Annotated in this window: 109 protein-coding genes and 2 pseudogenes (2 of these 111 only partly in view); 51 read left to right on the forward strand and 60 right to left on the reverse strand. The window is 59.9% G+C overall.

The window, feature by feature from the left end; all coding sequences use genetic code 11:
- The 7 genes from J3P93_RS22710 to J3P93_RS22740 form a co-directional block, all read left to right on the forward strand.
- Positions 1-255 carry the 3' portion of an MBOAT family O-acyltransferase gene (locus tag J3P93_RS22710; RefSeq protein WP_090281859.1) on the forward strand. The gene continues 1311 nt to the left of window position 1, outside the view, so the window shows 255 of its 1566 coding nt (coding positions 1312-1566); the start codon falls outside the window, past its left edge; its stop codon occupies positions 253-255.
- Between the two features lie 10 nt (positions 256-265).
- A complete protein-coding gene (locus J3P93_RS22715) occupies positions 266-1438 on the forward strand; it encodes an alginate O-acetyltransferase (protein WP_434592131.1) in 1173 nt (390 codons plus the stop codon).
- A gap of 14 nt (positions 1439-1452) precedes the next feature.
- Positions 1453-2109 carry an alginate O-acetyltransferase AlgF gene (locus tag J3P93_RS22720; protein ID WP_101159307.1) on the forward strand — a complete coding sequence of 219 codons (657 nt, stop codon included), beginning with the start codon at positions 1453-1455 and terminating at the stop codon, positions 2107-2109.
- Between the two features lie 102 nt (positions 2110-2211).
- The gene (locus tag J3P93_RS22725) at positions 2212-3663 is read left to right on the forward strand and encodes a mannose-1-phosphate guanylyltransferase/mannose-6-phosphate isomerase (RefSeq protein ID WP_090281856.1); all 1452 of its coding nucleotides are present in this window, start codon (positions 2212-2214) and stop codon (positions 3661-3663) included.
- 262 nt (positions 3664-3925) lie between these two features.
- Positions 3926-4390 carry a multidrug transporter gene (locus J3P93_RS22730; protein WP_434592134.1) on the forward strand — a complete coding sequence of 155 codons (465 nt, stop codon included), beginning with the start codon at positions 3926-3928 and terminating at the stop codon, positions 4388-4390.
- A gap of 36 nt (positions 4391-4426) precedes the next feature.
- On the forward strand, positions 4427-5251 hold the full coding sequence (locus J3P93_RS22735) for an SDR family oxidoreductase (protein ID WP_434592137.1): 825 nt from the start codon (positions 4427-4429) through the stop codon (positions 5249-5251).
- Positions 5252-5400: 149 nt separating this feature from the next.
- Positions 5401-6711, forward strand: a complete 1311-nt coding sequence (locus tag J3P93_RS22740) for a hypothetical protein (RefSeq protein WP_434592140.1) — start codon at positions 5401-5403, stop codon at positions 6709-6711.
- Between the two features lie 119 nt (positions 6712-6830).
- On the opposite strand, the gene J3P93_RS22745 is transcribed toward J3P93_RS22740, so the two are convergent.
- The 4 genes from J3P93_RS22745 to J3P93_RS22760 form a co-directional block, all read right to left on the reverse strand.
- Complete coding sequence (locus J3P93_RS22745; RefSeq protein WP_434592142.1) at positions 6831-7697, reverse strand: efflux RND transporter periplasmic adaptor subunit; 867 nt, start codon at positions 7695-7697, stop codon at positions 6831-6833.
- A 10-nt stretch (positions 7698-7707) separates the two neighbouring features.
- The gene (locus tag J3P93_RS22750; protein WP_434592145.1) at positions 7708-7908 is read right to left on the reverse strand and encodes a DUF1656 domain-containing protein; all 201 of its coding nucleotides are present in this window, start codon (positions 7906-7908) and stop codon (positions 7708-7710) included.
- Entirely contained in the window at positions 7898-10090 is a 2193-nt protein-coding gene (locus tag J3P93_RS22755) for an FUSC family protein (RefSeq protein ID WP_434592148.1), read from the reverse strand. The genes J3P93_RS22750 and J3P93_RS22755 overlap by 11 nt, the downstream gene beginning before the upstream one ends.
- Positions 10091-10230: 140 nt before the next feature.
- Positions 10231-11730: an efflux transporter outer membrane subunit gene (locus J3P93_RS22760; protein ID WP_434592151.1), complete on the reverse strand. Its 1500-nt coding sequence runs from the start codon at positions 11728-11730 to the stop codon at positions 10231-10233.
- 260 nt (positions 11731-11990) lie between these two features.
- Between J3P93_RS22760 and J3P93_RS22765 the strand changes: the two genes are divergently transcribed.
- The 4 genes from J3P93_RS22765 to J3P93_RS22780 all read left to right on the forward strand — a co-directional run bounded on the left by J3P93_RS22765 (position 11991) and on the right by J3P93_RS22780 (position 16087).
- Positions 11991-12959, forward strand: coding sequence for a LysR family transcriptional regulator (locus J3P93_RS22765; RefSeq protein ID WP_208938670.1), 969 nt, complete (start codon positions 11991-11993; stop codon positions 12957-12959).
- A gap of 372 nt (positions 12960-13331) precedes the next feature.
- Positions 13332-13796: a hypothetical protein gene (locus tag J3P93_RS22770; RefSeq protein WP_434592154.1), complete on the forward strand. Its 465-nt coding sequence runs from the start codon at positions 13332-13334 to the stop codon at positions 13794-13796.
- Between the two features lie 661 nt (positions 13797-14457).
- Positions 14458-15432: a 2-hydroxyacid dehydrogenase gene (locus J3P93_RS22775; protein WP_434592157.1), complete on the forward strand. Its 975-nt coding sequence runs from the start codon at positions 14458-14460 to the stop codon at positions 15430-15432.
- 145 nt (positions 15433-15577) lie between these two features.
- Positions 15578-16087, forward strand: a complete 510-nt coding sequence (locus J3P93_RS22780) for a DUF2165 family protein (RefSeq protein ID WP_434592160.1) — start codon at positions 15578-15580, stop codon at positions 16085-16087.
- An 18-nt stretch (positions 16088-16105) separates the two neighbouring features.
- Here J3P93_RS22780 and J3P93_RS22785 read toward each other — a convergent pair whose 3' ends face one another.
- On the reverse strand, positions 16106-17008 hold the full coding sequence (locus tag J3P93_RS22785) for a DMT family transporter (protein WP_434592163.1): 903 nt from the start codon (positions 17006-17008) through the stop codon (positions 16106-16108).
- Between the two features lie 139 nt (positions 17009-17147).
- Here J3P93_RS22785 and J3P93_RS22790 point away from each other — a divergent pair, with 139 nt between their 5' ends.
- Positions 17148-18023: a helix-turn-helix domain-containing protein gene (locus J3P93_RS22790; protein ID WP_434592166.1), complete on the forward strand. Its 876-nt coding sequence runs from the start codon at positions 17148-17150 to the stop codon at positions 18021-18023.
- 212 nt (positions 18024-18235) lie between these two features.
- On the opposite strand, the gene J3P93_RS22795 is transcribed toward J3P93_RS22790, so the two are convergent.
- The 4 genes from J3P93_RS22795 to J3P93_RS22810 form a co-directional block, all read right to left on the reverse strand.
- Positions 18236-20665 carry a TonB-dependent siderophore receptor gene (locus J3P93_RS22795; RefSeq protein WP_434592169.1) on the reverse strand — a complete coding sequence of 810 codons (2430 nt, stop codon included), beginning with the start codon at positions 20663-20665 and terminating at the stop codon, positions 18236-18238.
- Between the two features lie 199 nt (positions 20666-20864).
- Positions 20865-21854: a FecR family protein gene (locus J3P93_RS22800; RefSeq protein ID WP_434592172.1), complete on the reverse strand. Its 990-nt coding sequence runs from the start codon at positions 21852-21854 to the stop codon at positions 20865-20867.
- A complete protein-coding gene (locus tag J3P93_RS22805) occupies positions 21851-22417 on the reverse strand; it encodes an RNA polymerase sigma factor (protein WP_203420811.1) in 567 nt (188 codons plus the stop codon). The genes J3P93_RS22800 and J3P93_RS22805 overlap by 4 nt, the downstream gene beginning before the upstream one ends.
- Positions 22418-22472: 55 nt before the next feature.
- Positions 22473-22778 (reverse strand): DUF3649 domain-containing protein, encoded by a 306-nt coding sequence (locus tag J3P93_RS22810; RefSeq protein ID WP_434592175.1) that lies wholly within the window; start codon positions 22776-22778, stop codon positions 22473-22475.
- A 184-nt stretch (positions 22779-22962) separates the two neighbouring features.
- On the opposite strand from J3P93_RS22810, the gene J3P93_RS22815 reads away from it, so the two are divergent.
- The 3 genes from J3P93_RS22815 to fecA all read left to right on the forward strand — a co-directional run bounded on the left by J3P93_RS22815 (position 22963) and on the right by fecA (position 26804).
- Positions 22963-23451 carry a sigma-70 family RNA polymerase sigma factor gene (locus J3P93_RS22815; protein ID WP_434592178.1) on the forward strand — a complete coding sequence of 163 codons (489 nt, stop codon included), beginning with the start codon at positions 22963-22965 and terminating at the stop codon, positions 23449-23451.
- Positions 23448-24380: a DUF4880 domain-containing protein gene (locus tag J3P93_RS22820; protein ID WP_434592181.1), complete on the forward strand. Its 933-nt coding sequence runs from the start codon at positions 23448-23450 to the stop codon at positions 24378-24380. Before J3P93_RS22815 ends, J3P93_RS22820 begins: the two co-directional genes overlap by 4 nt.
- 90 nt (positions 24381-24470) lie before the next feature.
- Entirely contained in the window at positions 24471-26804 is a 2334-nt protein-coding gene (gene fecA / locus J3P93_RS22825) for a TonB-dependent Fe(3+) dicitrate receptor FecA (protein ID WP_434592184.1), read from the forward strand.
- Between the two features lie 261 nt (positions 26805-27065).
- Here the strand turns inward: fecA and J3P93_RS22830 are convergent, their stop codons facing one another.
- Together J3P93_RS22830 and J3P93_RS22835 are read right to left on the reverse strand one after the other, a co-directional pair.
- A complete protein-coding gene (locus tag J3P93_RS22830; protein ID WP_016771629.1) occupies positions 27066-27473 on the reverse strand; it encodes an HPF/RaiA family ribosome-associated protein in 408 nt (135 codons plus the stop codon).
- 200 nt (positions 27474-27673) lie between these two features.
- The gene (locus J3P93_RS22835; protein ID WP_434592188.1) at positions 27674-28621 is read right to left on the reverse strand and encodes a LysR substrate-binding domain-containing protein; all 948 of its coding nucleotides are present in this window, start codon (positions 28619-28621) and stop codon (positions 27674-27676) included.
- 135 nt (positions 28622-28756) lie between these two features.
- On the opposite strand from J3P93_RS22835, the gene J3P93_RS22840 reads away from it, so the two are divergent.
- Positions 28757-30133, forward strand: a complete 1377-nt coding sequence (locus J3P93_RS22840; protein WP_434592191.1) for an L-serine ammonia-lyase — start codon at positions 28757-28759, stop codon at positions 30131-30133.
- 262 nt (positions 30134-30395) lie between these two features.
- Complete coding sequence (locus J3P93_RS22845; RefSeq protein ID WP_203420802.1) at positions 30396-30710, forward strand: DUF3509 domain-containing protein; 315 nt, start codon at positions 30396-30398, stop codon at positions 30708-30710.
- Here the strand turns inward: J3P93_RS22845 and J3P93_RS22850 are convergent.
- Positions 30707-31207 (reverse strand): phosphate-starvation-inducible protein PsiE, encoded by a 501-nt coding sequence (locus J3P93_RS22850; protein WP_090281834.1) that lies wholly within the window; start codon positions 31205-31207, stop codon positions 30707-30709. The genes J3P93_RS22845 and J3P93_RS22850 overlap by 4 nt on opposite strands.
- A gap of 328 nt (positions 31208-31535) precedes the next feature.
- Between J3P93_RS22850 and J3P93_RS22855 the strand changes: the two are divergent.
- A pseudogene (locus tag J3P93_RS22855) lies at positions 31536-31790 on the forward strand (YebG family protein); the annotation flags it as partial.
- Between the two features lie 154 nt (positions 31791-31944).
- On the opposite strand, the gene J3P93_RS22860 reads toward J3P93_RS22855, so the two are convergent.
- Positions 31945-32964: a Glu/Leu/Phe/Val dehydrogenase dimerization domain-containing protein gene (locus J3P93_RS22860; protein ID WP_434592196.1), complete on the reverse strand. Its 1020-nt coding sequence runs from the start codon at positions 32962-32964 to the stop codon at positions 31945-31947.
- Between the two features lie 186 nt (positions 32965-33150).
- Between J3P93_RS22860 and J3P93_RS22865 the strand changes: the two genes are divergently transcribed.
- Positions 33151-33954 (forward strand): SirB1 family protein, encoded by an 804-nt coding sequence (locus J3P93_RS22865; protein ID WP_434592199.1) that lies wholly within the window; start codon positions 33151-33153, stop codon positions 33952-33954.
- Positions 33955-34082: 128 nt separating this feature from the next.
- Here the strand turns inward: J3P93_RS22865 and J3P93_RS22870 are convergent, their stop codons facing one another.
- On the reverse strand, positions 34083-35384 hold the full coding sequence (locus J3P93_RS22870; protein ID WP_434598321.1) for an IS4 family transposase: 1302 nt from the start codon (positions 35382-35384) through the stop codon (positions 34083-34085).
- Positions 35385-35837: 453 nt separating this feature from the next.
- Here J3P93_RS22870 and J3P93_RS22875 point away from each other — a divergent pair, with 453 nt between their 5' ends.
- Complete coding sequence (locus tag J3P93_RS22875; RefSeq protein WP_093096621.1) at positions 35838-36788, forward strand: IS481 family transposase; 951 nt, start codon at positions 35838-35840, stop codon at positions 36786-36788.
- Positions 36789-37100: 312 nt separating this feature from the next.
- On the opposite strand, the gene J3P93_RS22880 is transcribed toward J3P93_RS22875, so the two are convergent.
- From J3P93_RS22880 to hmgA, 4 genes are all read right to left on the reverse strand, one after another.
- On the reverse strand, positions 37101-38471 hold the full coding sequence (locus tag J3P93_RS22880) for an MFS transporter (RefSeq protein WP_434592202.1): 1371 nt from the start codon (positions 38469-38471) through the stop codon (positions 37101-37103).
- 140 nt (positions 38472-38611) lie between these two features.
- A complete protein-coding gene (maiA, locus tag J3P93_RS22885; RefSeq protein ID WP_434592205.1) occupies positions 38612-39247 on the reverse strand; it encodes a maleylacetoacetate isomerase in 636 nt (211 codons plus the stop codon).
- 12 nt (positions 39248-39259) lie between these two features.
- Positions 39260-40564 (reverse strand): fumarylacetoacetase, encoded by a 1305-nt coding sequence (fahA, locus tag J3P93_RS22890; RefSeq protein ID WP_434592208.1) that lies wholly within the window; start codon positions 40562-40564, stop codon positions 39260-39262.
- 3 nt (positions 40565-40567) lie between these two features.
- A complete protein-coding gene (gene hmgA / locus J3P93_RS22895) occupies positions 40568-41872 on the reverse strand; it encodes a homogentisate 1,2-dioxygenase (RefSeq protein ID WP_434592211.1) in 1305 nt (434 codons plus the stop codon).
- Positions 41873-42035: 163 nt separating this feature from the next.
- Here hmgA and J3P93_RS22900 point away from each other — a divergent pair, with 163 nt between their 5' ends.
- The gene (locus tag J3P93_RS22900; protein WP_434592214.1) at positions 42036-42815 is read left to right on the forward strand and encodes an IclR family transcriptional regulator; all 780 of its coding nucleotides are present in this window, start codon (positions 42036-42038) and stop codon (positions 42813-42815) included.
- Between the two features lie 28 nt (positions 42816-42843).
- On the opposite strand, the gene J3P93_RS22905 is transcribed toward J3P93_RS22900, so the two are convergent.
- From J3P93_RS22905 to J3P93_RS22920, 4 genes are all read right to left on the reverse strand, one after another.
- On the reverse strand, positions 42844-46308 hold the full coding sequence (locus J3P93_RS22905; protein WP_434592216.1) for a dermonecrotic toxin domain-containing protein: 3465 nt from the start codon (positions 46306-46308) through the stop codon (positions 42844-42846).
- Positions 46309-46463: 155 nt separating this feature from the next.
- Complete coding sequence (locus tag J3P93_RS22910; protein WP_434592219.1) at positions 46464-49019, reverse strand: LuxR C-terminal-related transcriptional regulator; 2556 nt, start codon at positions 49017-49019, stop codon at positions 46464-46466.
- 139 nt (positions 49020-49158) lie between these two features.
- Positions 49159-50526: a DUF1329 domain-containing protein gene (locus tag J3P93_RS22915; RefSeq protein WP_434592222.1), complete on the reverse strand. Its 1368-nt coding sequence runs from the start codon at positions 50524-50526 to the stop codon at positions 49159-49161.
- A 23-nt stretch (positions 50527-50549) separates the two neighbouring features.
- Complete coding sequence (locus J3P93_RS22920; RefSeq protein WP_434592224.1) at positions 50550-52343, reverse strand: DUF1302 domain-containing protein; 1794 nt, start codon at positions 52341-52343, stop codon at positions 50550-50552.
- 723 nt (positions 52344-53066) lie between these two features.
- Here J3P93_RS22920 and J3P93_RS22925 point away from each other — a divergent pair.
- Positions 53067-55247 (forward strand): S-type pyocin domain-containing protein, encoded by a 2181-nt coding sequence (locus J3P93_RS22925; RefSeq protein ID WP_434592227.1) that lies wholly within the window; start codon positions 53067-53069, stop codon positions 55245-55247.
- Positions 55244-55513 carry a bacteriocin immunity protein gene (locus J3P93_RS22930; RefSeq protein WP_434592230.1) on the forward strand — a complete coding sequence of 90 codons (270 nt, stop codon included), beginning with the start codon at positions 55244-55246 and terminating at the stop codon, positions 55511-55513. The genes J3P93_RS22925 and J3P93_RS22930 overlap by 4 nt, the downstream gene beginning before the upstream one ends.
- Positions 55514-55553: 40 nt before the next feature.
- Here J3P93_RS22930 and J3P93_RS22935 read toward each other — a convergent pair whose 3' ends face one another.
- From J3P93_RS22935 to J3P93_RS22950, 4 genes are all read right to left on the reverse strand, one after another.
- Complete coding sequence (locus J3P93_RS22935) at positions 55554-56465, reverse strand: SDR family oxidoreductase (protein WP_434592233.1); 912 nt, start codon at positions 56463-56465, stop codon at positions 55554-55556.
- Between the two features lie 158 nt (positions 56466-56623).
- The gene (locus J3P93_RS22940) at positions 56624-57526 is read right to left on the reverse strand and encodes an alpha/beta fold hydrolase (protein WP_434592236.1); all 903 of its coding nucleotides are present in this window, start codon (positions 57524-57526) and stop codon (positions 56624-56626) included.
- On the reverse strand, positions 57526-58308 hold the full coding sequence (locus tag J3P93_RS22945; protein WP_434592239.1) for a class II aldolase/adducin family protein: 783 nt from the start codon (positions 58306-58308) through the stop codon (positions 57526-57528). Before J3P93_RS22945 ends, J3P93_RS22940 begins: the two co-directional genes overlap by 1 nt.
- Before the next feature lie 130 nt (positions 58309-58438).
- Positions 58439-58894 (reverse strand): flavodoxin, encoded by a 456-nt coding sequence (locus J3P93_RS22950; protein ID WP_434592242.1) that lies wholly within the window; start codon positions 58892-58894, stop codon positions 58439-58441.
- Between the two features lie 154 nt (positions 58895-59048).
- Between J3P93_RS22950 and J3P93_RS22955 the strand changes: the two genes are divergently transcribed.
- Entirely contained in the window at positions 59049-59507 is a 459-nt protein-coding gene (locus J3P93_RS22955) for a PAS domain-containing protein (RefSeq protein ID WP_434592245.1), read from the forward strand.
- Between the two features lie 72 nt (positions 59508-59579).
- A complete protein-coding gene (locus J3P93_RS22960) occupies positions 59580-60185 on the forward strand; it encodes a hypothetical protein (protein ID WP_093104630.1) in 606 nt (201 codons plus the stop codon).
- Here J3P93_RS22960 and J3P93_RS22965 read toward each other — a convergent pair whose 3' ends face one another.
- A complete protein-coding gene (locus tag J3P93_RS22965; protein WP_434592248.1) occupies positions 60186-61145 on the reverse strand; it encodes a MerR family transcriptional regulator in 960 nt (319 codons plus the stop codon).
- A 212-nt stretch (positions 61146-61357) separates the two neighbouring features.
- Between J3P93_RS22965 and J3P93_RS22970 the strand changes: the two genes are divergently transcribed.
- From J3P93_RS22970 to J3P93_RS22995, 6 genes are all read left to right on the forward strand, one after another.
- Positions 61358-61927, forward strand: coding sequence for an antibiotic biosynthesis monooxygenase (locus J3P93_RS22970; protein ID WP_434592251.1), 570 nt, complete (start codon positions 61358-61360; stop codon positions 61925-61927).
- Between the two features lie 111 nt (positions 61928-62038).
- Positions 62039-62749, forward strand: coding sequence for a dihydromonapterin reductase (folM, locus tag J3P93_RS22975; protein ID WP_434592253.1), 711 nt, complete (start codon positions 62039-62041; stop codon positions 62747-62749).
- Between the two features lie 20 nt (positions 62750-62769).
- The gene (folE, locus tag J3P93_RS22980) at positions 62770-63330 is read left to right on the forward strand and encodes a GTP cyclohydrolase I FolE (RefSeq protein ID WP_434592256.1); all 561 of its coding nucleotides are present in this window, start codon (positions 62770-62772) and stop codon (positions 63328-63330) included.
- On the forward strand, positions 63331-63702 hold the full coding sequence (gene folX, locus J3P93_RS22985) for a dihydroneopterin triphosphate 2'-epimerase (protein WP_090281808.1): 372 nt from the start codon (positions 63331-63333) through the stop codon (positions 63700-63702).
- Positions 63703-63800: 98 nt separating this feature from the next.
- Positions 63801-64097, forward strand: coding sequence for a DUF1244 domain-containing protein (locus tag J3P93_RS22990; protein WP_434592259.1), 297 nt, complete (start codon positions 63801-63803; stop codon positions 64095-64097).
- On the forward strand, positions 64090-64428 hold the full coding sequence (locus J3P93_RS22995; protein WP_434592262.1) for a HopJ type III effector protein: 339 nt from the start codon (positions 64090-64092) through the stop codon (positions 64426-64428). The genes J3P93_RS22990 and J3P93_RS22995 overlap by 8 nt, the downstream gene beginning before the upstream one ends.
- A gap of 170 nt (positions 64429-64598) precedes the next feature.
- Here J3P93_RS22995 and trxB read toward each other — a convergent pair whose 3' ends face one another.
- Positions 64599-65561: a thioredoxin-disulfide reductase gene (trxB, locus tag J3P93_RS23000; RefSeq protein ID WP_016771656.1), complete on the reverse strand. Its 963-nt coding sequence runs from the start codon at positions 65559-65561 to the stop codon at positions 64599-64601.
- A gap of 310 nt (positions 65562-65871) precedes the next feature.
- On the opposite strand from trxB, the gene cysZ reads away from it, so the two are divergent.
- Both cysZ and J3P93_RS23010 read left to right on the forward strand, forming a co-directional pair.
- Positions 65872-66624: a sulfate transporter CysZ gene (gene cysZ / locus J3P93_RS23005; RefSeq protein WP_007957203.1), complete on the forward strand. Its 753-nt coding sequence runs from the start codon at positions 65872-65874 to the stop codon at positions 66622-66624.
- A gap of 40 nt (positions 66625-66664) precedes the next feature.
- Positions 66665-67864 (forward strand): glycosyltransferase family 4 protein, encoded by a 1200-nt coding sequence (locus J3P93_RS23010; RefSeq protein ID WP_434592266.1) that lies wholly within the window; start codon positions 66665-66667, stop codon positions 67862-67864.
- 120 nt (positions 67865-67984) lie between these two features.
- Here J3P93_RS23010 and J3P93_RS23015 read toward each other — a convergent pair whose 3' ends face one another.
- From J3P93_RS23015 to J3P93_RS23025, 3 genes are all read right to left on the reverse strand, one after another.
- Positions 67985-69088 carry an NADH:flavin oxidoreductase gene (locus J3P93_RS23015; protein WP_258450483.1) on the reverse strand — a complete coding sequence of 368 codons (1104 nt, stop codon included), beginning with the start codon at positions 69086-69088 and terminating at the stop codon, positions 67985-67987.
- Positions 69089-69244: 156 nt separating this feature from the next.
- Positions 69245-69727, reverse strand: a complete 483-nt coding sequence (locus J3P93_RS23020) for a glutathione peroxidase (RefSeq protein ID WP_434592270.1) — start codon at positions 69725-69727, stop codon at positions 69245-69247.
- A gap of 123 nt (positions 69728-69850) precedes the next feature.
- Complete coding sequence (locus J3P93_RS23025; protein ID WP_016771661.1) at positions 69851-70336, reverse strand: FKBP-type peptidyl-prolyl cis-trans isomerase; 486 nt, start codon at positions 70334-70336, stop codon at positions 69851-69853.
- On the opposite strand from J3P93_RS23025, the gene J3P93_RS23030 reads away from it, so the two are divergent.
- From J3P93_RS23030 to J3P93_RS23040, 3 genes are read left to right on the forward strand one after another with little or no spacing between them, the layout of a single operon-like run.
- Complete coding sequence (locus J3P93_RS23030) at positions 70305-70631, forward strand: DUF3565 domain-containing protein (protein ID WP_203420771.1); 327 nt, start codon at positions 70305-70307, stop codon at positions 70629-70631. The two genes, J3P93_RS23025 and J3P93_RS23030, sit on opposite strands and share 32 nt — an antisense overlap.
- Before the next feature lie 51 nt (positions 70632-70682).
- Positions 70683-72782, forward strand: coding sequence for a phosphate acetyltransferase (gene pta, locus J3P93_RS23035; protein WP_434592274.1), 2100 nt, complete (start codon positions 70683-70685; stop codon positions 72780-72782).
- On the forward strand, positions 72783-73688 hold the full coding sequence (locus J3P93_RS23040) for an acyltransferase (protein ID WP_434592277.1): 906 nt from the start codon (positions 72783-72785) through the stop codon (positions 73686-73688).
- Between the two features lie 158 nt (positions 73689-73846).
- Here J3P93_RS23040 and cysN read toward each other — a convergent pair whose 3' ends face one another.
- From cysN to J3P93_RS23060, 4 genes are all read right to left on the reverse strand, one after another.
- Positions 73847-75745: a sulfate adenylyltransferase subunit CysN gene (gene cysN, locus J3P93_RS23045; RefSeq protein WP_434592280.1), complete on the reverse strand. Its 1899-nt coding sequence runs from the start codon at positions 75743-75745 to the stop codon at positions 73847-73849.
- Positions 75746-75798: 53 nt separating this feature from the next.
- The gene (locus J3P93_RS23050) at positions 75799-76140 is read right to left on the reverse strand and encodes a four helix bundle protein (RefSeq protein WP_434592282.1); all 342 of its coding nucleotides are present in this window, start codon (positions 76138-76140) and stop codon (positions 75799-75801) included.
- Positions 76141-76244: 104 nt separating this feature from the next.
- Complete coding sequence (gene cysD / locus J3P93_RS23055) at positions 76245-77162, reverse strand: sulfate adenylyltransferase subunit CysD (protein ID WP_007912374.1); 918 nt, start codon at positions 77160-77162, stop codon at positions 76245-76247.
- 249 nt (positions 77163-77411) lie between these two features.
- Positions 77412-78170, reverse strand: coding sequence for a Nif3-like dinuclear metal center hexameric protein (locus J3P93_RS23060; protein WP_434592284.1), 759 nt, complete (start codon positions 78168-78170; stop codon positions 77412-77414).
- 103 nt (positions 78171-78273) lie between these two features.
- On the opposite strand from J3P93_RS23060, the gene algW reads away from it, so the two are divergent.
- The 3 genes from algW to J3P93_RS23075 all read left to right on the forward strand — a co-directional run bounded on the left by algW (position 78274) and on the right by J3P93_RS23075 (position 82357).
- Positions 78274-79431, forward strand: a complete 1158-nt coding sequence (gene algW / locus J3P93_RS23065; protein WP_434592286.1) for a Do family serine endopeptidase AlgW — start codon at positions 78274-78276, stop codon at positions 79429-79431.
- An 88-nt stretch (positions 79432-79519) separates the two neighbouring features.
- On the forward strand, positions 79520-81625 hold the full coding sequence (locus J3P93_RS23070; protein WP_434592288.1) for a TonB-dependent siderophore receptor: 2106 nt from the start codon (positions 79520-79522) through the stop codon (positions 81623-81625).
- Between the two features lie 12 nt (positions 81626-81637).
- On the forward strand, positions 81638-82357 hold the full coding sequence (locus tag J3P93_RS23075; protein WP_434592291.1) for a DUF4198 domain-containing protein: 720 nt from the start codon (positions 81638-81640) through the stop codon (positions 82355-82357).
- A 206-nt stretch (positions 82358-82563) separates the two neighbouring features.
- Here J3P93_RS23075 and J3P93_RS23080 read toward each other — a convergent pair.
- A pseudogene (locus J3P93_RS23080) lies at positions 82564-82766 on the reverse strand (aminotransferase class I/II-fold pyridoxal phosphate-dependent enzyme); the annotation flags it as partial.
- A gap of 161 nt (positions 82767-82927) precedes the next feature.
- Here J3P93_RS23080 and J3P93_RS23085 point away from each other — a divergent pair.
- Entirely contained in the window at positions 82928-83326 is a 399-nt protein-coding gene (locus tag J3P93_RS23085) for a hypothetical protein (protein WP_434592293.1), read from the forward strand.
- A gap of 75 nt (positions 83327-83401) precedes the next feature.
- Here J3P93_RS23085 and hisC read toward each other — a convergent pair whose 3' ends face one another.
- The 10 genes from hisC to J3P93_RS23135 form a co-directional block, all read right to left on the reverse strand.
- Positions 83402-84457, reverse strand: a complete 1056-nt coding sequence (hisC, locus tag J3P93_RS23090) for a histidinol-phosphate transaminase (protein ID WP_434592296.1) — start codon at positions 84455-84457, stop codon at positions 83402-83404.
- Between the two features lie 2 nt (positions 84458-84459).
- Positions 84460-85797 (reverse strand): histidinol dehydrogenase, encoded by a 1338-nt coding sequence (gene hisD, locus J3P93_RS23095; RefSeq protein WP_434592298.1) that lies wholly within the window; start codon positions 85795-85797, stop codon positions 84460-84462.
- Positions 85798-85922: 125 nt separating this feature from the next.
- The gene (gene hisG / locus J3P93_RS23100) at positions 85923-86558 is read right to left on the reverse strand and encodes an ATP phosphoribosyltransferase (protein ID WP_007967226.1); all 636 of its coding nucleotides are present in this window, start codon (positions 86556-86558) and stop codon (positions 85923-85925) included.
- Between the two features lie 128 nt (positions 86559-86686).
- Positions 86687-87952, reverse strand: a complete 1266-nt coding sequence (murA, locus tag J3P93_RS23105; protein WP_434592302.1) for a UDP-N-acetylglucosamine 1-carboxyvinyltransferase — start codon at positions 87950-87952, stop codon at positions 86687-86689.
- A gap of 22 nt (positions 87953-87974) precedes the next feature.
- On the reverse strand, positions 87975-88214 hold the full coding sequence (locus J3P93_RS23110) for a BolA family protein (protein ID WP_003221710.1): 240 nt from the start codon (positions 88212-88214) through the stop codon (positions 87975-87977).
- A gap of 116 nt (positions 88215-88330) precedes the next feature.
- Entirely contained in the window at positions 88331-88636 is a 306-nt protein-coding gene (locus tag J3P93_RS23115; protein ID WP_332767880.1) for an STAS domain-containing protein, read from the reverse strand.
- Positions 88633-89286: an MlaC/ttg2D family ABC transporter substrate-binding protein gene (locus J3P93_RS23120; RefSeq protein WP_434592306.1), complete on the reverse strand. Its 654-nt coding sequence runs from the start codon at positions 89284-89286 to the stop codon at positions 88633-88635. Before J3P93_RS23120 ends, J3P93_RS23115 begins: the two co-directional genes overlap by 4 nt.
- An 11-nt stretch (positions 89287-89297) precedes the next feature.
- Positions 89298-89765: an outer membrane lipid asymmetry maintenance protein MlaD gene (gene mlaD, locus J3P93_RS23125; RefSeq protein WP_016771673.1), complete on the reverse strand. Its 468-nt coding sequence runs from the start codon at positions 89763-89765 to the stop codon at positions 89298-89300.
- Positions 89765-90562 (reverse strand): lipid asymmetry maintenance ABC transporter permease subunit MlaE, encoded by a 798-nt coding sequence (gene mlaE / locus J3P93_RS23130; RefSeq protein WP_434592310.1) that lies wholly within the window; start codon positions 90560-90562, stop codon positions 89765-89767. The genes mlaD and mlaE overlap by 1 nt, the downstream gene beginning before the upstream one ends.
- A complete protein-coding gene (locus tag J3P93_RS23135) occupies positions 90562-91371 on the reverse strand; it encodes an ATP-binding cassette domain-containing protein (protein WP_434592313.1) in 810 nt (269 codons plus the stop codon). Before J3P93_RS23135 ends, mlaE begins: the two co-directional genes overlap by 1 nt.
- Before the next feature lie 275 nt (positions 91372-91646).
- On the opposite strand from J3P93_RS23135, the gene J3P93_RS23140 reads away from it, so the two are divergent.
- From J3P93_RS23140 to J3P93_RS23185, 10 genes are all read left to right on the forward strand, one after another.
- A complete protein-coding gene (locus tag J3P93_RS23140) occupies positions 91647-92621 on the forward strand; it encodes a KpsF/GutQ family sugar-phosphate isomerase (RefSeq protein ID WP_203420758.1) in 975 nt (324 codons plus the stop codon).
- Positions 92621-93145, forward strand: coding sequence for a KdsC family phosphatase (locus J3P93_RS23145; RefSeq protein ID WP_203420757.1), 525 nt, complete (start codon positions 92621-92623; stop codon positions 93143-93145). Before J3P93_RS23140 ends, J3P93_RS23145 begins: the two co-directional genes overlap by 1 nt.
- Before the next feature lie 8 nt (positions 93146-93153).
- Complete coding sequence (lptC, locus tag J3P93_RS23150; protein WP_434592316.1) at positions 93154-93726, forward strand: LPS export ABC transporter periplasmic protein LptC; 573 nt, start codon at positions 93154-93156, stop codon at positions 93724-93726.
- Positions 93713-94258, forward strand: a complete 546-nt coding sequence (gene lptA, locus J3P93_RS23155) for a lipopolysaccharide transport periplasmic protein LptA (protein ID WP_038357536.1) — start codon at positions 93713-93715, stop codon at positions 94256-94258. The genes lptC and lptA overlap by 14 nt, the downstream gene beginning before the upstream one ends.
- Positions 94258-94983, forward strand: a complete 726-nt coding sequence (lptB, locus tag J3P93_RS23160; protein ID WP_008085069.1) for an LPS export ABC transporter ATP-binding protein — start codon at positions 94258-94260, stop codon at positions 94981-94983. The genes lptA and lptB overlap by 1 nt, the downstream gene beginning before the upstream one ends.
- A gap of 185 nt (positions 94984-95168) precedes the next feature.
- Positions 95169-96662: an RNA polymerase factor sigma-54 gene (locus tag J3P93_RS23165; protein ID WP_434592319.1), complete on the forward strand. Its 1494-nt coding sequence runs from the start codon at positions 95169-95171 to the stop codon at positions 96660-96662.
- Positions 96663-96735: 73 nt separating this feature from the next.
- On the forward strand, positions 96736-97044 hold the full coding sequence (gene hpf / locus J3P93_RS23170; RefSeq protein WP_434592321.1) for a ribosome hibernation-promoting factor, HPF/YfiA family: 309 nt from the start codon (positions 96736-96738) through the stop codon (positions 97042-97044).
- A gap of 11 nt (positions 97045-97055) precedes the next feature.
- Positions 97056-97520, forward strand: coding sequence for a PTS IIA-like nitrogen regulatory protein PtsN (gene ptsN, locus J3P93_RS23175; protein WP_434592323.1), 465 nt, complete (start codon positions 97056-97058; stop codon positions 97518-97520).
- Positions 97521-97522: 2 nt separating this feature from the next.
- Positions 97523-98380 carry an RNase adapter RapZ gene (gene rapZ / locus J3P93_RS23180; protein ID WP_434592325.1) on the forward strand — a complete coding sequence of 286 codons (858 nt, stop codon included), beginning with the start codon at positions 97523-97525 and terminating at the stop codon, positions 98378-98380.
- Between the two features lie 15 nt (positions 98381-98395).
- On the forward strand, positions 98396-98671 hold the full coding sequence (locus J3P93_RS23185; RefSeq protein WP_434592328.1) for an HPr family phosphocarrier protein: 276 nt from the start codon (positions 98396-98398) through the stop codon (positions 98669-98671).
- Between the two features lie 36 nt (positions 98672-98707).
- On the opposite strand, the gene J3P93_RS23190 is transcribed toward J3P93_RS23185, so the two are convergent.
- The 6 genes from J3P93_RS23190 to pmbA all read right to left on the reverse strand — a co-directional run bounded on the left by J3P93_RS23190 (position 98708) and on the right by pmbA (position 104085).
- Complete coding sequence (locus tag J3P93_RS23190; protein WP_434592331.1) at positions 98708-99601, reverse strand: ZIP family metal transporter; 894 nt, start codon at positions 99599-99601, stop codon at positions 98708-98710.
- A gap of 30 nt (positions 99602-99631) precedes the next feature.
- Positions 99632-100243, reverse strand: a complete 612-nt coding sequence (locus tag J3P93_RS23195) for a superoxide dismutase (protein WP_434592334.1) — start codon at positions 100241-100243, stop codon at positions 99632-99634.
- A 1-nt stretch (position 100244) separates the two neighbouring features.
- Positions 100245-100685, reverse strand: coding sequence for a hypothetical protein (locus tag J3P93_RS23200; protein ID WP_434592336.1), 441 nt, complete (start codon positions 100683-100685; stop codon positions 100245-100247).
- 27 nt (positions 100686-100712) lie between these two features.
- Positions 100713-102089, reverse strand: a complete 1377-nt coding sequence (locus J3P93_RS23205; protein WP_434592338.1) for a class II fumarate hydratase — start codon at positions 102087-102089, stop codon at positions 100713-100715.
- Complete coding sequence (locus J3P93_RS23210; protein WP_434592340.1) at positions 102070-102477, reverse strand: FagA protein; 408 nt, start codon at positions 102475-102477, stop codon at positions 102070-102072. Before J3P93_RS23210 ends, J3P93_RS23205 begins: the two co-directional genes overlap by 20 nt.
- Before the next feature lie 255 nt (positions 102478-102732).
- Positions 102733-104085 (reverse strand): metalloprotease PmbA, encoded by a 1353-nt coding sequence (pmbA, locus tag J3P93_RS23215; protein ID WP_172833296.1) that lies wholly within the window; start codon positions 104083-104085, stop codon positions 102733-102735.
- 102 nt (positions 104086-104187) lie between these two features.
- On the opposite strand from pmbA, the gene yjgA reads away from it, so the two are divergent.
- Positions 104188-104712: a ribosome biogenesis factor YjgA gene (yjgA, locus tag J3P93_RS23220; RefSeq protein ID WP_090281772.1), complete on the forward strand. Its 525-nt coding sequence runs from the start codon at positions 104188-104190 to the stop codon at positions 104710-104712.
- A gap of 51 nt (positions 104713-104763) precedes the next feature.
- On the opposite strand, the gene tldD is transcribed toward yjgA, so the two are convergent.
- From tldD to mreB, 8 genes are all read right to left on the reverse strand, one after another.
- Entirely contained in the window at positions 104764-106206 is a 1443-nt protein-coding gene (gene tldD, locus J3P93_RS23225) for a metalloprotease TldD (RefSeq protein ID WP_093104683.1), read from the reverse strand.
- Between the two features lie 4 nt (positions 106207-106210).
- Complete coding sequence (locus J3P93_RS23230) at positions 106211-107071, reverse strand: carbon-nitrogen hydrolase family protein (RefSeq protein WP_434592342.1); 861 nt, start codon at positions 107069-107071, stop codon at positions 106211-106213.
- Between the two features lie 58 nt (positions 107072-107129).
- On the reverse strand, positions 107130-110933 hold the full coding sequence (locus tag J3P93_RS23235) for a YhdP family protein (protein ID WP_434592344.1): 3804 nt from the start codon (positions 110931-110933) through the stop codon (positions 107130-107132).
- Positions 110934-111008: 75 nt separating this feature from the next.
- Positions 111009-112466 (reverse strand): ribonuclease G, encoded by a 1458-nt coding sequence (gene rng, locus J3P93_RS23240; RefSeq protein WP_434592345.1) that lies wholly within the window; start codon positions 112464-112466, stop codon positions 111009-111011.
- A gap of 58 nt (positions 112467-112524) precedes the next feature.
- A complete protein-coding gene (locus tag J3P93_RS23245) occupies positions 112525-113121 on the reverse strand; it encodes a Maf family protein (protein WP_434592347.1) in 597 nt (198 codons plus the stop codon).
- Between the two features lie 37 nt (positions 113122-113158).
- Complete coding sequence (gene mreD / locus J3P93_RS23250; protein ID WP_090281766.1) at positions 113159-113650, reverse strand: rod shape-determining protein MreD; 492 nt, start codon at positions 113648-113650, stop codon at positions 113159-113161.
- Positions 113650-114702: a rod shape-determining protein MreC gene (gene mreC / locus J3P93_RS23255; protein WP_434598469.1), complete on the reverse strand. Its 1053-nt coding sequence runs from the start codon at positions 114700-114702 to the stop codon at positions 113650-113652. Before mreC ends, mreD begins: the two co-directional genes overlap by 1 nt.
- 189 nt (positions 114703-114891) lie before the next feature.
- Positions 114892-115343, reverse strand: the 3' end of a protein-coding gene (gene mreB, locus J3P93_RS23260; protein WP_002555108.1) for a rod shape-determining protein MreB. It continues 586 nt past the right edge of the window; the window shows 452 of its 1038 coding nt (coding positions 587-1038); the start codon falls outside the window, past its right edge; the stop codon is at positions 114892-114894.

Genomic DNA, 115343 nt, shown 5'->3' on the forward strand with positions numbered 1-115343 from the left:
CCTGCGGTCAACGTCGAGGCCGATGGTCCTGCGACTGCCACGCCTGGAATGATCAAGGCAGCGCCTGGCGAAAACCCGGCGAGCATCCATGAACCTGGCTACACCGTCGGCGTCGAAGCCCAGGTGCAACCGGCCTACTGGACCGCGGACTGGTCGCGCTACGTGATGCGCGGGCTGATTCTGCTGCTGTTCATTGCCTCGATTCTCAAACTCTCGGCGCAAAGCTTCTCGCCGTTCCTTTACTTCCAGTTCTGAGGGATCTGACATGACCCGCTCATTACGCATCTTCTACATCGCCCTGTTCCTGGTGACGCTGCTGGTCCTCGGTCTGTGGTCGGTTCGCAGCTTCTTCGGCTTCAGCACCAACGCCGATGCGACGGTGCTCAACGGCCGCTGGACCAAGGCTGTGGAAACCCACTACGACGAGGAATTTCCGATCAAGCGTCTGGGCACCAACCTCTGGGCCGCGCTGGATTTCAAGCTGTTCAACGAAGGTCGTCCGGGCGTGGTGCTCGGTCGCGATCAGTGGCTGTACAGCGACGAGGAATTCAACCCGATCGTCAACGAAGAGCTGAACCTGCAAGGCAACTACGCGCTGGTTGAAGGCGTGCGCCAGACCCTGAAAGACAAGGGCGTGAAACTGGTGATGGCGATTGTTCCGGCCAAGGCGCGCCTGTATCCGGAACATTTGGATGAGGTGAAACCTTCGAGCATCCACGAAAACCTATATCAGGATTTCCACGCTCGCGTTGCCGGCGACAAGATCCTCGCTCCTGACCTGCTCGGCCCGTTGCAACAGGCCAAGCAGAACGGTCAGCAAGTGTTCCTGCGCACCGACACCCACTGGACTCCGGAAGGTGCCGAAATCGCCGCCAACACCCTGGCCAAAACCATTGCCGAGAAATTCCCGCTCAGCGGTGAGCCGCAGCGCTTCGTCACCACGCCGGCCGAGAAGGTCACGCACAAGGGCGACCTACGTCTGTTCCTGCCGCTCGATCCGCTGTTCGAAAACATGATGCCGGCACCGGAGCCCCTGCAGAAGCGCAACACCGTGGCCGCCGAGCAGCCAGCCGGTGACGACGCGCTGTTCGCCAACAGTGAAGTACCGGTCGCACTGATCGGCACCAGCTACAGCGCCAACCCGAACTGGAACTTCGTCGGTGCGCTGAAGCAAGCGCTGCACAGCGACGTGGTCAATTACGCCGAAGACGGCCATGGCCCGATTCTGCCAATGCTCAGCTACCTGAAAAGCGATGACTTCAAGAACAGCCCGCCACAGGTGCTGATCTGGGAGTTTCCTGAACGATATCTGCCTGTGAACAACGAAATCGGCGACGCCGACCCACAGTGGGTCGCAGAGCTCAAACAAGCCGCCGCCCGCCAACAAAACGTAGCCATCAACACTAAATCCGAGACGCCCGATCGGGCGCAAAACTGAAAGAGAGGTACACCATGACTTTCACTACTACTCCTCGTCGTCTCGCAAAACGCATTGCACTGGTTGCAGGTCTGAGCGTGCTGTCGGTTCAAGCTTTCGCCGGTGGCGACGCCGCGCTGTACGGCCCGACCGCACCGAAAGGCTCGACCTTCGTGCGCGTCTACAACGCCAGCAACGCTGAAGTCAGCGCCACCGTCGGCAGCACCAACCTGAGCGACATCGCGCCACTGGCCAGCAGCGATTTCAGCTTCATGCCGGGCGGCGACTACAGCGCCAAGGTCGGCAGCCAGACCCTGCCGGTGAAACTGGCTGGTGACCACTACTACACCCTGGTCAACAACGCGTCCGGCGCGCCGCAACTGATCGAAGAGCCGCCGTTCAAGAACAAGCAGAAATCCCTGGTGCGCGTACAGAACCTCAGCGACAAGCCGCTGACTCTGAAGACCGCCGACGGCAAGACCGAAGTGGTGCCGAACGTGGCCGCCAAGGGCCGTGGCGAACGTGAAATCAACCCGGTGAAAGTCAGCCTGGCGCTGTACGAAGGAGACAAGAAAGTCGGCGACGTCAAACCCGTCGCTCTGGAACGCGGTGAAGCAGCAGTGCTGTACGTCACCGGTAACGGCAGCAACCTGTCGCCAGTCTGGGTGAAACGCCCGGTGTCGACTCGCTAATCGCTCGAGCTATCAGCTACTGGCTTCAAGCTGCAAGTGCAGTGCTTCTAACTCACCGCTTGCAGCTTGCAGCTCTCAACTGCATTTTATGGAGTAAACATTATGATTCCGGTGATCTTGTCAGGTGGTAGCGGTTCGCGTCTGTGGCCACTTTCGCGTAAGCAGTTCCCTAAACAATTCCTCGCCCTGACCGGCGAACACACACTGTTCCAGCAAACCCTAGAACGTCTGGTGTTCGAAGGTATGGACACCCCGATCGTGGTCTGCAACAAGGATCACCGCTTCATCGTCAACGAGCAGTTGGCCAACCGCAACCTGGAATGCCAGCGCATCCTGATGGAACCGTTCGGCCGCAACACCGCACCGGCCGTGGCGCTGACCGCGATGATGCTGGTCAATGAAGGCCGTGACGAGTTGATGCTGGTGCTGCCGGCCGACCACGTTCTGGAAGACCAGAAAGCCCTGCAACGCGCCCTCGCCCTGGCCACTGTTGCCGCTGAAAATGGCGAAATGGTGCTGTTCGGCGTGCCGGCGACCAAACCGGAAACCGGTTACGGCTACATCAAGTCCACTGGCGATTCGCTGCTGCCGGAAGGCGTCAGCCGTGTCTCGCACTTCGTCGAAAAACCTGACGTCAAGCGCGCCACCGAATACGTCGAGTCCGGCGGTTACTACTGGAACAGCGGCATGTTCCTGTTCCGCGCCAGCCGTTTCCTCGAAGAACTGAAAAAGCACGATCCGGACATCTACGACACCTGCCTGCTGACCCTCGAGCGCAGCCAGCAGGACGCCGACACCGTGACCCTCGACGAAGCCACTTTCGCCTGCTGCCCGGACAACTCCATCGACTACTCGGTGATGGAAAAAACCCAGCGCGCCTGCGTCGTGCCGCTGACCGCCGGCTGGAGCGATGTCGGCTGCTGGTCGTCGCTGTGGGAAGTCAACGAGAAAGACGCCAACGGCAACGTCAGCAAAGGCGATGTGGTCATTCAGGACAGCAAGAACTGCATGATCCACGGCAACGGCAAACTGGTCTCGGTGATCGGTCTGGAAAACATCGTCGTGGTCGAAACCAAAGACGCCATGATGATCGCTCACAAGGACAAGGTTCAGGGCGTCAAGCAGATGGTCAACACGCTCAACGAGCAGGGCCGCAGCGAAACCCAGAACCACTGCGAAGTCTATCGTCCGTGGGGCTCGTACGATTCGGTGGACATGGGCGGGCGCTTCCAGGTCAAGCACATCTCGGTGAAGCCGGGCGCGTGCCTGTCGCTGCAGATGCACCACCACCGCGCCGAACACTGGATCGTGGTCAGCGGCACCGCTGAAGTGACCTGTGACGAGAACGTGTTCCTGCTCACCGAAAACCAGTCGACCTACATCCCGATCGCCTCGGTGCACCGTCTGCGCAACCCGGGCAAGATCCCGCTGGAAATCATCGAAGTGCAATCGGGTTCGTACCTTGGTGAGGACGACATCGAACGCTTCGAAGATATCTACGGTCGCTCCACCCCGATCGAACGCGGCGTGTCGGTGAAAACCATCGCGCAGTGATTGCTCGCTAAAACAAGAAGCCCTCGTCCAGCCCGTTGCGTCCCTATCCGCAGCGGGTTGGGCGGGGGCTTTTTTTGTTCGAACTCTGTGTCGTCTGAACTGGCCCCTTCGCGAGCAGGCTCGCTCCCACACTTGAAATGCATTCCCCTGTGGGAGCCTGATCGCGAAGAGGTCCGGTCAGACACCGCAAGTCCCGATGCCCATCGCCAACCTCACCTACGCTTAGGTAGGATGACCCTCTATCTCTTCGAGGCTGTGCGACATGTTCATCGGCGTCCTGCTGGTCATCACCTGGCTGATCCTGCTGCTGCGCTACCCGGCCAAGGCGCTGCCGGTGTCCGTGGCGGCGGCGATTGGCCTGGGCGTGGTAGCGATGTGGGTGGTGTGGCTGGACAACCGCGAGATCAAGCAACTGGCGCGGCTGGAATTGCGCATTGCCTACGCGCCGGATCGATGTCCGGCCGATCGTCCGTTGCAACTGAAAATGAATAACGGCAACGACGTACCGCTGACCGAACTGCGCTGGCGCATCGCGGCCTATGCCCCGGGCGACACGGTCAACCTGGCCGATAACCAATACACTGCTCCACGCTATCGCGGTCCCGGCGAATTGCAGGCTGGCGGCAACTGGGAAGACTGCTTGCCGCTGCCACCGCTGCGCCCCGGCTATCGCCCGCAAACCCTGGAGTTTCGCGCTGAGCATTTGCAGGGTAGTTTCTCCGACTGATCCCCTCCTCCGATTTTTTGCATAAGGAATGCGCCCATGCCCGTTGCGTTGATTACCGGTTGTTCCAGCGGCATCGGCCGTGCCCTCGCCGACGCCTTCAAGGCCGCCGGATATGAAGTCTGGGCCACTGCGCGCAGGGCCGAAGACGTGGCAATGCTAGCCAGCGCCGGCTTCACCGCCATACCACTCGACGTCAATGACAGCGCCGCGCTGGAACAACTGGGCGAGCGCATCAACCGCGAGCATGGCGGTCTCGACGTGCTGATCAACAACGCCGGTTACGGCGCGATGGGGCCGCTGCTCGACGGCGGCGTACCGGCGATGCAGCGGCAATTCGAAACTAACGTGTTTTCGATTGTCGGCGTCACCCGAGAGCTGTTTCCGGTGCTGCGCCGGGCCAAAGGATTGGTGGTGAATATTGGCAGTGTGTCCGGTGTTCTGGTCACGCCGTTTGCCGGTGCCTACTGCGCGTCGAAAGCCGCGGTGCATGCCTTGAGCGATGCCTTGCGCATGGAACTGGCGCCATTCGGCATCCGCGTGATGGAGGTCCAGCCCGGCGCGATTCAATCGAGCTTCGCCAGGAATGCCGGGCATGAAGCCGAGCAACTGATCAACGAGCAATCGCCGTGGTTTCCCCTGCGCGAAGGCATTCGCGCGCGGGCCAAGGCCTCGCAGGACAAACCGACACCGGCCACAGAGTTTGCGGCGGTGTTGTTGAAAGCGGTGCAGCAGAGCAAGCCGCCGCGGTTGATCCGCATTGGCAATGGCAGCCGGGCGTTGCCTTTGCTCGCGATGTTGGTGCCCAAGGGGTTGCTGGAGTCGGCGTTGATGAAGCGCTTCGGCCTTCGCAAGCCGTTGTAATCAGCGAAAAGCGACAGGCGGTAGCCGAACCTGTCAGAGTTGACAGTGGGCAACCACGCAAATTATTCATACGTTGATAGCCCTGACCAGATCGCTGGTCGAGAAGATGACCGCTTGGTCAACTCCGGAGACTGAAGACAGGGACCAACATGGAAAGCAGCGACGTTATCCACTACGAAACTTATCTTTTCGGCCATCGCGACGTTACCTGGGGCCCACGACGCAACGGCGTACTGACGCTAACGCAAATTTTCCGAGACGATCCAGCGACGACGCGTCCTTTAACGGGTTCGACGCTGCTGGCGGACGGCTCTGTGATCATCACCAGCTCATTCGAAGATTTTTCACGAACCGTCTTTGTCGTTGGGAAGCTGAATCAGCGCGGCGAAGTGGACGCCACCTTTGGTGTGGACGGGCGCATCAAGGACGCGTTTCTGCCTGACGTCAATGCGTATGGGGGGCCCATCACCGAGGACAAAAAACATGGGCGCTTGCTCATGGCCGGCAGCACCTGGACGACAACCCACGCGGATCCACTGCCCGCGATACTCTGTCTGGACCAGGCTGGAAAAAGGGTTCCTGACTTTGGCAACAATGGACAGTTGATCGTCGATTTCGGGTCTGAACAGCGTTACCCGGTCGATACTCCGACGTGGGTGTGTTCGCTGAGCGATGGCAGCTTTTTAGTCGGTGTCAATTATGTCAGGGGTCCCTGGAGAGTCCGGACGGCGACCTTGCTCAAATTCGACGAATTCGGCAAGCGCGCAGGAAACTTTGGCAAGAACGGGCGGAGTGAAATCCGGCTTGAGGACGACTCCACCGCCACCTCGCTAAGCGACGGCTGCATTCTCGATGATGGCCGTATTCTCATCGCCGGCTATGCGCAAGTCAGTGGAGGGACAAAAAAAGCCCTGCTGGCGATGCTGAATGCCGACGGATCTGTTCATGAGCGGTTTGGTGATCGCCAGACACCTGGCGTCGTGCTGGTCGCGCCAGAACCGGTCGATGCGGCTTTCAACGCGGTCAGACAAAGAACAACAAATACGTTCATGGCCGCCGGCTACAGCGACGAAAACACCGAATTTCTGAGGTGCGGGCTGCTGATGGGCTTCAATGCGTCAGGCAGCTCCGATACTGGATTCAACGCGGGTCGCCTGCTGATATCCCCCCGCGACGAGGGCCGTATACCGGTGAACTGGGAGGATCTGGTATTCGTCGACGGGCATATTCTGGCTGCGGGCGGGAGCCTTGCAGGAAGTTATATCGGCTGTATAAACATGGCGGGAGATTTCGAAGGCGATTTCGCTCCCAATAGCAGCGGTTTCCTTGATGAAACCCCCATAGCGCTTTCTCCGCCATCGCTTCATTACAACGCCGGCAACCGTCAACTTGTCTGTGGTGTAAACCTGAACCCTCGAAGCAATCTCGGCGGACTGTATCGTTATCAGATTCACTATTGATCATGACCTCTAGCCCGCGTTGCTCCCATCGCCAGCAAGCTGGCTCCCACAGGGACCTGCGGTGTGACGCACATCCACTGTGGGAGCGAGCCTGCTCGCGAAGGGTACGACCCGGTCTGTCAGAGGTCCGCGGTGGCTTGGTTCACCACCACCGTGCAAGTAATCCCCGCCGCCAGCAACACCCCTTCCGGCACCTCATCAATGTGAATCCGCACCGGCACCCGTTGGGCCAGGCGCACCCAGTTGAACGTCGGGTTCACATCGGCGATCAGCTCGCGGCTTTCCGGGTTGTCGCGGTCGTAGATGCCGCGTGAAATGCTTTCCACATGGCCTTTGAGCACTTCGCCGCTCATCAATTGCATCTCGGCCTTGTCGCCGACTTTTACGTGCGGCAGTTTGGTCTCCTCGAAGAAGCCGTAAATCCAGAATGAGTTCATGTCGACCACGGCCATTTTCGCCTCGCCGATGCGCGCGTAGTCGCCGCGATGCACATTGAGGTTGGTCACGTAACCGTCAACCGCCGCGCGCACTTCGGTGCGTTTGAGGTTGAGTTCGGCGGCTTCGAGTTGCGCTTGCGCGTGTTGATAGTCGGCCAGCGCGGCATCGGCGATGTTGCTGGCGTCGTCGCGGTTTTCTTTGGAGATCACCAGGTTGTCGAGGTCGGCGCGGCGATGCGCGTTGACCTTGCGCATCTCCCAGGTCGACTTGCGCGCAGCGACCAGCGACTGCGCCTGTTTGACGGCGATGCGGTAATGCTCGGGGTCGATGCGCATCAGCAGATCGCCCTTCTTCACCAACTGATTGTCACGCACCGGCACCTCGACCACTTCGCCGGTGACGTCGGCGGCGACGTTGATGATGTCGGCGCGGACACGGCCGTCGCGGGTCCACGGCGTGTTCATGTAGTGCTGCCACAACGTGCGGCCGATCCACAGTGCCAGAGCCAGCACCAGCAGGGTTGCGAGCAGGCTGAAAAACTTTTTCATCAGATCGTTCTCAACGGTAGACAGTCAGCGCCATGGCGCCGAACAGACAGGTAAACAGACTCAGACGCAACAGCGCCGGGTGCCAGAAGTAGCGGTACAGATCGAACCCGGACAGGAATCGATCCACCGCCCAGGCCAGCGCCGCAGCAATGAAAAACATCAAAGTCATGGTCGGCATGTAAACGCCGTGGAAGGCGATTTCACGGGGCATGGGCAAGTCCTTCGGGCTTGGCGATAGCGTAGGCAGCGAGCGGTGATTGCGGGTCGAGCAACGAAGTGCGGATAAAGTGCAGATAGCTCTTCACCCGACGCAGCGCCGAGGTATCGAAGTGTGGCGCGAACGGCTCGTCGGTGGCCGCGACGCGACTGATCGCATGGTCGACTGCAACCAGCGCGCGCTCCAGATTGCTCGAACTGGGTTGCAGAAACAGCCGCACCAGCGCCCGGCCCATCACGCGGATCGCCTGACGCCATGGCTGCGATTCGGCATACGCCGGATGCACCGGCAGAATCGCCTGTTCCTTGCGCAACTCGATGATCGCGTGACCGACGTCCAGCACCACGAACATCCAGCGCAGCAGGTTTTTCTGCACCTTCGGCTGGCCAGCGGCGAGGCCATAGGCCTGATGCAGCAAATCGCGGGTGCGGCTTTCGAAACTCGACGCCAGGCCTTTGAGTTTGCCGCTGATGGCATAGACCACTTGCCCGCGCAGATCCTGCTCCAGTCGCTGCCACAACCAGCGACTGTTGGGCGGCAGAATGATTGCCCCCGCCGCCGCGCAAACCAGCATGCCCATGACCATGGCGATGTAGTCGTTGATGAAGGTGTAGGGGTTGTAGATCGTCAGGTTGTCCGGCACTGAACCGGTGCTGAAAAAGATCAACAAACCGAGGCCGACCCCGGCGTATTGCGGCCGCGAGGTGAGAAACGAACCGAGCACGATCACCGGTGCGAGCATCATGCACAGCAGTGGAAAACCGTCGATCAGCGGAAACAGGAAAAACATCTCGACAAAGCCGATCAATGCACCGAGAACCGTCCCGCAGGCCATCTGGAATGCCATGCGTTTGGGGTTCGGCGTCGCGGCGGACAAGCCCACAGTGGCGGCGGCAATCAGGGTCATCGTCGCGCCGCTTGGCCACGCGGTGGCGACCCAATAACTGCCCAGCAACAGCAGAATGAACGACGCCCGTATACCGGAAGCCGCGGCCGCCCACCAGTTGGTCTGTGGCGTGAACGGCTCGTCCCAGCGCTCGCGTTCGTGGCGGTGCTCGGCGAGGGAGGCGTGGGTCTGGGCGTAGCCGTGCAGGTCATCGACGAAGCGATAAAGCAATTCGTACGCGGTGTGGAAATCCAGTTGCTCGGCGTCGCTTGGCGCGGTCTCCTGAAAAAGTCCGCGCAGGGTGCGCACGCGTGCCGGCAAACCATCCTTGTAGATCGCCAGCGCTGTCGCCAGACGTGCGGCATCGGGGCTGGTCAGGGCGCGACCACTGAAGCCGTCGAGCACTTCGGCGAGATCCTGCAGGCCCGGTCTGATCGCCGCGACCACATGTTCCTCGCCATTGCCGCGCAGGCGTTCAAGCAACTGGTGCAAGGCGTTGAAGCGCGTGGTGACGCCCATGAATTCGCTGTTCAAACGGCTCAGCCGACCATTGCGCCGACGCATGTGCGGGTCTTCGAACACGGTCACGCTGCGCAGCCCTTCCAGGCCCACGGCTTCGGCGATGAAGCGCACGTTACTGGCCTCGAAGGCTTCGGCCTGGCTACGCCCGCGCAGGCCATCGGTGACGAACAGCGCGAACACCCCGAAGCGCTGATACAAGGCGTTGCGCATCGCCGCGCTGGCGGTCTGCGGCAGAATCGCCGCGCTGATCAGGGTGGCGCAGAGAATCCCCAGGGAGATCTCCAGCACCCGCCACACGGCCGCCATGAACGCGCCGTCCGGGTGCGCCAGCGCTGGCAAACCGACCATCGCCGCGGTGTAACCGGCCAGCACGAAACCGTACGCGCGAAAGTTACGACAACGCGCCGCACCGGCTGAGCAGATGCCGACCCAGATCGCCAGGCTGCCGAGGAACAGTTCGGTGTTCTGCGCAAATAAAGCGATCAGCGTGACCATCATCGCCGACCCGGCCAGTGTGCCGAGAAAGCGATAAAAACTCTTGGCGAACACCTGGCCGCTCTGCGGCTGCATGACGATAAACACGGTGATCATCGCCGTGCGCGGTTGCGGCAATTCCAGGCGCATCGCCAGCCACAAGGTCAGGAACGCGGCGATCAGCACCTTGAAAATGTAGACCCAGGTCACGCCATCGCTGCGCGCCCAGTCGAAGAAACCGCGGCGCCATTCCAGGGAGTAGAGCCAGCGTATGGGTGCAGGCAAGGGAGTCATTGGAAGTACTCAAAATAATCAGGCAAAACGCGGCCCCTGTAGGAGTGAGCCTGCTCGCGAAAGTGATTTCACATTCAACATTTCTGTCGACTGATACACCGCTATCGCGAGCAGGCTCACTCCTACAAGGGGTTGTGTGTTCAACGCAGGAGTGCCGGGGTTTTCGGTGCCTGGGTCTGCTCGGCACTCGGCACATCGCTGCCGGCATCGAGGCCACCGCCCAGCGCCGTCACCAGTTCGGCATGCGCTCTCAACCGCGCCGCCTGCACCTGCTGTTGCACCTGCTGCTGTTTGAACAACAAGGTCTGCGCGTTGAGCACGTTGAGGTAATCGGTGAGGCCGCGCTGGTAAGCGATCATCGCGATGTCGTAAGTCTTCTGCGCCGTGGCCACCGACTCGGCGGCGAAGCCTTGCTGCTTGTCCATCGACTCGCGGCGGATCAACTGGTCGGAGATGTTCTTCAGCGCGTTGATCAGCGTCTGGTTGTAGTGCGCCACAGCAATGTCGTAACCGGCCGAGGCCTCGCCCAACTCGGCACGCAATCGCCCGCCATCGAAGATCGGCAACGAGATCGCCGGGCCGACGTTGTAGTTGAGTTTCTTGCCAGTCAGAAACTCCAGCGCGCCGCCACCGGTGGCCATATAGCCGAGGCTGCCGACCAGATCGACGTTGGGATAAAAACCCGCTTGAGCGACATCGATGCCGCGCGCCTGGGTCGCCACTTGCCAGCGACTGGCGACCACGTCGGGACGCTGGCCCAGCAGTTCGGCGGGCAAGGCCGAAGGCAATTTCACCGCCGCACCGAGGGCCAGCGTCGGCCGCTGCAATTGCGCACCGGCCCCCGGCCCTTGGCCGGCGAGCGCGGCGATCTGGTTGCGGCTCAGGGCGATTTCTTCGTCCAGCGCATCGAGCTGGCGATGGGTTTCCGGCAACGGCGTTTCGGCCTGGCTGACTTCGAAGTGCGTGCCGATCCCGCCGTCCAGACGCCTCTGCGCCAGATCGACAATCTGCTGTTGCTGCACCAGCGTCGCCGCGACGATGTCGCGCTGGGCGTAATGCAGCGACAGTTCGATGTAGGCGCGCACGATGTTGTTCTGCAATTCGAGCTGCGCCAGCCGCGCCTCGGCGACGCTCATGTGCGCCAGATCCACGGCGCGCTCACTCGCGTTGCTCTCGCGCCCCCAGAGATCGAGCGCATAGCTGAAACCCAGCGCGGCGTTGTTGTCCCAGGTCGTCGCGTTGGCCAGCTCGCCGGGGCCGTAAAACTGGTCGGTCGGCCAATTGTGCCGTTTGAGCGTCGACTCGCCATTGATCTGCAACGACTCGGCCGCCTCAGCGACACCGGCCAGCGCCTTGGCCTGGCGCACCCGTGCGGCGGCCATAGCCATCGTCGGGCTGCCTTGCACGGCGAGGTCGATCCAGTGGTTGAGTTGCGGGTCGCCGTAGGCTCGCCACCATTGCGCGCTGGGCCAATGGGCGTCACGGGCGGCGTGGGCGATGGCCTCGTCGGTGGCCAGCGAATTGGCCGCCAATGCCTCACTGTGCGGGGCGATTCCTTGCGTTGAGATGCAGCCGCCAAGACCCAGGGTGAAAGCCAGAACACTGAGCGGCAAAAGCGCTCTGTTGATGCGACGCGGCACAGCTGCGAATTCCTGAAAAGGGGATAAACCGGGACTTAGTGGGAGCGAGCCTGCGCGCGAACGCAGCACCTCGGTTCGGGCTGAACAACCGGCCTGTGCGCCTCGACTTCCACAACGGCGCAATTCTAGGGGGGCGCCATTACGGCGATAAGCTGGGTTTTCTGTGAATCTTTGTTACGGTTAACGTGATAATCCCTAAGTCGGGGGTCTCGCCCGAGAAACTTCGTGTCACAATTTGCCATCTCCCTTGAGAGCACCCCATGGACACCTTGCAAAACATGCGCGCCTTCAGTTGCGTCGCCGAAGCCGGCAGCTTCACCGCCGCCGCCGTGCAACTCGACACCACCACCGCCAACGTCTCGCGCGCGGTTTCCAACCTCGAAGCCCACCTGCAAACCCGCCTGCTCAACCGCACCACGCGGCGCATCGCCCTCACCGAGGCCGGCAAGCGCTACCTGCTGCGCTGCGAGCAGATCCTCGCCTACGTCGAGGAAGCCGAGGCCGAAGCCAGCGACGCCCACGCCCGCCCCGCCGGGCAGTTGAAAGTGCACACCATGACCGGCATCGGCCAGCACTTCGTCATCGACGCCATCGCCCGCTATCGCAAGACCCACCCGGACGTGACCTTCGACCTGACCATGGCCAACCGCGTACCGGACCTGCTCGACGAAGGCTATGACGTGTCCATCGTGCTCGCCAGCGAACTGCCGGACTCGGGTTTCGTCTCGCAGCGCCTGGGCATCACCTACAGCATCGTCTGCGCCTCGCCGGCCTACGTGAAAGCCAACGGCGCCGCGCAGAAACCCAGCGACCTGCTCAACCACGCCTGCCTGCGCCTGGTCAGCCCGGTCATCCCCCTGGAAAAATGGGCCTTCGACGGCCCGGACGGCCAGGAAATGGTCACGATCAACAGCTCGCCGTTTCTGGTGAATTCCGCCGACGCCATGAAAACCGCGATCACCAGCGGCATGGGCGTGGGCGTACTGCCGGTGTACGCAGCCATCGAAGGCCTGCGCAACGGCACCTTGGTGCGAGTGATGCCGAACTACCGCTCGCAAGAGCTCAACCTGTACGCGATCTACCCGTCACGGCAGTATCTGGATGCGAAGATCAAAACCTGGGTCGAATATTTGCGCGGCTCGTTGCCGGAAATATTGGCGGCGCACCAGGCGGAACTGGCGGCGTATGAATTGAGCGGGAGTCTGGCCGGGGCACGGGTTGCGAACTGATTTTAACTGGCCTCGAATCGCGTGCTGAATAAACACGAAACAACCCGTTCCTCCGCCTCACGGCGAAAAGCCCCTCACCCTAACCCTCTCCCGGGGGGAGAGGGGACTGACCGTGGTGTCTGGCAGAGATACACCAACGCAGAAGTACCGAGTTGAACTCAGATTCTGATACCAAAATCCACTTCTTCCCCCATTGAATGATACGAGGTGAGGTCGGACACACTGTTCGTATCGTTCAATCGCCGCAAACCAGAAACGGGCAATCTTAATAGCCAAATACTATAAAAACCTGTCATATCTGACAGTACTCATTTAATCGTTTCAGTCGAACAATGGATGTTGTGACCCCGACCTAACTTGAAGGAGCAAGACATGCCCACTAAAGATCTGAAACTCGACAAACTCAAGAAATCAGGTAAAGGCACTGTGCGTGCCAAACTAAACAAAGACTACGTCACCGACAAATTCGAAGGAACACCCGACTATTTTGTTACCGATAACACTGTAGTCGCGCTACAAGCAACTTACCAAAAAACCACTACCACCTCATTCACTATCCACCTCGAGTTTGATGCAAACATTCAGCACGGCAGGCATGAATTCAGCACTACGCACTTTCCGTCCCCATTCAGATTTTCGTATACGTCAGGTTCACATACAAAAGGCTATACAAGCGCTAAGAATGCAGGGTTTATTGTTGTGGAGGAGTTCAATATTGCCGAAGGCATTTTCAAGGCATCGTTCAACTTCACGTTCATGGATTTCGATACAGGGGAGCTGCATCAAGTTCATGATGGTCATATTGATGTCCAAGGCCTTGAGATTATCGAGGGGTGAAGGGTCGTAAAGTCTGACCAAGCCAGCCACTCCCTGCCAAAAACTGAAAAGCCCCTCACCCTGGCCCTCTCCCGAAGGGAGAGGGGACTGACCGCGGTGGATGCGAGAGATACGCCAACCTGCGATACCGAGTCGTACTCAAGTTCTGAACGGCCCACGAATCGGCTCCCTCTCCCTCGGGAGAGGGCTGGGGTGAGGGCAGCCACACCACAAAACCAGAGCCAGCCGCCACGCTTCTAACCACTCAACAATGAGCGTTAGCTCGCGTGCTTTTGATCTTGATTTTGCCTAACCAGCGACATCGGAAGGCTGAGCGCAGGGATCGATCCGGGCGTGGGAGCGCAGCGACCGTCTGGCGCAGCCAGACACAGCGGAAGTAGGTGCAGCGAAGCAAACCGTAGCCGCTGCGCCCGGATCGATCCCGGAGCGAAGGGACCCGAGCCTGCGAGGGCCGAACGCAGGAGCAAGCCTTTTTGGGTACTTTTTCGGCGTCTGGAAAAAGTGCCTCGCCGTAAGGGCGAAACCGCCAGCAGCCACACCCAATAAAACGGATATCCACCCAAAAACCCCAGGAGCATGGTCGGCCCAGAGGCCGCCAAGACAACCCAACCCAGAAAATGTTAGCGTGCTTTCAATCAAGCCGCACGACGAGCCCCGAGCAATGAAAAAAACAGTCCTGGCCTTCAGCCGCATCACCCCGCCCATGATCGAACGCCTGCAAGAGGAATTCGACGTCATCGTCCCCAACCCAAAGACCGGTGACATCAACGCCCAATTCAACGAAGCCCTGCCCCACGCCCACGGCCTGATCGGCGTCGGTCGCAAACTCGGCGAGGCACAACTCGAAAGCGCGACAAGACTCGAAGTGGTCTCCAGCGTCTCCGTCGGCTACGACAACTACGACCTCGACTACTTCAACCAACGCGGGATCATGCTCACCAACACCCCCGACGTCCTCACCGAAAGCACCGCCGACCTCGCCTTCGCCCTGATCATGAGCAGCGCCCGCCGCGTCGCCGAACTCGACGCCTGGACCAAGGCCGGCCAATGGCAAGCCAGCGTCGGCGCGCCCCTGTTCGGTTGCGACGTCCATGGCAAAACCCTCGGCATTGTCGGCATGGGCAACATCGGCGCCGCCGTCGCTCGCCGCGGCCGTTTCGGCTTCAACATGCCGATCCTCTACAGCGGCAACAGTCGCAAGACCGAACTGGAAAAGGAACTCGGCGCGCAATTTCGCAGCCTCGAGCAACTGCTCGCCGAAGCCGACTTCGTCTGCCTGGTGGTGCCGCTCAGCGACAAGACCCGCCACCTCATCAGCCATCGCGAACTGGCGCTGATGAAGCCGAGCGCAATTCTCGTCAATATTTCTCGCGGCCCGGTTGTCGATGAACCGGCGCTGATCGAAGCCCTGCAAAACCAGCGCATCCGTGGCGCCGGGCTGGACGTCTACGAAAAGGAACCGCTGGCCGAGTCGCAGCTGTTCCAACTGAGTAACGCCGTGACCCTGCCGCACATTGGCTCGGCCACCACTGAAACGCGCGAGGCCATGGCCAATCGCGCACTGGCCAACCTGCGCAGCGCCCTGCTCGGCGAGCGCCCGCAGGATCTGGTCAACCCGCAAGTCTGGCGCGGCTGAAAAACAACGGACAAGTGCACATTGCACTTGCCCGTTAGTTATATATACACAACTTGAAATCGAACAACGACCAAACTTCCACAGCCGCACTATAAGCTCTCCGCATCCGTCTATCTAACGACGCATGCCATGGAGAGCCAATATCTTGAATACCCTGACTACCGAAAAACTGATCCGTTACAGCAAAGTAATCCTGATGGCCTACATCAGCTTCTTTGGACTATTGGTAATGATTCACAACTTCACCGACTACGAATCAAACTACACTTACGTTGCGCATATCCTGAGTATGGACACCACCACCGCCAGCGAAAACATCAAGTATCGAGCGATTGAATCACCGATGGTCCACCACCGGATCTACTGGTTCATTATCACGATGGAAGTCACTTATACCGTGCTCTGCCTGATCGGCACTTATCAGCTGTATCGGCATATCAACGCTCCCGCCGAAGTTTTCCACGAAGCGAAGAAATTTTCGATCATGGGTATTTTGGCGGCGATCTTCATTTATTACGTTTGCCTGCAAACCGTCGGCGTCGAATGGTTCGACATGGACACTTCGCAATCCTGGAATGCCAAGGACTGGGCCCGACATATTGTCGATTTCATTTTTCCGGTGATGATTTACATCACCTTGAAAGTCGAGCGCTGAAGTTCAGCGCTCTTATACTCAAGCCAACTTTCCCTGCGCGGCTACTGGCATTGTTTTCGGCTTACGAAACACCAGCACGTTGCCCAGCATCACCAGAACCAGACCGATCAGCGCCGGCGCTGTCCATTGATAACCTTCGACAAACGCCGAGACGTTCAATGCCACCACCGGGAACAGCACCGTGCAGTACGCCGCGCGCTCCGGGCCCATGCGCCCGACCAGCGTCAGATAGGCAGTGAAACCGATCACCGAACCCGGAATCACCAGATACAGCAGCGCGCCGACATAACGCGAACTCCAATCCATGTCGAACGGAATGCCTTTGACCAGGCACCACAGCGTCAGCATCGCCGCGCCATAGGCCATGCCCCAGGCATTGGTGGTCAGCGGTCTGAGGCCGGCCTTCTGTTGCAGGCTCGAGAGCATGTTGCCCGCCGAAAAAGACAAGGTCCCACACAGCGCCAGACCAAGCCCCAGCAGCGTCTGCGGAGTGGCCTGATGCCCGGCCAGTTCCGGCCAGAACAACAGGCCCAGGCCGAACAAACCGAGCCCGCCGCCCATCAGCACGTTGCGAGCGATGCGCTGACCGAAGAACACCCGCGCGTTGAGGGCATTCCACAGCGTCGCCGTAGAAAACACCACCGCCACCAGCCCGCTGGGAATCCACTGGCTGGCCGTAAGAAAGCACATGAAGTTCACGCAAAACAGGCACAACCCCTGCGCCACACAAATCAGATGGCCGCGACGATTCATCGGCTGCAAACGACGGCTGAGCAACAGCAGCGCAAACAGCACCAGCGCAGCGAGGCCGAAGCGGTAGACGATCGACACCGGTATAGCCACCACGCCTAATTGCCATTTCAGGGCAATCCAGGTGGTACCCCAGATCACTACGGTCAACAAATACAACGACAGGTTCATAACGCACTCTCCTCGACAGGCCTTGAGTGTCGGCCTGGCGCCGCTGCGCGTGCTTGCAGATTCTTGCGCTTTTCTCGGATGACGGGCTGGCAGCCTGACGCCTACGGAGTAGCATGCAAGGCGTCGGAGAAAATCACCCATGGCCGCAATCGATACCCTGCAAGTCTTTCAAGAGCTCAACAGCTCGCCGAACGCACGCCTGGTGCACAGCGCCGAGCTCGGCGACGGCTTGTCCGCCGCGGTATGGACCAACCACCACGACGCACGCGAATATTCAGCGCCGGGTCACCACACCGTGTCCTGCTACATCGCCGGCGGCACCGGCACGTTTCGGCGCGGCCAACCGCAGCAAAAGGGTGCGCCGGACAAGCTGTGCATTCTGCCGGCCGAGCATGAGTCGGGCTGGGTGGTCAACGGCGACATTCGTCTGGCGCACCTGTATTTCAGCGCCGAACAATTCGCCCTCGGCTGCGTGACCCTGCTCGACCGCGAGCCGCGCGAGATGCAGTTGCGCGAGCATACCTTCCTCGAAGACCCGCAACAGGCACAGCGCTTTCGCCAATTGCTGGCGCTGAACTGGGACGAACCCGCCGAGCGCTTGCTGACCAGCAGCATCGCCCACGAATTGATCAGCCACACCTTGCTCAGCCAGGTCGGTGCACGGCAGGGTTTGCGCTTGAAGGGCGGATTGGCAGCGCATCAACGCCGACAACTGGTGGCGTACATCGACAGTCAATTGGCCGAGCCGATCAGCCTCGGGCAACTGGCCGGGTTATGTGCGCTCTCGGAATACCATTTTGCGCGGATGTTCCGCGCAAGCTTCGGGCTGCCACCGCATCAGTATGTGCTGGCTCGACGCCTGGATCGGGCGCGGCAGATGTTGCGCGGGACCCTGCTGCCGCTGGGTGAGATTGCGCTGGCGTGCGGGTTTGCCAGTGCGAGTCATTTCGCCAATCGGTTTCGGCAGGTACTGGGCGGGACGCCGGGGGAGTATCGGCAGGCGTTTTTGCGTTGAGCCTGTTTCCCTCACCCCAGCCCACTCCCGGAGGGAGAGGGAGCCGACCGAGGTCTGGCGTCATACATCGACCTGAATCACCGAGTCGATTATGGATTCCATGTATGACTTCCAGGTCGGTGTAACTTTCGAATAACACACGGTCAGTCCCCTCTCCCTGCGGGCGGTCCGACGTTTCGGGAGGGCTAGGGTGAGGGGCTTTTGACCTTGATTCAAAACTCCAGCGTACTCGACAAAGAAACCTGCCGCGCATCCCCCATCGACACAAAGAACCGGCTCGCCGAAGACGTGTAATACGTGCGGTCAAACAGGTTCTTCACGTTCAGCTGAAACTTGACCTTCTGCCCTTCAACCCTGGTCTCGTAAGTGGCAAACGCATCAGCCACGGTGTAGCTCGGCAGGTCAAAGTCATTCACCGCGTTCCCCGCCCGCTCACCGACGTAACGCGCCCCCGCACCCACGCGCAACTGATCACCGCCGAACACGCTGCCAAAGTCATACACCGCCGACAACGAGCCGGAATTCTTCGCCACGTTTTGCAGGCGCTTGCCTTTGTATTCCGGATCTTCGGTGACTTCGGCATCGGTGTAGGCGTAGCTGCCGATCATGCTCCAGCGGTCACTGAGCTGACCGCTTAAATCCACCTCGAGGCCGCGCGAACGTACTTCACCGGCAGCACTGTAAAGCGTCGTCGGGCCTTCGGCGTTAGCCACCAGTACGTTGCGTTTCTTGATGTCGAACAACGCGACGTTGCCGGTGATGCGCCCCGGCAGATCCAGGCGCGCGCCCAGCTCCCATGACTTGGCTTCTTCCGGCGCGATGCTGCCGTCGAGCACGGTGCTGCTACCGCTTAGCGGGGCAATGGTCGAGTTGGGTTTGAACGATTCGGTGTAGCTGCCGTAGAACGACAAGGCGTCGGTGTAGCGATACACCAGGCCGGCACGCGGCACCCATTTCTGGCCATTGCTGTCGGTGTTGGCCTTGAACGGCACACCTTTGCCGGCGTACTGGTCGTACTCCTGAAAACGCCCACCGGCGACCAAAATCCACTGATCGGTGAGGTGGATCGAGTCCTGCATGAACAGCGAATCGCTGCGCAGTTCATCGGTCTGTGCGCTGTCCGGCGCGCTGACCGTGGTGCCCATCACTTCGCGGCCATACACCGGATTGACGTAGCTGAAGGTGGTCAGGCTTTTCTGCCGGATCAGGTCTTCGCGGTAGATCTTGCGGTACTCGTCGTCGACGCCGAACACCAGATCATGCTGCATGCCCAGCACGTTGACCTTGCCTTCGAGGCTGGCGGTGGTGAAGCGGTCGGTGCTGATCGCGTTTTGAGTGCCGTCCATGCTGCGGGTCAGCGTGCCTTTTTTCGTGTCGATCGCGGTTACCCGAACCTGACTGGCGTCGTAGGTCTCGCGGTTCCAGCTGTAGCCGAAATGCGCGTTCCAGTCGTCGTTGAGTTGGTGATCGGCTTCGAAATGATAAAGATCCGAGCGCCCTTCCATGTTGTTGAACGGCTCGTCGAGGCGCTGTTTGCGTGAGATGTCCAACGGGTGATTGGTGCGCGGGTCGATCAGCGTGCCGCGGTCGAACGGCGTGAGAAATTCGCGGTGCTCGTAAGCAAAAAGCAACTGAGTGTTTTCACCGAACCAGGCCAGCGACGGCGCGAGCAGGGTTTCGCGATGAGTACCGAAGTTGCGCCAGTAATCTTCGTCTTCGTGATCCATCACCATTCGATAGGCCAGCCCGGAATCGCCCAGCGCCCCGGTACTGTCGAAGCTGCCGCCGCTGCCATTCTTGCCCTCGCCGTAGGTCGAGCCACGCACCGTCAGCGCGTTGTAGGGGGTGAGTTCCGGTTTCTTGCTGACCAGGTTAACCACCCCGCCCGGGTCTTGAATGCCGTAGAGCAACGAGGCCGGGCCCTTGAGCACTTCGACGCGATCGACCGTGGCGTTCATGCCGCGGCCCTGCACGATCGGCATGCCGTCGCGCATGATCGAGCCGTTGCGATTGTCGCCAAAACCGCGGGTCATCACCGAGTCCTGAGTGCTGCCCAACGTGTTGCCCTGGGTGATGCCGCTGACATTGGCCAGCGCATCGTCGAGATTGCGCGGCGCCTGATCGCGGATCACCTGGGCCGGGATGACATTGACGGTCTGCGGAATCTCCTGCAACGACGCCGAGGACCGCATCACCGAACTGGTCTCCGGTGGCTGATAACTGGTCGAGTCGTCACGCGTCGAAGTGATGGTAGTGGCGCCGAGGTTCAGCGCGCCTTCGGTGGGTTTGGGCTCAAGCGCCAGCGTGTGGCTGTCGGTGCGGCGGAAGTTCAGGCCGGAGCCGCTGAGCAAGCGTTGCAATGCCTGTTCGGCGCTCATCTGACCGTTGACCGCCGGTGCCGTCAGCCCGTACGGGGCCTCGTCGGTGTAGACCACGCTTTGCCCGGTGACGCGGCTGAAGTCGCTCAAGGCTTGCGGCAGCGGCTTGGCGGCCAGCGAAAAACTGTACTGCTTTTGCGCCTGGCTGCTGAGCGTTTCAGCGGCCCATGCGACGCTGACCGGCAGCATCGCCAGTGCCGAAAAACTCAACGCCGACCTGCCCAACCACTGTTTGACCGAACCCGATTTTGCCCTGGACTTCATGACTCAATGACCTGTGTAGAACCGCAACGGATGCGAATGACTCGCAGTTTCAGTCACTACACGGATGGGGTCTGGGTTTACCTCACCCAGATTTGAAAAATATATGCAGGGTTTGTGTTGCCTGGGCTGACGCCTTCGCGAGCAGGCTCGCTCATATGGAATGCGTTTCCCTGTGGGAGCGAGCCTGCTCGCTAAGGCCTCAACGCAGAATAATCAGATGCCCCAACACCCGATGCTGCTCAAACCCCAACACCCCCTGCAACGAATTGAGCACCGCCTGCGGATCCTTGCTCGGGAAGCTGCCGCTGACCTTGCGCGCCGCCAGCTCATCGTTGAGCAAGACGATCCGTCCCGGGTAATAGCGGCGCAAATCCTCGACCACCTCGGCCAGCGTCGATTTGTAATACGTCAGCCACCCCTGACGCCAGGCCAGTTGCGCTTCACTGTCGACCGCATGGAGTTTTGCCGACGCACCTTCGCCATAAGCCACCTGCTGCCCGGCCACAAGAATCTGCTGCTCGCCATCGCGGTTCGCCGTCACGCCCACCCGCCCTGACAGCACCGTGACCTGCGCGCCGTGGGGCCGCAAGCGCACTTCGAATTGCGTGCCGAGCACCCGCACCTCACCGTTTTCAGCCGCGACGACAAACGGCTCGCCCGTGTGGCTGACGCTGAAAAATCCGGCGCCACGACGCAGTTGTACCCGCCGCTCGCCGTGGCTGAAATCGACGGCAATCGCGCTGTCGGCATCCAGCGTCACTTGCGATTGATCGGCCAGCGTCACCGTGCGGATCTCGCCCGGCGCCGATACATGATCGGCACCCAGATCATCGAGCCAGCGCTGCGCTTGCCAACCCGTACCGAGGCTGACCATCAGCAATAGACACGCAGCCATGGCCAGTGCCGCGGACCAGCGCAAAACCGGCGAACGTCGTGGACGGTCCATCGCGTCGAGATATCCCTGTAACGCCAAGGCCTCTTCATCGGCCAGGGTTCGTGCCGGGCCTTCGCTCAGTTCCCACACTACCTGCGCCTGGGCATACGCCTCGGCGTGGGCCGGGTCGGCGCGCAGCCACTGGCTGAAGGTCAGTTGATCGCCGGCGCTGGGCCGATCATGCAGCAGGCTCAGCCAGGCCAGAGCGGCCTGTTCCTGAGCGGGCGTCGGAACGATGTTATCGGCGGGGGTCACGGTGCTTTCCCTGGCAGACGTGGCGCGGGTTCGCGCAGGCTGGCCTTACAGGCCTCGAGGGCGCGCATCATATGTTTTTCCACGGCACTTTGGGACAAGCCCATGGCTTTGGCGATGTCTGCGTACTTGCGTCCGTGGATGCGGTTGAGCAGGAAAATCTGCCGGGTACGCTCGGGCAAGGCGCGCAACGCCGCTTCGACATGGCGCAGGTCATTGCCGGCCTCAAGCGCGGCTTGCGGCTCGCTGCCGTGGCTGTGCGGCTCGTCCGGTTGCCAGCCTTCGTTGACGCGCGCGCGCGTGCCTTCGCTGCGCAGATGGTCGATGGCAATGTTGCCGGCGCAGCGCAACAGGTAGGTGCTAAGTTCTTCGACCTGCACCAGCGGCCGTCGCCAGAAACGCAAAAACAGGTCTTGTACCAGATCCGCCGCCGTCGCGCGGCAGCCGACACGACGGTTCACCAGCGCTTCCATCTGCGAGCGCTGGGACAGAAACACCTGGAGAAAATGCGCACGCGCGCCATGCGGCTCGTCGTCACGCGGTTCCGGTGGCAGACCGATCAGCATTTCAGCGCTGCGCCCCCTGTTTGCGGCCAGGCCAACACCTGCTGGAAGCCGTGTTTCATGCCAGCCCCAAGCCGCGCGCCGCGCCGGAAACGGTCGCCAGAATCACGCTCGGCACCAGCAAGCCGACCCACGCCGACCACGCCGTACGACAAGCAATGCACCAGAGCACCGCTACCAGATAGACCAGAAACGAAACGGCCATGCCGGTCACCAGCGCGTCGGCGCGGCCCAGCGGTAGCCACTGCGCCAGTGTCACGCTGGCCAGCGCGGCAACGAGATAGCCACCGAACACCGCCGCCAACACCCGTGAGGTGACGGCCAGGCGATAGGACATGGGCAGTGTGGCGAATTTGTCTTTCATGTTTCGACCTTGAAACGAAAAACGTCCGGCAGACGAGCCGGATCAGGCGAGCGATATTAATGATAAATATTCTCATACGCAAAAGCTTCTGATTGCCGGACGATGCGCTCGCCCCTACAATGCGAACCGTTCTTGTTCTCTAACGCACGTTCTCGACGCCTGCTTTGCGTCCGGAGTCATTCCGTTGTCGTCCGCCCACTCCGTCGAATCGCTTTATCAGGCTCATCACAGCTGGCTCAACGGCTGGTTGCGACGCAAGCTCGGCTGCCCGGACAGCGCGGCGGACCTCGCTCAGGACACCTTCATCAAAGTGCTGACTGCGCGCGAGCCGCCGCTGATCATCGAGCCCCGGGCATTCCTGACCACCCTCGCCAAACGCGTGCTGTTCAATCATTACCGCCGCCAGGATCTGGAGCGCGCCTACCTCGAAACGCTGGCGCAGATGCCGGAGATCGTCGCGCCGTCGGAAGAACACAAAGCGATCATCCTGCAGACCCTGATGGAGCTGGACGAGCTGCTCGACGGACTGCCGCGTGCGGTCAAACGCGCCTTTCTGCTGGCCCAGGTCGATGGACTGACCTATCTAGAGATCGCCGCAGAACTCGGCATCTCCGTGGCCACTGTCAAACGGCACCTGCACAAAGCGGCGCTGCGCTGCTATTTCGCTTTATGAACCGCACACCGGATTTTTCCGCGCAAGTGGCCGAGCAAGCCGTGCACTGGTTGCTGGAAATGCAGCAAGGCGCCCTCAGCCCACGCCAGCAACAGGCCTGGCAGCAATGGCTGAACGCCCACAGCGAACATCGCCGCGCCTGGGAACACATGCAGCGGGTCAATCAGCGCTTGCGCGGGGTGGCGTCGCCGCTGGCCCATGCGGCGCTGAACGGGCCGAAGTCCGCCAGCCGTCGGCAGGCGCTGAAGCTGCTGCTGATTCTGGGCGCCGGTTCGGCCATGACCTGGGGCTTGCGCGAGCACACGCCGCTGCCGTCGTTGCTCGCCGATTACCGCACGCCGCTCGGGCAGCGGCGCAAGGTGTCGCTGGGTGGCGACGATCTGTTGCAGCTCAACACCGCGAGCGCGGTGGATATCGATGGCGCGCAACGCCTGATTCATCTGCTCGAAGGCGAAATGCTCCTCAGCGCTGCAAAACCGTTCGCCATCCGCACCGCGCAAGGCGTTCTGAACGCTCAAGGCGCACGCCTAAATGTGCGTCAGTTTGCCGAACGCACACAGATCGCCCTGTTTGCCGGGCGAGTCGAACTGACCCTCAATCAACGCGCGCCCGTGCTGCTGCCGGTCGCGCGCCAGCTGAGTTTTACCGCGAGTTCCGTCAGCGACGCCAAAGCGCTGGACGCCAACAGCGGCGCCTGGACTGACGGCATGCTGGTCGCCGCGCACATGCGCCTGGGCGACTTCCTCGACGAGTTGAGTCGCTACCGTCGCGGTCAGCTGCATTGCGACAAAAAAGTCGCCGACCTGCTGATCTCCGGGACTTATCCACTGGACGACAGCGAGCGGATTCTCGACCTGCTGCAAATCAGTCTGCCGGTCAAAGTCCGGCGTTTCACTCGCTACTGGGTGAGCGTCGAAGCGCGGGTCTGAGGCCCCTGAAAAATAAATGAGCCGTTTTTCAGATCTGGCGTGACAGAGAAGGAAAGCCCCCTTGATTCAACCTTCTCAGGATCATCCGCCATGCACCCCACCCGCCTCACACCCTTGGCTCGCACCCTGCGCAACGTCGTCCTTGGCGCCAGCCTGAGCTTCAGCACCCTGCCCGCGGCGCTGGCCGCCGATGCCAAGGTTTATCACATTGCGCCGTCGTCGCTGGAAAACGCGCTCAATCAATTCGGCCGGGAAGCCGGGGTGCTGATCTCTTTTGGTTCGCAAGTCACCGGTGGCTTGCAAAGCCGTGGCCTGGAAGGCAACTACACCCCCGAGCGAGGCCTCGATGCCTTGCTCGAAGGCACCGGCCTGCAAGCACGCGCCGAGGGCGACAACGCCTTCAGCCTGCAACCGCTGGCAGACGCGGCGCTGCAGCTGGACACCTCGAAAGTCGTCGGCGACTGGCTCGGCGATGCGGCGCAGATCAACGTGTTCGAACATCCCGGCGCTCGTGACGTGATCCGCCGCGAAGAATTCGAACGCCGGGGCGCCACACAGGCGCGCGATGTGCTCAACCGCATCCCCGGCGTCAACGCCCCGGAAAACAACGGCACCGGTAGCCATGACATGGCGCTGAACTTCGGCATCCGCGGTTTGAATCCGCGTCTGGCCGCGCGCTCGACCGTGTTGATGGACGGCATCCCGGTGCCGTTCGCGCCGTACGGCCAACCGCAGTTATCGTTCGCGCCGATCAGCATGGGCAACATGGACGCAGTCGACGTGGTACGCGGCGGTGGCGCGGTGCGTTATGGCCCGCAGAACGTCGGCGGTGTGGTCAACTTCGTGACCCGGGCGATTCCCGATGAGCCGACCGTGAAAGGCGGTTTTCAGACCGAAACCAGCCCTTCCTCGAGCCACGACGGCTTCAAGACTAGCGCCAACCTGCTGGCCGGTGGCACCAATGCCAATGGTTTGGGCGGCGCGTTGCTCTACTCCGGCACTCGCGGCGGCGACTGGCGCGAACACAGCGACACTGAAATCGACGACCTGATTCTCAAAGGCAAATACCAGCTCGACGAGGCCAACAGCTTCAACGCCATGGCCCAGTATTACGAAGGCAAGGCCGACATGCCCGGTGGTTTGAACGTCGCCGATTACGATGCCGATCCGTACCAGTCGACGCGGCCGAAAGACCAGTTCTGGGGCCGTCGCACGATGTTCAATGTCGGCTATCGCTATCAGCAAGATCGCCGCGAATTCACCGCCAACACCTTCTTCACCAAGACCCTGCGCAGCGGTTATCTGGATCAGGGCACGTTCCTTTCGCTGTCACCGCGCGAATACTGGGTGCGCGGTCTGGAAACGCGTTTCGCCCAAGGCTTCGACCTCGGCCCTACCAGCCATGAAGTCGGTGTCGGCTACCGCTACATCAACGAAGCCGGCCACGAGTTGCGCTATCGCACGCCGATCGCCAGCAACGAATACCCGACCACCAACAGCCGCAATGACCGCGACACCCGGGGCGGTACCGAGGCCAATGCGTTCTTCATCGACGATCGCATCGATATCGGCAAGTGGACCATCACCCCCGGCGTGCGCTACGAAATGATCGAGTCGCAGCAGACCAACAACCTGACCAACGTCAAATACAAGGGCGACTACAACACCGCACTGCCGGCACTGAATGTGCTTTATCACCTGAACGACAACTGGAACCTGTACGCCAACACCGAAGGCTCGTTCGGCAGCGTGCAATACAGCCAGATGCCCAACCGCGTCACCAGCGGTGAAGTAAAACCGGAAAAGGCACGCACCTGGGAAGTCGGCACGCGCTACGACAACGGCGCGTTGCGTGCGGAGATCGGCGCGTTCCTGATCAACTTCGACAACCAATACGAAAGCAATCAGACCAACGACTCGGTAATCGCCCGCGGTGAAACCCGCCATCAGGGCATCGAGACCAGCATCAACTACGCGCTCGACGACTTGAATCCGGCGCTGGCTGGACTCGATGTTTACGCCTCGTACGCCTATGTGGACGCGACCATCCGCGAAGACGGCCCGAACAAGGGCAACCGCGTACCGTTCTCCTCGAAGCACAAAGGCACGCTGGGCGTCGGCTACACCGAAGGGCCATGGAAGCTGAATCTGGACAGCACCTTCCAGAGCGACCAGTTCGCCGACAACGCCAACACCACGAAGGAAAGCGCCGACGGCAGCACCGGCAAGATCCCCGGCTATATGCTGTTCAGCAGCCGCGCGGGGTATGATTTCGGGCCGCAGCTGTCCGATCTGAACGTGGCGGTGGGGGTTAAGAACATCTTCAACACGCAGTACTTCACGCGCTCGTTCGATGACAACAACAAGGGCAAGTATGTGGGGGAGCCGCGGACGGTTTATGTGCAGACTTCGGTGGCGTTCTGACTTGGCTGATCAAATGCCCCTCACTAGCCCTCTCCCGGAGGGAGAGGGAACTGACCGCGTTGTTTTAACGAGTTGCGCAGACCGGGATATCGAGCCGAACTCACGTTTTGAAACCAATCGAGATCAGCTCCCTCTCCCTCTGGGAGAGGGCTGGGGTGAGGGTCTGCTTTCTCGCCCCATACTCAAAATCAAGCCACAAAACAAAAACGGGCCTGCAATCGCAGGCCCGTTCTCATTGGGGTGGCTTATGAAATCAGCGCATCAACTGTTGATCGCTGCCTGTTCGTTCTCGTCAAATTCTTCTGCCAGCAACTTGTCATTGGCTTTGCCGGTGAATGGCACTACCGCAGCGCGTGGTTTACCTCGCAGTTTGCCGAACAGGTGATCCAGTTTGTGCTCGAGTTTTTCGGCAGCGCCGTCGATCGCCTGCTCCAGCGAATCGGCTTTATGGGTCACGGAAATCGGTTGGTGGCCTTTTGGCCGCGCTTCCAGTTGGCAGCGCAAGTCATGTGGACCTGGCTTCTCACCGTTCTCGTCGCTGAGGTGGACTTCGACACGGGTCAGGTCTTCTTCATAACGGTCGAGCGTGCTCTCAATAGTTGTACGTACCCACTCCTCCAGTCGCTTACTGCTTTGAATATGGTTATCGCTGTTGACTTGGATTTGCATAGTTCATCCCTTATTTCAGCTAGCTCGCAAGGGGCCTGGAACAGGATTTCGTGACCCCTTGATTACAACAATCGGCCCGAGCGGCGAACATTTCAACCCCTGAAAAAAGATAAATATTCATTCGCAAAAAAAGCCGGACAAGCAAGCGAAGCGCTGGTAAGGTCGGGAGTTGGGTCGCCCTGCCACCCGGCAGAATTCGCTTACAATTGCCCGTCATTCAACGGGTGCAAGCTGCGGAAAATGCCCGCTTCCTCAACCAGCCAGTCGTGCACCGCACGCACGCCCGGATGGCTCAGCGCCCCCGGCGCGTACAGCAGCACGTAACGTTTGTGATTCGGCACGGACAGACCGAACGGCACGATCAGTGCCCCGCGCTCCAGTTCGTCGTTGAGCAGCGTGCGCCGGGCAATTGCCACGCCCATGCCGGCAATTGCCGCTTCGATGGTCAGGTGATTGCGATTGAAGGTATGCCCGCGCCGCACATCGGCGCCTTCGAAGCCGATCGCGTTCAAATAGAATTCCCATTCGGCGTATTCATAGCTGCCGCGCCACGCAGTGATGTCGTGCAGCAGCGGGAAATGCAGCAGATCCGCCGGCCCGTGCAACGGCGGCCGTCCGCGCAACAGGCTCGGCGCACACACCGGAAAAATCTGCTCGTCGAGCAAGGCTGTGGATAACAATCCGGGGTAGCTGCCGTCGTTCAGATCGATCGCCAGATCGAATTCGCCTTCGTGCAGCGGCACGCTGCTGTCCTCGGCCACCAGGCGCAGCTGAATGTCCGGATAACGCTGTTGCAGGCGTGGCAGACGCGGCGTCAGCCATTTGCTGAGAAATGACGGAATCGAGCGCACGCGCAGCGTCCCGCTGATCATCCCGGCATCCAGGCGTCGCAACTCCGCGTCGATGCTGCCGTAAGCCTCATTGACGGTAATCGCCAGGCGCTGCCCTTGCGCACTCAGCTCCACGCCGCGCGCGCGTCGATGAAACAGACGAAAGCCCAAGCGCTCTTCGAGTTGGCGAATCTGCTGGCTGACCGCGCCGGGGGTGATGTGCAGTTCTTCGGCACAACGGGTGAAGGACAGGTGCCGTGCGGCACAGGAAAACACCTGCAGCCAGACGTAAGTCTGCGCATGCAATTGACGGCTCATCGTTTAGTCCTGCTAAAGGCTTTCTTAGGAAGTTTCGTTGGTCACCTCCGATTGAGGCAGGCAGTATCGCCGACATTGCGCTTGTCCGACAAAAAATGGCAGCGATTCCTACTCCATCGCTTGTAAGGCTTTAGCATGGCTATCAGTGTTTTCGATCTCTTCAAAGTGGGCATTGGCCCGTCCAGTTCCCATACCGTGGGTCCGATGCGTGCGGCGGCAACATTTGCCCAAGCCCTGATCGATCAGGATTTGCTCGACGACATACGGCGTGTCGAAATCCGTTTATACGGTTCGCTCTCGGCCACCGGCGTCGGTCACGCCACCGATCGCGCCACGGTCATGGGCCTGATGGGCGAATGGCCGGACAGCATCGATCCGTCGACCATCGACACCCGCATTCAACAACTGCGAGAAACCGGCCAACTGTCCCTCGCCGGCCAGCAAACCATTGCTTTCGACTGGCAGCGCGATCTGCTTTTGCTGGATGAGAGCCTGCCCTATCACCCCAACGCGATGTCGCTCACGGCCTTTGGCGCGACCGGCGAATTGTTCGAGCAAACCTATTATTCGGTCGGCGGCGGTTTCATCATCGAAGCCGCAGAAGCCGAATCCGGCGTGGCCGCAAGTGGCGACGTTGAATTGCCGTACGACTTTTCCAGCGCCGCGCAATTGCTGTCGCTGTGCAAGCAGCACAATCTGCGCGTGTCCGAGTTGATGATGGCCAATGAGCGCGCCTGGCGCAGCGATGCCGAGATCCGTCAGGGCCTGCTGCACATCTGGGCGGTGATGCGTGAGTGCGTAGAAAAAGGCTTGAGCCACGAAGGCATTTTGCCGGGCGGCCTGAACGTACCGCGACGTGCGGCGAAACTGCATCGCAGCCTGCTGGAAATCGGCAAGCCGAATGTGATCAGTTCAACGCTGTCGGCCATGGAGTGGGTCAACCTGTTCGCCCTCGCCGTCAACGAAGAGAACGCCGCCGGCGGGCGCATGGTTACTGCGCCGACCAACGGTGCCGCCGGAATCATTCCAGCGGTGCTGCATTACTACATGAAATTCAACCCGGACGCGTCTGACGATGATGTCGTCGCGTTCTTTTTGGGCGCGACCGCCGTCGGCATTCTGTGCAAGAAAAACGCCTCGATCTCCGGCGCCGAAGTCGGCTGTCAGGGTGAAGTGGGTTCGGCCTGCGCGATGGCTGCGGCGGGTCTCGCGGAAATCCTCGGCGCCACTCCGGAGCAGCTGGAAAACGCCGCGGAAATCGGCCTCGAACACAACCTCGGCCTTACCTGCGATCCGGTCGGCGGTCTGGTGCAGGTGCCGTGCATCGAGCGCAACGCGATTGCCGCCGTCAAGGCGATCAATGCCACGCAAATGGCCCTGCGCGGCGATGGCAATCACTTCATTTCCCTCGACCGGGTGATCCGCACCATGCGCGACACCGGCGCCGACATGCACGACAAATACAAGGAAACCTCGCGCGGCGGCCTCGCCGTGAACTGGGTAGAATGCTGATCGAGCGGCCTGCACCGTCAGCGACCATCAGCGCTTTCCTGCCCCGAAAATGCGCCATAAAAAAAGGCGAGCCGCAGCGCTCGCCTTTTTTGTCGCCGTGTTTATTGTTCGACAATTTTTCCGGCATGACCCTTGCTGTACCCCCTGTGAGGCAAACGGACTTTGCGAACCTCAGCGAACGAGATGCCAATGGTCTGGTATGGCGAACCAACCCGATCATGGTCGGTCAACAACTGCACGTTCAATCAGGCGGTGACGCATCATGGACAACCCATTTCAGATCATTACCGATGCTTTCGCGCCGGACTATCAGATCAACCTGAGCATTCAGGGGCTGGACGGCAGCATCATGCTGACCCTGTCCAACGGCGGCCGGATCGTCGCCAAACGCATGATCAGCGCCGAACAGCGCAATGATCCCGAGCGCTTGAAGCGACTGGTGCAAAGCATCCAGTTCGGCATCGCCATCGAGCAGGGCCACAGCGCCATGTCGATTCTCGAAGCCATGACCAACGGCGCCGGGCTCACCCCGCCACCGCCCGTCAAAGGCCAGCCAGGCCAGTCAGCCGGGCTTTAAAGCTCGCCTTTCTCGACTTCCGGATGCTCGCTCGAGCCCGTGCCGATCTTGCGCTGCGGGTTCTCGATCTTCACTGAGGGGAATTGCGACGACGCATAGCGCACCACCAGGATCGCAAACGCCAGCAACAGAATGCCGCCGCACAGGTAGATGATGCCCATGTCCGGCGGATTGTGGTGCGAGACGTTGGAGATCAGCAGACGCGTCAGTGCGGTGATCGCCACATAGATCAGGAAACGCACCGGCATGTGGTTGGTCTTGAAATAAATCCCGACCATCGCGCCCAGTTCCAGATAGATGAACAGCAGCAGAATGTCGTCGATCTTGATGTGCCCGACTTCGAGCATGCCCAGAAACTCCATCACCGCCGCCCACGCCGTTACCGCACCAATGGCGAACAGCGCCAGATAGTGGAAGGTTTCGACGAACAGGTTGCCCAGGGACTCGGCCAGTTGATGCACGTTCTGCCGCAGTTTCTCGGCCCAGTTGATTTTCACGATGATGTTCCTTAGCCCGATTCGAGCGGATGATGCGTGTTGGACGTTACGGTTTGCCGCATGCCCTGGTTGTCATGCAGAAACGAGGCCACGCCATCATGGCGAAGCGCCGCCAACCCCGCCCCGTGGCGTTTCGTCGCACGGTCGGTGCTATGTGGCAGCGAGGCTGCTGGCGAATACAGCCGACATGAAGCTCACTGACAAAGCGAAAATCCGGTCTACATTGAAAAGCCACTACCCATGGCGCAGGGATTCGCTTATCCTTTTCGCTGTATATGGATACAGTAGTCGACAAGACAACTTAACGTGAAGGCATGTGAGGTGGTGAATGGCCGTCGAAGTGGTATACCGCAGCAGCCGAGATCTGGAGCGCTTGTTCATGGATAAAGCCGAAGCTGACCGTCATGACAAAATGCTCGAACTGGCCGAATATCTGGCCGATGTTCTGCAAAAAGCCGTTCCGTCGCTGACTGAGCAGCAAGTAGAGGAAGCCGGGATCTACATGGCGAAGAATCGCGATGTGTTCGCCCGGGCGTTCAAGAGCCAGCCGGACGCGCTGGCTGAACTGATCAACGCACCGGCCGAACCGGTCGAGGCCAGCGAGCCTGGCGAGGACGTGCAAGCGTCTGAAGCGCCGGTGAAACCGGCCAAAGCAGCGAAGGCTGCGAAGTGATAAACGCCTGAATTGAACAGGCCCCGAGTCGCAGGACGCGGGGCCTTTTTAATGCCTGTGAAACTCAGCGATACAAAACTTTCTCTGCCAGTTCATCGGCTACCCGCGCCGGCGAACGCTTTTCCGCCTGCGCGTGGGCGAAAACTTCGGTCAGCCTTGAACTGATCTTCGACAGATGCGCGGTGATGGTCGGCAGTTCTTCGCCGCGATGCTTCAGCGAAACGTAGATCAGGCCGCCGGCGTTGATCACGTAATCCGGCGCATAGAGAATTCCGCGCCGCTCCAGTTGATCGGCCATGTCCAGGTGCGTCAGCTGATTGTTCGCCGAGCCGGCCACCGCCGCGCAGCGCAATTGGCTGACCGTGTGGCTGTTCAATACGCCGCCCAGACCGCAGGGCGCGAGGATGTCGCACGGCGTGCTGAGTAAAGCGTCGTTGGCAATCGGATGGGCGTTGAGTTGCTCCATCGCCAGTTGCACCTTGCCGTGGTCGATATCGCTGACCAGCAGTTCGGCGCCCACCGCGTGCAGTTGCTCGGCCAAGGCAAAACCGACATTGCCAAGGCCCTGAATGGCGATGCGCAAGCCTTCGAGGTTGTCGCTGCCCAGCCGCGCCATGGCGGTGGCCCGAATCCCGGCGAACACGCCCATTGCCGCATGCGGCGCCGGGTCGCCGGCAGACGTGGTGCTGGTGACGTGGCGGGTCTGCTGGGCAATGCAATCCATGTCGGCCACCGAAGTGCCGCTGTCGATGGCGGTGATGTAGCGGCCGTCGAGCTGGTCGATGCAACGGCCGAAGGCTTCGAACAGCGCACCGCGATTTTCGACATGGGCCGGCCGCACGATCACTGCCACGCCACCGCCCTGCTCCAGCCCGGCCAGCGCGGCTTTGTAGCTCATGCCCTGGGCAAGACGAATGGCGTCCTCGATGGCTGATTCGTCATCGGGATAGGCAAGGTAACGACATCCGCCCAGGGCAGGCCCGAGGCGACTGTTATGAATGGCAATGACCGCCTTCAACCCGGAAACCGGGTCGACGCTAAGGTGCAGCGACTCCAGGCGAGTGCTTTGCATGAGAGCGAACATCGACAGGCTCCCGAATCACTTCTTGTAGAACGCCAGTATAGGCTTGCCCGTGAAAATTGCTGGAGCGCGCCGGAATAAGCGGCCGCGCCGACAAGCGCTTTGCGGCATAACTCTGTGCCGGCCATGCGGGGCACTGGACGAATCCCGCAGAGGAGGCTAAAAACGAGGCAATGCCTGGAGATTTCGATGAACCCGCGTCAACGTTTTTTCGATTGCCTGCACCGCTCACCGCCCGCACTGCTGGAAGCGGCGTTGTGGATCGCGGCCGAGCATGAAAAAGCCGTCGATCCGCAAGCGCTGTTGCACGAATTCAAAGAGCTGCAGCAACGCGTCAGTTATGGCTTGCCGATGCTGCCGGTCAGCGAGTTGGCGCAACCGTTGTTACGGCGGATGAACGATCTGGGTTTTGCCAAGGACGACTTTTTGCCGCTGCGCCCGCAGGCGGCCTTGCTGCCTGAAGTCTTGCACAACCGTCGCGGGCAACCGTTGGCGCTGGCGCTGATTGCGCTGGAGTTGGCGCGGGGTCTGGAGATTCCGCTGGTAGGGGTCAACTTTCCGGGCCATTTTTTGCTGCGCGTGCCGGGCGCCGATCATTTGCTTGATCCGTGCGGGGGCCGGCGTCTGTATCCCAATGATTGTCGTGAGCTGTTGCAGCGCCAGTACGGGCCGAACATGAAGCTCAGTGCCGAGCATCTGCTGACCGCCAGCCCGCAGCAAATGCTGCAGCGCCTGTCGCGCAATCTGCGTCAGTTGCACCTGAGCCATGATGACTTCATTGCCGCGCTGATCGACGCCGAACGGGTGCTGGAGCTGGGTAACGCTTCGGCCGCTGATTATCTGGCCCGCGCCAGTCTGTATCAGCGCCTTGATTGCCCGAATGCCGAGCGCTTTGATCTGGAGCATGCGCTGTTGCTTAGCGATGATCCGATCCAGCGGCTGCGCTTGACCGAGCGGCTCGGGCATTTGCCGCCCAATTCTGTTGTGCACTGAAGCGTCGTTTTTGTAGGAGTGAGCCTGTTCGCGATTACTCGGGTCGCGCTGCTATATCTGGCTGATCGGGGACATATCCGTTGCTGCGGGTGCTGCGGCTGGCGGTTTCGCCCTTACGGCCATCCCTTTCAAGGTCTTTTCGTTTTTTTAGCCTTGATTAACCGGTCCGTTGAAACATGCGCATGTACTGCGGTGCCCTGGACCCATGTTTTAGGCTTGGGCACTTTGGGACCGCGAGGGCTTTTCGCGACTTGTTTGGGCTGGATATTTCTGGCCAGTTCCAATAAGCGCTGGGCCAGTTTTTCTAGCGGGATAACGGGAAGATGTTCCGCGGGCAACGCAATTTGCATTCCCTCATACCCACTCCTGACTTGAACCGCCAAGTGATAGATAGAGGCCTCCCATCCTTTAGGCTGGGTATCGCGATGAGCTTGCTCAACACTTCGTTTGAGGACGGCCAGAACGTTATAGGCCAGTACCGCCGTAGCGAACCCGAGCAAGGCAGCCTTTGGGCTACCAAGAGTTTCAATCTCACTTTCCAGAATCGCTTCCAGTCGCTGGAACATACCTTCAATGCTCCAGCGGCGGCGATACAGTTCCGCGATCTGTGGCGCACTGACGCTCTCAGGCAGGTTGCTCCAGAACATCAAACTGCTGTCACCGGAGTCCGTTGGCGAATGAAGCGTCAGCTCGACACGCCGGCATTGGTAACCGCCTCTGACCTGGATGATCTGCTCTCGCACAGTGCCTGTTTCCACAGGTACCGGCTCTTGCCATTCACCCTCTTGAATCAAGCGTGGATGTTTGGCTTGCTGACGAATGACAAACGAGGTTTGAACCTGCTCACAGGCCTCCATAACCGGCAGCGTGCAGTAGAGCCGATCAGCCAGCCAGACTTGGCCCGGCTCGGCATTGGCCAATAGAGGCAGCACACAAACACGCTCACTTGCGTACGCATCCTCACACGCCTGAAGGTCGATGACCTGGTCCAGATCGGGGTCGTAGGCAACCACCGAAAAACCGGGACGAGCAGCGCCGCGCTCATTACGTAAAGCTCCTAGACGCTTCTCAGTGGACGCCAAGTGGTTGCCATCCACCACCCGAATCTGCCAGCCCGGCAACATCGCCGTGCAGCCCAACTCCCTGATGGTTGGAGTCAGGCGCTGTGCACAGCCCGTAACCAACGCGCGCAACAGAGCAGGCTCGGTACGACTGATCTTGTCGTAAAGAGCCGCCAAGCTCACAGGAAGATCTTCAAGCTGTCGCGCGGCGGCGTGAAGGGATGGCTTCAAGCCCAATGAAACAAGGGACATCAGCTTGATAATGGTCGAAAACAGCAGTTCGCGAGAGTACTGCCGTTGCCGATGCTCTTCGAAAACCTGATCGATCCACTCAGGGGCAATAGCCTGCTCCAGCGCCAATTTGGCCATGACACTGGCAGGTGCTTTTTTCTCGAAACGCGCTAGAACATCGGCCCACATCGTTCGGGTATCCCTAAATGAATTTCAGGGGATTTTACAGAAGACCTTGAAAGGGATGGCCCTTACGGCGAGTCCCTTTTTCAGACGCCAAAAAGGAACCAAAAGGCTTTGCTCCTACGTACGGCCCTCGCAGGCTCGGGTCCCTTCGCTCCGGGATCGATCCGGGCGCAGCGGCTACGGTTTGCTTCGCTGCACCTACTTCCGCTGTGTACGACTTCGTCGTACGGTCGCTGCGCTCCCACGCCCGGATCGATCCCTCCACTCAGCCTTCCGATGTCGCCGGTTAGGCAAGATCAAGATCAAGAGCACTCGAGCTAGCTGTGATCTCTCTGTAGGTTGTTCACTCGGGGCTTTTCCGGGAAATTGGAGGTGCGAACCAAACCAAGCCCCCGGAGGCCCCGAGTGAACACTCATAAAAATGCCCGATTAACTGTTTCTGGTCGAGCCCTTCTTGTTCAAAGAGTCCTCACAGAGGGTTTGAGAGTTGAAGAGGTGGCCAAGGCCCAGGGGGTCAGCGTTCGCACTGCCTACAAGTGGATAAACCGCTATCGAACCGAAGGCGAAAAAGGTCTCCAGGATCGCTCATCCCGCCCGGCTTCCTGTCCGCACGCTACTGCCCCAGAGTGTCTGGAGAAAATCATCAAGCTTCGCCGTGAGCGAAAAACCTATGGCGAAATCAGTAAGTCTTTGAAGGTGGGGCATAGCACGGTAGGCAGGATATTGAGCCGCAACGGACTCAATCGCCTGGCTTATCTGGAACCGCCAGTTGCGGTTATTCGCTACGAATACTCTCAGCCGGGAGGCTTGCTGCACTTGGATATCAAGAGGCTGGGGCGCTTTAACAAACCTGGTCATCGAGTGACAAAAGACCGTCTGAAAGGCCGTTCTTACCATGTGGGTTGGGAGTTTGGACATGTTGCCATCGACGACCATAGTCGAGTGGCGCACTGTGGTTTATACCCAGACCAAACCGCTCGTAGCGCCTGCCTCGCGCTGATCCGGGCCCTGCGTTACTACAAAACGCTCGGCGTGAAATTCGAGCGGGTAATGACCGATAACGGCCCTTGCTACAAATCCAGGAGCTTCAAGCGCCTGTGCCGGCGGCTGCGGCTTAAGCACATCTTTACCAAGCCTTACACCCCGCGCACGAATGGCAAGGCAGAGCGATTTATACAGACCGCTCTGCGCGAATGGGCCTACGCCAGAAGTTATGAAAGCTCAGATCAACGCGCGACGTATCTGATGCCTTGGTTGCACAGGTACAACTGGCATCGCCCGCATGCCAGTTTGAGTTATTTACCACCGATTAGCCGAATAGCATCCGTGAACAACGTGGTGGGTTTACACAGCTAGCGCTCATTGTTGAGTGGTGAAGAGCGGAGCGGGTTGGCTTTGGATTTGCGGTGGATTCGCCCCTCACCCCAGCCCTCTCCCGGAGGGAGAGGGAGCCGATTTGGGTTGGATTCGGAATTTGTATTCGACTCGGTATTACAGGTCGGCGCAGCTCTCGCATCCACCTCGATCAGTCCCCTCTCCCTCCGGGAGAGGGCTAGGGTGAGGGGCTTTTGATTTGAAGGGCTGGCGAGCTGACACTCGACCTATGGTTATGCGCGATTTCATGTGGGAGCTAGCCCTGCTAGCGATGCGGGCGACTCGGTCTATCCGTCAGACCGCGCTATCGCTCTTCGCCAGCAGGCTGGCTCCCGCAGGACTTTGCCTGGCCTCGGAAGGCGTGCGAACCTGGATGATCAACAGTGCGGCGACGACCGCCGGGATCGCGCAGAAAAAGAAAATCTGCGCCACCGGTATGTGCATCGCCAGCAACAGGCTGCCGAACAACGGCCCGAGTATCGAACCAAAACGCCCCACGCCCAAGGCCCATCCGGTGCCGGTGGCGCGCACGTGCGCCGGGTAGAAATTGCTGGCAAACGCATTCAGCGTCAGTTGCCCGCCGATGATGCAGAACCCGGCCGCGAACACGCAGGCCACCAGATAGCGCGGGTTATCGTGATTGAGTCCGAGCAGGATCGTGCACAGCGCCGCGCCGGCGAGCACGCCGGACAACAGGCGCACCTTGTGCTTCAGGCGGTCAGCGAACCAGGCCATGCAGATTGCGCCAAGCGTGCCGGCGAAGAGGAACATCGAGGTCACCAGATTGGCTTGGTTGAGTTTCAGGCCGCTTTCCAACAGCAGCGAAGGCAGCCAACTGATCATGAAATACAACAGAATCAGGCTGACAAAAAATGTCGCCCAGATCAGCAGCGTCGGCCGCGCGTAGCCGTTGCGAAACAACTCAACCACCGTAAGTTTACTGCCCTGTTCGCGCGCGTTCTGCTCAACGCTGGCCACAGGCGGCTGCCAGTCCGGCAGCATCCGCGCGCTGACTTTGCGTAGTCGCGTATACGGCGGCGCGTCACGCAGCAGACGCGGCAGTGACTCCGGCAGCATCCACCACAAAAACGGAAACAGCAGTAACGGCGTGATGCCTCCGGCGAGAAACACCGCTTGCCAGCCGAACTGGTCGATAAACCCGGCGGCGACAAATCCACCGGCCGCCCCGCCGAAGGAAAAGCCGCAGGCTGCGAGCGTCACCATCAAGGTGCGCAAGCGCGGTGGCGAATATTCCGACATCAGCGCCATGGCGCTGGGCATCGCCCCGCCCATGCCGATGCCGCAGATAAAGCGCGCGATCATCAGGCTGTTCAGCGAGTCGGCAAACACCATCAGCACGGTCAACGTCGCATAGATCAGCACGCAGGCAAGCAGAATGCGCCGCACACCGAAGCGATCAGCCAGTGGCGTCACCGCGAGAGAGCCAAGGGTGAGGCCGAGCAGGTTGGCACTGAACACCGGCCCGAACGCCGATTTCTCCAGCCCCCAGTCCTGAGCCAATGCCGGCACCACATAACCGAGCACCTGGGCGTCGTAGCCATCGGTGACCAGCAGCAGCGCCAGCAGGATCAAGAGCAACCATTGATAACGGGACACAGGACGGGCGTCGAGTGCCGCGCGGAAGCTGGCAATCTGGTTGTGCATCGCAAGGTACCTGTCTTGTTTTTATGTTTCCCGACGGCGCTGATCCCTTGTAGGAGTGAGCCTGCTCGCGATTGCGGTGTGTCAGGCGGGATCATTCTGACTGACACACCGCTATCGCGAGCAGGCTCACTCCTACAGGGTTACCGGGTGTCGGGCTGGTGGGCCGGATGCGCTTTGATGAACGCCGGATGTTCCGCCGCCAGCGCCGCCACCCGACGGATTTTCGGATACGCCTCAAGGCTGACATTGAAGCGCTCTGCCGCATATAACTGCGGGATCAGATACACGTCCGCCACACATGGCCATTCACCGAAACAGAAGCCACTGTCACCGATCAACTGCTCCACCGTCGCCAGGCCCTGACTGATCCAGTGGCTGATCCACTCGATCACCTGCGGCTCGTCCTGCCCCAACTGGCGCAGGCGATTGAGCACGCTGACGTTGTGCAGCGGATGCACATCGCAACCGATCACCGCCGCCACGCCACGCACTTGCGCGCGGGCGACGAGATCATCCGGCAGCAACGGCACCTGTGGATAACGTTCCTCGAGATATTCGATGATCGCTGGCGACTGAATCAGCAAGGCGTCGTCATCGGTGCGCAACGCCGGCACCCGGCCCTGCGGATTGAGCGCCAGATACGCCGCTTGCCGATGCTCGCCACCTCCCGGCGCGATCAGGTTGACCGGCAGCGCCTGATATTCCAGCCCCTTGAGCGCCAGCGCAATGCGCACCCGATACGACGAGGTCGAACGGTAATAGGTATAGAGATCCATGAGCCGCTCCCGTCAGCGCGCCGCCAGCACTTTGCCGCGGCATTCGCCAAAGCCGATCGAGGCGAAACCGTCACGGGCGCAGCGTGCGCGCAGGATGATTTCGTCACCGTCTTCAAGGAATTTACGCACCTCGCCAGACGCCAGTTCGATCGGCTTTTTACCGCCCTCGGTGATTTCCAGCAGGCTGCCGAATTGACCGCTCTCGGGGCCGGACAAGGTGCCCGAGCCGAACAGATCACCGGCCTGCAACTGGCAGCCGTTGACGCTGTGATGCGCAACCATTTGCGCGACGGTCCAGTACATGTAGCGGGTGTTGCTCAAGGTCAGACGATGGGCCGGCAGGTTCTGCTCGCGCATGGCTTCGGTGAGCAGCAGCACTTCCAGTTCGATGTCGAAGGCACCGCCATCCTGATCGCGTTTGTCGAACAGATACGGCAGCGGTTGCGGATCGCCTTGCGGACGCGCTGGCTGCGCGGTGCGGAACGGCGCCAGTGCTTCGGCCGTTACCACCCAGGGCGACACGCTGGTGATGAAGCTCTTCGACAGGAACGGCCCCAGCGGCTGGTATTCCCAGGCCTGGATATCGCGCGCCGACCAGTCGTTGAGCAGGCAGAAACCAGCGATATGCTGCGCGGCATCGCCAATGGCAATCGAATCGCCCATCTCGTTACCCTGGCCGATCCAGATGCCCAGTTCCAGCTCGTAATCCAGACGCGCGCAGGGGCCGAACACCGGCTCGGTCTGACCGGCCGGCAGGGTCTGGCCCTTCGGCCGCCGCACGTCGGTGCCGGATACGCGTACGGTCGAGGCGCGGCCGTGATAGCCGATCGGTACGTGCTTGTAGTTGGGCAGCAACGGATTATCGGGGCGGAACAGTTTGCCGACGTTTTGCGCGTGTTCGATGCCGACATAGAAGTCGGTGTAGTCGCTGATGCGTGCTGGCAGGTGCATCTGGCAACCGGCGGCCAGAGGCAACAGTTTCCCCCCCTGCGCTTCAATGCTGCCGCGCAGGGTGCTGCCTTCGCTGAACAGTTCCAGCAGGCGCGAACGCAAGGCAATCCGCGCCTCACTGCCGAGTTCGAAAAACGCGTTCAACTGGCCGCCGTGCATGGCTTCAACGGCACTGCGCGCCGCACCGTCGAACAGCCCGGCTTCAAGCGCCACTTGCAGATCGAAGATGTGCTCGCCAATCGCAACGCCGGCGCGCGGCGCCGCACCGTTGCTGCTGAACACACCGAGGGGCAGGTTCTGCAGCGGGAAATCGGCGTGGCCGTTGGCCGAGGCGACCCAACTGCGGGTGATGGAATTCTGCGTCATGGGTTATCTCCGGGTCGGGTCGAACGTGGCGGGCAGCGTGGCCCAGCAGGCGTCGTAAGAAGGTTGCAGTTGCGGGCAGTCGAGGGCGAAGCGGCTTGGGCGCAGTACCTGGCTGGTCTCGAACATGAACGCCATGGTGTTATCGATCTTCGCCGGTTTGAGTTCAGCGTTGATCGCTTTGGTGCAGGTTTCGCCATCCGGGCCGTGGGCGCTCATGCAGCTGTGCAATGACGCGCCGCCCGGCACGAAGCCCTCGGCCTTGGCATCGTATTCGCCCTGGATCAGGCCCATGAATTCGTTCATCAGGTTGCGGTGGAACCACGGCGGACGGAAGGTGTTTTCGGCGACCATCCAGCGCGGCGGGAAGATCACGAAGTCGAGGTTGGCCAAGCCGTGCACGCTGGTTGGCGAGGTCAGCACGGTGAAGATCGACGGATCGGGATGATCGAAGCTGACTGTGCCGATCGTGTTGAAGCGGCGCAGATCATATTTGTACGGCACGTTGTTGCCGTGCCAGGCGACCACGTTGAGCGGCGAATGATTGAGTTCAGTGGCCCACAACTGGCCAAGGAATTTCTGCACCAGCGTGGTCGGTTGCTGCAGGTTTTCGTAAGCGGCGACCGGGCTGAGAAAATCCCGCGGATTGGCCAGGCCATTGCTGCCGATCGGCCCCAGGTCTGGCAGACGCAGCGGCGCGCCGTGGTTTTCGGCGATATAGCCACGCGCCTGCGCGTCGAGTAGTTCAACGCGGAATTTCAGACCGCGCGGCAGCACGGCGATCTCCAACGGTGCGACTTCCAGCACGCCCAATTCAGTGGCGATACGCAGACGGCCGAGTTGGGGCACCAGCAACCATTCACCATCAGCATTGAAGAACACGCGCTCCATCGAACGGTTGGCGAGGTAATTGTAAATGCTGATCCCGGCCGGTTTTTCCGCGCTGGCATTGGCGGCCATGCTCACCAGCCCGTCGATGAAATCGGTCGGTTCGGCCGGAATATCCAGCGGGTTCCAGCGCAGGCGATTGGGCGTCACCTCGCCCAGCGGTCCGCCGGCGATTTGCCGCTCGAGTTTGGCGAAGGCCGGGTGATTGGCTGACGGCTGAATCCGGTACATCCAGGTCCGCCGCGCTTCACTGCGGGCCATGGTGAACGCGGTGCCGGAAAACAATTCGGTGTAGAGGCCGTACGGGGCTTTTTGCGGAGAATTCTGGCCAACGGGCAGCGCGCCGGGCAACGCTTCAGAGCTGAATTCGTTGCCGAACCCGGACTGATACGCCAAGGCCTGAGCGGTTGAATCGGAGTTCATGGAGCCTCCTGAACAGGGAGTCGGCAGTGGCCCATCGCTCTGGCTCAGAGGTCTCGGCACGCCGGGGTTGTTATTATCGTAATCTGATTACGCATAACGTAATTTGCTCGCTATCCAGCGTCAAGCTATAAAGACGCCCATTCGAAACCGGAACCGCCAGCCCATGGAAAAAACCAGCGACAGCAACGGCAAACAGAAAGTCCGCTCCGCCGAGGTCGGCACTGACATCCTCAAGGCGCTGGCCGAGCTGTCGCCATCGACGTCATTGTCGCGCCTGGCCGAGCACGTGCAGATGCCGGCGAGCAAGGTGCATCGTTATCTGCAAGCGTTGATCGCTTCAGGTTTTGCCGAGCAGAACGCTGCGACCAACCATTACGGTCTGGGCCGGGAAGCGCTGCGCGTCGGCCTCGCCGCCCTCAACAGCATGGACGTGCTGAAAGTCGCCGCCCTGCCCTTGTCCGAGTTGCGCGACGAACTCAATGAAACCTGCTTTCTGGCGGTATGGGGCAACCAAGGTGCGACCGTGGTGCATATCGAACCGGCTGTGCGCGCGGTGACGGTGGTAACGCAATTGGGCTCGGTATTGCCGCTGCTCAGCTCCTCGACCGGGCTGGTGTTCAGCGCCTACCTGCCGCATCGGGAAACCGATGACTTGCGCGAAATGGAAGTCGCCGCCGCCGAGCATCCGCTCAAGGACCAAAAGGCTTACATCACGCTGTGCGAACAGATCCGTGCACGCGGCCTGCATCATGTGCACGGTTTGCTGATGCCGGGAGTGGATGCGTTGTCGGCGCCGGTGTTCAACGCCGTCGGACAGATCGCCGCGGTGCTGACCATTGTCGGCCCGACTTCGCTGTTCCACGCCGACGAAAACGGCCCGGCGGCGCAGCGGTTGCTGGCTGCGACGCGGGCCGTGAGTTGGCGAATGGGGTATGAAGGTTAAGACCGAGGCAATGAGCGCTCGAACATGATCAATGAACCGTGGTTTTACTCAGCCCGAAATCGGCGCTTTCCATGATGGTCGCGAAGATTCCGGTCAGCGTTTCCTTGAGGTCTGGCTCGCCGGTGTAATACGTGACCAGTTCAGCCACTGTTCGCGCGTCTTCGAACAGACTGAAAAACGACCGTTGCACATGGGTCAGCTGTTTGACCGGTGCACCTGCCGCCGCTGCCTGGCCCAGGGTGAGCAACCCGATCATAGCTTCCTGTACATGCCCCAGTGCGGCGGAATAATCACCCCGTCTGTGCGACTGTGACGCATCATAGATGCTCTTCATCATCTGCACGGCCACCACCACCGTGCCGACCGGCGGCACCAGCAGGCTGACGATGCCCGCGGCTTTGATCACGTTGTCGTAAACAAGACCGGCGATGACCTCGTTCAGGCTGACAGTGCGTTCGTCGATATCACTCAACACGCGGCGCACGCGCTCATCATGAAAAGTGAACAGGTCAGGTAGCTTCGCGCGGTTCTGGGTGCCGACAGCCCGCCTTTCATCAACCGTGGCAACAAGCCTGTCAAAATAATCACTGATTACTTTTTGATCAACGAGCAGTATCCGATCGCTGAAATACTCCCTGAATGGCCCGTATCGAAAACGGATGGAGGGAATGAAGTCTGCAATCGGGCGGAAGCTGACAAGGTCTGGTGCATCAGGTGTATAGAGCACGTTGACAAAGCCCGAAAGCAACTTCAGACGGAATATATACACACCGCCGACTGTGCGGTCTTGCGCTACGGTCAAACCCAGCGAATCGATATTGAATTTGTATAAGCCTTCGTCGCCTTCGAACGTATTATTCGCGATGGACTGATTGCCGCCGCTCTCCTTCAAACCATCAATGACCCGCTGGACGGCTGAAAAGGCCTCAGTCGACAACCTACCGTTGATATAGTCTGAAACCGCGTTGCAGTTCATCTCACAGCGAATCTTCCGGGCGTGTACAGCGCGTTTGAATGCATAACCAGGGTGAGCCTTGTCCTGATATTGCGCCCTTAGCATCGCGCTATACTTGTCACCTGGACGAAAGGTTTTCGACAGCGAGGAAAGGTCGCGGATATCCAGTTTTTCAATGGCCGGGTGTCCACCCAACAGATAATACTTTGGGCTGAACTTCGTTTCGTAGGCAGGGTGTACCGCTTCAAATGCCAACCCTTCAACCAAGAGGTCGGTAACACTCTTACGAAACTCTTCCGTGTGGATGATTATCTGATCAGGATTGACCGTAACGATGGTCCCCCGACTGCGCAAGATTTCTTCTATCTGCGCTTTTACCGAGTCATAGGTGAATTGCTCGAACGTTGGAAAACCGTTTTCTCGCGCCTCTACCGTGGAGAGCGCCTTGAGTTCCGTGGTTAACCGGGAATAACGCCTGCGGCCTGCAATTCCCAGCGCTCGGTAAGTGGCCGGTGCAATTGCCTTGTGCAAGGCAATCTCGGCGCGATAAGCGACGTTGACGTAGTCGAGCAAGGGGGCGTTGGGGTTCAAAGAAAGATCGGCCAGACTGTAATCGAGCGTGTACTTGTAAGTTATTCCGGTGCGCGCACTACCCAGCAATTCACCCGCTTCGTGCAGATAATCCGGATGGATTGCCAGCGCCGCATATTCGCGATTTGCCGATAGCACCGATTCCAGCCAGCGATTCGCCGCGTAAATCCCAGAAAACTTTCGAAATTTGAAATCGCCGTCAGGCGATTTGAAAAATATCAGCAACGGTGAGTATCCATTAGCCGAAATAACCAGGACGTCCTTTAACGCTGGTCTCTGTAACCTGATGTTCAAGCCCTGCAGGATGATCGACGGATCATTGGCCATGGCACGGGAAACAACATTCAAATCATTTGCATCCAATTCTCCAGCGTGACGAGCAACAAAAGCTGCAAACTCCATCTGGCTAAATAGATAGTTCCGGTAAGCCTGTTGATAATCGACCGAGGGTGAGGACGGAAAGCTCGCTGTGAACTGAAGGCGCAAGTTGCGATTCGCCAACCACTGTTCAAGCGCAACCGTTGTCAGCCGGCTTCCGCGGGGTGCATCCACCAGGCGGATAATCGCTTTATGAGCATCATCATGCAAACCGAAGACAATGAACTCCGTCAGTGTGCGAGTTTCCTCCTGCACAATGGTTCGACCGGCAACTTGCATGGAGTAGGAACTGTGAACACTAATGTTTTCCGGATCCAGTCGTTCTCCGAGGACTCTTTCCGCCCACTCGGAAAATGTTCGCAAGACGAAGTCCTTGAACGAAAAACATGTGTTGAAAACAGTCTCAAAATCGACTTGGTATTTATCCCTGGATGTTTCGAGCTCTGTATACCGCTTTTGAATATCACTGCCGGCGCCTTTAAGCCAAAGCGGCCAGTCGGTGCGCTTCAAAGCTGCCCACAGAAGATGGAAGCGGCTGTTGATGCCGTAACGCAACACATGCATGCCTTGATTTTCCTGCAGTACGGAAGTCAGCGTTTGTTGCAGTTGCTCACGGCCAGCTATAAAAGCCGTTACACTCTCGAGTTGACCCTGAAGATGGACTTCAACGCAGAACGCATGAGGGCTTCGCGTGGCGTTGAGATACTTTATTTGGCTGCTATCCAGATACAATCGAGCTTGTAATTTGCTGTGCAGATCAATGTTTTTGTCAAAATACTCAAAGCCTTTTTCCAGCGTATGCAGGAGGTAAGAGGTTGACTCATTGACCAGTTTCATTTCTGCTTCTGGACGTTCGGCATTGTCCAGAACAAAACAGGGCTGAAGCAAATCGAGATAATCCGGTGTTGGTTGCTGAATGACTTCGTACACCCCTTGACCGGTTGCCGTATCAAGCAGCGAAGCAAATCGCTCGCCCAGATAACCATCGAAATTTTGCGCCATGCCCGATAGCGATAATTCTGCGCTCGTCACCAGGCCGTAAGCCTGAATAAATGCCTGCTTGTTGGTCAGCGACGCATTTTCTGGACGAGTAGAGCTCACCGCGGCAGCCCAGAATGTCTGGAGTTCGGTGCGCAGGTTATTTTCCAGGCCAGAAGACAAAGCCGAGACCATATCCTGCACGATATGAACGTTGAGACCGTCGACTTTGAATTGATCGCTGAAGGTATCGGGCAGGAAAAACACCCCGTCATCACCTGCGTTCCAGGCAGGGACCACGTTATTATCGAGACAGTAAAGTGTTACCTCCCAAAGAGAACCCGAGGGACGATTTACACTGGCATGTAGAGAAGTACCGGTATTGACGTAGACATTGTCGATATCAATATCCTTGCCCAAACGCTGTAACTCGGCGACGAGCGTTTTGCGCAAAATATCTTGTACAGTCGGTATTGCCTCGATAATTGCGAACAACTCGTCTTTAGCACGCTGGGCTTTTTCCCATTCTTCGACCCAGGTTACCTGCTCGCCGATTGAATGACGCATTAAACTCTTGAATAAACTGCTCATATCGCCTCCTTGTTTACTATCCATAACTGCGAATGCAGCACCTGACGATAGATACAAGGTAGATTTTCTTCTCACCAATAAGAAGCCTGAATAGATTACAAACCATGCCCAACAAAAAGAAACGTCAACTTCCAATTGCGACGACGAGCACAACTTTAATCAAGTATCCCCACTGCCTTTGCTTTCGCCACCGCTTGGGTGCGGCGTTCCACACCCAACTTTCCATTTATTCGCCTTGCGTGGGTTTTTACAGTATGCAAGGAAATAAATAGGTGTTCGGCAACTTCCTGATTAGAGAGTCCCTGCGCAATCAGCACCAGTACTTCGCGTTCACGGCGGCTAAGTCCTGGCAATAGATTAACTTCCCCGGATGCTGAAGCAGGAACAGCCGTGGCCGATGCGGTGGCTGCCTGACCTCGGCGTAATTGCCATTCCCGTATGGCTTGATGCAAATGACATTGTTCAACAAGCCCCCGCGCCCGCTCCAAGGCTTGCTGCGCCATGGTGCTATCGCCGACGGACTCCGCCAATTGGGCGACAGCCAGCAGTAATTCCGTTTCCGCCGCCAACATGCCCTGTGTCCGGGCTCGTTTTAATAGAGCTTCTATTGCCGGGATACAGGTTCGATCCGGGCTCAACTGCATACGTGCGCAAGCCAGCAGGTATTCGATACGGGTAATCAATTCGAATGTCGCCGGAGGCGCCTGCAGAGCAGCAGGGCCGCGGTAATGCCGCAATAGCCGCCCTAACGCTTCATGTGCCAGTTGCGGTCGGCCTTGCTGCAACCAGAACTGGCTACTGACCTGCAGCACGACACCGCGATAGACCGTCTCGGGAATCTGCCGCTGCTGCATGACCCTTTCAGCCTCGCGCAAGCGTTCGAACGCGCCGGCGTAATCGCCACGATTGCCTGCCAGCTGAGCCTGCCCCAGGTAGCCATACAACACCCGCTTGTCTTCACTGCGCAGGCAGTCCTCCAGGCCTTGGCTGAACAGATCTGCAGCCCGCTCGTCACACCCCATGCATAGCGCCAGCCGGCCTCGCCGCAGCGCGATCCTTCCGAGCAGGGGCGTGGGCGTCACCCTGCGCTGACGCAGCAAATGCTCGATCTCCATGAGCAGACTTTCAGCACGTACAGGGGCGCCCCGCTGCTCCAGCCATTGGGCGTGGTCGAGCTCAAGCAAGCCTTCGAACAGCAATGAGCCGTGAGCGCGTGCCAGGCACAGTGCCTCACGGTTGATGGCGTGGGCCTGATCGAGCTCACCACACAGCAGTGCTTGTTGAGTCAGCCCGGACAGGCATAACAAGCGCGCTTGCCAGGCACCGGGAGCCAGCGCTGCCAACGCTTCGTGAAAACACACGCGCGCCATTTCCATCTGCCCTTGCAAGTGACAAAGCCAGCCTTGTTGCGCCTGCCAGCGCGCGAGCAACTGCTGCTCCAGATGCGCCGAAGGCTGCGGCATGAAGCGGGACGACCGGGCCATGCATTGCGCGGCCTGTTCGAAGCGCCCGGCGAAAAGCAGTGCGCCAGTGACCAGACCAATCAGTTGCGGAGTCACCAGGGTCAGTTCCTGGCTCTGTTGCTCATGGAACCGCAATAACAGCACAACCGTCCGGTCCTCAAACAAGTCCTCAAAACTGAAATGCTGCAACAGGCTCGCGGCGGTTTCATATTCTTCGGCCAGCAGCGCATGTTCAAATGCCGCTCGCCAATCCTGCGCCGCGCTGAACCACTGACAGGTTCGCCGGTGCCAGGAGCGCGCGCAGGGCCAATTTGACTCGCGCATGATTCGCGACAAGGGTGGGAAGATCTGCTGCCAATCGGCGCAGTCGTTCCACGGTTCGATGAAGCAGCCAAGCACTTGCAGATCATGCAGAAGCTGCGCGCCCTCACCGGCGCCAAACAAATGCTCACACAGTTGCGCATTGAACCGCGGCAGATGGACCAGCACACGCCATGCCTCGGCCTGCTCCGGCGTCAGACTGCTGAACAGTTCGTGTTGCAGGTAATCCAGCAACGTGTCGACACGCTGCCTGGACTCAAGGCGTTGCGACCAGTCGCACTTTTGCAGAAGCAGCATGCGCACGCCGGCGCACCAACCGCCGGTGCGCTGGACAATGCGAGCAGCGACAGTGTCGGCCTTATCTGGCGACAAGTGACGCAGCACCGACGCCACTTCATCGCGCGTCAACGCAAGGCTGGCGCGCTCACATTCAAACAGTTCGTCATCAAGCAGAAGGCGCGGCCAATTGCACTGCGGTCGACGGCGAGTGCTGATCCACCAGACAAGCGCCGGACTGCTGATCGCAAGCAAGCGATCCAATAAAGCATCCAGCGCCGGATCCGGCAGGCGACAGTAATCATCAATAAACAACGCCGTGGTCCTGGACCAATTTGCCAGCGCCGCGCACAGCGCTGACTCACCAAGGTCTTCGTCCAGTCCCAACGCAAGGGCCAGGTGCAGGCAGAACGCCTCACGGCTGAGCGTTGCGCCCGCCAGCGGCAGCCAGATCGCTTCGCTGTCCGCACGCACCTGGAGCAAACACTCGGCAAACAGCGCGGTTTTGCCGCTGCCCGCCGGTGCACAGACCAACCTGACCCGCGCCGTCGACGCCAACAACGGTTCGCTTAAACGGCTGCGAAACTGGTGATGAGAAGAAAGCCTGGGCAAAAAACCGGGTCGATCCAGGCAGGGCGTCATGGCTGTCATCGGCTGGGCCTTTTTATCGTTGTGCCGTCACCCTAGCCCTCTCCCGGACACTTGTTGATAAATATTCAGCGCGCTGATTGAGGGCCATAAAAAAGGCGACCGTGCGGTCGCCTTTTGTACTGCCCAGGTATCGAAACCGTTACCGCACGCCCTCGGCACGCAACGCCGATGGTGTGTAGTCGGCAGCCTTGGCTTCGAAGCGGAACTCGAAACTGTGCTTCTCTTCGTTCTTCATCCCCAGCGCGATGTAGCGGCCGGCGATGATGTCGTAGAGGGCTTCGAGGGTATAAGCCTGGGTCTGGTGGTCGTAGTAATACTGCGAGTGACCTTCAGCAACGCGCCACAGTTGCCCGCGTCCATCGTAGTGATCGGCCAGCGCGACTTGCCAGCTGTCTTCATCGATGTACATGTGGCGTTTGGCATAGATGTGGCGTTCGTTCGGCTTGACCGTGCCGATCACTTCCCAGACCCGGTGCAATTCATAACGGGTGAGGTCCTGATTGATGTGGCCCGCCTTGACGATGTCGTCGTACTTGAGTTTCGGCGAGTCGAGCTTGTAGCTGTTGTACGGGATGTACATTTCCTTCTTGCCGACCAGTTTCCAGTCATAGCGATCCGGCGCGCCGGAGAACATGTCGAAGTTGTCGGAAGTACGCAGACCGTCGGCGGCGGTGCCCGGGCCGTCATAGGCGACTTGCGGGGCGCGTCGGACGCGGCGTTGTCCGGCGTTGTAGATCCAGGCCAGACGTGGTTCCTTCACCTGATCGAGGGTTTCATGCACCAGCAGCACGTTACCGGCCAGACGTGCCGGCGCGGTGACCGACTGCTTGAAGAAGGTCAGCACGTTGGCGGCTTTTTCCGGATCGAGTTCCTTCATCAACTGCGGCACCGCCACCTCTTCTTCGAAGCGGATCGGCGTGTAGCTGCCGTTGGTCTGCGGCGTGACCTGGGTGATGATCCGCCGCAGGTTGCCGCCGTGATAGCGGGTGATGTGGTTCCACAAAACCTCGACACCGTTTTTCGGAATCGGGAAGGCGTAGTAGCGATTACCGGTGAAGTTCGCCAGGCCGTTGCCGTCGTTGATCGAGGTCACATTCAACGCGCTGCGTTTGGCCGATTCGTAAATTTCCGCCGGCGCGCCCACCGTGCGATGCGTCGGGTAGACCGGGATCTTGTAGGTTTCCGGATAGCGTTTGAACATCGCTACCTGACCGTCGGACAGCTTGCTCTTGTACTGCTCGACGTTGGCCGCGGTGATGGTGAACAGCGGCTTTTCATTGGCGAACGGGTCAGCGAGGAAACCCTTGCTGTCCACCGCACCGGCGTTTATCGGGATGCCGCCAGTCCAGGCCGGGATCGAACCATCAGCGTTGCCGGCCTTTTCAGCGCCGAGCGGGGTCAGGCTGGTGCCAAGTTTGTTCGCTTCATCCGGCGACACCGCCGCCATCACATTGGCCGCCAGCAGACTCAGGGCCAGCACGCCACATTGCAGAATCATTTTGCGCATTGCATTCATCCTTCTCGGGCAGATCAGAAGTTCACACCGAAGCTCAAAGCGACGAAGTCACGGTCCTCAAGCACGTTGTAGTCCCCACCGAAGAAGTCGGTGTAACTGAGGCTCGCGGTGTAGGTGTTGCGGTAGTCGGCATCGACGCCGACGCTGATCGCTTTCGCGCCTTCGTTGAACAGGCCGTTGGGACCGTAACCGGCGACGTCATGCGACCACGACAGGTTGGGTTTGAAGTTGACGCCGCCGATCACGTTGGCGTAATCGAGAATGGCCCGGGCGCGATAGCCCCATGAGGTCGAGGTGACGAACCCGTCGGTGTCGCCACCGAAACCGTATTGCCCGTAAACCGAATCGCGGCCGTAACGCAGGTCACTGCGCGACTCCAGCCCACCGACGTGCACCACCGCCGCTTCGCCGACCACAGTCAGGCGTTCCGCGCCCAGGACCTGATCGAAGAAGTGCGTCAGCGTGCTCTGCACCTGCGTGACTTCCTTGCGGCGATAGCCCTTGTTGTCGGCGCCCGGCGAGGTCACGAGCGGCGAAGCGCTGCCGCCGGCAATCGGATTGACCAGCGCCAGCGTCAGGTCGTTGGTGTTGACCTGCACCGGGGCGTTGGGCCGGTAGCTGATCTCGCCAGTCCATGCGGTACCGGTAGGCAGCGTGGTGGAAAAGCTTGCACCGTAGAGCCGAATGTCTTCGGGATATTCGAGGTAATACTGGCCGCGTCCGAGCATCACGCTTTGCGCCAGCCCCGCACCGCTGCCCGGCGCCAGACGGTTGGCAATGCCGACCATGCCGGGCAATGCTGCAAGCGTCGACAACCCCGCAGTGGTGGTGCCGACCGTTGGCGTGCGGCTGTGGTAGTTCATGAAGTAGAGGCCGTATTCGGTGTCTTCGCCGAGCCAGCGCAGCGCCGTGCCCCACTGCCCGGAATCGCGCGCATCACGATCGCCGCCACGGGGAATGACCACACCCTCGCGGGTCACCTGAATGCCTTGGCCAAACGCAGTGGTCAGCGGCACCAGTGGCGCCACCGCCGGGCTGCCGACGGTGTAGCCGTTGTTGCAGCCATCCGCTGCGACGTCGACACCGAAGAAAGTGCCGCAGTTGTCGAGAACGGTCTGGTCCCACTCCAGTTGATAAAAACCTTCAACCGAGAGTTTGTCGGTGAGGCTCTGCGAGCCGAACAGCATATTGACCGGAATCAGACCTTCCTTGATCTCCGCACCGGGGCGGCGAAACGCCGAGACATCGATCGGGTTGATGCTGTTGATCGAGTTACCGATGAAGGTACTTTCGCCCCAGCTCACGACTTGCTTGCCGGCCCGCACGGTGCCCGGCAGATTGGCGATGGCGTAGTTGTGATACACGAAGGCATCGAGAATCTGCGCGCCGGAGGACTTCGCGCCTTCCTTGCGGCCGCTGTCGCTGATCTGTTTGAACTCGCGGTCCTCATCCTTGAGTTCGAAGTCGTACCAGTACTTGCCGCGCACGAACACGCCGGTATCGCCGTATTTGAGTTCGAGATCGTGAATGCCTTTGAAGATCTTCGAGAAGGTCTCGCCCTTCTTGAAATTCAAGCGCCCGTCATCACCGGTCGAGGATTGCCCGGTGCCGCCGTTGACCGTGCCGACCAGTGAGCGGTCGGCATCGCGCATGCCCCAGCTCGCGCCGATCGACAGGGACGAATCGAAGGTGCCTTCGATTTCGCCGATGTTGAATGCAACCGCGTGCGCCTGGGCGCAGCAACCCAAAGCCACCGCGGCAGCCAGCGCCTGCGGTGTGAAGATGGCGCGCATTGTTGTTTTTGTCATGCGTCTTCCCCGGTGAGTGACAGAAGGCCCCACCCTACTGCCGCACCACCGCGTCGATAAGCGCACCAAGGAGGTATTTGCGTTGTCGCTCGAAAGGATGAATGCCCGCGCAATGCGGGGCATTGCGCTGCTCATGGACCGGCTGGATGAACGATCATCAGCGCCGCGCATGGTGCCTTTCAGCGCACGACACTGTTACATGCCCCGCAACAGTGCATGTCCGGAATCGGTATTTTTCCTACAGACCCAACGCCGTATTCTGGGTGCGTTTTCACGGGACCTCCGTAAAGCATCCAGCATTGGCCTTTGAGCAAATCGGGCATTGCTGACAGATTTCAGATCAATCGAAGGTTCCGGTTGATCGCCCCGCTGTTCACTGACGTTGATTTGTAGCTCCTTGATCCAACGTCTTGCCTTGGCCGCTGCGTTTGCAGCGGCCTTTTTTATGGCTGGTGAAAAGTCCGGGCGTTCGGGATGCAAAAAAAACCGAACGCAGCGTGGGACATTTCCTGACGCCCAGAAGAATTATCCCCGCGTGTTCACTAATCGACGAAAGCGCTCTCCAGACAACGCCCGTTTACTGACGGGCTTCTCAGAATCGGTCACCGCAACTCTGATGTAACTTGAAACACCTCAACCCTTCGCTGGTGACACGGACGTCACCACCGGCCGGCCGTGCTGAATTACCAGCGAACTACCACGCACATTCAAAAGGACATGAATATGCAAAAGCCCCCGACATGGGAGTTGACCGAAGCTGTCCATACGACAGCGGTTGCGCCCAATCACATTCCAGTTGCCTCTGGAACATCAACGACGATTCCGAACAGCGGCATGTTCGGCCCGCACAACTTCGGTCCACAGAACCTTGTCGTCGCTAACTTCAAAGCGATAGAAGCGACCAAGGCAGCACTCGCGCAGGAATATCAGAACCGAGCCCAGCAACTGCCGCAGACGCTGGAAAACGAACTGGCCGCAACAAGGCTGGAAGGTACGACCCATCCGCTTCCACCCGCGGACTCGCTCGTTCGCGAACTGGGAGTTCGCACCACGCTGCTGCAGCGAAAAAACGCAGAGTTTCAGCAAAAAACGGCTTTGGCCAATCGATTTTATGGCAGCGATCCGCTCGACAAAAAGCTGATCGATTTTTATCAAAAAGCGGTCACCCTGCAAAATCCGGTAATGCCGGGCGGGATAGCAATACAAGCCTGGACCGCCTCCTACAGAGCGGCCCATGACGCCCGCTTGCTGGCGCAAGCAATCCAAGTGTTCAACCAGCAGCAAATCAACGTGCAGAACTGGCTGGCCACGGTTCAGGCCAACGACCGCGCGCAAGCGGCTGCCGCACAAGCGCAGCGAGTGGCAGCGGAACGCGCGCGGATTGCCGCTGAACAGCAACGTCAGAGAGAGATTGCCGAAGCTGCACGCCGAGAGCAGGCGCAAATTCTGGCCCGTGAACAGGCACGACTTGCTGCGATGGCAGAGGCTCAACGTCTGGCAGTCGAACAAGCGCGACTGGCTGCCGAAGCGGCGCAGAGACACATTGCCGCCGAGCAGTCGAGACTCGCCGCAGAAGCGCAACGACTGCGCCAGATTGAGGCGCAAAGGGCGATAGTCCAACAGCAGACCGAGCAGCGTGATGCGCAAAATCGTCTGGAGCAGCAGAAGAAAGATCAGAGAAAGGCCCGAAGAAAACAACAACGACAAGCCCGCCTGCAAGCGCGTGCGGCGGAAAAGGTTCGTGCAGAACAAGCTCGTTTTTACGCTGAACGGCGAGCGCAGACCGAGGTGCGCTGGGAGCGGCCGGAATTTGCCAATATCGGTTCATTGTCCGCGTTTGGCCCAACGTTCGCCGGCACACTCGGTTCACTGGGCAGCAGCCCCGCGGATGCCTTGGCGATCAGATCGGCATTTCACTCGGCAATTACCATCGCCACCGCAGCGATCTCGTCTGCGGCCGCACCGGTGCTGGTCGGTTTCGCCGCGCTGCTCGTGCCCTCGGAGCTGGGCAATGGCGACCTCTTTAGCGCCAGCGTCCCGTTGTCGGACCTTGCACCTGACCTGACAACCGATTTGTATGATTTGGCGACCACCGCGGGTGAGGTCGATCTGCCAGTCAGACTGGGTTCAAGAACGATTGGCAACAGGGTCGAGATTGTCGTTGTCAGCACCGATGGGGCGACGGTACCCAGCGCTGTGCCGGTCAGAGTTGCGCGATACGACGCGCAGAAAGCCGTTTACGTTTCCAGCTCGTCCGACAACGAAACCAAAGGTCCCATCGTCACCTGGACGCCGCGGGTGGAGCCGCTGAATCCATCGACCGAGTCGCCATGGGTCGATACAGATTTACCCGTGTATGAAGGCGCCGAAGTTACACCTGACAGTGGTCGGATCGATCTCCACCCGCAGTGGGATCGCTACGGTTTTGGTGGATGGATAACGGTCTTCCCGATCGAGTCCGGCATTGCCCCGGTATTCACCATGTTCCGGGACCGACGCCAGGATCCTGGAGTCGCTAGCGGAGTCGGCCAGCCGGTGTCAGGCAATTGGCTGGGAGCGGCTGCCACGGCGCAAGGCGCAGCGATTCCTGAGCAGATTGCAAACAGACTCCGAGGAAGGGAGTTTTCGAGCTTCAGGGCTTTCCGCAAAACGTTTTGGAAGGCTATCGCGGCAGATAAAGACCTTCTCTCGCAGTTCAGTCATATCGATCGGTCATCTCTTCTCCACGGGTTATCGCCCAAGCCAAAGCAAATAGAACACATCGGAAAACGTAGAAAATACGAACTGCATCATGTAATACCTATTGAACTCGGTGGAGCGGTCTACGACATGGATAATCTAAAAGTACTTACTCCCAAACAGCACATCAAAATTCACTCCCTCAAGAGGGGAGCAGGCAAATGATCGAAAATCTGAAAAGCAAATTCGAAGACTACACAGAGCGCGAATACCTGGAACTCGTCAGCAAGTTGTTCGATGGAAGCTATGGGTCAGAGGCCGAGCACGACGATATTTTTGAAGCCATCATCAATACCTCGGAGCACCCGAATGCTTGCGATGTGTTGTGCCACCCGGAGCAAGATGTCGAGGATAGTCCGCAGGGTGTGATCGACGTTTTCAAAACCTGGCGAGCAGCCAACCGAAAACCTGGATTCAAAGCTGAAGAATAGTAAAAAGAGCAGGCATCCTCCGCCTGCTCTTCCTCGGTTTTTAAATAGAATACTTCTGCAAATTCGCCATCATCTCCTTCAACGCTTCCATATTGTCCTGCGGATGCGCCGCTCCTTCGAAATCGCAAATCTGCTGCCAGTGCGCCGCCACATCCTCCGGTGAAAACCCCACTCGCGGATCGAACCCGGCACCGAGGCTGCGCTCCCAGCGCACCTTGCCCATCCAGCCGCCACCGACCTCGAACAGCCCGGAGGTTTCCTGGCACTGCTCGCTGGCCAGATACACCACCAACGGGCTGACCAGTTCCGGTTTGAGTTGCTCGAACACTTGCGGCGGGATCAGGCCTTCGGTCATGCGCGTGCCGCCGGTCGGGGCGATGGCGTTGACGAGGATGTTGTTCTTGCGACCTTCAATGGCCAGGGTGCGGGTCAAACCGTAGAGACCGAGTTTGGCCATGCCGTAGTTGGACTGGCCGAAGTTGCCGTAGATGCCGGAGGTCGAGGCGGTGAAGAGCACGCGACCGTAGTTTTGCTCGCGCAAGTGAGGCCAGGCAGCGCGGGTGACTTTATAGGCGCCTTCGACGTGGACGCGGTAAACCAGATCCCAGTCGGCGTCATCCATTTTGTGGAAGGTCTTGTCGCGCAGGATGCCGGCGTTGTTGACCACCACGTCAACGCGGCCGAAGGCATCAAGGGCGTTCTGTACCAGTTTGTCGCCGTCGGTGACCGAGTCGTGGTTGGCTTCGGCGATGCCGCCGGCCGCGCGGATCTCGGCGACGACACGATCGGCCGCGGAGGCATTGGCGCCTTCGCCCTGCGTCGAGCCGCCGAGATCGTTGACCAGCACTTTCGCGCCCTGCCTGGCGAACAGCAATGCGTGGGCGCGTCCCAGGCCACCACCGGCCCCGGTGACGATTACGACTTTATCTTCGAAACGCACAGACTCATTCATCGCGGCAACTCCAACAGAGCAATGGGACATTGAACGGAAGTGTCAGGCACAGCAGTTTGAGTCACAACGAACACGACTACGGCTGAATGGTGCGCGATAAGGCTGGGGGATGATGACAAGCATTGAGGCAGCGAGAGGCAGTATGCCTCCCGGCCCGATCAGGAATATGCGACTTTGCGCGGCGGCAGCGCCAGACGCTGGCGGAATTCCAGGTAATGCTTGAGCACCTGCACCGGCGCTTCGGTCTGCGGGTAATGACCAATCCCCGGCAACAGCACGGTGTCGGCGTTTGGAATCAATTCGCGGTAACGCGCGACCATGTGCGCTCCGGAAATCGGATCGAACTCACCGTCGATCACCCGTAACGGAATCTCATCGCGCTGCATCGCAGTGACCCAACGATCACGCTGCAGCCGTCGCTCTGGGATATAGCTGATCAACTTGTGCATGATGCGTGGCCCGTGATTGCTCTCGATCAGGCTCCAGAAATCATCCAGTTCACTTTCGCTCGGGCCGGTGTGCGGGCCGAAAATCTGCCGAAAGCTCTTTACCAGCGCATCACGGCTGAACGCACGGCCGATTATCCAGCCCAGCGGGCTGAGCAGCAATTTCTGCATAAGCACCGGACGATGGGTCTCGGGAAACAACCCGCCATTGAGAAACACGCAACTGGCGACTTCGATGCGCCCTTCGTAATGCCGCGCCAGCAATTCCTGGGCAACACTGTCGCCGTAGTCATGGGCAAAAATGTGCAGCGGTTGCTCAGCCTGCACATGCGCAAGCAAGGCCTGCTGCAGATCGGCCTGCTCCAGCAGGCTGTAGGTGTGCTTGAGCGGTTTGGCCGAATCGCCGAAACCCAGCATGTCGCAGGCGATCACGCGATAGCGCTGGGCCAGTGGCTGCCAGAGGTAATGCCAATCCCAACTGGCGGTCGGGAAACCGTGAATCAGCAGCAACGGCTCACCCTGCCCCGCCGTCCAGTAGCGAATCGGCTGACCGCGAAAAACAAAGGTCCGGCTGCGCTTGCGCCAGACACACAGAGGAATCTCGGCGAGTGGCATCAGAGTTTATATCCGGGGTCTTGTTGATCGAGTTTGCGCAGCAGCGCCGGCCAGGCCAGCGCACCACCCATGCCTTGAGCGCTTTTGGTGACACCGGCGATCATCGCTTTGGCGCCCGCCAGAATCTGCGGTTCGATGGCGATCAGTTCAGCGCCGCCGGTTTGCGCCATCACCTGAATGTCGCAGGCACGCTGGAAGGTGAACATCATCAGGAAGGTGTCGGCGATGGTGCCGCCACAGGTCAGCAGGCCGTGGTTATGCAGCATGAGGAAATTGCTGTCGCCGAGATCGGCCTGCAGGCGCGCCTTCTCTTCATGGTTCAGCGCCACGCCTTCGTAGGCGTGATAAGCCAGGCTCGACAGCACGAACAGCGATTGCTGGCTGATCGGTAACACGCCCTGCTTTTGCGCTGACACCGCCACTCCGGAAGCGGTGTGGGTGTGCAGCACACACACCACATCGTGGCGCACTTCATGTACGGCGCTGTGGATGGTGTAGCCGGCCGGATTGATCTCGTAAGGGCTGGCCATGAGCTTGTTGCCGGCCTGATCGACTTTCACCAGGCTCGACGCGGTGATCTCATGAAACATCAGACCGAACGGGTTGATCAGGAAGTCTTCGGTGCCTGGGACTTTGGCGGAGATGTGCGTGAAGATCAGGTCGTCCCAGCCATACAGTGCAACCAGCCGATAGCAGGCGGCCAGGTCGACACGGGCCTGCCATTCGGCAGCACTGACCTGGCTTTTGACATCAAGGGACGATGGGACGGGGGCTACGCTCACTGTATGCACCTCTGCGTTCTTGTTGTTCTGCACGTATGCGCAGTCTAGTCAGACGCAGGCGATCGCGTAGTTGCATTGGCAGCCAGCTTGATGACTGATCGAGTCAGCCATGCAAGCTGTGAGGATCCGCTCAGCCCTTGAGCGCTTCGATGAACTGCGCCAGCCACGGCTCGGCATCGGTTTCCGGGGTGACACTTTCGCTGGCGTCGATGCGCAACATGTCCTGCACCTCGTTTACGCCAAGTTCAGCAAACAATTCGCGCAGCTGTTCCCCACCGCCGCAGAACGTGTCGCCGTAACTGGCGTCGCCCAAAGCGATCACCGCACCCGGCAAATCGCGCCAGGCGGCCGGCAACTGATCGCGAAGGGTCGAATACAGCGGTTGCAGGTTGTCGGGCAGCTCACCCATGCCGGTGGTCGAGGTGACGGCGAGAAACGCTTGTGGGCCGAATGCCTGAATGTCGGCAAGCGTGGCGCGCGAGTTGTAGAAGGTTTCAAAACCGGCGGCTTTCAACAGGTTCTGGGCATGACGGGCGACTTCTTCGGCGGTGCCGTAGACCGAACCGGAGAGGATGGCGACTTTCATCAATCTGATCCTGAAAATTGAAAATGAGATCGGCGATAGTAACAGTCCGTCGCGCAAGGCTGCGATTGAATCTCAACTGGCGATAATGATCGGTAGACAGCCGCCAAGGTTCTTCTAGAATGCCAAACGCCAATTACTTACAAGGAATTCAGGGATGATCAATGCCAGTCTGCTGCAAATGGTGATCAACGCTTCCAACGATGGAATCGTCGTAGCGGAAAAGGAAGGCGAGCAGGACAACATTCTCATTTACGTCAATCCGGCGTTCGAGCGTCTGACCGGCTACACCAGCGAGGAGATCCTTTATCAGGACTGCCGTTTTCTCCAGGCCGGTGATCGCGACCAGGAGAGTCTGAGTCTGATTCGTGATGTTCTGCGCGACGGTGGATCGTGTAGGGAGATCCTGCGTAACTATCGCAAGGATGGCACGCCGTTCTGGAATGAACTGTCGCTATCGACAGTGAAGAATGCCGACGATGGCCAGACCTACTTCATCGGTGTGCAGAAAGATGTGACCGTTCAGGTCAAGGCCCAGCAGCGCGTGGCGCAGCTCGAAGCTCAAGTAGCCGAACTGCAGGCAGAGCTCAATTCCTTGAAAGCGACCAACGGTTAAAACAAAACCGCGAACCGATGGTCATTAACTACAATCACCAATGACTTTGTAATTATATCTTTCGAGTTAGCCATGCAGCGCGACGCCCTTCTCACTCAGGATGAGCTGGATTTCATCCAGAAGATGCAGCACAACCCGCAATTAAACGTGCGGGATGCGACGTCTAGTCTGCTGGTTAATGGCGGTTCGCAGATCCGCGACCTGCTCACGCGGCTGGCCGCCCATGAGCAAGTGACCATTCAGGCCAACTTCGAAAACCAGCAGATGACTTTCCCTTTGCATCTGGTGGAAGACGAATTTCATGCGCTGCATCTGCGCCTCGGCGTCCCGAGCATCTACGAAGACGGCCCATCGGTAAGGCCATGGCGATTGGTACTTGAAGAGCCGGTAGCGCTGGAAAACGCCAAAGGACAGCCGGGGACGTTGTGGGTGCACGAGGTGTCGCACAAAGGTGTGTTGCTGGAAGTGCGCAACAAGACCAAACCACCCAAGCATTTCGCGTTGTGGTTCAGCCCTTCCGGATACGAGCGGATTTCACTGCGCGGGCATTTCGAACGGGAAACCGAAAACGGTTTTTATGCCTACGAACTGAGTCAGACCGACAGCGACGAAACCGAACGTCTGCGCCAATTCATTCTGCAGCAACATCGCCTGACTCACCCTGCCTTGCATACCTGATCAGGTATCCAGATTTCCCGCTAGAAATTGCATCATGCGTTGACGCATGTTCGTGCCTTCATTACCCAGACAGGCAACCGAAGATCCGGCCAGACTGTCCTCCGCCAGATCCGCAGCATCCCCGGCCAGCATCAATTGGCAATCAAGGCCCAGCGCCAGACGATTCAGACGCCGTGGCAAATCGGCGCTGGGCGCATGGTTGGAAAACAGCACCAGCGCATCGGGCTTTACTTTTTCGCAAACCAGGGTCAGCTCATCGAACGGCTGGCCGGTGGTCAACACCCGAACCCCGGAATTGTTGCCGCTGAGAAACAGCGCCGCCACCAGCAATTCCAGCTCACGGCATTGACCGGCCAGCGCGCTGACGATCACCCGTCGCGGTAGCGCACCGCGCAGCATGACAATCCGTTGCAGCACCCGCGCACGCAGGAATCCGTCGTAGAACAGCCACTCGCTGGTTTGCCCGAACGCGTCCTGACGTTGCAGCATATGCCGCCACAACGGCATCAGGATGTCCTGGAACGCCACCGCCAAGGCATAAGAAGAGAAGATCTGCCCATAGACACGATCCAGTTGCTGATCATCGAAGGCACTGACGGCCTGCTGGATCTGTTCCTGCCATTGCCGGTAATCAGCCTGAACCAGATCGTCAGGAATGATGTGCGCCAGGGCTTTCAGCGGTTCGGTCTTGGCGAGGATCTTGCCGACCTTGCTGACCGCGACGCCGCGATCGATCCAGTCGACGATACTGCGTACACGCTCGATTTCACTCATCGAGTAGAGCCGATGCCCGCTTTCGGTGCGTGTCGGCTGGATCAATCCATAGCGCCGTTCCCAGGCGCGCAAGGTCACCGGGTTCACGCCAGTGAGCCGAGCGACTTCACGAATGGGGAACAGCTCGGCGCGTTGCAGCGCCTCTGATACCTGCGAAGCAGGGTTTGCGTCCGTGATCACAGGCATAGAACACTTAACTTCCATGTCAGAAATTTGGATCCCATTCTAACGCTTATCCGCCGATCGCGTTCAAGTAGGCAAATGCGACGAATGTCGCTGGTTTAATCGGGAAAAACCGGAATAATCCTTGCTTGATGAAAAGCGCAGCCCTCTACCCCGGCGCTGCGTCAGGCGAACCTCCTACCCGGAGCGACGCGATTGAAATATGGAGATACAAAATGTCTACTTCCCCTGTCACGCTGATGGTTGCCCGTCGCGTCGCCGACGGCCGTTATCAAGACCTGATGACCTGGCTGCGCGAAGGCGAACAACTGGCCACGGACTTTTCCGGTTATCTAGGTTCCGGTGTGCTCGCTCCGCCGCCCGGCGATAACGAATTCCAGATCATCTTCCGCTTTGTCGATGAGCAAACCCTGCATGCCTGGGAGCATTCGGCATCGCGTACGGCATGGTTGAGTCGTGGTAGCGACCTGTTCGCCCACCCTAAAGAACACCGGGTCAGCGGTATCGAAGGCTGGTTCGGCGCTGCCGGACAACGTCCGCCGCGCTGGAAGCAGGCGGTGGCGATCTGGCTGGCGTTTTTCCCGGTGTCGCTGATCTTCAATTTTTTGCTTGGCCCACTGCTGGGCGAAATAAGCTTGCTGCCGCGCGTGCTGATCAGCACCGCGTGCCTGACCCCGCTGATGGTCTACCTGTTTATTCCGCTGTCGACGCGTTTGCTGGCGAACTGGTTGAACAGCACGCCGGCGCGGCGGTTGCCGGCGACACCCTCTACGCAACATCACTGATTCTTTTGTGAGAGCGAGCCTGCTCGCTCACAGGTCTTGGTCTTTGCGGTAATAGGTGTGCGGCTGCGCTCGCTGTTATAGTTTTTGCTTTCCCAGTGTTGCGAGCCGTTCATGCCTGATTCCGCCGCCCCGATTCTCATCACTGGCGCCGCGCAACGCGTGGGTCTGCATTGCGCGCAGCGTTTGCTTGAAGAAGGTCATCGGGTCATTTTCACTTACCGCACTGAACGCCCCGGCGTACAGACCCTGCGCGATCTCGGCGCCATCGGCCTGTTTGCGGACTTCGCCACTGAGGCCGGGATTCTCGCGTTCATCGGTGAACTGAAAAGCCACACCGACAGCCTGCGCGCGATCGTGCACAACGCCTCCGAATGGCTCGCCGAATCGCCTGGCAGCGAGGCTGAAGCCTTCGCACGCATGGTCAATCTGCACATGCTTGCGCCGTACCTGATCAATCTGCACTGCGCCGATCTGCTGCAACGCTCGACGCCCGCCGACATTGTCCACATCAGCGACGATGTCACTCGCAAGGGCAGCCGCAAGCACATCGGCTATTGCGCGAGCAAAGCCGGGCTCGACAGCCTGACCCTGTCTTTCGCGGCGCGCTACGCGCCAGCCATCAAGGTCAACGGCATTGCCCCGGCCCTGCTATTGTTCAATCCCGACGACAACGCGGCGTACCGCGCCAAGGCGCTGGCCAAATCGGCGCTGGGCATCGAGCCCGGCAGCGAGGTGGTCTACCAGAGCCTGCGCTATCTGCTCGACAACCCCTATGTCACCGGTACGACCCTGACCGTCAACGGCGGACGGCACCTTAAATAAGCCGAATCGCGAGGATTTCCATGACCCGCTCACTGCCTGAGAATTACCGTGAAATCCTCCTCGGCCTCGGTGAAAACCCCGATCGCGAAGGCTTGCTCGACACCCCGCTGCGCGCGGCCAAGGCCATGCAATACCTGTGTCATGGTTACGCTCAGAGCGTCGAGGAAATCGTCAACGGCGCGCTGTTTGCGTCCGACACCGACGAAATGATCATCGTCGCCGACATCGAGTTGTATTCGTTGTGCGAACATCACCTGCTGCCCTTCATTGGCAAGGCCCATGTGGCTTATATTCCGACGGGCAAGGTGCTGGGTTTGTCGAAAGTCGCGCGATTGGTGGACATGTTCGCCCGGCGCCTGCAGATTCAGGAAAACCTCACCCGGCAAATCGCCGATGCGGTGCAAGAGGTCACCGGTGCCGCTGGCGTTGCCGTGGTCATCGAGGCCAGACACATGTGCATGATGATGCGCGGTGTCGAGAAACAGAACTCGACAATGAACACCTCGGTCATGCTCGGCGCGCTCCGCGATTCGAACACCACCCGCCAGGAGTTTCTGCAATTGATTGGACGGAGCAAGTAAATGCCACAACTTCAACCGGGAATGGCACGCATCCGGGTCAAGGATCTGCGCTTGCGCACCTTTATCGGGATCAACGAGGACGAAATCCTCAACAAGCAGGATGTGCTGATCAACCTGACCATCCTGTATGCCGCGCAGGAAGCGGTGCGTGACAACGACATCGATCACGCGCTGAATTACCGCACCATCACCAAGGCGATCATCGCCCATGTCGAGGGCAACCGCTTCGCCCTGCTCGAACGCCTGACCCAGGAATTGCTCGATCTGGTGATGACCAACGAGTCGGTGCTGTACGCCGAAGTGGAAGTCGACAAACCCCATGCCCTGCGCTTTGCCGAATCCGTATCGATAACGCTCGCGGCAAGCCGCTGAGCTTCAAGCTTCGAGCTTCAAGCGGTAAGCTAACGGCCAACCCGATCCAACCTTGCAGCTTGAAGCTTGCCGCTCAAAGCTGTCTCGCAGAGACCCCCATGACTGATCAACAACGCCTCGAACTCGAAGCCGCCGCTTTTCGTCGGCTGGTCGCCCATCTGGACAGCCGCAAGGATGTGCAGAACATCGATCTGATGAACCTCGCCGGGTTCTGCCGCAACTGTCTGTCGAAGTGGTACAAGGCCGAAGCCGACGAGCGCCAGATCGAGGTCAGCCTCGACGATGCCCGTGAAGTGGTTTACGGCATGCCCTACACCGAGTGGAAAGCCCAATATCAGCAAGAAGCCAGCGCCGAGCAGCAAGCCGCGTTTGCCAAAGGAAAGACCCATGACTGATCTGAACGCCCTGCGCGCCAGCCTCAACAGCGGCGAACATGCCTTCGCTGACACCCTGGCGTTCATTGCCGCCGGTTACGACTATCAGCCGCAGGCATTCAACAACGGTGGCGTGGAAAACGCCGCCGGGCAGAACGAAGGTTCCTGCAAGACCCTGGGTCTGGCGCTGCTGGAAGGCCTGAGTGATGACGAAGCGCTGCTGGCGTTTGGCGAGCACTACCGCTCGGTGCTGGCGACGCCTGAAGGCAGCGATCACGGCAATATCCGTGCGCTGATCAAGCACGGCCTGGCCGGCGTGAAGTTCACCGCGCAGCCGCTGAGCCGCCGCTGATTCCTGTAGGAGTGAGCCTGCTCGCGATAGCGGTGTATCAGTCGACTCCTGTGTTGACTGGTATACCGCTATCGCGAGCAGGCTCACTCCTACAATGAATTGCGGTGGGGCAGGAAAAACGGACATAAAAAAACCGGCCAATCTCTGGCCGGTTTTTTTGTATCTGCGATTTAGAACGTAGCGTTCTGCAGGCCGTCCAGGTAACGCTCGGTGTCCAGTGCCGCCATGCAGCCGGCGCCGGCCGAGGTGATGGCCTGACGGTAAACGTGGTCTGCCACGTCGCCGGCGGCGAAGATACCTTCGACGCTGGTCGCGGTTGCATTGCCTTCACGGCCGCCCTGCACGACCAGATAACCGTCTTTCAACGTCAACTGGCCTTCGAACAGCGAAGTGTTCGGCGTATGGCCGATCGCGATGAACACGCCGTCGACTTTGATCTCGTCGAAGCTGCCGTCGTTGTTGCGCAGACGCGCACCGGTCACGCCCATGTTGTCGCCCAGCACCTCGTCGAGGTTGGCGTTGAGCTTGAGGATGATCTTGCCTTCGGCCACACGGGCGTTGAGCTTGTCGATCAGGATCTTCTCGGCGCGGAAGGTTTCGCGACGGTGGATCAGGGTCACGGTGCTGGCGATGTTGGCCAGGTACAGCGCTTCCTCAACGGCAGTGTTGCCGCCGCCGACCACGGCGACCGGCTTGTTGCGGTAGAAGAAACCGTCGCAGGTCGCGCAGGCCGACACGCCTTTGCCCATGAACGCTTCTTCCGAAGGCAGGCCCAGGTAGCGAGCGCTGGCGCCGGTGGCGATGATCAGCGCGTCGCAGGTGTAGACGGCGCTGTCGCCGGTCAGGGTGTACGGCTTGGCAGCGAAGTCGACGGCGTTGATGTGATCGAAGACGATCTCGGTTTCAAAACGCTCGGCGTGCTCGCGCATGCGCTCCATCAGCACCGGGCCAGTCAGACCATGGACGTCGCCCGGCCAGTTGTCGACTTCGGTGGTGGTGGTCAGTTGACCGCCGGCCTGCATGCCGGTGATCAGCAGTGGCTTGAGGTTGGCACGGGCCGCGTAGACCGCAGCGCTGTAACCGGCAGGGCCGGAACCGAGAATAATCACTCGCGAATGACGGACTTCAGACATGACCTGCTCCTGTTGACCGGGCCGAAACACTGGCGCGGATCGCCGGACTGCCGGCGGGAATAAAAAAGGACCGTGGACACCTTGGGGAAGGCTTGAACTCGACAGTCCTGTAAAAAGTTGGGTGAAGCGTATCGAGGGGGGCAAGATTAAGGAAATACGGTTTAACAATCCAGCTCATAGGTGGTCTCTATGCCGAAGCGCTGATGTGATGGACGTCTTTGTTACAGTGAATGTCGATCGCTTTGCCGCGCTTTCCCAGTCATGGCAAAGCCGGTAAGGTCGGCGCGTTTTCCCTTGCTCGGAGCACCTTATGCCCGCCCCTGTTCTGTCCGGCCCGCAATACCTGCGCGAAGGCCTCAAACTGGTCCTCAGCCCCAGCTTGCGCCTGTTTGTGCTGCTGCCACTGGCGATCAACCTGGTGCTGTTCGTCGGTTTGATCTATCTGGCAGGCCATCAGTTCAGCCTGTGGGTCGACACGCTGATGCCCTCGTTGCCCGAGTGGCTGAGTTTTCTCAGTTACATTCTCTGGCCTTTGTTTGTGGTACTCGTGGCGCTGATGGTGTTTTTCACCTTCACCATGCTCGCCAACGTGATCGCCGCGCCCTTCAACGGCTTTCTCGCTGAAAAGGTCGAAGTGGTGGTGCGCGGCACCGACGACTTCCCGGCCTTCAGCTGGGGCGAGCTGATCGCAATGATCCCGCGCACCCTTGCCCGAGAAATGCGCAAGCTCGGTTACTTCCTGCCGCGGGCGATCGGCCTGTTCATCCTCTCGTTCATTCCGGTGGTCAACATCGTCGCCGCACCGCTATGGCTGCTGTTCGGCGTGTGGATGATGGCGATCCAGTACATCGACTACCCGGCGGACAACCACAAACTGGGTTGGAACGAGATGCTCGCCTGGCTGCGGCAGAAGCGCTGGCAGAGCATGAGTTTCGGCGGGATCGTCTATCTGGTGCTGCTGATTCCAGTGGTGAATATCCTGATGATGCCGGCCGCTGTGGCCGGGGCAACGTTGTTCTGGGTGCGCGAGCGTGGTGCCGAGAACCTTGTGACGCAGCGCTGACCTCGTCACAAATCCATCATCCGAACGTCACAACGTCGACATGGCCTCAGCCGACACTGGGGTCATGACGACAGCTCTGCATATCACCCTCATTAGCGAAACCTTCCCTCCGGAAATCAACGGCGTGGCCAATACCCTTGGCCGTTTGTGCGATGGCTTGCGCGCCCGCGGGCATCAGGTCGAGCTGGTACGACCACGACAAGCCAATGATCCGCAGCGCAGCGAAGACGAAGCGTTGCTGTTGTGTCGCGGCTGGCCGTTGCCGGGCTATCAGGGATTGCAATGGGGTCAGTCGTCGATGCACAAGCTGCTGCGCCGCTGGAAGCGCCAGCGGCCGGATGTGTTGTACATCGCCACCGAAGGCCCGCTGGGTTTGTCGGCGCTGCGAGCGGCACGGCGATTGGGCATTGCGGTGGTCAGTGGCTTTCACACCAACTTTCAGCAATACACCAGCCAGTACGGCCTTGGCTTGCTGACACGGATGCTCACGCATTATCTGCGCTGGTTTCACAACCGCTCGGCGCTGACGCTGGTGCCCAGTGTCAGCCAGCGGCTGGAACTGGAACGGCGGCATTTCGAGCGCTTGGCGTTGCTGTCGCGGGGCGTGGACAGCCAGTTGTTCCATCCGAGCAAACGGCTGAATGCATTGCGTGAGCAATGGGGATTGTCGGAGCGCGACGTTGCCGTGATTCATGTAGGACGACTCGCGCCGGAGAAGAACCTTGGTCTGCTCAAGCGCTGCTTTGAACAACTCCAGACGACTTATCCACAGCGCAATCTGAAACTGATCATCGTCGGTGACGGACCGCAACGTGCGGCGCTGGAGAAGGATTTGCCCGAGGCGATTTTCTGCGGGGCGCAGCGCGGTGAAGCGTTGGCAGCGCACTATGCGTCAGGCGATGTATTTCTGTTTCCCAGCCTGACCGAGACATTCGGCAACGTGGTGCTTGAAGCACTGGCCTCGGGACTGGGCGTGGTGGCCTATGATCAGGCAGCGGCGGCGCAGCATATTCGCCATGGTTACAACGGCGTCTCGGCAATGCCTGGCGATGAACAGGCGTTTTGCGAGGCGGCGATGTGGTTGCTGGAGGAAAATGAGCGGTTGCGCTGTGTGCGGCTCAATGCGCGACAACATGCGAGTCGCCAGGGTTGGGCGGCGATCATCGAGCAGTTCGAGGGGCATTTGCGCGGGGCTTGTGTGGGGGAGCAGGTGTTGCCTGGGGCTCAGACACTACCCTAGATGTGCATCGAAGCAGATACGCTATCGCGAGCAGGCTCTCTCCTACACGGGGGTTGTGTTGTGAGAACACGATCCCTTGTGGGAGCCAGCCTGCTGGCGATGAGGCCGGTCAGGCGCCGCTTAAACCAGCGTCATCAACGCCTCACGGCTGAACGGCAGAATGTCCTGCTCACGCCCTTCGCGAACCTTTTGCGCCCAGTCCGGGTCGACCAGCAGTGCACGGCCCACCGCCACCAGATCGAATTCTTCTTTGTTCAGGCGCTCCAGCAGGTTTTCCAGACTGGCCGGTTGCGCGACCTTGTCGGTGTTGACCATGAATTGTAAAAACTCGCCATCCAGACCAACACTGCCCACGGTAATGGTCGGTTTGCCGGTGAGCTTGCGCGTCCAGCCGGCCAGGTTCAGGTCGGAGCCGTCGAATTCCGGCTCCCAGAAACGCCGTGTCGAGCAGTGAAAAATATCCACGCCGGCGTCAGACAACGGCTTGAGGAACTCACCCAGCGCCTCCGGTGTTTGCACCAGGCGTGCGGTGTAATCCTGCTGCTTCCACTGCGAAAAACGGAAGATGATCGGGAAGCCCTCGCCGACCGCGGCGCGCACCGCTTGAATCAGCTCAATGGCGAAACGCGAGCGGTTGGCCAGGCTGCCGCCGTATTCGTCAGTGCGCTGGTTGCTGCCTTCCCAGAAAAACTGATCGATCAGGTAACCGTGGGCGCCGTGGATCTCGACGCCGTCCATGCCGATGCTTTGCGCATCTTTAGCGGCTTGGGCGAATGCGGCGATCACATCCTGAATGTCTTGCTTGGTCATGCCGTGCACCACGACCTGACCGTCCTTGAGTTTTTCCGACGGGCCATAGCCTGGCACGCTGGCATCCGGCTCGGTGCCGATGCGGCGCACGCTGCCGACATGCCACAGTTGCGGAACGATCTTGCCACCTTCGGCATGGACAGCATCGACGACTTTTTTCCAGCCGGCCAATGGCGCTTCACCGAAGAACTGCGGCACGTTGGGATAACCGTTGGAGGCGATGTGGCCGACCGTGGTGCCCTCAGTGATGATCAGGCCAACCCCCGCCGCCGCACGGCGACGGTAGTATTCGATGACTTTAGAGTTCGGCACGCCGCCGGGGGAAAACGAGCGGGTCATCGGCGCCATGACCACACGGGTCGGCAGTTCGAGGGCACCTAGATGGAACGGTTTGAACAAGGCTTGAACGGGCATCGAAAGACTCCACGGAAATGATCGACAGGTCATGTATTCATATGACGGCGATAATATGCGCGCGCTGCTTAATGCGATACCACTATTGATCTGAATGATTAAAGGTCAAAAGCCAGGCAAAAAAAATCGCAGCCGCTGGGCTGCGAGATTCACGATTCAGCTCAGCGCTTTCTCGATCGCGACGATCACTGTCGGGTCATCCGGTGCGGTACGCGGCGAGAACCGCGCCAGTACGCGGCCATCCTTGCCGAGCAGGAATTTCTCGAAATTCCAGGTGATGTCGCCAGGAAATTCGGCGCCCTCGCCCGCCAGCAAACGGTACAGCTGATGACGCTCGTGGCCGTTGACTTCGAGCTTGCTCGACAACGGAAAGGTCACGCCATAGTTGAGGTCGCAGAATTCCTGAATCTCTTGCTCCGAGCCCGGTTCCTGTCCAGCAAACTGATTGCACGGCAGGCCCAGCACACTGAAACCCTTGTCTTTGTATTGCTGATAAAGGTTTTCCAGCGCTGCGTACTGAGGGGTCAAGCCGCATTTGGAGGCGACGTTGACCACCAGCACGACTTGGCCCTTGAACGGCGCCAGCGGTAGCTCCTGACCATTCAGGGCTGTCAACTTAAGGTCGTGAAAAGCACTCATGACGAACTCCAGAATTCCGATGTTCTACTCGAAACAGCCACTTGGCGTGACCACCAAGGACAGCCGCGGACTAAAAAGGCGCCCGCAGGCGCCTCTCCAGTACTCAAAGCTTAGCGCAGAAAATCAGTGGTGATGGCCACCTTCGCCATGAACGTGACCATGAGCGATTTCTTCCTGGCTGGCGTCACGGATGTCGACGATCTTCACTTCGAAGTTCAGACGCTGGCCGGCCAACGGGTGGTTGCCGTCGACGGTCACGTCGTCGCCGTCGAGGTCACGGATGGTCACGATCTGCATCTGGCCGTCCGGCGCCGAAGCGTGGAACTGCATGCCGACTTCCAGCTCGTCGACGCCTTCGAACATGCTGCGGCTCAGGGTGCTGACCAGCTCGGCGGCGTATTCGCCGTAAGCGTCTTCCGGCTCAACGGCTACTTTCAGCTCGTCGCCGACAGCCTTGCCTTCCAGGGCTTTTTCCAGGCCCGGGATGATGTTGCCTGCGCCTTGCAGGTAAACCAGCGGAGCGCCGCCGGCGGAGCTGTCGATGACCTCACCAGCGTCGTTGGTCAGGGTATAGTCGATGGAGACAGCCTTATTGGCGGCGATCAGCATGGGGCGAGACCTTTTGCATAAGAATATAGAAAGGCCAAGTTTAGCGAAGCAATCGCACGAAAGCGAACACAACCCGGACAAACGGGTTTCGACGATCACAGGCTTTCATCAGGACGAAGAGGGTCATTGGGTGGTCGAACTTTCCTGTGGCCACACCCAGCACCTGCGTCACCAGCCGCCGTGGCAATCGCGGGCGTGGGTGCTCGACCCGGCGCAACGTATTGAAAAAACAGGTCAACCTTTTGCCTGTGGCTGGTGCGCACAAGGCGCAGTTAGCGATAACCTTGGCGACTGAATTTCGGTAGTCGGCCAGCCATAGGCGGACACCCTTGCATAGAGAATTCCCATGCAAACTTTTTTTATCGCCCCCACCGATTTTGGCGTGGGTCTGACCTCCATCAGCCTCGGGCTGGTGCGTACGCTTGAGCGCGCCGGGCTGAAAGTCGGTTTCTTCAAACCGATCGCTCAGCCGCATCCGGGCGACACCGGCCCGGAACGTTCCACCGAGCTGGTGGCGCGCACCCATGGTCTGAAACCGCCGCAACCCTTGGGCCTGGCGCACGTCGAGCGGATGCTCGGTGACGGCCAGCTCGACGAACTGCTCGAAGAAATCATTACCCTGTATCAACAGGCGGCGGTCGGCAAAGACGTGCTGGTCGTTGAGGGCATGGTGCCGACCCGCAGCGCCAGTTATGCCGCGCGGGTCAATCTGCACCTGGCCAAGAGTCTCGACGCCGAGGTGATTCTGGTCTCGGCACCGGAAAACGAAGTGCTGGCCGAATTGTCCGGCCGCGTCGAGTTGCAAGCGCAATTGTTCGGTGGTCCGAAAGACCCGAAAGTGCTCGGCGTGATCCTCAACAAGGTCAAGACCGACGAGAGCATGGAGGCCTTTGCTGCTCGCCTGAAAGAGCACTCGCCGTTGCTGCGCAGTGGCGATTTCCGCTTGCTCGGCTGCATCCCGTTCCAACCGGAACTCAACGCACCACGCACCCGCGACGTCGCCGATCTGATGGGCTCGCAAGTGCTCAATGCCGGCGACTACGAAACCCGGCGCATGAGCAACATCATCATTTGCGCGCGGACCATGCGCAACACCGTCGAGCTGCTCAAGCCCGGCGTGCTGGTGGTGACTCCCGGCGATCGCGACGACATCATCCTTGCCGTCAGCCTCGCGGCGATCAACGGCGTGCCGCTGGCCGGGCTGCTGCTGACCAGCGACACCCTGCCCGATCCGCGCATCATGGATCTGTGCCGTGGCGCATTGCAGGCCGGCCTGCCCGTGCTGTCGGTGAGCACCGGCTCCTACGACACCGCCAACCTGCTGAATGGCCTGAACAAGGAAATCCCCATCGACGACCGCGAGCGCGCCGAGATCATCACCGATTTCGTCGCCAGCCATCTCGACGCCAACTGGCTGCACCAGCGTTGCGGCACGCCGCGCGAAATGCGTCTGTCGCCGGCAGTGTTCCGCTATCAGCTGATTCAACGCGCGCAAGCGGCCAACAAGCGCATCGTCCTGCCCGAAGGCAGCGAGCCGTTTACCGTGCAAGCGGCGGCGATCTGTCAGGAACGCGGCATTGCCCGTTGCGTGTTGCTGGCGAAGCCTGCAGATGTCGAAGCGGTAGCGCGCGCGCAAGGCATCGTCTTGCCAGCCGGGCTGGAGATTCTTGATCCGGACCTGATTCGCGAGCGCTACGTGGAACCGATGGTGGCCCTGCGCAAGACCAAGAGCCTTAACGCGCCGATGGCCGAGCAGCAGCTGGAAGACACCGTGGTGATCGGCACCATGATGCTTGCGCTGGACGAAGTCGACGGCCTGGTGTCCGGGGTGATCAACACCACCGCCAATACCATTCGCCCGGCGCTGCAACTGATCAAGACTGCGCCGGGCTGCACCTTGGTGTCGTCGGTGTTTTTCATGCTGTTTCCGGAAGAAGTGCTGGTTTACGGCGACTGCGTGATGAACCCGCATCCGAGCGCCAGCGAACTGGCCGAGATCGCCCTGCAGAGCGCTGACTCCGCCGCGGCGTTCGGCATCACGCCGCGCGTGGCGATGATCAGCTACTCCAGCGGTGAATCGGCCAGCGGCGAAGAAGTCGAGAAAGTCCGCGAAGCCACGCTGCTCGCCCATGAGCAGCAGCATTCGCTACTGATCGACGGCCCGCTGCAATATGACGCCGCTGCCAACCAGGATGTCGCCCGCCAGTTGGCGCCGAACAGTCAGGTTGCCGGGCGCGCCACGGTGTTTGTGTTCCCGGATCTGAACACCGGCAACACCACGCACAAAGCGGTGCAGCGCAGCGCCGATTGCGTGAGTCTCGGGCCAATGCTGCAAGGCCTGCGCAAACCGGTGAACGATCTGCCGCGCGGCGCGCAAGTCGATGACATCGTCTACACCATCGCGCTCACCGCGATTCAAGCCGCCAACCGACCTATGGATGTGTAAATGCTGGATTTTCTCCCTGCACCCGTGCGCGGCGTGATCGCCTCGCTGCTGTTGGCGCTCAATACGATTCTGCTGTGCTCGTTTCTGTTCTGCGTGGCGCTGGTCAAGGCATTGCCGTTCGCCCTGACGCAACGCATCGCCGGTTGGCTGATGAGCCACACCCACGAGGCCTGGATCAGCAACAACAAGGGCTGGATGAATCTGGTCCGGCGCACCCGCTGGCACATCAGCGGCCTGCAAGGTCTGGATTATCAGCACTCATATCTGATCACCAGCAACCACCAGAGCTGGGTCGATATTCTGGTGCTGCAATACGTGCTCAACCGCAGGATTCAACCGCTGAAATTCTTCCTCAAGCAGGAACTGATCTGGGTCCCGGTGATCGGTCTGGCGTGGTGGGCGCTGGGCTTTCCGTTCATGAAGCGCTACTCCAAAGCCTACCTGGCCAAGCACCCGGAGAAGAAAGGCAAAGACCTGGAAACCACGCGCAAGACCTGCGCGAAATTCCGCAATAATCCGGTGGGCATTTTCAACTTCGTCGAAGGCACGCGCTTCACCGAAGGCAAGCATGCGCAGCAACAGTCACCGTTCAAATACCTGCTCAAGCCAAAGGCCGGCGGGATCGCCTTTGTGCTGGACGCGATGGGCGAGCAACTGGAGTCGATCGTCAACGTGACCATCCACTACCCCGCCGGACGCCCGGGGTTCTGGGACCTGCTCAGTGGCAATGTGCGCGATGTGGTGGTGCACTTTGAAGAGCTGAAAATCCCACCGGCCTTCATCGGCAAGAACTACGACCAGGATGGCGAGTACCGATTGCAGTTTCAGGGCTGGATCAATCAACTGTGGCTGGACAAGGATGCGTTGCTGGAGCAACTGCACCGCGAACACCCCGACCGCCGTTAACCCTGTGGGAGCCAGCCTGCTGGCGATAGCGGTGGATTGATCGTTCCCACGCGGAGCGTGGGAACCATCACCAAGAACAAAAAAAGCCCGCCGATGATCACTCACTGGCGGGCTTTTTCTTGCAGCTTCAAGCTAAAAGCTTGCCGCTGTTTTTTTGCTTAGATCGCGCCGCGTTTACGCAGCAGCTCCAGCACTTGCTTGACGCTGTCTTCCAGACTCAGCGACTGCGTGTCGATCACCAGATCGGCGTTCAACGGCACATCATACGGAAAGGATTCGCCCGGGATGTTGTCGCCGCCAGCAGCGTACAGACCTTGCGGATCACGCTCGGCACACACACTCGGCGAGGCCTGCACGTAGACCGTCAGCAGACGCTCCTTGCCAATCAGCTCCCTGGCCTGCTCGCGACCTTCGGCGCTTGGCGCAACGAACGCGGCCAGGGTCAGCAAACCCGCTTCGTTGAACTGACGCGCCACATGCGCGGCACGCCGCCAGTTCTCGGTACGGCCGGCGCGGTCCTGTGGCAGACCTTTATTCAGGTCCTGCCGCAGGCTCTGCCCATCCAGCACGAACACCGCCCGGCCCATGTCGAACAGCTTGCGCTCGACCGCATACGCCAGGGTGCTCTTGCCCGCGCCCGACAGGCCACTGAACAACACCGTGGCCGGTTGCTGGCCAAAGCGCTGGGCACGTTCTTCGGTGGCGACATGCGCCAGTTTGCCGTGGTGCGTGGCGGTGCCATGGGTCACCGGTTGGGCAACGATCATGCCGGCGCCGACGGTGCCGTTGGTCAATCGATCAATGACGATGAACGCGCCGGTGGTGCGATTGCTGTCGTAACCGTCGAGGGCGATCGGTGCGTCGAGCGCGACCTTGACCTTGCCGATTTCGTTGAGCTGCAAGGCGCTCGCCGGGCCTTCTTCCAGGGTATTCACGTCGACCTTGTTGACGATGCTGGCAATCGAGCCCGGCACGTAACTGGTGGCGCGCTTGATGTCGTATTTCTTGCCCGGCAGCATCGGCTCTTCCGCCATCCACACCAGCATCGCTTCGAAGCTGTCGGTGACCGGTGGCACGTTGTCGGCATGCACGAGCAGGTCGCCCCGGGAAATGTCGATTTCGTCTTCCATGGTCAGCGTTACGGCCTGACCTGGGCCTGCGTGTTCCAGCTCACCTTCGAAAGTGACGATGGATTTGACCCGGCTGCTCTTGCCCGACGGCAACACGACGACTTCGTCGCCCTTGTGCACGATGCCGCTGGCCAGCGTACCGGCGAAACCACGGAAGTTCAGGTTTGGACGGTTGACGTACTGCACGGGGAAACGCAGATCGCTGAAATTGCGATCGCCCGCGACTTCCACGGTCTCGAGGATCTCCATCAGCGACTGACCGGTGTACCACGGCGAGCGCTCGGACTTGTTCACCACGTTGTCGCCCTTGAGGGCCGACATCGGCACGAAGTGCATGCTGGTCGGCTTCATCTTCAAGCCTTCAGCGAACTTCAGGTAGTCAGCCTTGATCGACTCGAACACGCCTTCGTCGAAGTCTTTCAAGTCCATCTTGTTGATGGCGACGACGATGTGCTTGATGCCCAGCAGCGATGCAATGAAGCTGTGGCGACGGGTCTGGGTCTGCACGCCGTAACGCGCGTCGACCAGAATGATCGCCAGGTCACAGGTGGACGCACCGGTGGCCATGTTGCGGGTGTACTGCTCATGGCCGGGGGTGTCGGCGATGATGAATTTGCGTTTGGCAGTCGAGAAATAGCGATACGCGACATCAATGGTGATGCCCTGCTCGCGCTCGGCCTGCAGGCCGTCGACCAGCAGCGCTAGGTCGATGTCGTCACCGGTGGTGCCGACTTTCTTCGAGTCACGGGTGATCGCTTCAAGGTGATCTTCGTAGATCATTTTCGAGTCGTGAAGCAGGCGCCCGATCAGGGTGCTCTTGCCGTCATCGACGTTACCGCAGGTCAAAAAGCGCAGCAGCTCTTTACGTTCGTGCTGGCCCAGGTAGGCGAGGATGTCCTCGCTGATCAAATCAGAAGCATGGCTCATTGCATTCAAGCTCCAAGCTGTAGGCTTCAAGCGGCAAGCTTGTCGGCGTACAGCTAGTCAGAAATTTTGTTGATCAACCCAACCAGCATCCTAGAAAGCTCTCGGGTCTCCATAATCCAATTTTCAGCCAGTGGTTCTGCGATGTAAGCGATATCTCGGCCTATCAGGATCTGGGTGCGCAGCTCTCCACAAGAAGCTTTCGCAATCCAAAGAAAATGAACCTTTTCTTTGCAACTCCGACGCTCCATGCCTTCAGCAATATTGGAAGGCACCGAAAGTGCAGAACGGGTGATCTGATCCCTGAATCCAAAATCCCCGCACCGCGCAAACTCTTTGAAAATCCTCACCGCCAGACATTTGCTTCGCTGCCATACAACCAGTCTCTCGAAATCCATTACGAGTCATCCGATTCCGGCTCGCAGCAACCGGCCGCAAGCGCCAAACTGCAAAGTTACGCATACAGCTTTTAACTTGCAGCTTGCCGCTTGTAACTCGAAGCTTAAAAGTACCCTTGACGTTTTTTGTCTTCCATCGAGCCTGCGCCATCGTGGTCGATGACCCGGCCCTGGCGCTCGGAAGTTCGCGTCAGGAGCATTTCCTGAATGATGTCCGTGAGGCTTTCGGCCTCGGACTCCACCGCGCCCGTCAACGGGTAGCAGCCAAGGGTGCGGAACCGCACTTTCTTTTTGACGATGCGCGCCTTGTCCTCATCGGACAGGTGCTCGAGGATGCGCTCGTCGTCGATCATGATCAGCGTGCCGTTCTTCTCGATGACTTCGCGCTCGGCGGCAAAGTACAGCGGCACGATCGGAATGCCTTCGAGATAGATGTACTGCCAGATGTCCAGTTCGGTCCAGTTCGACAACGGGAATACACGGATGGATTCGCCCTTGTTGACCTTGCCGTTGTAGACGTTCCACAGTTCCGGACGCTGGTTTTTCGGGTCCCAGCGGTGCTTGCTGTCACGGAACGAGTACACGCGCTCTTTGGCGCGCGATTTCTCTTCATCGCGACGGGCACCACCGAAGGCTGCGTCGAAACCATGCTTGTCGAGGGCCTGTTTCAGACCTTCGGTTTTCATGATGTCGGTGTGCTTGGCGCTGCCGTGGGTGAACGGGTTGATGTTCTGCGCCACGCCATCGGGGTTGATATGGGTGATGAGGTCCAGGCCCAGTTCTTCGACCATCTTGTCGCGGAACTTGTACATTTCCTGGAATTTCCAGCGGGTGTCGACGTGCATCACCGGAAACGGCAGTTTGCCCGGGAAGAACGCCTTGCGTGCCAGGTGCAGCATCACGGCGGAGTCTTTACCGATGGAGTACAGCATCACCGGGTTGTCGAACTCGGCGGCCACCTCGCGGATGATGTGGATGCTTTCCGCCTCCAGCTGTTTCAGATGCGTCAGTTTGTCGACCATGGCTACTCACGAAAGCTTTCTTATGAACGGCCAGCGGGCCGTGTTCGAGCGGGGAATCCTAGCACAGCGACCTCTTCTAATCAGGACGCCTACTAGAACGAAAGGGCATATGAATATGCCCACTCGTTTGGGCGGCGAGCCCCTTGTAGGAATGAGCCTGCTCGCGATAGCGGTGAGTCAGTCACCGCTATGCTGGATATGAAAAGCTATCGCGAGCAGGCTCACTCCTACAGGGGTAACGCGATCATGTCAGATCGGATTCGGGCAATCGATGAAGATGTGTTCGAGGGCGAAACGTTTCGCCAGATAATCGCCCAACGCCTGTACACCGTAGCGTTCGGTGGCGTGGTGGCCGGCGGCGATGAAGCTGATGTCGTTTTCGCGGGCACTGTGAAAAGTCTGTTCGGAGGCCTCACCGCTGATGAACAGATCGACGCCTGCAGCGACGCCCTGATCGATGTAACCCTGGCCGCCACCGGTGCACCAGCCGACCCGACGAATCATCCCGCTGCCTTCTATCAACAACGGCTCACGACCCATCACCTCTTGAACCTTGCGGGCGAAATCCCGCGCCGTCATTGGCTCGTTCAGCGAGCCGACCAGACCGACGACTTTCGGATTACCCGGGTCCAGCGGCCCCTCGACAGTGATGTCGAGCTGCCGCGCCAACTGCACGTTATTGCCGACGTCCGGGTGCAGATCCAGCGGCAAGTGATAGGCGAGCAAACTGATGTCGTGCTTGAGCAGGGTTTTCAATCGACGCTGCTTCATCCCGGTGATGCAGGGATTTTCGCCTTTCCAGAAATAACCGTGATGCACCAGGATCAGATCCGCCTCGGCCTCGACGGCGGCATCGAGCAACGCCTGGCTGGCGGTGACGCCGCTGACGATGCGCATCACTTGCGGACGACCTTCAACCTGTAAACCGTTGGGGCAATAATCGGCGATTTTTGCACTGGCCAGGTAACGGTCGGCTTCTTCGACGAGGGTGCTGAGGGCAACGGCCATGAAAGACTCCTAAATATCCCGTTCAGAGGCGCGCGCGGCCTCGTATAATGCGCGACATTATGGGCGGTCTGACCCCGCCTGCAACTTTTCCAGGACGTGCTTAATGCTCAAGGCGCTGCGTTTTTTTGGCTGGCCGCTGCTGGCCGGTGTGCTTATCGCTCTGCTGATCATTCAGCGTTACCCCGAGTGGGTCGGGCTGCCGAGCCTCGACGTCAACCTGCAACAGGCTCCGCAGACCACCAGCGTGCAGCAGGGGCCGGTGTCCTACGCCAACGCGGTATCCATCGCCGCACCGTCGGTGGTCAATCTCTACACCACCAAGGTCATCAACAAACCGGCGCATCCGCTGTTCGAGGATCCGCAGTTCCGACGCTTCTTCGGTGACAACTCGCCGAAACAGAAACGCATGGAATCGAGCCTCGGTTCCGGCGTAATCATGAGCCCGGAAGGCTACATCCTGACCAACAACCACGTCACCAGCGGCGCCGACCAGATTGTCGTGGCGCTCAAGGACGGCCGCGAAACCCTCGCCCGCGTGATCGGCAGCGACCCGGAAACCGATCTCGCGGTATTGAAGATCGATCTGAAAAACCTGCCGGCGATCACCGTCGGTCGCTCCGACAACATTCGCATCGGTGACGTCGCGCTGGCCATCGGCAACCCGTTCGGCGTCGGCCAGACCGTGACCATGGGCATCATCAGCGCCACCGGGCGTAACCAGTTGGGCCTGAACAACTACGAAGACTTCATTCAGACCGACGCGGCGATCAACCCGGGCAACTCCGGCGGCGCACTGGTGGATGCCAACGGCAACCTCACCGGCATCAACACCGCGATCTTTTCCAAATCCGGCGGCTCGCAGGGCATCGGTTTTGCGATTCCGGTGAAGCTGGCGATGGAAGTGATGAAGTCGATCATCGAGCACGGTCAGGTCATTCGTGGCTGGCTGGGCATCGAAGTGCAGCCGCTGACTCAGGAACTGGCCGAATCGTTTGGCTTGTCCGGGCGCCCGGGCATTGTGGTTGCGGGGATTTTCCGTGACGGTCCGGCGCAGAAAGCAGGCCTGCAACTGGGCGATGTGATTCTGAGTATCGATGGCGAGCCGGCCGGCGATGGCCGCCGTTCGATGAATCAGGTGGCGCGGATCAAGCCGACTGACAAGGTGACGATTCTGGTGATGCGCAACGGGAAAGAGCTGAAGCTCACCGCTGAAATCGGCCTGCGCCCGCCACCGGCACCGGTGAAAGAAAAAGAAGGGTAAAAGTTTATTCGCGCCAATGGCGCGAATAACAGACATTCTCAAAAGGCATGTTATATTGTTTCAATTCTGACAATTGGAACAACATAACATGTCGTCTCGCAAAAAGGCCTCGCTGCTCGGCCTGACCCTTGGTTTGCTCTGCGATCCCGCTTTTGCCGATGAGCCGCAGCCGGTCGAGCTCGAAGCGATCAGTGTCGTCTCCGACTATGAATCGGCTACCGGCCCCGTCAAAGGCTACCGCGCAACGCGCTCATCCAGCGCGACCAAAACCGACACCGCGATCCGCGATATCCCGCAAGCCATCAGCGTCGTTCCCGCCAGTGTGCTCAAGGATCTGGGCAGCACCAGCGTCGAGCGGGCGCTGGATTTTGCCGGCGGCGTGTCGAAGCAGAACAACTTCGGTGGCCTGACGCTTTACGAATACAGCGTGCGCGGCTTCACCACATCGGAGTTTTACAAGGACGGTTTCAGCGCCAACCGCGGCTACCCAAGCACACCGGACGCCGCCAATATCGAGCGTATCGAAGTGCTCAAAGGCCCCGCCGCCAGCCTGTATGGCCGGGGCGATCCGGGCGGCACGGTGAACATCGTTACGAAAAAGCCGCAGCCCGAAGCGTTTACGACCCTGCAGACCAGCGCCGGTAGCTGGGATCGTTATCGCACCGCGCTGGACGTCAACACCCCACTCGACGAGCAGGGCGATGTGCTGTCGCGAATCAACCTCGCGGTCGAAGACAACCATAGCTTCCGCGATCACGTTGACAGCAAACGCGTGTTTGTTGCGCCCTCGATCAGTTGGCAACTGAGCCCGGACACCTCGTTGCTGGTAGAGAGCGAAATCGTCCGGCACAGCTCGACCTTCGATCGCGGCATCGTTGCGCCGAACAACAAATGGAGCGGTGTCTCGCGCTCGACCTTCCTCGGCGAACCTGACGACGGCAACATCGACAACCACAACAACCTGCTGCAGGCGACCCTTGAGCATCACCTGAACGACAACTGGAAACTGCGTCTGGCCAGTCATTACAAGGAAGGCGAACTTTGGGGCGATGCCTCGGAACAACGGGCGCTGAACGCCGACGGCCACACCGTCAACCGCCGCTATCGCGAGCGCGACACCAACTGGCACGACAGCATCACGCAACTGGAATTGCGCGGCCTGTTCGACCTCGGCCCGTGGCAGCACGAGTTGCTGCTCGGTACCGAGTACGAAAACTTTCGCAAGAACGAACGCGTCACCACCCTCGCTGGCGGCCCCTACGCCATCGACATCTACAACCCGGTCTACGGCCAAGCAAAACCCAGCGGCGCACGCTCGGGCACCGACTTCTTCGAACAGGTCGAAAGCCATGCGCTGAATGCGCAGGACCAGATCATTGTCACTGATAAGCTGCGTGGGATGATCGGCGCGCGCTTCGAACATTTCGATCAGCACATCGACGATCACAGCCGCAACGCGACCAGCAAGCAGCGTCATGACGCCCTCACCCAGCGCGCCGGCCTGCTCTATCAACTGATGCCAGGCACCGGCCTGTTTGCCAACGCCTCGACCTCGTTCAAACCGAACAACGGCCTCGACGCCGCCGGCAAATCATTCGACCCGGAAGAAGGCGTCGGCTACGAGATCGGTATCAAGAACGAACTGTTCGACGAACGCGTGAGCAGCACCCTCGCCTTCTTTCACATCGACAAGGAAAACGTTCTCGCCCTCGACCCGGCCACCGACACCAGTCGCGCCATGGGCAAGGCGCGCAGCCAGGGCTTCGACTGGCAAGTGACCGGCCAGGTGACCGATGCGGTGCGGGTCATCGGCGCGTTCGCCTACATCGATGCCGAAGTGACCAAGGGCGACGCGACGATCCCCACCGGCAGCCGCATCCTCGGCGTGGCCAAACGCAGTGGCAGCCTGCTCGGCGTGTATGAGTTTCAGGATGGCCATTTGCGCGGCTCGGACCTTGGCGCAGCGTTCACCTATGTCGGCGACCGCTCGGGCGAATCCGGCAGCGATTTCGAATTGCCGGCCTATCACACCGTCGACCTGCTGGCCCATTACAAGGCCAGCGACAACGTCACGGTTGGCCTGAACCTGAACAACCTCTTCGACGAAAAGTATTACGAGCGCTCCTACAGCAACTACTGGGTCAACCCCGGCGAGCCGCGCAATTTCACCGTCAGCCTGACACTCAACCTGTAAAAGGACGTAACCATGCAACACGGCAAAACCCTCGTACTGATCGCCGCCCTGTTCGCCGGGCAAGTTTCGGCCCATGGTCTGTGGACAGAAGAACGGCGCGGCAACATCGAAGTGGTCTACGGTCATGGCGCCGAAGACAACGCCTTCAAAGCGCAAAAGATCAGCGGTGCCTGGGCCTATGACGCCGCCGGCAAGATGATTCCGGTCAGCGTCGAGCGCCTGGCGGATCACGCACGCCTGAAACCGTTGAAGTCACCCGCGGTGATGGCCGTGGCTCTGAACAATGGCATGTGGTCGCAGACTGCGGATAAGAAGTGGGTCAATGAAGGACGCAGCAAAGTACCGGGTGCCATCGAGGCGACCCAGACCTTCAAGTACAGCCTGGCGATTTACCAGCCCGGCGCGAAGCTGCCGAAGCTCGAGCAGATCAAGTTGCTGATTGTGCCCGAGGTTGATCCGCTGACGGTCGGACCGGGGAATTCGCTGCCGGTGCGCGTATTGCTCGATGGCAAACCGGCGGCGGGGGTGAAGTTGTATGGTGACTATCGCAGTTCACCAAACACGTTGAGTACCGAGACCGACAAGGATGGCCGTGCACAATTGCTGGTGAGGAATGAGGGGCTGAATGTGATTGCGGCGCAGGTTGAGGTGCCGGTGAAAGGGAGTGCGGATGTGGATAGCCGAGGGTTGTTCAGTTCGCTGACTTTCTTGGGCGAGCCGCATCACGAATAAAGCACACCCTCACCCCAGCCCTCTCCCAGAGGGAGAGGGAGCCGACCGAGTTGTCTTGCGGGATACATCGACCTGAAAGACCGAGTTGATTATGGATTCAATACAAATCGTTCAAGTCGGTGAACCTCGGCAATATTCCTCGTTCAGTCCCCTCTCCCTCCGGGAGAGGGTTAGGCGGGCGGCGTTCCGATGAGGGGCTTTTGCTTTTAGAGGTCGCCAAGGCCGTCGAACAACGCCTGATTCTGCTCAGGCGTGCCCATCGAGATCCGCAAAAACTGCGCAATCCGCTCTTGTTTGAAGTGCCGCACGATCACGCCCTGCTCACGCAACCTGGCCGCCAGCCCCGCTGCGTCATGCTGGGTGTCAGGCAAAAATGAAAGTTGGGCGCTGAAGGCAGCACTTCAAAACCTCCGAGGGGGCATCGCGTAGTCACTGGTGCACTCAACTGCTTCCTAAAACAAACAGGACTAAAACAAAAAGATCTAAAAGACTGTCATTTATGACAGTGGCCGTTCCCATGCGAAATCAATAACCTCTGCACTTCCAAAGGTGATAGGAAGAGTAGAAAAAATGGCTAACAAAAGTTTAAGAAAAATCGCAAACTCGGACTTTATCCGGTATCGAGTCAATAATGGCGCGCCGATAGAGTACTCGCTAGTAGTTATGCACAGCTTCCCTATTGGCGGCGGGTTCATATGGGGCTTTTACAAGGGAGACAGCATCACCATTGGCTACCCGGTACAGGTAGAGGATGGAGATAACAAGAAACTGTTTCGGAATGATTTCCCGGAGGATCATCACCCTACTTGGGAAGTAACTCTTAAATCTACGAATTATTCTGCAGAGAAGGGACACTTGGACATAACTTTTGCCGACAACTTCAAGTCGGCAAAAGGAGTTTTTCAATTTGAAACAGCAGATCAGCACACAATTTCAGGGAGCTTTGAAATTACCACGACTGACTCATAATCCATCAAGATCACGAGTCTGATCGAATTCCTGTTCTATGTAGCAAGAACAGGAATCCCCTCATCCGCGCATATTTTATAAAGCGCCAAGCCCATCGATCAGCGCCTGATTCTGCTCCGGCGTGCCTACCGAGATCCGCAAGAACTGCGCAATCCGCTGCTGCTTGAAGTGCCGCACGATCACGCCCTGCTCGCGCAGTTTGGCCGCCAGCCCCGCCGCGTCGTGCTGCGGGTGCCGGGCGAAGATGAAGTTTGCCGCTGATGGCAGCACTTCAAAGCCCTTGGCCTGCAACTGCGCAACCACCCACTCGCGGTGTTCGATGACCAAACGGCAGGTCTTGTCGAAATACTCGCGATCTTCAAACGCCGCCGCCGCGCCGACATTCGCCAGACGATCCAGCGGATAGGAGTTGAAGCTGTTCTTGATTCGCTCCAGCGCCTCGATCAGATCGGCATGCCCGACCGCCAGCCCGACACGCAGACCGGCCAGCGAACGCGACTTGGACAGGGTTTGCGTGACCAGCAGGTTTGGATAGCGATCCACCAGACTGATCGCTGTCTCACCGCCGAAGTCGATATACGCCTCATCGACCACCACCACCACCGAATCCGGACTGGCCTGGAGGATTTGCTCGACTGCGTCGAGCGCCAGCAGGCAGCCGGTCGGGGCATTCGGGTTGGGGAAAATGATCCCGCCGTTGGGTTTGGCGTAGTCGGCCGGGTTGATCTGGAACTGTGCATCCAGCGGCACCGCGTCGAACTGGATGCCGTACAGACCGCAATAGACCGGATAGAAGCTGTAGCTGATGTCCGGGAACAACAACGGCTGATCATGCTGGAACAGACCGTGGAAGATGTGCGCGAGCACTTCGTCCGAACCGTTGCCGAGGAACACCTGATTGCTCTGCACGCCGTAGTAACTGGCCACGGCATTTTTCAGCAGATCGCTGTTCGGGTCCGGGTACAGGCGCAGGTTGTCGTTGAGTTCGGCCTGCATCGCCGCCAGGGCTTTGGGCGACGGGCCGTAGGGGTTTTCGTTGGTATTGAGCTTGACCAATCGGCTCAGCTTCGGCTGTTCGCCCGGCACATACGGCACCAGATCCTTGACGAACGGGCTCCAGAATTTACTCATGCTCATTGCCCCTGCCCTTTCAGAAAGTCTTGGTCTTTGATGCGGTATTCGGCGCTGCGCGCGTGGGCGCTGAGCGATTCGCCACGGGCCAGCACCGAGGCGGTCTTGCCCAGTTCGGAGGCACCGGCCTCGGAGCAGAAGATGATCGATGAACGCTTCTGGAAGTCATACACGCCCAGCGGCGACGAGAACCGCGCGGTGCCGGACGTCGGCAGCACATGGTTCGGACCGGCGCAGTAGTCACCCAGCGCTTCGGAGGTGTGGCGGCCCATGAAGATCGCGCCGGCGTGGCGGATCTGCGGCAACCAGGCTTGCGGGTCAGCGACCGACAGTTCAAGGTGTTCCGGGGCGATGCGGTTGGCGACTTCGATGGCCTGGGCCATGTCATTGACTTGAATCAGCGCGCCGCGGCCATTGATCGAGGTTTCGATGATGGTCGCGCGGTCCATGGTCGGCAGCAGTTTGTCGATGCTGGCGGCGACCTTGTCGAGGAACTCGGCGTCCGGGCTGACCAGGATCGCTTGCGCGTCTTCGTCGTGCTCGGCCTGGGAGAACAGGTCCATGGCGATCCAGTCCGGGTCGGTCTGGCCGTCGCAGACCACGAGGATTTCCGAAGGCCCGGCGATCATGTCGATGCCGACCTGACCAAATACGTGGCGTTTGGCGGTGGCGACATAAATGTTGCCCGGACCCACCACCTTGTCGACTTGCGGCACGCTTTCGGTGCCATACGCCAGAGCGGCAACCGCTTGCGCGCCGCCGATGGTGAACACCCGGTCAACGCCGGCGATGCACGCGGCGGCCAGCACCAGTTCATTGATTTCACCGCGCGGCGTCGGCACGACCATCACCACTTCGGTGACGCCAGCCACTTTCGCCGGAATCGCGTTCATCAACACAGAGGACGGGTACGAGGCCTTGCCGCCCGGTACATAGAGACCGGCGCGATCCAGCGGCGTGACCTTCTGACCCAGCACAGTGCCGTCGGCTTCGGTGTAGCTCCAGGAATCCTGCTTCTGTTTTTCGTGGTAGCTGCGCACACGGGCGGCGGCTTTTTCCAGCGCTTCGCGCTGCGCCACGGTGATGCGGGTCAGGGCCAGTTCCAGACGCTCGCGCGGCAGGATCAGGTCAGCCATCGAGGCGACTTCAAGGCCGTCGAACTTCTGGGTGAATTCGACCAGCGCCGCGTCGCCGCGCTCGCGCACGGCTTTGATGATGTCCAGCACGCGCTGATTGACCGAGTCGTCAGACACACTTTCCCAGCTCAGCAGATGATCCAGATGATGCGCGAAATCCGGGTCAGCAGCGTTGAGTCGGCGAATTGCAGTCGGTGCGGTCATAGCGAGAGCCTCATAGGAATTGGCAAAAACTCAGGCGCCCGAAACTATCATTCGATCCGCTTGGGCACCTGAGAATTCTGGCTATGAGGCGGATAGACGGCGCGGCCTCGGGCCGCGCAGGTAGATCAGCCGCGGTGTCGCGATTCCACTGCGTTGCGCAGGGTGTCGATCAACGCCTGGATTCGGGCGTGTTGCATTTTCATCGAAGCCTTGTTGACGACCAGACGCGAGCTGATCGTGGCGATCAGTTCCTGGGGTTCCAGACCGTTGGCGCGCAAGGTGTTGCCGGTGTCGACCACGTCGATGATCTTGTCGGCCAGACCGATCAGCGGCGCCAGCTCCATCGAGCCGTACAGCTTGATGATGTCGACCTGACGGCCCTGCTCGGCGTAATAGCGCTTGGCGACATTGACGAACTTGGTCGCCACGCGCAGACGGCCCTTGGGCTCGGCGGCGCCGATCTTGCCGGCGGTCATCAGCTTGCATTGGGCAATCTGCAGGTCCAGCGGTTCGTACAGGCCCTGGCCGGTGTATTCCATCAACACGTCTTTACCTGCGACGCCAAGGTCGGCCGCGCCATGCTCGACATAGGTCGGCACGTCGGTGGCCCGCACGATCAGCAGACGCACGTCGTCCTGGGTAGTGGGGATGATCAGCTTGCGGCTCTTGTCCGGATTCTCGGTCGGCACGATGCCCGCTTCAGCGAGAAGCGGCAGAGTGTCGTCAAGGATGCGGCCCTTGGACAGTGCGATGGTCAACATGGGAAACGTCAGTCCTTATCAAGGTACTCATGCCCGGTCGCAATCGGCGCCGGACACACATCGAGGGTGCGCACACCCTCGACTCGAAACGAATTCAGTGGACACGTCCGTGTGTCCCGATGCAGCAATCAGCCCGGAACGCGACGGATCTTCGCACCCAGCATCTGCAGTTTTTCTTCGATGCACTCGTAACCACGGTCGATGTGGTAGATGCGGTCGATCAGCGTGTCGCCGTCGGCAACCAGCGCCGAGATCACCAGACTGGCCGAAGCACGCAGGTCGGTGGCCATCACTGGCGCGCCCTTGAGTTTTTCGGTACCGGTCACGATGGCGGTGTTGCCTTCGACCTGGATTTTGGCGCCCATGCGGTGCAGTTCGTACACATGCATGAAACGGTTTTCGAAGATCGTCTCGATCACCGCACCAGTGCCTTCGGCAATGGCGTTGAGCGAGATGAACTGTGCCTGCATGTCAGTCGGGAAAGCGGGGTACGGCGCGGTGCGCACGTTGACCGCTTTCGGACGTTTGCCGTGCATGTTCAGCTCGATCCAGTCTTCACCGCAGGTGATTTCTGCGCCGGCTTCACGGAGTTTTTCCAGCACCGCTTCGAGGATGGTCGGATCGGTGTCCTTGACCTTGACGCGGCCACCGGTAACGGCAGCGGCAACCAGGTAGGTGCCGGTTTCGATACGGTCAGGCATGACCTTGTAGAAAGCCGAACCCAGACGCTCGACGCCATCGATGGTGATGGTGTCGGTGCCGGCACCGGAGACCTTGGCGCCCATGGCGTTGAGGAAGTTCGCCAGGTCGACCACTTCAGGTTCGCGGGCGGCGTTCTGCAGCACGCTGCGGCCCTTGGCCAGAGCCGCCGCCATCATGATGTTCTCGGTACCGGTCACACTGACGGTATCGAAGAAGAAGTGCGCACCGCGCAGGCCGCCTTCAGGCGCCTTGGCCTTGATGTAGCCGCCTTCGACGTCGATCACCGCGCCCATGGCTTCGAGGCCACGGATGTGCAGGTCGACCGGACGCGAACCGATGGCGCAACCGCCAGGCAGCGCGACTTCAGCTTCACCGAAACGGGCGACCATCGGGCCCAGCACCAGAATCGACGCACGCATGGTTTTCACCAGCTCGTACGGGGCGATCAGGGTCTTGATGGTGCGCGGGTCGATTTCGACGCTGAGTTTCTCGTCGATCACCGGCTCAATGCCCATGCGCCCGAACAGCTCGATCATGGTGGTGATGTCGTGCAGGTGCGGCAGGTTACCAACGGTCACCGGGCCATCGCACAGCAGGGTCGCGGCCAGGATTGGCAGAGCAGAGTTCTTCGCGCCGGAAATGCGGATCTCGCCATCAAGACGCGCGCCACCGGTAATAATCAATTTATCCATTAGTATCTCGACGCCCTAGGGCTCAGGTGCGCTCGGCCCAGGCCGCGCGGCTGAAAAATTTCATGGTGACCGCGTGGATGCTGCCATCAGCGATCCATGGGTTCAAATGGGCATAGATGCTTTGCTGACGCTTGACCGGGCTCAACGCCGCCAGTTCATCGCTAATCACGTTCAGCTGGAAGTTGCAGCCTTCGCCTTCAACTTCAACCTGCGTTCCTGGCAGCTTTCCTTCAAGGAAGCTTTTCACTTCTACGGCCTGCATGCTCAACCTCAATCGGCGCCCTGTGCGCACGGGTCGGACATCATACAAAAAAGCCCCGCGCCTGCGAACCCCGCAATGCAGGACTCTGACGGGGGGCTTTTGTTGCGGATGCGGGATCAGTGTGCCGCGAACAGCTCGGTCAACTCGCTGACCTCGGCAATTTCGCGCATGTCTTCCGGCATGGCGCGGATGCTGACGGCCTTGCCGGCCGCCTGCGCATCGCGCATGAAGCACAGCAGCAACGACAGACCGACGCTGCTGGACTTCTTCACCGCCGAGCAATCGATGACCAGCGATTTCGCCTTGCTCGACTTGATCAGCGCCTGGCCTTCCCTTCTCAGGTCCGGCCCGGTGCGATAGTCCAGCACGCCACTGAGCAGAAGCTCATCGACATCACTCATACGCACTGCCGCCTCACTCATTGCGCTGGCTTCGCAGCAGCTTTGTCGGTTTCCTGCTTGGCCTTGGCCACTTCACCGGCCCAACCATCGATGGTCTTGTCCAGATCGTTGCCATTGCGCTGCATCGCGTCAGCGAACTGGTCACGGAACAGCTTGCCGATGTTGATGCCGTTGATGATCACGTTGCGCAGCTTCCACTCGCCGCCGATCTTCTCAAGCGTGTACTGCACTGGATAGATCGCGCCATTGCTGCCCTTGACGGTCATGTTGACGCTGGTGCGGTCGCCCGATTCGTCTTTGGCCGGGTCAACCGTGATGCCCTGGTTGTTGTATTCCAGCAGAGCGTTGCCATAGAACTGGAACAGGCCGCGCTTGAAGTTTTCCTGGAAGCGCTGCATCTGCTCAGGCGTGGCCTTGCGCGAATACTTGACGGTCATGATGCTCTTGGAGATGCCCTCGGCATCCACCACCGGGCCGACAATATTGTTCAGTGCCGCATAGAAATCCTGCGGATCCTGCTTGTACTTCTCTTTGTTGGCCTGCAGGTCGGCAAGCATCCGGTTGGTGGTGTCCTGAATCAGATCGTGCGCGGATTGCCCGGGTGCTGCGTTAGCCATCAACGGCAGTGCCGCGAGCAACACCAACAGGCCACGTCGCAAGGTAGAGATCATTCAAAAGCTCCTCATTTGGCGTCTTTGCTAACGGTATTGAGCAGGAATTTACCGATCAGGTCTTCCAGTACCAGTGACGACTGCGTGTCGTGGATGGTTCCGCCATCCTTCAACTGGGTGTCTTCGCCGCCGACGCTGATACCGATGTATTTTTCGCCCAGCAGACCCGCGGTAAGGATAGACGCTGTGGAATCGACAGGCAGATTGTCGACCTTCTTGTCCACTTGCAGCGTGACCCGACCGGTGAAGCTATCGCGATCCAGATCGATTGCCGTGACCTTGCCGATGGTCACACCGGCCATGGTCACTTTGGCTCTGACCGTCAAACCGGCGATATTGTCGAAATACGCATAAAGTTTATAAGTGTCGGTGGACGAAGTCGGAGACAGGCCACTGACCCGCAAAGCAAGCAGCAGCAAAGCCAGGATCCCTGCCAGCAGGAACAGGCCGACACCGATTTCCAGGGTGCGGTTTTGCATCAGAAATCTCCAAACATCAAAGCGGTCAGAATAAAGTCCAGGCCGAGCACTGCCAGCGAGGCAAACACTACGGTCTTGGTGGTGGCACGACTGATCCCCTCGGAAGTGGGCTCACAGTCATAGCCTTGGAATACGGCGATCCAGGTGACGACGAAGGCGAAAACGATACTTTTGATGATGCCGTTGAGCACATCACTGGTGAAAGTCACGCTGTTCTGCATGTTCGCCCAATACGAGCCTTCATACACACCCAGCCAGTCGACGGCCACCCACGAACCGCCCCAGATACCCACCACGCTGAAAATCATCGCCAGCACCGGCAGGGAAATGAAACCGGCCCACAGACGCGGGGCAATGATGTACTTGAGCGGGTCGACGCCGATCATTTCCAGGCTCGACAGCTGCTCGGTCGACTTCATGTTGCCGATCTCGGCGGTCAATGCCGAACCGGCGCGCCCGGCGAACAACAATGCAGTCACTACCGGCCCCAGTTCACGTAACAGGGTCAAGGCAACCATCTGCCCGACCGCCTGCTCCGAACCGTAGCTCGACAGGATGCTGAAGCCCTGCAACGCCAGGACCATGCCGATGAAAATCCCCGAAACGACGATGATCACCAGCGACATGACGCCGACTGAATGCAGTTGTTTGATCAGCAGGCTGAAACCGCCGCTGATGCCGCCGCGTCCCAGCAGGGCATGAAACAGGAACAGCGTGGCGCGCCCGAACACCGCAACGGCGTCGATTGCCGTTTCGCCGAATCGGCGCACGCGCTCTAATAATGAAATTCTGCGCATCAGCGCTTCCCCAGAAGATCTGCGCGGTAATCCGTCGCTGGAAAATGGTACGGCACCGGGCCATCGGGATCGCCGGTCATGAACTGCCGGATGCGCGGTTCGTCCGAGTTCATCAACTCGTCCGGCGTCCCCTGCCCCAGCACCTGGCCGTCACCGACTATATAAAGGTAGTCGGCGATGCTCGCGGTCTCGGCCAGATCGTGCGACACCACGATACTGGTGATGCCCAGCGCATCGTTGAGCAGACGGATCAGGCGGACCAGCACGCCCATGGCGATCGGGTCCTGGCCGACGAACGGTTCGTCGTACATGAGGATCTGCGGATCCAGGGCAATCGCCCGGGCCAGCGCGACGCGACGCTTCATGCCGCCCGACAGCTCGTCCGGCATCAGCTCGATGGCACCGCGCAGACCGACCGCCTGCAATTTCAGCAGGACAATGTCGCGGATCATTTCTTCCGGCAACCCGGTATGCACGCGCAGGGGGAAAGCCACGTTCTCGAACACATCGAGATCGGTGAACAGTGCGCCGCTCTGAAACAGCACGCCCATGTGCTTTCGCGCATCGAACAGGTCACTGCGCGACAGTGTCGGCAGGTTCTGGCCGTTGACCCAGACTTCGCCGCTGGCGGGGCGCAACTGGGCGCCCATCAACCGCAGCAGCGTGGTCTTGCCACACCCGGAAGGCCCCATGATGCCGGTGACCTTGCCGCGCGGGATGCGGATATCGACGTTATTGAAAATGCTGCGCGCACCGCGCTTGAAGGAGACTCCCTTCAGCTCGACCGCGTAGGCGTTATCGGCACTCATCTAAACTCCTTGCGATGCAGCCTCTCACTCGGACGCTTGTCTTTGGTTAAAAAGTACATACATCCCGGGCAGGCCGAACTGGCGGCGAACTATATCACTGCAACGGCCAAGCGCCCAAGGCTTGTGCCAGCCCGTATTCGGCGATATGACAGGTCTGCAGCGGCTTTTTCCGGCTTTTGGTAACGAGGAATGACAAAGCACGACGAACTTGCGTGAGGCTTTGCAACATAACCGCTATAATCGCCGCCTTTTCATCGGGCTATACGATTTCTGACATGAGCCAATCCAGCGACCTGATTCAATCGGCACAACGCACCATCCGCCTCGAAATGGAAGCCGTACAAGGCTTGCTGCCCCATATCGACGCCGATTTCGTACGCGCTTGCGAGATGATTCTGGCCAGTAAGGGCCGTGTGGTCGTAGTCGGCATGGGCAAGTCCGGGCACGTTGGCAACAAGATCGCCGCGACCCTGGCCAGCACCGGCACCCCGGCTTTTTTTGTCCACCCGGCCGAAGCCAGTCACGGCGATATGGGAATGATCACCCGTGACGACGTGATTCTGGCCCTGTCGAACTCCGGCTCGACCAACGAAATCGTCACCCTGCTGCCATTGATCAAACGTCTGGGTATCCAGCTGATCAGCGTCACCGGCAACCCGCAATCGCCATTGGCCAAGGCAGCCGAGGTCAATCTCAACGTGCACGTCGAGCATGAAGCCTGCCCGCTGAACCTGGCACCGACCTCTTCGACCACTGCCGCACTGGTCATGGGCGACGCCCTGGCCGTGGCCTTGCTGGAAGCGCGTGGTTTTACCGCCGAAGACTTTGCCTTCTCGCATCCGGGCGGCGCCCTTGGCCGGCGCCTGCTGCTGAAAGTGGAAAACGTCATGCACGCCGGGGAGGAACTGCCGCAGGTAGAACGCGGCACCCTGCTCAAGGATGCATTGATGGAAATGACCCGCAAGGGCCTCGGCATGACCGCTGTCCTTGAAGCCGATGGCAAGCTCGCCGGGATCTTCACCGACGGTGATTTGCGCCGCACCCTGGATCGCACCATCGACATTCGCAACGCCAGCATCGATGAAGTGATGACCGCACACGGCAAAACCGCGCGGCCCGACATGCTTGCCGCGGAAGCCCTGAAAATCATGGAAGACCACCGAATCAGCGCCTTGATAGTCGTCGACGAGGAGGACCGCCCGATCGGTGCCTTCAACCTCTCCGACCTGCTGCGCGCAGGAGTCATGTAATGAGCAACGAACTGCTGCAACGCGGCAAAGCGATCAAACTGGCGGTTTTCGATGTCGACGGCGTCCTCACTGACGGGCGCCTGTACTTCCTGGAAGACGGCAGTGAATTCAAGACGTTCAACACCCTCGACGGCCAAGGCATCAAGATGCTGATGAACGCCGGCGTGGAAACTGCCATCATCAGCGGTCGCAAGACCCCGGTGGTCGAGCGTCGAGCGAAAAACCTCGGTATCCCGCACCTGTTTCAGGGCCGCGAAGACAAACTGGTGGTGCTCGACGCTCTTCTCGAGCAACTGGGCCTAAGCTATGAGCAGGTCGCCTACCTCGGTGACGACCTGCCCGACCTGCCGGTAATCCGCCGCGTCGGTCTGGGCATGGCCGTAGCCAACGCCGCCGACTTCGTGCGCGAACACGCCCACGGCGTGACCCGCGCCCGTGGCGGCGAAGGTGCCGCCCGCGAATTCTGCGAATTGATCCTGCGCGCCCAGGGCCGCCTCGATGCGGCCAATGCCGCGTACCTGTGAGCCAAGCCATGTTCAGTAAAAAATTTCGCACTTTCCTGATGTTCGGCTGCATCGCGGCGATTTTCGCCGCGGTCGGCTACTGGAACATCAGCCCGGAACGCTTTCTCGACAAGCCGCCGGTCTCGACCGCCGAGAACCCGATCGACTGGTACGCGACCAATACGCATACCATTCAGTACCTGCCCGACGGCAAGGTGCAATACGAGATGACCTCGGACAAGGCCGAACACGTCAAGGCCACCGACATCACGCTGGTGACCAAACCGGATCTGAACATGTATCGCGGCACAGACTTTCCGTGGCACGTGACCAGTGAGCGCGGTGAAGTGAATTCCGGCGGCACCGAAGTGGAACTGATCGACTCGGTGCGTGTGAAGCGCACCGATGAAAAGAAACGCGACACCCTGATCACCAGCACCCGCATGACCGTGTTCCCGCAGCAGGAATATGCGCAGACCGCGCAACCCGTTAGAATCGAGGGCGCTGGCGGTGTGTCGACTGGCGTCGGAATGAAAGCGTACCTGAAGGACAGCAGGATACACCTGCAATCGAACGTAAGAGGACAGTATGAGGCTCGTTAAAACCCTCCCTATTTTGCTCAGTCTGGGCGCAGCACTGGGAAGCGTGAGCGCCTGGGCTCTGCCGAACGATCAGCAGCAACCTATCCGCATTCAGGCCGACGACGCCCAACTGGACGACAAGAACGGCATCGCTACCTATAAAGGTGATGTGATCATCACTCAGGGTTCGATGATCGTTAAAGGCAACACGGTGACAATGACTCGCGCGCCGAATGGCGATATCGACGTTGTGACCTCCGTGGGCAACCTGGCTTACTTCGAGCAGCTGCAAACCCAGGGCGACACCAAACCGGTACAAGGCTACGGCGTGACGATCCAGTACCACGCCCAGCAAAACCGCGTCGTGCTGATCGACAAGGCCAAGGTCGTCGACAAGGACGGCAACGTTACTCAAGGCGAGAAGATCGTCTATGACACCGTTAAGAAACTCGCCAGCGCCGGTCGCGCTACCGGCAGCAAGGTCACCGAGGCGCGTCCGCGCATCGACATGGTGATCCAGCCGAAGAAGAAAACCGACGAGAAAACCCAGTAATGGCAACTCTGAAAGCTCAGCACCTGGCCAAGGCCTATAAAAGCCGCCAGGTCGTGCGGGACGTCAGCCTGTCGATCGACAGCGGCCAGATTGTCGGCCTGCTCGGCCCGAACGGTGCCGGCAAGACCACCTGCTTCTACATGATCGTCGGCCTGGTGCAGGCCGATCAGGGCCGCGTACTGATCGACGATCTGGACGTCAGCCACCAGCCAATGCACGGCCGCGCGAAAGCCGGCATCGGCTATCTGCCGCAAGAAGCGTCGATCTTCCGCAAACTGTCGGTGGCCGACAACATCATGGCCATCCTCGAGACCCGCCAGGAGCTCGACAAGGCCGGTCGTCGCAAGGAGCTGGAAAGCCTGCTGCAGGAATTCCACATCAGCCACATTCGCGACAACCTCGGCATGAGCCTGTCGGGTGGTGAGCGCCGCCGGGTGGAAATCGCCCGCGCCCTGGCCACCGCGCCGAAATTCATCCTGCTCGACGAGCCGTTCGCCGGTGTCGACCCGATCTCGGTTGGCGACATCAAGCAGATCATTCATCATCTCAAGGCCAAGGGCATCGGTGTGTTGATCACCGACCACAACGTGCGCGAGACGCTGGATATCTGCGAAACCGCTTACATCGTCAACGACGGTCAATTGATCGCCGAAGGTGACGCCGAGACCATCCTGGCCAACGATCTGGTCAAGGAAGTGTATCTGGGTCACGAGTTCCGCCTGTAAGCGCCAGCTGTTCGACAAGCTGCGCGGGTGCTGCATCGATCAAGCCGGTTTTTATACCGTTTAATTGTTACAGCGCTCTAGGCAAACACTTCAGTTTCAGGCATATAATTTGCTTAAGTTTGGCGCTTCGGCGCCCTGTAGTGGATGGCGCATAGCGCCGGCGAATAAGGTGTTAAGCCCCTGCCATGAAACCATCGCTAGTCTTGAGAATGGGCCAGCAGCTGACGATGACACCGCAGCTGCAACAGGCCATCCGCCTGCTCCAATTGTCGACCCTGGATCTGCAACAGGAAATCCAGGAGGCTCTGGAATCCAACCCGATGCTCGAACGCCAGGAAGAAGGCGACGACTTCGACAATTCCGATCCGCTGGCCGACAACGTCGAGCAAAAGCCCAACCCCGACATTCAGGAACCTTCTTACCAGGAAGCCGCGCCGACGGTCGATAACCTCGACGACGGCGAATGGAGCGAGCGCATCCCCAACGAGCTGCCGGTCGACACGGCCTGGGAAGACGTTTACCAGACCAGCGCCAGCAGCCTGCCGAGCAGCGACGATGACGAGTGGGATTTCACCACCCGCACTTCCGTCGGCGAAAGCCTGCAGAGCCATTTGCTTTGGCAGTTGAACTTGGCACCGATGTCCGACACCGATCGCCTGATCGCCGTGACCCTGATCGACTGCATCAACAATCAGGGCTATCTGGACGAGACCCTCGAAGAAATCCTCGACGCCTTCGATCCGGAACTGGACATTGAACTGGACGAGATCGAAGCCGTCCTGCACCGCATCCAGCAATTCGAGCCTGCGGGCATCGGCGCACGCAATCTCAGCGAATGCCTGCTGCTGCAACTGCGCCAGTTGTCGGCAAAAACGCCGTGGCTGGCAGAGGCCAAGCGCCTGGTCAGCGACTATATCGACCTCCTTGGCAGCCGCGACTACAGCCAGTTGATGCGGCGCATGAAACTCAAGGAAGACGAACTGCGCCAGGTCATCGAACTGGTGCAGAGCCTCAATCCACGTCCGGGCTCTCAGATCGAGTCCACCGAAGCCGAATACGTCGTTCCTGACGTCATCGTGCGCAAGGACAACGAGCGCTGGCTGGTCGAGCTGAACCAGGAATCGGTACCGCGTCTACGCGTCAACGCTCAGTACGCCGGTTTCGTAAAACGCGCCGACACCAGCGCCGACAACACCTTCATGCGCAATCAGCTTCAGGAAGCCCGCTGGTTCATCAAGAGCCTGCAGAGCCGCAACGAAACCCTGATGAAAGTCGCCACGCAGATCGTCGAGCATCAGCGCGGCTTCCTCGAGTACGGCGACGAAGCCATGAAACCGCTGGTCCTGCATGACATCGCCGAGGCGGTGGGCATGCACGAATCGACGATTTCCCGTGTGACCACACAAAAATTCATGCATACCCCGCGCGGTATTTATGAGCTGAAATACTTTTTCTCCAGCCACGTCAGTACCTCCGAAGGCGGCGAATGCTCGTCCACGGCGATCCGCGCGATCATCAAGAAACTGGTTGCCGCGGAAAATCAGAAAAAGCCGTTGAGTGACAGCAAGATCGCTGGTTTACTGGAGGCACAAGGCATTCAGGTGGCTCGCCGCACCGTCGCCAAGTACCGCGAATCCCTCGGAATCGCGCCTTCGAGCGAACGCAAGCGGTTGATGTAAGCCACGTTACAGCGTTCCAGTGGCAGGCTTTTCGGCCTGCCGCTTTATGCACTGGCAACGAAGGAGAAGCTGTATGCAAGTCAACATCAGTGGACACCAACTGGAAGTGACCGAACCTCTGCGCACCTACATCGGCGAAAAACTCGACCGACTGGAGCGGCATTTCGACAAGATCACCAACGTGCAGGTCACGATGTGCGTCGAAAAGCTGAAGCAGAAAATCGAAGCCACGCTGCATATTCCCGGCGGAGAAGTAGTTGCCAATGCCGAGCACGACGACATGTATGCCGCCATTGACCTGCTGACCGACAAGCTGGATCGCCAACTCAAAAAGCATAAGGAAAAGACCCAGAGCCTCCTCCAGGGCGCGACCGGTCGTTAACACCCTCATCCATGATCCGACTTGAAACCATCCTGACCCCCGGCCGTTCCCAAGTGAACGCGCCGGGCGGCAGCAAGAAAAAAGCCCTCGAACAGATTGCCAACCTGATCCACCGCGAAGTCCCGGATCTGGAGATGCAGGATGTATTCGAGGCGCTGATTGCCCGTGAAAAACTCGGTTCCACCGGTTTTGGTAACGGCATTGCCATTCCCCATTGCCGCCTGAAGGGCTGCTCAGCGCCAGTCAGTGCCCTGCTGCACCTTGAGGCCCCGATCGATTTCGACGCCATCGATGGCGCCCCGGTAGACCTGCTGTTCGTGTTGCTGGTCCCGGAAGCCGCCACCGATGCACACCTGGAACTGCTGCGCCAGATCGCCAGCATGCTCGATCGCAAGGAAGTGCGTGAAAGACTGCGCAGCGCGCCAGACAACGAAGCCTTGTACCAGGTTGTACTGGACGAGCAGAACGGGCATTAATCATGCGCTTGATCATCGTCAGTGGCCGCTCGGGCTCGGGCAAGAGTACTGCGCTGAATGTCCTTGAGGACAACGGCTACTACTGCATCGACAACCTTCCGGCCGGCTTGCTGCCGGAACTGGCCGAACGAGCGCTGATCCACACGGAACTCGCCCAACCGCTGGTGGCCGTGTCGATCGATGCGCGCAACTTGCCCAGTCATCTGTCACGATTTCCGGAACTGCTCGAAGACGCGCGCAGCAAGCATATCCAGTGTGACGTGCTGTATCTGGATGCGGATGAAGAAACGCTGCTCAAGCGTTTTTCCGAAACCCGTCGCCGGCATCCGCTGAGCAACGCCAATCGCTCACTGGCCGAGGCGATCCACGATGAAAGCGCCCTTCTCGGCCCGATCGCCGACCTGGCCGACCTGAAGATCAACACCACCAACCTCAACCTGTACCAGCTGCGCGACACCCTCAAATTGCGCCTGCTGAATCAGCCTGAGCCGGGTACGGCGTTTCTGGTCGAATCATTCGGTTTCAAGCGCGGCATGCCGGTGGATGCGGATCTGGTGTTCGACGTACGCTGCTTGCCCAATCCCTATTGGAAGCCGGAATTACGTGAGCAGTCCGGTCTCGACGCACCGGTGGCCGAATACCTGGCCGAACAGCCGGACGTCGAAGAAATGTATCAGGACATCTATGCCTACCTGCACAAGTGGCTGCCGCGCTTTGCTGCGAGTAATCGTGCCTATGTGACAGTCGCCATCGGCTGTACCGGGGGTCACCACCGCTCCGTCTACCTGACCGAACGTCTGGGTCAGGCCCTGCAGAAAACCTTGAAAAACGTCCAGGTCCGCCACCGCGACCTCACCTAAAGGATCCACACCGCGATGCCTGCTCGTGAAATCGAAATCATCAACAAACTCGGTTTGCATGCCCGAGCGTCGGCAAAATTTGTCGGCGTGGCGGGCAAGTTTCCGGAGACTACGATCAGGGTAGGCCGCACGCCCGAGAACACAGTCGATGGAAAAAGCATCATGGCGATGATGATGCTCGCGGCAGGCAAGGGCACCAAAATCCATTTGAGCACCGAAGGCGAACAAGCTCAGGAAGCCATGGACGCCTTGGTGGCGCTGATCAACAACTACTTCGATGAAGGTGAATAAGCCTGTTGCGACGGAGCAATTCTTCGTCGCGACAATTCAACCCAACGCCGTATCCATCACCATCATCAGACAAAACCCGATCAGCAAACCAAGGCTCGCGAGCTTGTCATGGCCATGGCGTCGCGACTCGGGAATCACTTCGTGAGTCACCACCAGCAACATCGCCCCAGCCGCCAGCGCCAGCCCCAATGGCAGCAACACTTGGGCGAGGCTGACCAGCCACGCGCAAAGCAGCGCAAACACCGGCTCGACGAGACCTGACGCCGCGCCGATCAGGAACGCCCTCACTCGCGACATTCCCGCCCCGACCAATACCAGTGCGATCACCAGACCTTCGGGCACATCCTGCAAAGCGATGCCCATGGCCAGGCTGTCCGCATCCGGCATGCCGCCGCCGGCAGACACGCCGACGGCCATGCCTTCCGGAATGTTGTGAGCAATGATGGCGAACACGAACAGCCAGATACGCGGCGGTATCACCGGACGCTCGAGGGTGCCGACAAGCATTTGCGGGGTAGCGCCGGAAACCTTGCGATCGACCAGATACAGGCCAAACGCGCCGAGCAGGATGCCGAAGCAGATCAGGCCACTGGCGCCCCAAGGTGTCAGACCGAGACTTTCGGCCGCAGCGATGCCCGGCACGATCAACGAAAACGCAGTCGCCGCCAGCATCACCCCGGCACCAAAACCCAGCAAGGTATCGCTGAGCGCTTGCGGCATCCGCCGGATGACCAGCACCGGCACCGCGCCAAGCGCCGTGCCGAGGGCGCACAGAGCACCGCCCTGCAATGCACGCAGCAGGCGCGGTTCCAGATTCAGCCATTGCAGCCCGTGAGCGACCAACAAGGTCATCCCCGCCAATAGCAACAGCGATCCGACTGCGTAACGAAACATACGCCCATTGCCAGTCGCCAGTGTTTCAGTGCCCATAGTCAGCCCTGGTTTGTTCTTATAGATGGGTTAAACCAGTGCGGCCTGATAACGCGCCGCGACTTCAGGCCAATTGATCACGTTGTAAAACGCATTGATGTATTCCGGGCGACGGTTCTGGTAGCGCAGGTAGTAGGCGTGCTCCCAAACGTCGAGACCGAGGATCGGCGTGTTGCCGTTCATCAGCGGGCTGTCCTGATTGCCGCTGCTTTCGACGATCAGTTTCTTCTCCAGGGTGACGCTGAGCCAGGCCCAGCCACTGCCAAAACGGGTCAGCGCCGCTTTGGTGAACGCTTCCTTGAAACTGTCGAGGCCACCCAGTTGCTCATCGATAGCCCTGGCCAGCGCGCCATCCGGTTTGCCGCCACCGCCTGGCACCATGACTTCCCAGAACAGCGAGTGGTTGGCGTGACCGCCGCCCTGATTGATCACCGCCGCCCGCAGTTTTTCCGGCAGTTGCTGGACGCTGGCGACCAGTTTCTCCACCGGCCACTCGGCGTATTCGGTGCCCTCGACCGCGGCATTGAGGTTGTTGATGTAAGTCTGGTGATGTTTGGTGTAGTGGATTTCCATGGTCTGCGCATCGATGTGCGGTTCCAGAGCATCGTAGGCGTAAGGCAAGGCAGGCAAGGTAAAAGCCATTTCAATGGACTCCATAGTGGTGTGAAGCAGGCGCGCGGCGTGTATTACCGGTATCCGGGTGCAGCAGGCGTTGGGTGCGCGGGTATTCGCCGTGGTCGCTGATGAAATTCAGCAGCTCGACATAGGTCTTGCTGCTTTGACGCAATGCCGCTTCCCGCAGGGCCGGGCGCAGCCGTTCGTCCTGCATGGTCTGCAACAGCCGCTGATGGATGGCGCACAGATATTCGGCGCTCTCCTCGGGCTGATTCAGGCGCAGGTGCAGATCTGCGAGGTTGTGGTGGGAGATGACGCAGGCCGCCACCGCTTCGTCGGCGTCCGCCCAGCGCTCGAACAACACTTGCGCCAGGGCCAGGGCTTGCAGATAGGCCTCACGGGCGTCGATCAATTCGCCGAGCATGAAGCAGCGATTGGCCCGTTCGATCGTGCGTTTCCAGTGCTCCATGGTGAGCCTCCAAAGCGGTTGCGGGGTTTACACGCCGCCGGCGGTGAGCTTCTCGGGGTTGAGTAGCTCTTCCAGCTGGCTGCGCGACAGATCGGTATGCTCCAGCGCGACGTCAATGACCGCGCGGCCTTCCTTGTAGGCCTGCTTGGCGATTTCGGCGGCTTTCTGGTAACCGATGATCGGGTTGAGCGCGGTCACCAGAATCGGATTGCGCGACAGGGCTTCCTTCAAGCGCGCCTCGTTGACCCTGAAACTGGCGATGGCCTTGTCGCCGAGCAGGCGACTGGAATTGGCCAGCAGCTCGATGCTGCTGAGCAGGTTCTGCGCGATGATCGGCAGCATCACGTTCAATTCGAAATTGCCCGACTGGCCGGCAATGGTGATCACCGCATCGTTGCCGATCACCTGCGCGGCGACCATGGCCGTGGCTTCGGGGATCACCGGATTGACCTTGCCCGGCATGATCGACGAGCCCGGTTGCAGTGCCTCCAATTCGATTTCACCGAGACCGGCCAAAGGACCGGAGTTCATCCAGCGCAAGTCGTTGGCGATTTTCATCAACGACACGGCGGTGGCCTTGAGCTGACCGGAAACCGCAACAGCGGTGTCCTGCGAGCCAATCAGCGCAAACAGATCCTTGCCCGGGGTGAACTGCACGTCAGTCAGTTGGCTCAGCTGACGGCTGAAACGCGCGGCGAATTCCGGGTGCGCGTTGATGCCGGTGCCGACCGCGGTGCCGCCCTGCGCCAGCGATTGCAGGCTCGGCAGCAGATCCTGCAGGTGGCCGATATTGGCCTTGAGCTGCTGCGCCCAGCCATTAAGCACCTGACTCAGACGCACCGGCATGGCGTCCATCAAATGCGTGCGGCCGGTCTTGACATGGTGATGAACCTGCCCGGCTTTTTGTTCGATCACCTGCACCAGGTGCAGCAGCGCCGGCAGCAGTTGTTCATGCAGTCCCAGCGCGGCGCTGACATGGATGGTGGTCGGAATGATGTCGTTGCTGCTCTGGCCGCAATTGACGTGATCGTTGGCATTCAGCGGCTCGTCGAGCAAGCGGCTGGCGAGCGTGGCGATGACTTCGTTGGCGTTCATGTTCGAGCTGGTGCCCGAGCCGGTCTGGAAAATATCCACCGGAAAATGCCGCATGAAATCGCCTTCGAGCAGGCCTTGTGCGGCATCGCTGATGGCTTTGCCCTGAGCGGCGCTGATCTGGTTCAGTTCGACGTTGGCGCGGGCTGCGGCGGCTTTGGCGAGGATCAGCGCGCGGATGAATTGCGCCGGCATCGGCTTGCCACTGATCGGGAAATTGTCCACCGCGCGCTGGGTCTGCGCGCCGTAGAGAGCGTCCACCGGCACCTGCAGTTCGCCCATGCTGTCGCGCTCAATACGTGTCTTGGTCATTGGAATGTCCTTGCAGCAGTTCAGAAAGAGGAATCGATGGCAGCAGTTCGCAAGTGGCGAGCTGCCAGGTGTAGCGTTGCCAGCGCTGCAATCGGCATCTGCAAAGGGACAGGCGCTCCATGTCGCGCAACGGGCGCCAGGCTTGGTCAAGACAGAGGCTGCGCCAGTGCCAGGGCAAGGCAATGTCCGTGGCGGTGTCGAGCAGCAAACGGAAGGAAGTTTCAGCGACAGTCCACGGTGATGTTGCGGTGCAACACGACAGGTAGCGCCCTTCAGCCAGGTAATGCTCGATCAGGCGCGGTTCGTCAGCATCCATCGCGCAACGGATCTGGCGACTCATCCAGCGCCAGCTTTCGAGGTAGGGCTGCTCGTGCAAGGCAGAACTCATGATCCGGGACTCGTTCGGAGATGAGATTCATTATTAGATGATAATGAGAACCAAAACAAGAGCGCCAAGCTATGGAGATTTTAGGATGGGACCTAGCCTGCTCGCGAAAGCGGTGTATCAGAAATAGAATTTTCGGCTGACACACCGCATTCGCGAGCAGGCTCGCTCCCACAAGGGATCTGTGGCGAGAGCAATGAAAAAGGCGAGTCATCCACAGCGGATGGCGCGCCTTTTTGCTCAGCGGATTGCGGGGGTTCAGCTGCCTGCGACGGTCATCCGTTCGATCAACACCGAACCGGTGCGAATGTTGCTGCGCAACTCCAGATCATTACCGACGGCAACGATCTGCTTGAACATGTCGCGCATGTTGCCGGCGATGGTCACTTCCTGCACGGCGAATTGAATCTCGCCGTTCTCGACCCAGAAACCTGCCGCACCGCGCGAATAGTCGCCGGTGACCATGTTCAGACCATGGCCCATCAGCTCGGTGACCAGCAGTCCGCGGCCCATGCGTTTCAACAGCGCCGCCTGGTCTTCATCGCCATGGGTGACGAACAGGTTATGCACGCCACCCGCGTTGGCGGTGCTCGGCATGCCCAGTTTGCGGCCAGAGTAGGTACCGAGAATGTACGAGACCAATTCGCCGTTCTCGACGAACGGTTTGGCGTAGGTCGCCAGACCGTCACCGTCATACGAAGCGCTGCCCATGGCGCGCATCAGATGCGGACGCTCGTCGATGGTCATCCATTCCGGGAACAGCTTCTGGCCAAGCGTGCCTTCGAGGAATGACGATTTGCGGTACAGACTGCCGCCGGACACCGCCGAGAGAAAGCTGCCGAACAGACCACCAGCCAGCTCGGCGGAAAACAGCACCGGCACTTCACAGGTCGGCACCGGACGCGCACCGAGACGACTTGCCGCCCGCTGCGCGGCTTTTTGGCCGATGCTCACCGGATCGGCCAGCAGCGTGCCCTGTCGATTCACGTCATACCAATAATCACGCTGCATCTGCCCGTCAGCCTCGGCAATCATCACGCAACTCAGGCTGTGCCGGGTCGAAGCGTAACCGCCGATGAAGCCGTGGCTGTTGCCGTACACGCGGCAACCCTGATGGGTGCTGAGGGTGGTGCCGTCGGCGTTCTTGATGCGCGCGTCGGCATCGAATGCCGCCGCTTCACACAGCAAGGCCTTCTCGATGGCCTGCTCCGGAGTGATATCCCATTCATGGAACAGATCAAAATCGTGCTGCTCCCTGGCCATCAACGCTGCATCGGCAAGGCCCGAGGCTTCGTCTTCGGAGGTGTGTCTGGCGATGGCCAGCGCGGCGGCGACAGTCTCGCGAATGGCGTCCGGGCCGGTCGCCGAGGTGCTGGCCGAACCCTTGCGCTGGCCGACGTACAAGGTGATGCCAAAGCCCTGATCACGGTTGAACTCGACCGTTTCGACTTCGCGCTGGCGCACCGAGGTCGACAAACCCTGTTCCAGCGACACTGCGACTTCGCAGGCACTGGCGCCCTGACGCTTGGCTTCGGCGATGATCTGCTCGACCTGTTCCTGCAGTGCCGGCAATGCCTGCGGGCCGACGCTTTGAACTGCACTCATGCTCATCTCCACTCAAATTCTGCTTTCGGCTGGGGCCATCGAGCGACCGGGCCGGACAAGCGGCCCCCGACTGGTTATCATGGCGGCGTTTCTTTGCGGACTGCCACCATGGTTGATTCTTACGACGACTCCCTCGATACGGGAGAAAAAAGCAAATCTCAGGTCAAACGCGAGCTGCATGCTCTGGTTGACCTCGGCGAGCGCCTGACCACACTCAAGCCTGACTTGATCGCAAAACTGCCATTGACCGACGCCCTGCGCCGGGCCTTGGCCGATGCGCCCAAGCACACCGCGAACATCGCGCGTAAACGGCATCTGCAGTTCATCGGCAAACTGATGCGCGATCAGGACACTGACGCGATTCTGACCTTGCTCGATCAACTCGATGCGTCGACCCGCCAGTACAACGAGCGTTTCCACAATCTCGAACGCTGGCGCGACCGCCTGATCGGTGGCGATGACGCCGTGCTGGAGAAATTCGTCGTCGAGTACCCGGACGCCGATCGCCAGCAATTGCGTTCCCTGATCCGTCAGGCTCAGCACGAGGTTGCGCAAAACAAACCTCCTGCTTCCAGCCGCAAGATCTTCAAGTACATCCGTGAGTTGGACGAAACTCAACGCGGCCTGCGCTGATCTTCGCCACCGGGTGGCGGCCCTGCGCGCCACCCGAAGCTCCATCATTTCTTATGCGCCCGTGCCACCCACGGTGATCGCATCGATTTTCAGCGTCGGCTGGCCAACACCCACCGGCACTGATTGCCCATCCTTGCCGCACGTGCCGACACCGCTGTCCAGCGCCAGATCGTTACCAACCATCGACACACGGCTCATCGCCTCGGGGCCATTGCCGATCAACGTCGCGCCTTTGACCGGTGCAGTGATCTTGCCGTCCTCGATCAGGTACGCCTCGCTGGTGGAGAACACGAACTTGCCGCTGGTGATGTCAACCTGACCGCCGCCGAGATTGGCGCAGTAGATGCCTTTTTTCACCGAGGCGATGATTTCCGCCGGATCGCTTTCGCCGCCGAGCATGTAGGTGTTGGTCATGCGTGGCATCGGCAGATGCGCATAGGACTCGCGACGGCCGTTACCGGTACGGGCCACGCCCATCAGACGCGCGTTGAGTTTGTCCTGCATGTAACCCTTGAGCACGCCGTTTTCGATCAGCGTGGTGCACTCGGTCGGCGTGCCTTCGTCGTCGACACTCAGCGATCCGCGGCGGCCGCTCAAGGTGCCGTCGTCGACGATGGTGCACAGCTTCGACGCAACCATTTCGCCCATGCGCCCGCTGTAGGCCGAACTGCCCTTGCGGTTGAAATCGCCTTCGAGGCCGTGACCGACCGCCTCGTGCAGCAGTACCCCGGACCAGCCCGAACCGAGCACCACCGGCAAAGTGCCGGCCGGTGCCGGAATCGCTTCCAGATTGACCAGCGCCTGACGCAGCGCCTCACGGGCATAGCCCATGGCGCGGTCTTCGGCGAGGAAATAGCGGTAGTCGGTACGCCCGCCACCGCCATGCCCGCCGCGCTCGCGACGGCCATTCTGCTCAACGATGACGCTAACGTTGAAGCGCACCAGCGGCCGCACATCAGCGGCCAGGCCACCATCGGTGGACGCCACCAGAATCCGCTCCCAGACCCCGGCCATGCTCACGCTGACCTGCTGGATACGCGGATCGAGCGCGCGCGTAGCAACGTCGATACGCTTGAGCAGCTCGACCTTCTCGGCGCGGCTGAGCACTTCCAGCGGATTGTCCGGCGCGTACAGTTGCGCGACATCCTGAGTGCTGAACGCCTGCACCGTGCCATTCTGCCCGGCACGGGAGATCGAGCGCGCCGCACGGGCAGCGGCGCCAAGGGCTTCGAGGGTGATCGCGTTGCTGTAGGCGAAACCGGTTTTCTCACCGGACTGCGCACGTACGCCAACACCCTGGTCGAGGTTGAAGCTGCCTTCCTTGACGATGCCGTCTTCCAGCGCCCAGGATTCGGAAATCTGGCCCTGGAAATACAGATCGGCGGCATCGATGCCGGGGCCGGCGAGATCGCCGAGCACGCCTTGCAGGCTCTCGATCGTCACGCCGCCGGGCGCCAACAGGTGATCACTGACTGAGGACAACAACTCGCTCATGGGTTTACGCCTTAAATTCGTGTTCTGAAGCAGGCCGCTGCGCGCCCTGCGAGAAAAACCGCCGATGACTCGTCACCGGCATGCGCGCCCGGATGGACGCTTGTTCATTGCTGTCGCGTTCGGCCAACAACACCGCTTCGCCTTGATCCTGACTGGCCAGCACGCGCCCCCACGGGTCGACGATCGCGGCGTGGCCGAAGGTATCCCGCGGCCCCGGATGGGTCCCACCCTGCGCCGCGGCCAACAGATAACACTGCGTCTCGATGGCCCGCGCGCGAATCAACACTTCCCAATGCGCCGCGCCGGTCACCGCAGTAAACGCCGACGGTGCGCTGATCAATTCGGCGCCGGCCGCACGCAATTCGCTGTACAGCTCGGGGAAACGCAAGTCATAACACACCGTCAGACCGAGACGGCCCACTGGCGTGTCGGCCACCACTACATTGCCGCCATAAGCATAGTCATCGGATTCGCGGTAACGTCCGCGATTGTCGGCGACATCGACATCGAACAGGTGCAGCTTGTCGTAGCGGGCAACGATTTCGCCCTGATCATTGATCAGCAGCGAGCAGGCATGCGCCCTGGCCGTCGGCTGATTCGCCGGCGGCAACGGCAACGTGCCGGCCACTATCCATAAGGTGAGGTCGCGGGCGGTCTGTTTCAACCATGGCAGGATCGGCCCTTCGCCCAGCGCTTCGGCGCGACCGATATCAGCGACATCGCGACGGCCCATTGCCGCGAAGTTCTCCGGCAGCACCGCCAGCTTCGCGCCGCCGGCCGCGGCCTGTTCGAGCAGGCGCCGGGCCTGAGCCAGATTGGCCAGCACGTCACTCTGGCTGACCATTTGAATCACCGCTAAAGACATGGCGAACTCCCAACGAGGTATTTGGCCATGCTACTCCATCGCTTCAAGGCCGGGCCGTTCAAAAAGGTTTGTCGAAGGTGATTTTCGGTTCTTTCCATGGGCCTTTGACCGTGTATTTGACACTGGCGAAGCGCGCCACGCGGTCACCGATCAGCTTGTCGATCAGGAACAAGGCGCCACCAACCGCCGGCGCACCGACGATCAACGCGGCAATCGGCAGGTTGTTGGTGACCGGCAAGGTCACCAGCAATTTCGCATCGACCTTGTCGTCAACCAGATCGAGGGTACCGTCCAGCTCGAGGTTGCTCGACGGCCCGGTCAGGCGAATCGGCTCACGGGTCACATACACGCCGTTGTTGGCTACCAGCAGGCCTTTGACCCGGTCATAGCTCAGGCCTTTACCGAACAGGTCGGAAAAGTCCAGGCGCAAACGGCGGCCGATCGAATTGAAGTTGAGCAGACCGAACACCCGCAGGGCCTGTGCGCCGCCTTCGACTTCGACAAACTGGCCCTTGTTCAGCGAGGCATCCAGCGTTCCGGAGAAACGCTTGGTCGCCAGCCAGGCCGGCGAACCCGGCCAGCGGCCGTCGACGTCCATATGGAATTCTTCGCTGGTCACACTCGGCGCAAAACCCCAGCCCTTGAGCACGTCGGCGAGATTTTTGCCGCCGATACGCCCCTTGTACCAACTGCTGGTCGAACCCGGCGCGCCTTCCCAGCCACCATTGCCTTGCAACAGAATGCCCTTGAGGCCCATGTCGAGATTGTTCAGGGCGATGCCCTTGGCGGTCGGGCGAATTTTCAGCGACCAGCCTCCGACCAGGTCAGGCCCAAGGAACAATTGATTGAGGGTGATATCCAGCGCCGGGATTTTTGTCGGGTCGACCGAAGCCAGTGGATCAGGCGCATTTTCGTCAGCCTGTACCGCCGGGTCCGGCGCCGGCAGTTTCACATATTGCAGATTGACCGCGATCGGCACGCCTTTGGCGTCCGGCAGGCTCGCCGTGCCTTTGGCCTGCTGACTGTCGAGGGCCAGATTCCACGCTGCGGGCTTGCGATTGAGCTGAACCGATGCCTGATCCAGAGTTGTGCCCATTGCCGTGAGCTTGCCGACCTTGAAGTCAGCGCTGTTGAGCAATTGCTTGGCGCTGCCGCCCGGATCCTGCCCGGCGTACCGGTTGACCAGATCCTGCCAGGGCGCGACGTCCAGTTCCGACAGCACGCCACGAACGCGCAAGCCTTTGGCGCCCGGCAGCACGGCTTCGCCGGCACCGAGGAACAACTCGCCACGGCCCTCGGCAAAATTGCTCGGCGGCGCCGCGAAAGTGAAGTTGGCCAGTTGATCGTAATTGACCCAGTAACGCCGCTCCTGCCCCTGCAAGGTCATGCGAAATACAGTGTCGCGCCCGACATCCGCCGCCATGCCGAACGGCGCCGGCAGATCCACCGCCACGCCTTTGAGATTCGAGCTGACCATCAACTGACTGTCGGCGCCGTCCAGATTCAACTGCAACTGATAGGGAATCGTTCCGGACACCGGCAACGGTTGGGTCACGCCCAGCCAGTCAGTGAGCTTCTTGACCTCGACCTGCCCCGTCGCAGCGACCCGGGTCTTGAGCTTGCCGGGGCTGCCATCGGCGAAAATCTGCGCCGTGACGGGTTTGTCGAACGCCCTCGCGGCGATGTTCTGCCCGCTCAGGCCTTTGGCGCTGTCGAAGCGGAAATCGCCCTTGAGTTGCGTCAGTTCCAGTTTCGGCTCAGCCAGTTTCAAGCGGGCGTTGGCGGTCTTGAAGTCGACAAGGATTTTCGGTTGCTCGCCCTTGGCCAACGGCACGTCGAGTTTGAGCTTGCCGGTGAGATTACCCGCGCCTTCCCAACCGGCGAACGTATCGGCGGTGCCGATCGGCGCCTCCTGCAGGATTTTCAGTCCATCGCCCAAGCCACCGGCAAACGCGCCATCAAGCAACAGGTGAGTGTTCTGCCCGGCCGGCACATGGGGAATATTGACGAAGACATCGCTGACCTGGGTGTCCAGCAACTGGCCCTTGTCAGCCCAGATCCGCACGCCGCTGTCCTCGATGAACACATCGCCACTGGCCTTGCTCACGTGCGGCCAGCCCGGCTGAAAGGCCAATTCGGCATCATGCACCTTGAAGAACAGACTGATGCTGCGATCAGCATCCCCGGCATTCTTGCTCAGGGAGCCCTGATACTGGAAAAAACCCTGATCGACCGCGCCTTTGAGAATGGCTGTGCGCAACCATTCATCGAGCGCCGGGCTGAGCACTGCCGGCAGATATTTAGCGGTGTAACGGCCGTCGCCCTCGACCAGACCGACGCGCAGGTCCATGTAGTCTTCCTGGCTGTGGTCGAAGTGCAGGCGAATCAGGAAGTCACCGGCGATCTTGCCCTCCTCGCCCAGCACCTTCAGGTACGGCGCGATCAGGGTGAAGCCTTCCTTATCGAGCTTCCAGGTCAGCCGCGCGTTGGCTTGCAGGTATTGCCAGGGCTTGGCGAAGATCGGGTCCAGATGCAGGACAAAGTCCTTGCTGTCCAGACGCAACTCGCCGCCGTCGAGATTGCCGCTCAGGCTGCCGCTGACATTTCGTGCCGCCGGTGCGCCGTGGTAGGCATCGAAACCGACGTTATCCAGATTGGCAGCAAAGCCGAATTTGGTGCCGTCGGTGGCGTTCGGGCGGAAGTCCAGCAGGACATTGCGCAAGCCGCCAGTCACCTTGAGCCGCTCGACCACCGTGGCGAAACCCTGCGGCAACGGACCCAGCGCGTTGAGTAACGGGGTGAGCGGCGTCAGGTCGAGGCGATCGGCCTGCAAATGCCAGAGTTCTTCGACCTTGTCGTTCGCGCGGGTCTGCTGCACCTGCACGCGCGATTCCCAGCGGGTTTCGCCGAAGCTCATCGCCAGCGAATCGAGGATAACGCTCGCGCCCTCAGCACTGTTGCGGTAGTAGGCGTTGAGCGCGAGATTGTTGATCTGGATCGGCTTGCGCTCGGCGTAGGCGCCGGTGATTTGCGGGGCATTGAGGCGCAACGCCGCGCTTTGCAGGGTGCCCTCGGCCCAGTTCACCCAGAGCTCGCCGCCGGCCTTGATCTCGGAAAAATTCCACTGCTGGGTCAGGCGCTCGGGCAACCACTTCGACCAGTCGCTCTGCGGCAGGCTGGCGTAACCGTCAACCGTGCTGTTCTGCCACTGCTCCGGACGTAGCCGCGTGCGCAGGTTCAGCGCCACAGGCTGGCCGTCGGGCAAAGTCAGGCGTGCGTCGAGACGCTGGCGACTGGCGCCGGTTTGCAGGTTCAGCCCGACATAGGTCAGGGTCATTGGCGGGTGATCGAGCGGTTGCAGGGTCACTTGGCTATCGAGGATCGACAGCTGCTGAATCATCTGCGAACGCTGGAACAGTTGCGCGGCATCGAACGGCTGATCGTTTTGCACCGGCAGGCCTTCCAGCGCCCACTGGCCGTCTTCGCCTTCCTTGAGGCTGATCTTCAGGCCATTGAATTCAAGATGGGCGATGCGTACTTCGCGGGCGAGCAGACTGGCCCACAGATCCGGCACTGCGCGTACGCGGTCCAGACGCAGCGCATTGGCGCCGCTGCCGACCATCACGTCATGCGCCAGCAGGATCGGCGCAAAACCGCTCCAGTTGCCCTCCAGCTCGCCGATCTGCAACGGCATGCCGAGGGCGGCGCTGGCCTTGTCTTCGATTTCGGCACGGTATTCGGCCACGAGCGGGGTCAGTTCGCGGCCGAGACTGACATACAACGCCATCAACACCAGAACCAACGCGCACAGGCCCAGCCCCCAACGGGTGAGTGCGGCCAGAATGCGTGTCAGACGCTCCATGTCAGGTGGCTCCCATGGCAAAAATACTGCGAAAAGCTGAGGCCAGCCGCGTTGGATTAAGGGTGATGCAGGGGTTCAGAGCAGCACCACGTCATATTGTTCCTGGGAATACATGGTTTCCACCTGGAAGCGTATGGTGCGGCCAATGAACCCTTCAAGCTCGGCGACGTTACCGGATTCTTCATCGAGCAGGCGATCAACCACCTTCTGATTGGCCAGCACCCGATATCCCTCGGCCTGATAGGCGCGGGCTTCACGCAGGATCTCGCGGAAGATCTCGTAACAGATGGTTTCGGCGGTTTTCAGTTTGCCCCGGCCCTGACAACTGCTGCACGGCTCACACAGCACTTGCTCGAGGCTTTCGCGGGTACGCTTGCGGGTCATTTGCACCAGGCCCAGCTCGGTGATCCCGATGATGTTGGTCTTGGCGTGGTCGCGCTCCAGCTGTTTTTCCAGCGTGCGCAATACCTGGCGCTGGTGCTCTTCATCTTCCATGTCGATGAAATCGATGATGATGATCCCGCCCAGATTGCGCAGGCGCATTTGCCGGGCAATCGCGGTCGCTGCTTCGAGGTTGGTCTTGAAAATGGTTTCTTCCAGGTTGCGATGGCCGACGAACGCCCCGGTGTTGACGTCAATGGTGGTCATCGCTTCTGCCGGGTCGACCACCAGATAGCCGCCGGATTTCAGCGGCACCTTGCGCTCGAGGGCTTTCTGGATTTCGTCTTCGACGCCGTACAGATCGAAAATCGGTCGCTCGCCCGGATAGTGTTCCAGACGATCGGCGATTTCCGGCATGAGTTCAGCGACGAACTGCGTGGTTTTCTGGAAGGTTTCCCGGGAGTCGATGCGGATCTTTTCGATCTTCGGATTGACCAGATCGCGCAGGGTCCGTAACGCGAGGCCGAGGTCTTCGTAGATCACGCTCGGCGCGGAGATGGTTTTGATCTGTTCATTGATCTGGTCCCACAGGCGTCTCAGGTAGCGGATGTCCATGAGAATTTCATCGGCACCGGCGCCTTCGGCCGCAGTACGCAGAATGAAGCCACCCGCTTCCTTGATGCCTTCTTTGGCCACGCAATCGCTGACCACCTGCTTGAGACGTTCGCGCTCGGCTTCGTCTTCGATTTTCAGCGAGATGCCCACATGCGCCGTGCGTGGCATGTACACCAGATAGCGCGACGGGATCGACAGTTGCGTGGTCAGGCGCGCGCCCTTGGAGCCGATCGGGTCCTTGGTCACTTGCACCACCAGGCTCTGGCCTTCGTGCACCAGCGAACTGATGCTCTCGACCGCCGGGCCTTCGCGCAGGGAAATTTCTGCGGCGTGAATGAATGCCGCGCGGTCTAGACCGATATCGACGAATGCCGCCTGCATGCCTGGCAATACGCGCACGATCTTGCCTTTATAGATGTTGCCGACGATCCCGCGTTTTTGCGTGCGCTCAACGTGGACTTCTTGCAGCACACCGTTTTCGACCACCGCCACGCGCGATTCCATCGGCGTGATGTTGATCAGAATCTCTTCACTCATGGCAGGATCTCGTTCAGGCATGTTCACGATAATGGCCGCATCTGGATGGGTACGACGCTTATGGCGCGTTCAGGTTTTGCCAACAGGGTATGCCGAAATGGCCCAACACCTCGCAGGTTTCGCAAACGGGCAGGCCGACCACGGCCGAGTAGCTGCCATTGAGACCGGCAACGAACACCCCGCCGAGGCCTTGAATGCCATAACCGCCGGCCTTGTCTCGCGGTTCACCGCTGGCCCAGTAGGCGGCGGCCTCCTCGCGGCTGATCGGGCGAAAGCGCACCCGACTGCGCACCACCCGCGACTCGCAGCGTTCGCCTTCGAGCACGGCGATGGCGGTCAGCACCTCATGCTCCCTGCCCGACAACATCATCAGCATGGCGCATGCGTCGGCTTCGTCCACCGGTTTGCCAAGAATTTTGCCGTCGAGCACCACAGCGGTGTCGGCGCCCAACACACAGAAGCTCTGGGCGGACACGACGCTGCGGCGCCCGGCGTCAGCCTTGCCGCGCGCGAGGCGTTCGACATAGGCCGAGGGCGATTCTTCGGCTAAAGGGGTTTCGTCGATGTCCGCGCTGATGGCGGTGAATGCCACGCCGATCTGCGTGAGCAATTCACGCCGGCGCGGCGATCCGGAGGCGAGGTAAAGCGGCTTCATCAAAACATCTCCCTGTTCAGTGCCCTGCTTCACCGGCTCAATAGATTCTGTAACGTCGGCACAATCCGCGTAAGGCGAAACTGACCCACGGCCAGAGCAAGGCGCTGACCAACGCCGGCAGGACCAGGGCGAGGGTTGGCTGGCGGTTGCCGGTCAGGGCGCTGAGCCACAATTGGGCCAATTGCGCGAGACCGAAAATCACCAGGATCACCAGGCACTGCTGCCACATCGGAAACATGCGCAGACGCTGCTGCAACGACAGCACCAGGAAAGTGATCAGCGTCAGGATCAAAGCGTTCTGCCCGAGCAGATCGCCTTGCAGCACGTCTTCGGCCAGCCCCAGACAGAACGCCGTGACCATGCCGACCGTGTGCGGCATGTACAACGCCCAGAACGTCACCAGCAGGGCCAGCCAGAGCGGGCGCAGGATTTCCATGAAAATCGGCAGCGGCGACACACTGAGCAGGATGCCGATGACGAACGTCAGCCAGATCATCCAGCCATTACCCGAAGCTTTGGCCCCGACCATTATTCTCGTCCCCCGGTGGTGGCTGGCGGTTTCGCCGGTGGCTTTGTCGCTGCCGGTGGTTTGGCAGCGGCTGGCGGCTTGCTCGCCGCCGGCTTGGCAGATGTGGCGGCAGGCGCGGCTGCGGGCGCCGCCGCTTCGCTGGCAGGCGCAGCAGCCGGGGTCGCCGGCGTGGCCATGATCAAGGGCTTGGGTATGTTGACCGGCAACATCGGACCGCCACCGTGGGCGTCGAGCTGCTCCTGAGCCTGGGCGGCTTCGTTGGCGCGCTCTTCGGCGGTGCGGCTGTCGCTGAACACCAGCAGCAGGTAACGACTGCGATTCAGCGCGGCGGTCGGCACGGCGCGGACAATGGCGAACGGTTGGCCGGAATCGTGGATGACTTCCTTCACCGTGGCCACCGGGTAACCGGCCGGGAAACGCTGGCCGAGACCGGAGCTGACCAGCAGATCGCCTTCCTTGATATCCGCGGTGTCGGCGACATGGCGCAATTCCAGACGCTCCGGGTTGCCAGTGCCGCTGGCAATCGCGCGCAGACCGTTACGGTTGACCTGGACGGGAATACTGTGGGTGGTGTCGGTCAGCAGCAACACACGCGAGGTGTAAGGCATCAACTCGACCACCTGGCCCATCAGACCGCGCGCATCGAGCACCGGCTGGCCGAGGACCACGCCATCTCGCTCACCTTTGTTGATGATGATGCGATGGGTGAAGGGGTTGGGGTCCATGCCGATCAACTCGGCCACTTCGACCTTTTCATTGACCAGCGCAGAGGAGTTGAGCAACTCGCGCAGCCGAACGTTCTGCTCGGTCAGGGCCGCGAGCTTTTGCATGCGCCCCTGCAACAGCAGGTTTTCGGTCTTGAGTTTTTCGTTTTCGGCGACGAGCTCGGTGCGGCTGCCAAACTGACTGGCAACCCCGTCCCACAATCTGCCAGGCAGGTCAGTGATCCAGTAGGCATCCATCAGCACCAGCGACGCTTGTTTGCGCGCGGGCTTGAGCAGGTCGAAACGCGCATCGACCACCATCAGCGCGACCGACAGCACGGCCAGCACCAACAGGCGCACGCCCAACGAAGGGCCTTTGGCGAAAAGCGGTTTAATAAGCCGCTCCTCCCAGGCAAATGTTCTGTTTATTCATACGGCATCAAACCGGCCTGGATGAAGACTGACAGAAGATAAACGCCAACAGGCAGCACTGCAAAGTGCTGCCTGTGCGTTCACCCACGTATTGCTGCCAACGAATTATTCGCTGGAGAGCAGATCCATGGTGTGCTTATCCATCATTTCCAGCGCACGGCCACCGCCGCGAGCCACGCAAGTCAGCGGATCTTCGGCAACGATCACCGGCAGACCCGTCTCTTGCGCCAGCAGCTTGTCGAGGTCACGCAGCAGCGCGCCACCACCGGTCAGCACCAGGCCACGCTCGGCGATGTCGGACGCCAGTTCCGGCGGCGACTGCTCCAGCGCGCTTTTCACGGCCTGAACGATGGTTGCCAGCGACTCTTGCAGAGCTTCCAGCACTTCGTTGGAGTTCAGGGTGAATGCGCGAGGAACGCCTTCGGCCAGGTTGCGACCGCGAACATCGACTTCGCGAACTTCGCCGCCCGGGTAGGCCGTGCCGATTTCCTGCTTGATGCGCTCAGCGGTGGATTCACCGATCAGGCTGCCGTAGTTGCGACGTACGTAAGTGATGA

It is taken from the genome of Pseudomonas sp. R3-57, from assembly GCF_051132065.1.
GTDB lineage: Bacteria > Pseudomonadota > Gammaproteobacteria > Pseudomonadales > Pseudomonadaceae > Aquipseudomonas.

Bases quoted from the DNA above. Each gene is read 5' to 3' on its own strand.
- J3P93_RS22715 (WP_434592131.1), top strand. From the start codon at position 266: ATGACCCGCTCATTACGCATCTTCTACATCGCCCTGTTCCTGGTGACG.
- J3P93_RS22720 (WP_101159307.1), top strand. From the start codon at position 1,453: ATGACTTTCACTACTACTCCTCGTCGTCTCGCAAAACGCATTGCACTG.
- J3P93_RS22725 (WP_090281856.1), top strand. From the start codon at position 2,212: ATGATTCCGGTGATCTTGTCAGGTGGTAGCGGTTCGCGTCTGTGGCCA.
- J3P93_RS22730 (WP_434592134.1), top strand. From the start codon at position 3,926: ATGTTCATCGGCGTCCTGCTGGTCATCACCTGGCTGATCCTGCTGCTG.
- J3P93_RS22735 (WP_434592137.1), top strand. From the start codon at position 4,427: ATGCCCGTTGCGTTGATTACCGGTTGTTCCAGCGGCATCGGCCGTGCC.
- J3P93_RS22740 (WP_434592140.1), top strand. From the start codon at position 5,401: ATGGAAAGCAGCGACGTTATCCACTACGAAACTTATCTTTTCGGCCAT.
- J3P93_RS22745 (WP_434592142.1), bottom strand. From the start codon at position 7,697: ATGAAAAAGTTTTTCAGCCTGCTCGCAACCCTGCTGGTGCTGGCTCTG.
- J3P93_RS22750 (WP_434592145.1), bottom strand. From the start codon at position 7,908: ATGCCCCGTGAAATCGCCTTCCACGGCGTTTACATGCCGACCATGACT.
- J3P93_RS22755 (WP_434592148.1), bottom strand. From the start codon at position 10,090: ATGACTCCCTTGCCTGCACCCATACGCTGGCTCTACTCCCTGGAATGG.
- J3P93_RS22765 (WP_208938670.1), top strand. From the start codon at position 11,991: ATGGACACCTTGCAAAACATGCGCGCCTTCAGTTGCGTCGCCGAAGCC.
- J3P93_RS22770 (WP_434592154.1), top strand. From the start codon at position 13,332: ATGCCCACTAAAGATCTGAAACTCGACAAACTCAAGAAATCAGGTAAA.
- J3P93_RS22775 (WP_434592157.1), top strand. From the start codon at position 14,458: ATGAAAAAAACAGTCCTGGCCTTCAGCCGCATCACCCCGCCCATGATC.
- J3P93_RS22785 (WP_434592163.1), bottom strand. From the start codon at position 17,008: ATGAACCTGTCGTTGTATTTGTTGACCGTAGTGATCTGGGGTACCACC.
- J3P93_RS22790 (WP_434592166.1), top strand. From the start codon at position 17,148: ATGGCCGCAATCGATACCCTGCAAGTCTTTCAAGAGCTCAACAGCTCG.
- J3P93_RS22795 (WP_434592169.1), bottom strand. From the start codon at position 20,665: ATGAAGTCCAGGGCAAAATCGGGTTCGGTCAAACAGTGGTTGGGCAGG.
- J3P93_RS22805 (WP_203420811.1), bottom strand. From the start codon at position 22,417: ATGCTGATCGGTCTGCCACCGGAACCGCGTGACGACGAGCCGCATGGC.
- J3P93_RS22810 (WP_434592175.1), bottom strand. From the start codon at position 22,778: ATGAAAGACAAATTCGCCACACTGCCCATGTCCTATCGCCTGGCCGTC.
- J3P93_RS22820 (WP_434592181.1), top strand. From the start codon at position 23,448: ATGAACCGCACACCGGATTTTTCCGCGCAAGTGGCCGAGCAAGCCGTG.
- fecA (WP_434592184.1), top strand. From the start codon at position 24,471: ATGCACCCCACCCGCCTCACACCCTTGGCTCGCACCCTGCGCAACGTC.
- J3P93_RS22830 (WP_016771629.1), bottom strand. From the start codon at position 27,473: ATGCAAATCCAAGTCAACAGCGATAACCATATTCAAAGCAGTAAGCGA.
- J3P93_RS22835 (WP_434592188.1), bottom strand. From the start codon at position 28,621: ATGAGCCGTCAATTGCATGCGCAGACTTACGTCTGGCTGCAGGTGTTT.
- J3P93_RS22840 (WP_434592191.1), top strand. From the start codon at position 28,757: ATGGCTATCAGTGTTTTCGATCTCTTCAAAGTGGGCATTGGCCCGTCC.
- J3P93_RS22845 (WP_203420802.1), top strand. From the start codon at position 30,396: ATGGACAACCCATTTCAGATCATTACCGATGCTTTCGCGCCGGACTAT.
- J3P93_RS22860 (WP_434592196.1), bottom strand. From the start codon at position 32,964: ATGTTCGCTCTCATGCAAAGCACTCGCCTGGAGTCGCTGCACCTTAGC.
- J3P93_RS22865 (WP_434592199.1), top strand. From the start codon at position 33,151: ATGAACCCGCGTCAACGTTTTTTCGATTGCCTGCACCGCTCACCGCCC.
- J3P93_RS22870 (WP_434598321.1), bottom strand. From the start codon at position 35,384: ATGGCCAAATTGGCGCTGGAGCAGGCTATTGCCCCTGAGTGGATCGAT.
- J3P93_RS22880 (WP_434592202.1), bottom strand. From the start codon at position 38,471: ATGCACAACCAGATTGCCAGCTTCCGCGCGGCACTCGACGCCCGTCCT.
- maiA (WP_434592205.1), bottom strand. From the start codon at position 39,247: ATGGATCTCTATACCTATTACCGTTCGACCTCGTCGTATCGGGTGCGC.
- fahA (WP_434592208.1), bottom strand. From the start codon at position 40,564: ATGACGCAGAATTCCATCACCCGCAGTTGGGTCGCCTCGGCCAACGGC.
- hmgA (WP_434592211.1), bottom strand. From the start codon at position 41,872: ATGAACTCCGATTCAACCGCTCAGGCCTTGGCGTATCAGTCCGGGTTC.
- J3P93_RS22900 (WP_434592214.1), top strand. From the start codon at position 42,036: ATGGAAAAAACCAGCGACAGCAACGGCAAACAGAAAGTCCGCTCCGCC.
- J3P93_RS22905 (WP_434592216.1), bottom strand. From the start codon at position 46,308: ATGAGCAGTTTATTCAAGAGTTTAATGCGTCATTCAATCGGCGAGCAG.
- J3P93_RS22910 (WP_434592219.1), bottom strand. From the start codon at position 49,019: ATGACAGCCATGACGCCCTGCCTGGATCGACCCGGTTTTTTGCCCAGG.
- J3P93_RS22915 (WP_434592222.1), bottom strand. From the start codon at position 50,526: ATGCGCAAAATGATTCTGCAATGTGGCGTGCTGGCCCTGAGTCTGCTG.
- J3P93_RS22920 (WP_434592224.1), bottom strand. From the start codon at position 52,343: ATGACAAAAACAACAATGCGCGCCATCTTCACACCGCAGGCGCTGGCT.
- J3P93_RS22925 (WP_434592227.1), top strand. From the start codon at position 53,067: ATGCAAAAGCCCCCGACATGGGAGTTGACCGAAGCTGTCCATACGACA.
- J3P93_RS22930 (WP_434592230.1), top strand. From the start codon at position 55,244: ATGATCGAAAATCTGAAAAGCAAATTCGAAGACTACACAGAGCGCGAA.
- J3P93_RS22935 (WP_434592233.1), bottom strand. From the start codon at position 56,465: ATGAATGAGTCTGTGCGTTTCGAAGATAAAGTCGTAATCGTCACCGGG.
- J3P93_RS22940 (WP_434592236.1), bottom strand. From the start codon at position 57,526: ATGCCACTCGCCGAGATTCCTCTGTGTGTCTGGCGCAAGCGCAGCCGG.
- J3P93_RS22950 (WP_434592242.1), bottom strand. From the start codon at position 58,894: ATGAAAGTCGCCATCCTCTCCGGTTCGGTCTACGGCACCGCCGAAGAA.
- J3P93_RS22955 (WP_434592245.1), top strand. From the start codon at position 59,049: ATGATCAATGCCAGTCTGCTGCAAATGGTGATCAACGCTTCCAACGAT.
- J3P93_RS22960 (WP_093104630.1), top strand. From the start codon at position 59,580: ATGCAGCGCGACGCCCTTCTCACTCAGGATGAGCTGGATTTCATCCAG.
- J3P93_RS22965 (WP_434592248.1), bottom strand. From the start codon at position 61,145: ATGCCTGTGATCACGGACGCAAACCCTGCTTCGCAGGTATCAGAGGCG.
- J3P93_RS22970 (WP_434592251.1), top strand. From the start codon at position 61,358: ATGTCTACTTCCCCTGTCACGCTGATGGTTGCCCGTCGCGTCGCCGAC.
- folM (WP_434592253.1), top strand. From the start codon at position 62,039: ATGCCTGATTCCGCCGCCCCGATTCTCATCACTGGCGCCGCGCAACGC.
- folE (WP_434592256.1), top strand. From the start codon at position 62,770: ATGACCCGCTCACTGCCTGAGAATTACCGTGAAATCCTCCTCGGCCTC.
- folX (WP_090281808.1), top strand. From the start codon at position 63,331: ATGCCACAACTTCAACCGGGAATGGCACGCATCCGGGTCAAGGATCTG.
- J3P93_RS22990 (WP_434592259.1), top strand. From the start codon at position 63,801: ATGACTGATCAACAACGCCTCGAACTCGAAGCCGCCGCTTTTCGTCGG.
- J3P93_RS22995 (WP_434592262.1), top strand. From the start codon at position 64,090: ATGACTGATCTGAACGCCCTGCGCGCCAGCCTCAACAGCGGCGAACAT.
- trxB (WP_016771656.1), bottom strand. From the start codon at position 65,561: ATGTCTGAAGTCCGTCATTCGCGAGTGATTATTCTCGGTTCCGGCCCT.
- cysZ (WP_007957203.1), top strand. From the start codon at position 65,872: ATGCCCGCCCCTGTTCTGTCCGGCCCGCAATACCTGCGCGAAGGCCTC.
- J3P93_RS23010 (WP_434592266.1), top strand. From the start codon at position 66,665: ATGGCCTCAGCCGACACTGGGGTCATGACGACAGCTCTGCATATCACC.
- J3P93_RS23015 (WP_258450483.1), bottom strand. From the start codon at position 69,088: ATGCCCGTTCAAGCCTTGTTCAAACCGTTCCATCTAGGTGCCCTCGAA.
- J3P93_RS23020 (WP_434592270.1), bottom strand. From the start codon at position 69,727: ATGAGTGCTTTTCACGACCTTAAGTTGACAGCCCTGAATGGTCAGGAG.
- J3P93_RS23030 (WP_203420771.1), top strand. From the start codon at position 70,305: ATGGAGACAGCCTTATTGGCGGCGATCAGCATGGGGCGAGACCTTTTG.
- J3P93_RS23025 (WP_016771661.1), bottom strand. From the start codon at position 70,336: ATGCTGATCGCCGCCAATAAGGCTGTCTCCATCGACTATACCCTGACC.
- pta (WP_434592274.1), top strand. From the start codon at position 70,683: ATGCAAACTTTTTTTATCGCCCCCACCGATTTTGGCGTGGGTCTGACC.
- J3P93_RS23040 (WP_434592277.1), top strand. From the start codon at position 72,783: ATGCTGGATTTTCTCCCTGCACCCGTGCGCGGCGTGATCGCCTCGCTG.
- cysN (WP_434592280.1), bottom strand. From the start codon at position 75,745: ATGAGCCATGCTTCTGATTTGATCAGCGAGGACATCCTCGCCTACCTG.
- J3P93_RS23050 (WP_434592282.1), bottom strand. From the start codon at position 76,140: ATGGATTTCGAGAGACTGGTTGTATGGCAGCGAAGCAAATGTCTGGCG.
- cysD (WP_007912374.1), bottom strand. From the start codon at position 77,162: ATGGTCGACAAACTGACGCATCTGAAACAGCTGGAGGCGGAAAGCATC.
- J3P93_RS23060 (WP_434592284.1), bottom strand. From the start codon at position 78,170: ATGGCCGTTGCCCTCAGCACCCTCGTCGAAGAAGCCGACCGTTACCTG.
- algW (WP_434592286.1), top strand. From the start codon at position 78,274: ATGCTCAAGGCGCTGCGTTTTTTTGGCTGGCCGCTGCTGGCCGGTGTG.
- J3P93_RS23070 (WP_434592288.1), top strand. From the start codon at position 79,520: ATGTCGTCTCGCAAAAAGGCCTCGCTGCTCGGCCTGACCCTTGGTTTG.
- J3P93_RS23075 (WP_434592291.1), top strand. From the start codon at position 81,638: ATGCAACACGGCAAAACCCTCGTACTGATCGCCGCCCTGTTCGCCGGG.
- J3P93_RS23085 (WP_434592293.1), top strand. From the start codon at position 82,928: ATGGCTAACAAAAGTTTAAGAAAAATCGCAAACTCGGACTTTATCCGG.
- hisC (WP_434592296.1), bottom strand. From the start codon at position 84,457: ATGAGTAAATTCTGGAGCCCGTTCGTCAAGGATCTGGTGCCGTATGTG.
- hisD (WP_434592298.1), bottom strand. From the start codon at position 85,797: ATGACCGCACCGACTGCAATTCGCCGACTCAACGCTGCTGACCCGGAT.
- hisG (WP_007967226.1), bottom strand. From the start codon at position 86,558: ATGTTGACCATCGCACTGTCCAAGGGCCGCATCCTTGACGACACTCTG.
- murA (WP_434592302.1), bottom strand. From the start codon at position 87,952: ATGGATAAATTGATTATTACCGGTGGCGCGCGTCTTGATGGCGAGATC.
- J3P93_RS23110 (WP_003221710.1), bottom strand. From the start codon at position 88,214: ATGCAGGCCGTAGAAGTGAAAAGCTTCCTTGAAGGAAAGCTGCCAGGA.
- J3P93_RS23115 (WP_332767880.1), bottom strand. From the start codon at position 88,636: ATGAGTGAGGCGGCAGTGCGTATGAGTGATGTCGATGAGCTTCTGCTC.
- J3P93_RS23120 (WP_434592306.1), bottom strand. From the start codon at position 89,286: ATGATCTCTACCTTGCGACGTGGCCTGTTGGTGTTGCTCGCGGCACTG.
- mlaD (WP_016771673.1), bottom strand. From the start codon at position 89,765: ATGCAAAACCGCACCCTGGAAATCGGTGTCGGCCTGTTCCTGCTGGCA.
- mlaE (WP_434592310.1), bottom strand. From the start codon at position 90,562: ATGCGCAGAATTTCATTATTAGAGCGCGTGCGCCGATTCGGCGAAACG.
- J3P93_RS23135 (WP_434592313.1), bottom strand. From the start codon at position 91,371: ATGAGTGCCGATAACGCCTACGCGGTCGAGCTGAAGGGAGTCTCCTTC.
- J3P93_RS23140 (WP_203420758.1), top strand. From the start codon at position 91,647: ATGAGCCAATCCAGCGACCTGATTCAATCGGCACAACGCACCATCCGC.
- J3P93_RS23145 (WP_203420757.1), top strand. From the start codon at position 92,621: ATGAGCAACGAACTGCTGCAACGCGGCAAAGCGATCAAACTGGCGGTT.
- lptC (WP_434592316.1), top strand. From the start codon at position 93,154: ATGTTCAGTAAAAAATTTCGCACTTTCCTGATGTTCGGCTGCATCGCG.
- lptA (WP_038357536.1), top strand. From the start codon at position 93,713: ATGAGGCTCGTTAAAACCCTCCCTATTTTGCTCAGTCTGGGCGCAGCA.
- lptB (WP_008085069.1), top strand. From the start codon at position 94,258: ATGGCAACTCTGAAAGCTCAGCACCTGGCCAAGGCCTATAAAAGCCGC.
- J3P93_RS23165 (WP_434592319.1), top strand. From the start codon at position 95,169: ATGAAACCATCGCTAGTCTTGAGAATGGGCCAGCAGCTGACGATGACA.
- hpf (WP_434592321.1), top strand. From the start codon at position 96,736: ATGCAAGTCAACATCAGTGGACACCAACTGGAAGTGACCGAACCTCTG.
- ptsN (WP_434592323.1), top strand. From the start codon at position 97,056: ATGATCCGACTTGAAACCATCCTGACCCCCGGCCGTTCCCAAGTGAAC.
- rapZ (WP_434592325.1), top strand. From the start codon at position 97,523: ATGCGCTTGATCATCGTCAGTGGCCGCTCGGGCTCGGGCAAGAGTACT.
- J3P93_RS23185 (WP_434592328.1), top strand. From the start codon at position 98,396: ATGCCTGCTCGTGAAATCGAAATCATCAACAAACTCGGTTTGCATGCC.
- J3P93_RS23190 (WP_434592331.1), bottom strand. From the start codon at position 99,601: ATGGGCACTGAAACACTGGCGACTGGCAATGGGCGTATGTTTCGTTAC.
- J3P93_RS23195 (WP_434592334.1), bottom strand. From the start codon at position 100,243: ATGGCTTTTACCTTGCCTGCCTTGCCTTACGCCTACGATGCTCTGGAA.
- J3P93_RS23200 (WP_434592336.1), bottom strand. From the start codon at position 100,685: ATGGAGCACTGGAAACGCACGATCGAACGGGCCAATCGCTGCTTCATG.
- J3P93_RS23205 (WP_434592338.1), bottom strand. From the start codon at position 102,089: ATGACCAAGACACGTATTGAGCGCGACAGCATGGGCGAACTGCAGGTG.
- J3P93_RS23210 (WP_434592340.1), bottom strand. From the start codon at position 102,477: ATGAGTTCTGCCTTGCACGAGCAGCCCTACCTCGAAAGCTGGCGCTGG.
- pmbA (WP_172833296.1), bottom strand. From the start codon at position 104,085: ATGAGCATGAGTGCAGTTCAAAGCGTCGGCCCGCAGGCATTGCCGGCA.
- yjgA (WP_090281772.1), top strand. From the start codon at position 104,188: ATGGTTGATTCTTACGACGACTCCCTCGATACGGGAGAAAAAAGCAAA.
- tldD (WP_093104683.1), bottom strand. From the start codon at position 106,206: ATGAGCGAGTTGTTGTCCTCAGTCAGTGATCACCTGTTGGCGCCCGGC.
- J3P93_RS23230 (WP_434592342.1), bottom strand. From the start codon at position 107,071: ATGTCTTTAGCGGTGATTCAAATGGTCAGCCAGAGTGACGTGCTGGCC.
- J3P93_RS23235 (WP_434592344.1), bottom strand. From the start codon at position 110,933: ATGGAGCGTCTGACACGCATTCTGGCCGCACTCACCCGTTGGGGGCTG.
- rng (WP_434592345.1), bottom strand. From the start codon at position 112,466: ATGAGTGAAGAGATTCTGATCAACATCACGCCGATGGAATCGCGCGTG.
- J3P93_RS23245 (WP_434592347.1), bottom strand. From the start codon at position 113,121: ATGAAGCCGCTTTACCTCGCCTCCGGATCGCCGCGCCGGCGTGAATTG.
- mreD (WP_090281766.1), bottom strand. From the start codon at position 113,650: ATGGTCGGGGCCAAAGCTTCGGGTAATGGCTGGATGATCTGGCTGACG.